This is a genomic window from Fibrella rubiginis (assembly GCF_017353185.1).
Taxonomy (GTDB): Bacteria; Bacteroidota; Bacteroidia; order Cytophagales; family Spirosomataceae; genus Fibrella; species Fibrella rubiginis.
Genome location: NZ_JAFMYV010000019.1, coordinates 1 through 80872, shown reverse-complemented (window position 1 = coordinate 80872; position 80872 = coordinate 1). Strand labels below are relative to the sequence as shown.

General features: G+C 54.0%; 62 protein-coding genes, 1 tRNA gene and 1 pseudogene. 32 read left to right on the top strand and 32 right to left on the bottom strand.

Features of this window, described 5'->3' with window-relative positions; all coding sequences use genetic code 11:
- Positions 1-1536: pseudogene (locus J2I47_RS25780) on the bottom strand (gliding motility-associated C-terminal domain-containing protein); the annotation flags it as partial.
- A gap of 39 nt (positions 1537-1575) precedes the next feature.
- Entirely contained in the window at positions 1576-3144 is a 1569-nt protein-coding gene (locus J2I47_RS25775; protein ID WP_207367507.1) for an acyl-CoA carboxylase subunit beta, read from the bottom strand.
- A 145-nt stretch (positions 3145-3289) separates the two neighbouring features.
- Here J2I47_RS25775 and J2I47_RS25770 point away from each other — a divergent pair, with 145 nt between their 5' ends.
- Both J2I47_RS25770 and J2I47_RS25765 read left to right on the top strand, forming a co-directional pair.
- The gene (locus tag J2I47_RS25770) at positions 3290-4771 is read left to right on the top strand and encodes a Gfo/Idh/MocA family protein (RefSeq protein ID WP_207367506.1); all 1482 of its coding nucleotides are present in this window, start codon (positions 3290-3292) and stop codon (positions 4769-4771) included.
- Positions 4772-4881: 110 nt separating this feature from the next.
- Positions 4882-5643 carry a phosphatidylinositol-specific phospholipase C/glycerophosphodiester phosphodiesterase family protein gene (locus J2I47_RS25765; protein ID WP_207367505.1) on the top strand — a complete coding sequence of 254 codons (762 nt, stop codon included), beginning with the start codon at positions 4882-4884 and terminating at the stop codon, positions 5641-5643.
- Position 5644: 1 nt separating this feature from the next.
- On the opposite strand, the gene J2I47_RS25760 is transcribed toward J2I47_RS25765, so the two are convergent.
- The 4 genes from J2I47_RS25760 to J2I47_RS25745 all read right to left on the bottom strand — a co-directional run bounded on the left by J2I47_RS25760 (position 5645) and on the right by J2I47_RS25745 (position 12028).
- Complete coding sequence (locus J2I47_RS25760) at positions 5645-6856, bottom strand: hypothetical protein (RefSeq protein WP_207367504.1); 1212 nt, start codon at positions 6854-6856, stop codon at positions 5645-5647.
- A gap of 275 nt (positions 6857-7131) precedes the next feature.
- Complete coding sequence (locus tag J2I47_RS25755) at positions 7132-8322, bottom strand: hypothetical protein (protein WP_207367503.1); 1191 nt, start codon at positions 8320-8322, stop codon at positions 7132-7134.
- A gap of 370 nt (positions 8323-8692) precedes the next feature.
- Positions 8693-11224: an ATP-dependent Clp protease ATP-binding subunit gene (locus J2I47_RS25750; protein ID WP_207367502.1), complete on the bottom strand. Its 2532-nt coding sequence runs from the start codon at positions 11222-11224 to the stop codon at positions 8693-8695.
- Positions 11225-11383: 159 nt separating this feature from the next.
- A complete protein-coding gene (locus J2I47_RS25745; RefSeq protein WP_229374952.1) occupies positions 11384-12028 on the bottom strand; it encodes a WbqC family protein in 645 nt (214 codons plus the stop codon).
- A 177-nt stretch (positions 12029-12205) separates the two neighbouring features.
- Here J2I47_RS25745 and J2I47_RS25740 point away from each other — a divergent pair, with 177 nt between their 5' ends.
- Positions 12206-14209, top strand: coding sequence for a CocE/NonD family hydrolase (locus tag J2I47_RS25740; RefSeq protein ID WP_207367501.1), 2004 nt, complete (start codon positions 12206-12208; stop codon positions 14207-14209).
- A 2-nt stretch (positions 14210-14211) separates the two neighbouring features.
- On the opposite strand, the gene J2I47_RS25735 is transcribed toward J2I47_RS25740, so the two are convergent.
- The 3 genes from J2I47_RS25735 to J2I47_RS25725 form a co-directional block, all read right to left on the bottom strand.
- On the bottom strand, positions 14212-14634 hold the full coding sequence (locus J2I47_RS25735; protein ID WP_207367500.1) for a response regulator: 423 nt from the start codon (positions 14632-14634) through the stop codon (positions 14212-14214).
- Positions 14635-14702: 68 nt separating this feature from the next.
- On the bottom strand, positions 14703-15494 hold the full coding sequence (locus J2I47_RS25730) for a lipoprotein signal peptidase (protein WP_207367499.1): 792 nt from the start codon (positions 15492-15494) through the stop codon (positions 14703-14705).
- A gap of 98 nt (positions 15495-15592) precedes the next feature.
- Entirely contained in the window at positions 15593-16813 is a 1221-nt protein-coding gene (locus tag J2I47_RS25725; RefSeq protein ID WP_229374951.1) for a proline dehydrogenase family protein, read from the bottom strand.
- A gap of 280 nt (positions 16814-17093) precedes the next feature.
- Between J2I47_RS25725 and J2I47_RS25720 the strand changes: the two genes are divergently transcribed.
- Positions 17094-18194, top strand: a complete 1101-nt coding sequence (locus J2I47_RS25720) for a chorismate mutase (protein ID WP_207367498.1) — start codon at positions 17094-17096, stop codon at positions 18192-18194.
- A 114-nt stretch (positions 18195-18308) separates the two neighbouring features.
- On the opposite strand, the gene J2I47_RS25715 is transcribed toward J2I47_RS25720, so the two are convergent.
- Positions 18309-19244 (bottom strand): DUF4249 domain-containing protein, encoded by a 936-nt coding sequence (locus J2I47_RS25715; protein ID WP_207367497.1) that lies wholly within the window; start codon positions 19242-19244, stop codon positions 18309-18311.
- Positions 19244-21718: a TonB-dependent receptor gene (locus J2I47_RS25710; protein ID WP_207367496.1), complete on the bottom strand. Its 2475-nt coding sequence runs from the start codon at positions 21716-21718 to the stop codon at positions 19244-19246. The genes J2I47_RS25715 and J2I47_RS25710 overlap by 1 nt, the downstream gene beginning before the upstream one ends.
- Before the next feature lie 399 nt (positions 21719-22117).
- Between J2I47_RS25710 and J2I47_RS25705 the strand changes: the two genes are divergently transcribed.
- The 3 genes from J2I47_RS25705 to J2I47_RS25695 all read left to right on the top strand — a co-directional run bounded on the left by J2I47_RS25705 (position 22118) and on the right by J2I47_RS25695 (position 24576).
- Positions 22118-22750, top strand: coding sequence for an ABC transporter ATP-binding protein (locus J2I47_RS25705; RefSeq protein ID WP_207367495.1), 633 nt, complete (start codon positions 22118-22120; stop codon positions 22748-22750).
- A gap of 7 nt (positions 22751-22757) precedes the next feature.
- Entirely contained in the window at positions 22758-23462 is a 705-nt protein-coding gene (locus tag J2I47_RS25700; RefSeq protein ID WP_207367494.1) for a peptidylprolyl isomerase, read from the top strand.
- Between the two features lie 214 nt (positions 23463-23676).
- Positions 23677-24576 (top strand): SDR family oxidoreductase, encoded by a 900-nt coding sequence (locus tag J2I47_RS25695; protein ID WP_207367493.1) that lies wholly within the window; start codon positions 23677-23679, stop codon positions 24574-24576.
- A 258-nt stretch (positions 24577-24834) separates the two neighbouring features.
- Here J2I47_RS25695 and J2I47_RS25690 read toward each other — a convergent pair whose 3' ends face one another.
- From J2I47_RS25690 to J2I47_RS25680, 3 genes are all read right to left on the bottom strand, one after another.
- Complete coding sequence (locus J2I47_RS25690; RefSeq protein ID WP_207367492.1) at positions 24835-25716, bottom strand: hypothetical protein; 882 nt, start codon at positions 25714-25716, stop codon at positions 24835-24837.
- A gap of 146 nt (positions 25717-25862) precedes the next feature.
- Positions 25863-26615: a DUF5958 family protein gene (locus J2I47_RS25685; protein ID WP_207367491.1), complete on the bottom strand. Its 753-nt coding sequence runs from the start codon at positions 26613-26615 to the stop codon at positions 25863-25865.
- Positions 26616-26786: 171 nt separating this feature from the next.
- Positions 26787-27218: a PIN domain-containing protein gene (locus J2I47_RS25680; RefSeq protein WP_207367490.1), complete on the bottom strand. Its 432-nt coding sequence runs from the start codon at positions 27216-27218 to the stop codon at positions 26787-26789.
- 508 nt (positions 27219-27726) lie between these two features.
- On the opposite strand from J2I47_RS25680, the gene J2I47_RS25675 reads away from it, so the two are divergent.
- The 8 genes from J2I47_RS25675 (at position 27727) to J2I47_RS25640 (ending at position 35801) form a co-directional block, all read left to right on the top strand.
- A complete protein-coding gene (locus tag J2I47_RS25675) occupies positions 27727-29091 on the top strand; it encodes a site-specific integrase (protein ID WP_207367489.1) in 1365 nt (454 codons plus the stop codon).
- Between the two features lie 88 nt (positions 29092-29179).
- Positions 29180-30277 carry a hypothetical protein gene (locus J2I47_RS25670; protein WP_207367488.1) on the top strand — a complete coding sequence of 366 codons (1098 nt, stop codon included), beginning with the start codon at positions 29180-29182 and terminating at the stop codon, positions 30275-30277.
- Between the two features lie 82 nt (positions 30278-30359).
- Positions 30360-30656: a helix-turn-helix domain-containing protein gene (locus tag J2I47_RS27070; RefSeq protein ID WP_207367487.1), complete on the top strand. Its 297-nt coding sequence runs from the start codon at positions 30360-30362 to the stop codon at positions 30654-30656.
- On the top strand, positions 30653-31009 hold the full coding sequence (locus tag J2I47_RS25660) for a hypothetical protein (protein ID WP_207367486.1): 357 nt from the start codon (positions 30653-30655) through the stop codon (positions 31007-31009). The genes J2I47_RS27070 and J2I47_RS25660 overlap by 4 nt, the downstream gene beginning before the upstream one ends.
- A 222-nt stretch (positions 31010-31231) precedes the next feature.
- On the top strand, positions 31232-31474 hold the full coding sequence (locus J2I47_RS25655) for a hypothetical protein (RefSeq protein WP_207367485.1): 243 nt from the start codon (positions 31232-31234) through the stop codon (positions 31472-31474).
- Complete coding sequence (locus J2I47_RS25650; protein ID WP_207367484.1) at positions 31464-33893, top strand: DUF3987 domain-containing protein; 2430 nt, start codon at positions 31464-31466, stop codon at positions 33891-33893. Before J2I47_RS25655 ends, J2I47_RS25650 begins: the two co-directional genes overlap by 11 nt.
- A 99-nt stretch (positions 33894-33992) precedes the next feature.
- Entirely contained in the window at positions 33993-34178 is a 186-nt protein-coding gene (locus J2I47_RS25645) for a hypothetical protein (protein WP_207367483.1), read from the top strand.
- Between the two features lie 30 nt (positions 34179-34208).
- Entirely contained in the window at positions 34209-35801 is a 1593-nt protein-coding gene (locus tag J2I47_RS25640) for a hypothetical protein (RefSeq protein ID WP_207367482.1), read from the top strand.
- Between the two features lie 167 nt (positions 35802-35968).
- Here the strand turns inward: J2I47_RS25640 and J2I47_RS25635 are convergent, their stop codons facing one another.
- Positions 35969-36208 (bottom strand): hypothetical protein, encoded by a 240-nt coding sequence (locus J2I47_RS25635; RefSeq protein ID WP_207367481.1) that lies wholly within the window; start codon positions 36206-36208, stop codon positions 35969-35971.
- Between the two features lie 635 nt (positions 36209-36843).
- On the opposite strand from J2I47_RS25635, the gene J2I47_RS25630 reads away from it, so the two are divergent.
- The gene (locus J2I47_RS25630) at positions 36844-37239 is read left to right on the top strand and encodes a hypothetical protein (protein WP_207367480.1); all 396 of its coding nucleotides are present in this window, start codon (positions 36844-36846) and stop codon (positions 37237-37239) included.
- Positions 37240-37666: 427 nt separating this feature from the next.
- Here the strand turns inward: J2I47_RS25630 and J2I47_RS25625 are convergent.
- From J2I47_RS25625 to ubiE, 3 genes are all read right to left on the bottom strand, one after another.
- Positions 37667-37741: transfer RNA gene (locus tag J2I47_RS25625), tRNA-Val, on the bottom strand.
- A 164-nt stretch (positions 37742-37905) separates the two neighbouring features.
- Positions 37906-38730, bottom strand: coding sequence for a type IX secretion/gliding motility protein PorT/SprT (gene porT / locus J2I47_RS25620; protein ID WP_207367479.1), 825 nt, complete (start codon positions 38728-38730; stop codon positions 37906-37908).
- Entirely contained in the window at positions 38676-39410 is a 735-nt protein-coding gene (ubiE, locus tag J2I47_RS25615; protein WP_207367478.1) for a bifunctional demethylmenaquinone methyltransferase/2-methoxy-6-polyprenyl-1,4-benzoquinol methylase UbiE, read from the bottom strand. The genes porT and ubiE overlap by 55 nt, the downstream gene beginning before the upstream one ends.
- Before the next feature lie 197 nt (positions 39411-39607).
- Between ubiE and J2I47_RS25610 the strand changes: the two genes are divergently transcribed.
- The 6 genes from J2I47_RS25610 (at position 39608) to J2I47_RS25585 (ending at position 50134) form a co-directional block, all read left to right on the top strand.
- Positions 39608-40804 (top strand): dipeptidase, encoded by a 1197-nt coding sequence (locus J2I47_RS25610; protein WP_207367477.1) that lies wholly within the window; start codon positions 39608-39610, stop codon positions 40802-40804.
- Between the two features lie 121 nt (positions 40805-40925).
- Positions 40926-42245: a Gfo/Idh/MocA family protein gene (locus tag J2I47_RS25605; RefSeq protein WP_207367476.1), complete on the top strand. Its 1320-nt coding sequence runs from the start codon at positions 40926-40928 to the stop codon at positions 42243-42245.
- Positions 42246-42322: 77 nt separating this feature from the next.
- Positions 42323-43702 (top strand): lipopolysaccharide biosynthesis protein, encoded by a 1380-nt coding sequence (locus J2I47_RS25600; protein WP_207367475.1) that lies wholly within the window; start codon positions 42323-42325, stop codon positions 43700-43702.
- Positions 43703-43841: 139 nt separating this feature from the next.
- Positions 43842-44231: a hypothetical protein gene (locus J2I47_RS25595; protein ID WP_207367474.1), complete on the top strand. Its 390-nt coding sequence runs from the start codon at positions 43842-43844 to the stop codon at positions 44229-44231.
- A gap of 133 nt (positions 44232-44364) precedes the next feature.
- On the top strand, positions 44365-48828 hold the full coding sequence (locus J2I47_RS25590) for a CusA/CzcA family heavy metal efflux RND transporter (RefSeq protein ID WP_207367473.1): 4464 nt from the start codon (positions 44365-44367) through the stop codon (positions 48826-48828).
- A gap of 145 nt (positions 48829-48973) precedes the next feature.
- Complete coding sequence (locus J2I47_RS25585) at positions 48974-50134, top strand: efflux RND transporter periplasmic adaptor subunit (protein WP_229374948.1); 1161 nt, start codon at positions 48974-48976, stop codon at positions 50132-50134.
- Between the two features lie 56 nt (positions 50135-50190).
- Here J2I47_RS25585 and J2I47_RS25580 read toward each other — a convergent pair whose 3' ends face one another.
- From J2I47_RS25580 to J2I47_RS25565, 4 genes are all read right to left on the bottom strand, one after another.
- Positions 50191-50742 (bottom strand): hypothetical protein, encoded by a 552-nt coding sequence (locus J2I47_RS25580; RefSeq protein ID WP_310587747.1) that lies wholly within the window; start codon positions 50740-50742, stop codon positions 50191-50193.
- A gap of 53 nt (positions 50743-50795) precedes the next feature.
- Positions 50796-51653 (bottom strand): chromate resistance protein ChrB domain-containing protein, encoded by an 858-nt coding sequence (locus tag J2I47_RS25575; RefSeq protein WP_207367471.1) that lies wholly within the window; start codon positions 51651-51653, stop codon positions 50796-50798.
- 206 nt (positions 51654-51859) lie between these two features.
- Entirely contained in the window at positions 51860-52837 is a 978-nt protein-coding gene (locus J2I47_RS25570; protein ID WP_229374947.1) for a S1C family serine protease, read from the bottom strand.
- An 11-nt stretch (positions 52838-52848) separates the two neighbouring features.
- On the bottom strand, positions 52849-53442 hold the full coding sequence (locus tag J2I47_RS25565; protein WP_207367469.1) for an RNA polymerase sigma factor: 594 nt from the start codon (positions 53440-53442) through the stop codon (positions 52849-52851).
- 526 nt (positions 53443-53968) lie between these two features.
- On the opposite strand from J2I47_RS25565, the gene rhaT reads away from it, so the two are divergent.
- Entirely contained in the window at positions 53969-55003 is a 1035-nt protein-coding gene (gene rhaT / locus J2I47_RS25560) for an L-rhamnose/proton symporter RhaT (RefSeq protein WP_207367468.1), read from the top strand.
- Positions 55004-55103: 100 nt separating this feature from the next.
- Here rhaT and J2I47_RS25555 read toward each other — a convergent pair whose 3' ends face one another.
- Positions 55104-56156: a sugar phosphate isomerase/epimerase family protein gene (locus J2I47_RS25555; protein ID WP_207367467.1), complete on the bottom strand. Its 1053-nt coding sequence runs from the start codon at positions 56154-56156 to the stop codon at positions 55104-55106.
- Between the two features lie 76 nt (positions 56157-56232).
- Here J2I47_RS25555 and J2I47_RS25550 point away from each other — a divergent pair, with 76 nt between their 5' ends.
- A complete protein-coding gene (locus tag J2I47_RS25550) occupies positions 56233-56448 on the top strand; it encodes a hypothetical protein (RefSeq protein ID WP_207367466.1) in 216 nt (71 codons plus the stop codon).
- Positions 56449-56612: 164 nt separating this feature from the next.
- Here the strand turns inward: J2I47_RS25550 and J2I47_RS25545 are convergent, their stop codons facing one another.
- Both J2I47_RS25545 and J2I47_RS25540 read right to left on the bottom strand, forming a co-directional pair.
- Positions 56613-57758 carry a Gfo/Idh/MocA family protein gene (locus J2I47_RS25545; protein WP_207367465.1) on the bottom strand — a complete coding sequence of 382 codons (1146 nt, stop codon included), beginning with the start codon at positions 57756-57758 and terminating at the stop codon, positions 56613-56615.
- A gap of 148 nt (positions 57759-57906) precedes the next feature.
- Positions 57907-59046, bottom strand: coding sequence for a Gfo/Idh/MocA family protein (locus tag J2I47_RS25540; protein ID WP_207367510.1), 1140 nt, complete (start codon positions 59044-59046; stop codon positions 57907-57909).
- Between the two features lie 282 nt (positions 59047-59328).
- Between J2I47_RS25540 and J2I47_RS25535 the strand changes: the two genes are divergently transcribed.
- The gene (locus J2I47_RS25535; protein WP_207367464.1) at positions 59329-60579 is read left to right on the top strand and encodes an MFS transporter; all 1251 of its coding nucleotides are present in this window, start codon (positions 59329-59331) and stop codon (positions 60577-60579) included.
- 63 nt (positions 60580-60642) lie between these two features.
- On the opposite strand, the gene J2I47_RS25530 is transcribed toward J2I47_RS25535, so the two are convergent.
- A complete protein-coding gene (locus J2I47_RS25530) occupies positions 60643-61083 on the bottom strand; it encodes a DUF3592 domain-containing protein (RefSeq protein WP_207367463.1) in 441 nt (146 codons plus the stop codon).
- Between the two features lie 335 nt (positions 61084-61418).
- On the opposite strand from J2I47_RS25530, the gene J2I47_RS25525 reads away from it, so the two are divergent.
- Together J2I47_RS25525 and J2I47_RS25520 are read left to right on the top strand one after the other, a co-directional pair.
- On the top strand, positions 61419-64556 hold the full coding sequence (locus J2I47_RS25525; protein WP_207367462.1) for a SusC/RagA family TonB-linked outer membrane protein: 3138 nt from the start codon (positions 61419-61421) through the stop codon (positions 64554-64556).
- Positions 64557-64708: 152 nt separating this feature from the next.
- Positions 64709-66145 (top strand): SusD/RagB family nutrient-binding outer membrane lipoprotein, encoded by a 1437-nt coding sequence (locus J2I47_RS25520; protein ID WP_207367461.1) that lies wholly within the window; start codon positions 64709-64711, stop codon positions 66143-66145.
- A 104-nt stretch (positions 66146-66249) separates the two neighbouring features.
- Here the strand turns inward: J2I47_RS25520 and J2I47_RS25515 are convergent, their stop codons facing one another.
- From J2I47_RS25515 to J2I47_RS25495, 5 genes are all read right to left on the bottom strand, one after another.
- Positions 66250-67434, bottom strand: a complete 1185-nt coding sequence (locus tag J2I47_RS25515) for a lytic transglycosylase domain-containing protein (protein ID WP_229374946.1) — start codon at positions 67432-67434, stop codon at positions 66250-66252.
- A 383-nt stretch (positions 67435-67817) separates the two neighbouring features.
- The gene (locus J2I47_RS25510) at positions 67818-69077 is read right to left on the bottom strand and encodes a lytic transglycosylase domain-containing protein (RefSeq protein WP_229374945.1); all 1260 of its coding nucleotides are present in this window, start codon (positions 69075-69077) and stop codon (positions 67818-67820) included.
- A gap of 239 nt (positions 69078-69316) precedes the next feature.
- Entirely contained in the window at positions 69317-70885 is a 1569-nt protein-coding gene (locus J2I47_RS25505) for a hypothetical protein (RefSeq protein ID WP_207367460.1), read from the bottom strand.
- Between the two features lie 142 nt (positions 70886-71027).
- Entirely contained in the window at positions 71028-71621 is a 594-nt protein-coding gene (locus J2I47_RS25500; protein ID WP_207367459.1) for a hypothetical protein, read from the bottom strand.
- Positions 71622-71728: 107 nt separating this feature from the next.
- Positions 71729-72160 carry a cytochrome B gene (locus J2I47_RS25495; RefSeq protein ID WP_207367458.1) on the bottom strand — a complete coding sequence of 144 codons (432 nt, stop codon included), beginning with the start codon at positions 72158-72160 and terminating at the stop codon, positions 71729-71731.
- A gap of 59 nt (positions 72161-72219) precedes the next feature.
- On the opposite strand from J2I47_RS25495, the gene J2I47_RS25490 reads away from it, so the two are divergent.
- Positions 72220-72522: a DUF4286 family protein gene (locus tag J2I47_RS25490; protein ID WP_207367457.1), complete on the top strand. Its 303-nt coding sequence runs from the start codon at positions 72220-72222 to the stop codon at positions 72520-72522.
- Between the two features lie 123 nt (positions 72523-72645).
- Here the strand turns inward: J2I47_RS25490 and J2I47_RS25485 are convergent, their stop codons facing one another.
- Positions 72646-73146 carry a phosphoribosyltransferase family protein gene (locus tag J2I47_RS25485; protein ID WP_207367456.1) on the bottom strand — a complete coding sequence of 167 codons (501 nt, stop codon included), beginning with the start codon at positions 73144-73146 and terminating at the stop codon, positions 72646-72648.
- 354 nt (positions 73147-73500) lie between these two features.
- Between J2I47_RS25485 and J2I47_RS25480 the strand changes: the two genes are divergently transcribed.
- The 4 genes from J2I47_RS25480 (at position 73501) to J2I47_RS25465 (ending at position 80830) form a co-directional block, all read left to right on the top strand.
- Positions 73501-73716 carry a DUF4783 domain-containing protein gene (locus J2I47_RS25480; protein WP_207367455.1) on the top strand — a complete coding sequence of 72 codons (216 nt, stop codon included), beginning with the start codon at positions 73501-73503 and terminating at the stop codon, positions 73714-73716.
- Positions 73717-73758: 42 nt separating this feature from the next.
- Positions 73759-74364, top strand: a complete 606-nt coding sequence (locus tag J2I47_RS25475) for a YcxB family protein (RefSeq protein ID WP_207367454.1) — start codon at positions 73759-73761, stop codon at positions 74362-74364.
- A gap of 76 nt (positions 74365-74440) precedes the next feature.
- Positions 74441-76432, top strand: a complete 1992-nt coding sequence (locus tag J2I47_RS25470) for an acetoacetate--CoA ligase (RefSeq protein WP_207367453.1) — start codon at positions 74441-74443, stop codon at positions 76430-76432.
- Between the two features lie 183 nt (positions 76433-76615).
- The gene (locus J2I47_RS25465; RefSeq protein ID WP_207367452.1) at positions 76616-80830 is read left to right on the top strand and encodes a cellulose binding domain-containing protein; all 4215 of its coding nucleotides are present in this window, start codon (positions 76616-76618) and stop codon (positions 80828-80830) included.
- Positions 80831-80872 lie beyond the last annotated feature (42 nt).

The following is an 80872-nucleotide window of genomic DNA, read 5'->3' as shown; positions in this document are numbered from 1 at the left end:
GGGCAGGGGGTACTGGGCCACGATGCGGTAGCTGTAGCTCACCCCCCGCCGCAGGCTGCTGCTGGTGTCGGTGTAGGTAGTGGTGGCAATGGATAGCGTAGCGATCTTAGTGTAGCCCCCTGTGATACCCGTCTGGCAGGGGTTGGGTTCGGGGCTGGTGCAACCCTCTTTGCGGTAGACCAACATTTGGGGCAAGTAGGTTGAACCGGGCTGGGCGGGGGGCAGGCAGGCGTAAGGTGCCCAGTTGAGGCGGATGGCCCGGCTGCCGCCGGTGGTGGGTGAGACGGCTTGGGCTGTCAGGTTCTGGGGCCGGGGGCCGATGAGCAGAATCTGAAAACTCTGGTACGAGTTGAGCGCCGCCGCGCGGTTAGCGGGCAGGTCAGTGGCCTTAATGGTGATGAGGTAAGGCTCCTGCCGCAGCTGCCCGCAGTTGGTTTGCCAGTTGAACGTACTGCTGGCCGGGCTTGCCTGCGCCACCAGTTCACCGGGGGTGATGGTAGCAAAGGCGGGTGGCAACAGGGGTGGCGAGTACGCTACCCGGTCAGGCGTTAGGTTGAATGGTCCACCAAAGCCTTCGGTTAATACACGGTTTCCGTCGGGATCAGTTACCCGGATGCCCTGCGTAATCAGTGTGCCCGCTTCGGCGCAAATATCAGCAATGGGATCAATCAATGGCCGTTTGTTGGGGCCATCCACCACAATCACCTGCACGTCGCGGGTGATCTCGCCGATGAGTACGCCATCCCGCCATTCCTGAATCACGAAGGCATAGTTATACTGTCCAGCTTCGGCGGGCGAATCCCAGCACACATCACCCGTGCGGGAATTAACCGTGAAGGTTGCCCCGGAAGCACCCGCTTCGGTTTTGCCCGGTGGCACCACCAGGTTAGGCAGTTGGTAGCGCGTAACGGGAAACGACTGACAAGCTGTGGCATCGTTATCGTTCCCGTTCGACTGTTGTGGTGTGGCAATCCGGTACGATAAAGAATCACCGTCAATGTCGAAAGCCGCCGGGTTGTGACAATATTTCTGACCGATCCGAGCCGAATCGACAGGCGGATTGAGCAGTACTGGTGTACTGTTTAGGCCCAGACTACTGATAACCGAGATTGTTGTTGTAACAAAGAAGTTAATCTCCAGTGACTGCCCACCGTTAATGTTCCGGGTCTGGTCGTTTCGGTTGATGATCCGTGCCGAAATAGAATAGGTCCCCGGCCCCTGGTAGGTATAGGTAGTGCGGTATGTGTTGATCGACGTGCCACGACCAAACGGGCGGATCGACACACGATCTACCTGCCGCTGAATGCCGTCGCCAAAGCAGAAAAGCACCTGGTTGGCATCACGAGCCGCATCACGCCCTTTTATTTCGTCATAATAGGCAGTGAGGGTGATTTCGTATTTCAGCGATGTGCCGTCCAGCAAACGTCTTGTAGTAATCTCGCCGGCCCGCACGTGAGTGGCCTGTGCTGCCTCCGGTAGCAGAATGCCAATGCCCAGCAGCAAGGCCAGTAACCAGCCGGTATAACTCGATCTCATAAAATGGGGTAGTGTTTATAATGTCAACGTTTTTGGCACCTACAACGGTATGTTGCCATGTTTCTTCTTAGGTAGCGTAGCCACTTTATTTTCCAGCATCTGAAACGCCCGCATCAGTTTCTGGCGTGTCTCTTCCGGATAGATCACCTCATCGATGTAGCCCCGGTGGGCAGCACGGTAGGGGTTGGCAAACTTGTGGGTATACTCCTGCACTTTCTCCTGCAACTTGGCCTGTGGGTCTTCCGCTTCGGCGATCTCCCGCTTGAAAATAATTTCGGCGGCACCACTCGCGCCCATCACCGCAATTTCGGCGTTGGGCCAGGCGTAGTTCATGTCGGCCCCAATGTGCTTTGAGTTCATCACGTCGTAGGCCCCGCCATAGGCTTTACGCGTAATCACGGTGACGCGTGGCACCGTGGCCTCGCAAAAGGCGTAGAGCAGCTTGGCCCCATTGGTGATGATGCCGTTCCACTCCTGGTCGGTGCCGGGCAAAAAGCCGGGCACGTCTTCCAGCACCAGCAGCGGTACGTTGAAACAGTCGCAGAACCGCACAAACCGGGCCGCTTTGGTGCTGGCCTGAATGTCGAGTACGCCCGCCAGCACCGCCGGCTGGTTGCCTACCACGCCAATGCTGCGCCCCCCGATGCGGGCAAAACCGACCACGATGTTTTCGGCAAAATTCTTGTGCACCTCCAGAAACGAATCAGCATCCACGATGGCGTCGATTACTTCGCGCATATCGTAGGGCTGGTTGGGGTTGTCGGGAATAATGCTGTTCAGGGCGGGGCGGCGTTCGGCTTCCGGACCGTTGCCCGTATCATAGGCCAACATGGGTGGCTGGTCTTCGCAGTTTTGCGGAATATAGCTCAGCAGCTTTTTAACGTGCTGAATACAAGCCAGTTCGTTGGCACATGCAAAGTGTGTCACGCCCGATTTAGTGCTGTGGGTACTGGCCCCGCCCAGCTCTTCAGCGGTTACCTCTTCGTGGGTCACGGTCTTTACCACGTTGGGGCCGGTTACGAACATGTAGCTCGTGTTTTCGACCATAAAGATAAAATCCGTGATGGCCGGGCTGTATACGGCCCCACCCGCACACGGCCCCATAATGGCCGACAGTTGCGGAATCACGCCCGACGCGCGCGTGTTCCGGTAAAAAATGTCGGCATAGCCCGCCAGTGAAAGTACCCCTTCCTGAATCCGTGCTCCGCCCGAATCGTTGAGGCCAATAACAGGCGCACCGTTTTGCATGGCAAGGTCCATGAGTTTGCAGATCTTCTCGGCATGGGTCTCGGACAGGGCGCCGCCAAAGACCGTGAAATCCTGCGCGAAAACGTACACCAGTCGCCCGTCGATGGTACCGTAGCCCGTGACCACACCATCGCCGAGGTAATATTCTTTGTCGAGTCCGAAGTCTTTGGTACGGTGCATGACAAACTTGCCAATTTCTTCGAAAGACCCTTCGTCGACCAGCAGGGCGATGCGTTCGCGGGCGGTTAATTTACCCTTGGCGTGTTGGGCATCGATGCGTTTTTGGCCACCACCCAACAGGGCTTCGGCATTTTTACGGGCAAGTACGTCGGTCGTTTTCGCAGTTGGCAGTGACTCCATGTAGGCAATTAACGGGAAAAAGGGTTTGAGCAAAAGTAATTGGTTTCTTAACCAAAAACAGACCCGTTTGGGCAGGCCATCAGGTAAGATTAGACCTACGGCGACTTTCTTGTTTTTAGCGTACCGAACATAACAACGTTGTCATATGAGTCAGACCAACCAACCGACCGATGCGCCGCACCAGCCAACACGGCGGAAGTTTTTGCAAACCGGGGCTTTAGCAGCCAGTTCATTTCTAATTGTGCCCCGCCACGTACTGGGCAAAGGCTTCATTGCCCCGTCTGACAAGCTCAACATTGCGGGCGTGGGTATTGCGGGTAAAGGCTTTTCCGATACCAACAACGCCTTTAACAACGGCGCCAACAACATGGTAGCCCTCTGTGATATAGACTGGAGCGCCCGCACCAAAACCAACTTCGACAAGCACCCCAAGGCAGCCAAGTACAAAGATTTCCGGCAGATGCTGGACAAGGAAGGCAAAAACATCGACGCTGTAACCGTTTCGACCGCCGACCACAGCCATGCCGTGGTAGCCATGGCCGCCATGCAGTTGGGTAAACACGTATACGTACAGAAGCCTCTGACGCACAACATCCACGAGGCACGGATGCTGACCGAAGGTGCCCGCAAACACAAGGTGGTGACGCAGATGGGCAACCAGGGAGCGTCGAATCCTGACCAGAACAAAATGGCGGAGTGGTATGACAAAGGCCAGATCGGCACGGTGCATACAGTACATCTCTGGACCAACCGCCCCGTATGGCCACAGGGCTTCAATGCGCCAAAAACCGAAGCCGCCGCCCCGGCTGATATTGACTGGGACACCTGGATCGGACCAGCCACGCCCGTGGGCTATTCGCCGCTCTATCACCCCTTCAAATGGCGCGGCTGGTGGAATTTCGGGGCCGGTGCTCTCGGCGATATTGGCTGCCACATCATGGACATGCCTTTCCGGGTGCTGGGGCTTAGCTCACCCACCGATGTAGAATGCAGCACGGGCACAGTTTATGAGAAAGACTGGGTAGCTAACTACGTGCCCGAAGGTTGCCCGCCTTCGTCGCAGGTGCAGATGACGTTTCCGGCCACGGCCAAAAACAAAGCCCCTATCAAAATGACCTGGGCCGACGGCGGTATTCGTCCGTTCCGCCCTGAGCAACTCCCCCTCGACGCGCCGATGGGTGGCGACGACGGCGGCGTGATCATGATTGGCGACAAGGGTATCATTGTCTGCGGACTTTATGGTATGTCGGCCAAGTTGTATACCAAAGGCAGCGGTAGCACGTTCAGCCTCACAGCCGAGCAGAGCACCCCCCAAAACAAAACCATGCCCGAATGGGGGCATCAGGTGCTGTGGACGGAGGCCTGCAAAGCGGGTTTCAACAGCAAGGAACACAAAGCCCTCACCTCGTCGTTCGATTTCTCTGGTCCCCTCACCGAGTCGGTGCTGATGGGTAACCTGGCTATTCGGAGCTACAACCTGCGTTCGGGCAAATCGGAAGGTCGGAATTTTGACTATCCTGGCCGGAAAAAGCTGCTCTGGGATGGCAAGAACATGAAAATTACCAACTTCGACGAAGCCAACCAGTTCGTCTCGCGCCAATACCGCGACGGCTGGAAGCTGGCGTAATGATTTACGAATTACGATGTACGATTTACGATCTGTGGCTAGCGCCAACGTAGTAGTGCGTCAGCAAAAATCGTAAATCGTACATCGTAATTCGTAAATCATTATCTCCTATGCGCTATCTGCTTTCGCTTGTTTATCTATTCACTCTTTCACTCAGTGGCTTCGCCCAGCCGCAGGTGTTCGCGCATAACGACTATGAAAAACCACAGCCGCTTACGGCGGCCCTAGCCCAAAAGGCGGATTATATCGAGGCCGACGTATTTGTGCGCAATGGGAAGCTAGTGCTTGGCCACACCCCCGCCGAAGCCGACACCAGCAAACGAACGCTGGAGGGGACGTACCTGAAACCTATTGTGGCTCTTTTCGCCCAACACAAGGACCGTGTCAGCCCCGACCGCCGCTACACGTTCAGCCTCTCTATCGATGCCAAAGACAAAGCCGAGGAGGTACTTCCGTTGCTGCGGGCACTGCTGGAACAGAACCTGACTGTCTTCAACCGGAACATGAACCCCCTGGCCATTCGGATTATTGTGAGCGGCAATCGGCCCCGCCCCGAACAGTTGCTCGACTACCCGGCTTTCATCTTTTTCGACGGTCGCCCCAGTGAACTGTATGACGATGAAACGGTGAAACGAGTGGCCCTGATCTCCGACAATTTTCGCTCCTACGCCCGCTGGGATGGCACGGGCGAGATTGGCGACGACGATAAAGCCAAGCTCAAGCGCATTATCAAACGTGCTCACGAAGCCGGTTGCCCCATCCGCTTCTGGAATGCCCCCGACAACCCCGTAGCCTGGAAACAGCTCCGTAAATTAGGCGTCGACGTGCTCAATACCGACAAAGTAGCCGAGTGCGTAGCGGCGGTTAAGTAGTTCAGAATGAATATGCTACCGCCAGATTTGAGCCGGTACTACCCGTCAGACCCACGGTATACATATTAGATTTAACGTTGTCAGCTTGTTTCGGGTACCACAGATACCGACCGTAGAGCGTGGCCAGGGTAGTTTGTACAATAAATCGCTGCCCCAGCATATAAGCAATGCCAACGCTACCCTGCGCGCCTATCTGCTGCTGATCTACACGCCTGTCTACCGACTGAATGGTGCTGCTAAATTCAACGCCACCTTCGGCAAAAGGCCGTAGCCGATTTTGTCCTTTATAAGCCCGCACAAACGGCGCAATGACATAGGTGGTATAGTAATTGGTTGCCGGTGCCGAAAGGTTGTTGTCGGTGGCGGTCAAGCTAGCTCTAAGGGCCAGGCCAATTGCGGTGTTGTTGCGAACAAACCGACCGGCAGACAGGCCAACGCTGCCGGTGGAGTAACGGGTATTGTTCTGTTGCGCGTTTGCCCCCCCGTACTGCGCGGTGTTACCAAACGCACTCAGCGAGGCCCCCAGTAGCCAGCGGCCCGCCTGCGTTTGGAACGCGGTGATCGCTTCAGCTTGTGCTCCCCCACCCCGGCCCGACAATATATTTACGCCAATGCTGGCCGTACTAGCCCCAATGGGCAGTCCATTACTGCGAATACCCGCTTCAACACCAAACCGATCAGAGACGGCATAAAGCAGGCCCGCCTGCACTGACGGATCGGCCGACCAGTTTTCCTGATTACTGGCAGCAGTCACCGTAAGCTCCTGGCTAGGTGCCATCACCGATTTCTGTTCGCTTTTATTACGGCCGTAGCTCACGCCCAGCCCCCCGCCCGCGTACACAAAAAGACGGTCAGCCACGGGCCAATACCGCCGAACGAAGCCCGCCACCGATCCACTACTCCCACGAACAACGGCGTCTGATTGGGTGCGTTGACTATACTGTGTGGTATTACCCTGCCAGGTTCGGCCAAAACCAATGGTGTAGCCCAACAGCCAGCTATCACGCACGAAAACACCCCGGTTGAAAGCAACAGTCAGGCTGGTGTTGTACCCGTTGGTGGCGAAGGGCTGGCTGGTTGCCGTGCCTGTGATACTTCCCCACGTGTAGGCAATACCAACGTCGCCTGATGTGATTGACTGCCCTCTCCCGGTCTGTGCTTCAGCATGAACAAAGGAGAATAAGCTTAGGGAAAAGAGAAAAGTGTGTTTCATAAAATTGGATTTAGTAGTCAATCAAAGCTACTAAACCCAATTTAGTTGGTGGTTGTCAAGTTGTTAATCTATGTTAAGGGGCTTGAAGGTTATTTGCTTCAGGGTGGCTCCGCGCTGGTGTGGTTTGGCAGTTATATAAAATGTCAACGCCCCCCTGCCAGTAGCTCGTCGTGGGTAATAATAGATTGCGTGAGGGGCTGCCATGAGAATGGCTTCGGCATCAAAAGCATTAGCAGGGCAAGCGATTGCGGCTAAGGCGGATGCGGTCTCTTACTCTACAAAAAAACATACGTCAGCGAGAGGGCCGGGCGCAGGGTAAGGGCAAAGTTGGTCTGGTTGCTGGACTCATTCGTCACTGTCGTATTCGACCATTCATGACCCAGGCCCCCTACTTCGGCTTCGGCAATAAATCGCTGCCCAAGCATATAAGCCAGTCCGCCGCTTACACGCAGGGAGTAGCGGGTGGTGGCTCCACCTGCGCTGCCGATGGTACGTTCTGTAATCCAGCCCCCCTGTGCGCCTACATATGGACCGAAGCGACTAGACAACAGGTATTTTTTCACGAAAGGCTCCAACCCAATGCCTTTGGTAATCACGTCGGCTCCTCCCCCCGTTGTAGCCCGCGCCGACCGTAGAAATTCGTTGGTAACGGTTTGATTGCGGATGGGAATTGCCACGCCAACCACCCACCGGTTACCAGCCATATAGCCAAAGCTGGGACGTAAGCTTATCAGCTGCGTGGTCTGCGACTGCACTACCTGCGCCTGCTCCGTCGCCGAGATTAGCTTACGTTGCTGGCTACCCACCGAAAATGACCCGCCAACCAGCCAGTTGCCCGTAAGCAGTTGATTAGGCGTTTTTCGGGGTTCGGGACGTGCGCGGGTTTTCACGCCTGTGAGCACCACCAAGCCTAAATTCAGATTGCCAAACACCAGTGGAATTACGCTCGACCGGGCATTAAGGTCGATGCCCCAGTGCGGCTTAATGCTATAAAAAAGGCCTGCCTGTACCTCCGGCGATACCTGCCAGTTGGTATTCTGATTCTCTGATCCACGCTGAAACGTGTTGGCCGTAATAATCCGGTTACGACCATAACTAACAGACAGCCCCCCGCCAAAATAGCCGCGCAAGGCCTGTTTTCCCCAAAAATGACGCACAAACGGCACTACGGATATGGTCCCGTTTCGGCTGTCTGTGACGGCATCGAAGTTAAGACCACGGCGGCTCAAATCGCGGGTGCGGGTATAGCGCAGGTCGGCCCCCACCAGCAGGTTGCTGCGCACAAAAGTGCCCTGCGTTAACGACAAATCGAGGGACTGCTGCTCAGAGATATCCTGGTACAATTCTGTCTGACCGGAGCGCGTACCCACCCCACCCGACCACCAGTTTACACCCCGTTCGGTTTGCGCTACGGCGACTTGACTTAGTAATAGCAACAAGCTGGTAAAACGTAGTTGTGTACTCATCGTCGTCGTTGTTTCAGCTAGAACGTAAACCCCCGGCAAGTGATTACACATAGGGAGGGTTGTTTAGGCTACGGGAAAATCAAGTTAATCTGCGTTACAGTATGGGTATAGCTTTTAGCAGCAAAGCACCAATTTACCAGAATATAAAGGTAAACGTTACACATACGCGTGTATTCATCAATCTACTGCCAGATCGGGCACAGTCTCGATAGGTAGAAGGGCTTATTATGGTTGGTATGTTGGCAACCTCGTCGCTATTAGTTTGCTAGTGGTACAGTCATCGAAACAACCAGCCTAAATAAGCGTATAAACAAACGAAGCCGCCCCAGCAGATGCTGGGGCGGCTTCGTTATATATGGATTAGACTAGCTTACTCTACTACAGCCTCAGGCTTTTTCACCGTGATCTGAAGTGCATCGCCTTCGCCGCTGTAATCGGCCAGAAGCACGTCGCCCTCTTTGAGTTCGCCTTTCAGAATCTCTTCGGCCACGGGGTCTTCGAGATACCGCTGAATGGCACGGCTCAACGGACGGGCACCATACTGCGGGTCGTAGCCTTTCTCGGCCAGGAAGTCTTTCGCCTTCTCGGTGAGTTCAACGGCATAGCCCAGGTTAGTGACGCGGCCCAGCAACTTGCCCAGCATCAGGTCGATGATGAGGTGGATGTCTTCGCGCTGCAACGAGTTGAACACGATCACGTCGTCGAGACGGTTCAGGAACTCCGGCGAGAAGGCTTTCCGCAGGGCATTCTGAATCGTTGACTTCATCAGATCATCCTGATTTTCGCTGCTCTTCTTCGACGCAAAACCGATACCGGCACCGAAATCTTTCAAATCACGTACCCCAATGTTGGAAGTCATGATGATGATTGTGTTACGGAAGTCAACGCGGCGACCCAGACCATCGGTCAGGATACCATCGTCGAGCACCTGCAACAGGATGTTGAACACATCCGGGTGGGCCTTCTCAATCTCGTCAAGCAATACTACTGAATACGGCTTGCGGCGGATTTTCTCCGTCAACTGACCGCCTTCCTCATAACCCACGTAGCCCGGAGGGGCGCCCACCAAGCGCGATACGCTGAATTTCTCCATGTATTCGCTCATGTCAATGCGCACCAGTGCGTCGTCTTTGTCGAACAGGTAGGTGGCCAGCACCTTGGCCAATTCGGTCTTACCAACGCCCGTGGGGCCAAGGAAGATAAACGAACCAATGGGCTTCTTGGGATCTTTCAACCCAACGCGGGTGCGCTGAATGGCTTTGACCAGCTTCTCGATTGCCGAGGCCTGCCCAATGACTTTACCCTTCAGTTCCTCGCCCATGTTGACGAGTTTCTTGCCCTCGTCGTTCGATACGCTCGTAACCGGAATGCCCGTCATCATAGCCACTACTTCGGCCACGCTTTCTTCGTTTACGGTGTAACGGCGCTTCTTGGTGTCTTCTTCCCAGGCCAGCTTAGCGCGGTCGAGTTGGTCGATCAGGCGCTTTTCTTTGTCGCGCAGTTGAGCCGCCTCTTCGTACTTCTGGCTTTTCACCACCTGATTTTTCTCTTTCTTAATATTCTCGATCGACTCTTCGAGGCGGAGAATATCGTCAGGGACGGTGATGTTGCTGATGTGTACGCGGGCACCTACCTCGTCCATTACGTCGATGGCCTTGTCGGGCAGGAAGCGGTCACTAATGTACCGTTCCGACAGTTTCACGGCGGCTTCGATGGCCTCCGGCGTGTAGGTTACGTGGTGGTGATCTTCGTACTTATCCTTGATGTTGTTCAGGATCTCGATGGTCTCGTCAATTGACGTAGCATCCACCATCACCATCTGGAAACGACGGGCCAGGGCACCATCTTTCTCGATGTACTGACGGTACTCATCCAGCGTGGTGGCACCAATGCATTGAATGTCGCCGCGAGCCAGGGCAGGCTTGAACATGTTCGAGGCGTCGAGCGAACCCGATGCACCGCCGGCACCCACAATCGTGTGTAGCTCGTCGATAAACAGGATCACTTCGGGTGATTTTTCCAGCTCGTTCATCACCGCTTTCATGCGCTCTTCAAACTGACCCCGGTATTTGGTGCCAGCCACTAAAGAGGCTAAATCGAGCGTAACGACGCGCTTGCCAAACAGCACCCGCGACACTTTCTTCTGCACAATGCGCAGGGCCAGTCCTTCAGCGATAGCTGTCTTACCAACGCCCGGCTCACCGATCAGGATCGGGTTGTTTTTCTTACGGCGGCTCAGGATCTGGGCCACGCGTTCGATCTCTTTTTCACGACCCACAATAGGGTCTAGTTTACCCAATTCGGCCAATTTGGTCAGATCACGGCCAAAATTGTCGAGTACCGGAGTACGCGATTTTTCCGAGCCTTTGTCTTTACCCTGACCACCACTGCCCGCGTTGCCAAACATGCCGCGTGCGGCGTCGTCGTCATCGTCGGTGTCGTGGGCCATTGTGGGTTTGCTTCCGGTTGATTGGTATTCCAGCATTTCCTTAATGACTTCGTAGTTAACGTTGAACTTATGCAGAATCTGGGTGGCGACGTTGTCTTCGTCACGCAGAATCGACAAGAGTAGGTGTTCGGTGCCGATCAGCGGGCTTTTGAAAATCTTCGCTTCCAGATACGTAATCTTCAGGGTCTTCTCCGACTGACGGGTCAGGGGGATATTCGCCAGATTCTTGACGTTGTTTGTTGCGGTTCCTTTCGTGGCTTGTTCGATGGTGATGCGCAGTTCGTCGAGTGAAATCGACAACTTTTTAAGCAATCCCACCGCTACGCCTTCGCCCTCGCGAATCATGCCAAGCAGTAAGTGTTCGGTGCCGATATAGTCGTGCCCGAGCCGCAAAGCCTCCTCTCGACTTAGCGAGATGACTTCTTTCACGCGGTTTGAAAATTTTGCTTCCATTCGCTTTAGGTCCTCAGTCGTATTAGCGTCTTACTGATTTAACGTATTTTATTTTTGGTTTGTTCGCCGGGGCAGATAAGTGATGAACGCTGAGTGGTAGGTGCGGAATGTATCATCTAAAAGTAAACTTGCGTCAGCTCACTTAGCATTAACCATTTGTCACTTATCTCTCAACTCTCCTCCCGCAAACAGCAGGTCCAGTATGCTCAGGTTTGGTACAAATTCGGGTCCAAAATTTTGCTGATAGGGCTTTGGGGGGCCAAACAAAGCCATTTCAGCCCTCTGGGCGGGCAAGACTTTCGACCGGGCGTCAAATAGGCCGGGTTGGGGTCCTTTTACGTAGCATTCTGTCAGGTTAACGGGTGTCTTAAGCCGTAACCACGTCCGACAGAATGTCAGCAGTGTCCAGTTCAGGTCAAACAGCAACGGGTAACGCCGGGTCAGAATAGCCTCAATTTCGGGCATTACATACTCGAAATAGGGGGATTTTGCGTAGGCAGCTTGCAAACAGCGCAAATGCCGGTCAATCCAGTGCTGTGCGTAATCAATCTGCACCTCGCGGATGGGCGGTTTCCGCGTCCCTTCGCGTACCGGTACCGTCAGCGTGTCGACACCATTGGCCGTTAGTACGTAGCAACGGTTTCGGTAGCTCTGTTTCTGGTAGTTTTCGTGCGCCTCGATCCACACCTCGCTGGCCTGAGCCATACCCCGAAAAACGGCAATGCAGGGCAGATAATGTAGTTCGATCAATAGCGGTTGCGAGGCGTCTGTTGGCAAGGGGTTTAGCGTGGGTTCATTTTCCAAGTAACGAAATATTTGTATCCAATCAAGTAGACTGATCTCTTTTTAATCCATACGGTTGTGTTAGTAGTACGATTTTAAGATTGTGCTGGATTTGTGCCTCCTGCGATTTTGGATAAACTGCTGTAGCCAAATGGGCTTGCATCCGTACTTTTGAGCCATTCGTCAATCACATACTATATGACTCTGCGCGCGCTACTGCTGCTTTTTAGTACTGCTCTCTCCCTGCCCTTACTCGCCCAAACTCCTGCTGATTCAGCATTTGTTCGCGCCAATTATATTAAACTGGATCGGCAGATTACCATGCGCGATGGCGTTAAACTTTATACGCTAATTTACGTACCAAAGGATGCGTCGACTAATCGTAGTGGCGGGCCGCGTTACCCGTTTTTAATGGAACGGACGCCCTACTCGGCGGGCCCTTATGGCGAGACGAAGTATCCCAAACGCGGCCCCGGCCCGTCGAGCGAGCTGTCGCAGGAGAAGTACATTTTCGTCTTTCAGGACGTGCGGGGACGCTACATGAGCGAAGGCAACTTCGAGGAAATGACGCCCCACGTCAGCGGTGTGAATGGGTCGATGGAAGAGTTAAAGCGGAAATACACAAAAAGAAGTGGCTACTTCCCCGATACCACTACCAGAACACAGCGAAACCTGAAAAACTTAAGCCCGGTTGGCCCTGTCGACGAAAGTACCGATACCTACGACACCATTGAATGGCTGCTCAAAAACATACCGAACAACAACGGACGCGTAGGCATCATGGGCATTTCCTATCCCGGTTTCTACGCCTCGGCGGCCCTGCCCAACGCCCACCCGGCTATTAAAGCAGTCTCGCCGCAAGCCCCCGTTACCGATGAATTTGCAGGCGACGATGCCCGCCATAACGGCGCGTTTTTTCTGCTCGACAATTTCTCGTTCATGAATTATTTCGACGCTCCCCGCACCGGCCCGGTGACCGACTATCCGGAACTATTTACCGTCGACGCTGCCGACATGTATCAGTTTCTCCTGAACCTCGGCCCTATCAAAAACGCCAACGGCCCGGCTTATTTCAACAACAAGGGCAAAATCTGGAACGAGTATCTGGCCCACGACACCTACGATGGCTACTGGAAGGCCCGCAACATCCGCCCACACCTGAACATGGTCCGGCCCGGCAGCACGCCCCCGGCAACGCTCGTGGTGGGTGGCTGGTATGATGCCGAAGATCTGTTTGGTGCACTGAACACCTACGCTACCCTGGAAAAAAGGGCAGGCAACCAGAATCAACTTGTGATGGGTCCGTGGACACACGGGGCCTGGGCAGGACGTGATTTCAGCAAGTTCGGCGATTTTCAATTCGGGCAAAATACCGCCAAAAGCTATCGTGACTCAGTGGAAACGCCGTTTTTCAATTTTTACCTGAAAGACAAAGGCCATCACAACACTGCCGAAGCCCGCGTGTTCGATACCGGTACCAACCAGTGGCGCACGTTTGCGCAGTGGCCACCACAAAACGTGACTGAGCAAGCCATGTACCTTAGTGCCAACGGCCAACTAACTAACACACCCCCCTCTGCCCCTACCCGCTACGAATACGTGAGCGATCCCGCCAAGCCTGTACCGTATACCGACGGCACCTGGTCACGGCGAAACAATGCATACATGATTGAGGATCAACGCTTTGCTGCCCGCCGCCCAGACGTGCTCGTGTTCCAAACCGAACCGCTGTCGGCTGATATGACCCTGGCCGGTCCTATCTCTGTTGATCTGCGCGTAGCGGTCAGTAGCACCGACGCTGATTTTATTGTAAAACTCATCGACGTCCTGCCCGATACGGCCTCGAGCCCAAAACCAGTTATAGCCGGGGCAAAACCCGTTACCATGGCGGGCTATCAACGGCTGGTGCGGGCCGATGTGATGCGGGGGAAATTTAGAAACTCGCTCGAAAAACCGGAGGCGTTTGTGCCGGGCCAACCCACAACGGTGGCATTTACGTTGAATGATGCTTTGCACACATTCCGCAAGGGGCACCGGTTGATGATCCAGGTGCAGTCGTCGTGGTTTCCGCTGGTAGATCGCAACCCGCAAACATTTATGAACATCAGCGAGGCCAACGAAGCCGATTTTAACAAAGCGATCATCACACTCTTCGCCGATCCGGGTAACCCGTCGGCCATCCGGCTACGGATGCTACGATAAACTCAGACTTTATTTGGATGAAGACAAGCTTGCCAGTACTCTATAATGCACTTGATTTGCTTTTCAAGTCCGGCAAAATCGGGTGCTTTTCTGAAAAATCCTTGCACCATAGTGTCATATGCTTCCTGTACTAGTTGCGCATTGGAAGCGGTAGTTAAAAAAATAAATGGTATTGATTTTTTACGCAAATACTCATCCTCATTGATTTGTCTGCGCAACTCGATGCCATTCATAATTGGCATGTTTACATCACACAATATAATAAAAGGTTGTTCCTGCGTTGTTTGCAAATAAGTCAGGGCATCGAGACCATTACCAAACAACCTCAACTCATTTGGCAATTGTAATGATTTAAGTGATAGTTCAATCAGGTACTGATCATCTTCATCATCATCGACTAAAACAATGGGACCTTTCAACGACATGTTTTAAGTAAGCCAACGCAACATTATCCCATACGTCGGCTGATTAATTAAGCAACTGTTTTACTGACTTATTCTTTCTTATCGGTGTCATTTTCTGCGTTGACACCAACCGGTGAGGGCTTGCTATCGAGGTCTGTTTTGTGTTCGGTCTGCTCTTCTTGCTCGTCACCAGCAAGGGTGTTAGCAACCGGCCGCTCAAGTTCGTAGGTAGGTTGCGTTGTGGCCACTGCAGCATCACTTTCATGCATGTGGTCAACAGTTGTACGTTGTGCTTCTTCCTCAGCCTGTTGCTGGTAAAAGCGGCGCTGAAAAAACAAGATCAGACAAACGCCCACAAAAATGCAGGAGTCGGCAAAGTTGAAAATGGGCATTGAAAAGTACTGCCCACCCCAGATTGGTATCCAGCGGGGCAAAATGCCTTCCCAAAGATCAAAGAAGATAAAGTCGATTACCTGCCCGTGAAACCAGCGGGTAGGCGCACCAAAAGGGGCGTTGTTGAGGTAGACGCCGTAAAACGTACTGTCGATTACGTTGCCGATAGCACCCGCCAGAATCAGGGCCATGGCATAGAGCAGTCCGTTGGGCGCATTACGTTTGGCCAGATAAACCAGATACCAGCCAATACCCACCATGGCAAACATCCTGAACAGGCTCAGAAACAGTTTACCGTACTGGTGTTGCAATTCCATCCCAAACGCCATGCCGGGGTTCAGTACATACTGAAACTTCAGCCAATTGCCAATAATATTAATAGGCATGTACAAATGGCTTTGCATATAGTGCAAAATCCACAGTTTTGATGCCTGATCAATACCAATTAATAACAGGGCGACAAGGAAAAAGCGAATGGGATTCTTCATAGGGTACGTCCAATGTCCAAGGTCTAATGTGTAAAGTTGCTTCGCATACAAATCTGCGAGCGCGAAGCAACTTTACACATTAGACCTTGGACATTAGACTAATGTTTACAGCCTTTGCGGCGCTCCAGTTCACTTTTTACCAGCGTGAATTCGCGGCTACTTTGGCCAGCTATGGATTTATTTTCCTCAGCACGGCGGAATAAATACGGCATCACCGCCTCAACCGGACCATACGGTACATACTTGGCTACGTTATAACCTGCGTTCGCCAGGTTATACGATATATTATCGCTCATGCCCAGCAACTGTGCGAAGTAAATATGCCGGTCATTAGGAGCAATACCCATCTGTTTCATATGGGCCATCGTATACTGGCAGCTATACTCGTTATGCGTACCCAGGCAGATTGACACTACGTCGCGGTTGGCCAGGCAGAAGTCAATGGCGCGGTTGAAGTCGCGGTCGGTATCTTCTTTTGTAGCCTGGATCGGATCCTGGTATTCGTCTTCATGTGAACGAAGGCGTTCTTTTTCCAGGTAAGCCCCACGCACCAGCTTTGCACCCAGAAAATACCCCTTTTCACGAGCTACGTCAGCGGCTTTGGTGAGCTGGTCATACATCTCCCAGCGGTACATCTGGTACGTATTATAAACGATGCACTGCTCATGGTTGTAGCGGTCCATCATGGTGTAGGCCAGACAGTCGATGGTGTCCTGAATCCAGCTTTCTTCGGCATCGATAAAGATGCGCACGTTGCGGTCATGCGCCCGTTGGCAGAGGGTATCTACCCGGTTGCGGACCCGGTCAAAGGCGGCCTGTTGTTCGGTGGTCAGCACATCGCCACGCTGCACGGCTTCGAGCAGGTCAGTTTCGGCAACGCCGGTAATTTTAAAAACCGAGAACGGGATATCCTGTGATTCGCTGGCCCGTTCGATGGTGCGGAGAATTTCCAGTACCGTGTTGTCGAAACAGGCTTCGTTTTCTTCACCCTCGACGGAATAGTCAAGGATCGTGCCTACCTGGGCAACGTGAAGCGAGTTGATCGTTTTCTCACAATCGCGGATGGTTTCACCTCCACAGAACTGCTCGAAAATGGTGTTTTTAATGACACCCTTGATGGGTAGCTGCAGTTTCAGGGCCAGTTTCATGAAAAAAGTCCCTATTTTTACCAGCCATCCCTTGTTCATCAACGCAAAAAGCCAGTACGTTTTCCGTAGTTTAAAATCGGACTGGGCGGAGAAGGCAATCGACGTGTCCTCGAAAGATACCGGTTTGGCTGTGTTGAGTGGAACAGCAACCGGCTGGACGGAAGATGACATAAGATTACTTCGGTTCGACATAGTCAATGCGCCGTGGTGCGGTGCGTTAGCCATAAGGTCGTTAATGGGCCAATAAGCCAGCCCAAAGGTAAACGAAATTTAAGCACAAAAAGGTTTTACCATCACTCGCCTACGATTCCAACAGACTAATTATCGTACAAAATCGGAGTGAGAATCAGCCCTGTAGGTGGCTTATTCTCTTGCAAATATACCATAAATTTGTGGCCGCACTTCGTCCCCCGGTAACTCGTCTTTTTTCAACCAGAATACGCATAACCTCATGAAACCAGATTTAGCCGTAGCCCCACTCAATTCGTGGATACAGACAAACGGCAAGCCCCTGATCATTGCCGGCCCGTGCAGCGCCGAAACCGAAGAACAACTGTGCGAAACCGCCCGCCAACTGGCTGCGCTGGGTTCTGTCCACGCTATCCGGGCGGGGATTTGGAAACCACGTACCCGGCCTGGCAGCTTTGAAGGCATGGGTGAAGCCGCCCTTCCCTGGATTCAGCGAGCCAAAGCTGAAACAGGTTTGCCCTTCGCCGTGGAAGTAGCCACGCCGCAACACATTGAGCTGGCCCTGAAATATGGCGTCGATATTTTGTGGGTAGGTGCCCGCACTACGGTGAATCCCTTTAACGTACAGGAAATTGCCGACGCCCTGAAAGGCGTTGACGTACCCGTGCTGATCAAAAACCCCGTTAACCCCGACCTTGCGTTGTGGGTGGGCGCATTTGAACGGATCGCCGGGGCGGGTATCACCAAACTGGGTGCCATCCACCGGGGGTTCTCAACGGGCGAAGCCAGCAAATACCGCAATATTCCGATGTGGCAGATGGCGATTGAACTCCGTACGATGTTCCCCCAGCTACCCATTATCGGCGACCCCAGCCACATGGCGGGTAAGCGGGCCTACCTGAATGAACTGGCCCAGATGGCGATGGACCTCAACTACGACGGCCTGATCGTGGAGTCGCACATTGACCCCGATAAAGCCTGGAGTGATGCGGCTCAGCAACTGACCCCAGCAGCTTTCGGTGAGATGCTGGATCACCTGCAAATTCGCCAGCTCGAATCGCCCGACCGGGAGTTCCAGGGGGCGATGGAGCAAATTCGGGTGAAGATCGACAGCGTAGACCGGCAACTGGTCGAGATGCTCGCCGCCCGGATGTCGCTGGTTGAGAAAATGGCCGAATACAAGCGCGACAATAACGTGTCGATGTTCCAGCCCGACCGCTGGAAAGAGATTCTGGAAACGCGCAAGCAACTGGGCCTGAAACTAAACCTCTACCCCGAACTGGTGGAAGAGATCTACAAGATCATTCACATGGAATCTATCCGTAAGCAAACTGAAGTGATGAACAGCGCGCCGGTAGTTTAGAAAAAGGAGAAACGCAGGAAGGGAGTAAAGGAGGAAGGGGTGGCTGACGCAAGAGTATTTACATACGTGTCAGCCACCCCTTCCTCCTTTACTCCCTTCCTGCGTTTCTCCCTTCTATCTCACCTTTACCGAAAGAGTTGCCTGGTTGAAAGCGGCGAAGCAACCCAGACCGTTCTGGATGTTTGACGGAATGAGTACGGCCTCTGAAAAAGGATTATTGCCCGCATCAGCCTGCCTGCTGACGGCATCACGGTACTTATAAAACAGCGCATCGGTGGTGTTCAGCGTTAGGTATATGCTGAGTGCCCCAGCCTTATCGGCGGGATTAATATAAAAATTCTGCACCTCACCCCTTGCTGACGACAGTTGAACGCCATCGTTTCCTTCGTCGGTGAGGTAATTCGACTTATTGAAATACAACTGACTGGTTCGGGTATAGACCGAGTCTTTAATCGGCTTCCCCTGACTATTATATAGCGTACTGGTAGATCGGCTGATGTTGTAGCCCGTTACCTGGTAATAGTTTGGCTGGCCCACGGGGTCTTGCCAAAACAGGCGGGCGTAGAGCCGTAGCTGATAAAAGCCAGACCTCCCCGTTACCGGCTTGCGGACTGTATCTACTCGCACCTCGGCAGGAGCAACGGCCACCGGCACTGTGCATTGGGCCGTAATAGGCGCATAATTGGGAGCTGCCACGTTCAGTGTGTAGATCTTACCCGTCAGGATTGGCAATTGACCAGGCGAGATCCGGTACAGGAGATCTTTAGCGGAGTACAACAGGCGCACCGTCTTCGACCCGTCTGACAAGCTGACTGTGGCATTGGCGATGGTTTTCCGGTAAGCTGAACTGGTATCCGTCAAGCCAATGATTGCTCGCGGAGCCTCCACAACAACCGTGATTACCGTGTCCTGTGGTGATATATAGCAGTGGATGACCAGTTTAGCCGTGGCCGTGGGTACTTTGCCGGGATCTACTTCCTGCACCAGACTACTGCACCCCGTCAGGCTGAGCAGGCCACTGATGAATAAAAAAACATGAATCGGTTTCATCAGAACTTAAAGTTATAGCTGATGGATGGCACAATCGGAAAAACGGAATAGCGCTTTAGGGCGGTGCGTTGCGTAGGGGCGGCACCGTTAATGCCTGGTTGGGAAACGGTTTCGAGCTGGTAGAAAAACGGGTTGCGGCGGTTGTAGGCGTTATAAGCGCTAAACTCCCAGGTGCGTTCGTGCCGTTTCATTTTTTTGTGAAACTGGACGCTAACGTCAAAACGGTGGTAAGGCTCGGCCCGGAAGCTGTTTTTAGGACCATAATCATTTACCTGCCGCGGATAGCTAAACAGTTGCTGAACCAGTGGAATATTGTTCGGCCCGGCGTAGTAACTGGTGTAAACACTGCCATGCGTATAAGCGTTGTAGGTGCTGTTAGGCAGCGTAAGGGCCTGCCCCGTGCCATATACCCACGTACTCGACAGCGTAATTTTAGGGCTGAGTTCGTAAATACCTACTGCCGAAACATCGTGGCGACGGTCGTAGCGGGGGAAAAAGGGCTGGCCGTTGTTGAGGTCGGCAAACTGCCATTGGGTCCAAGAGAGGGTGTAACCCAGCCAGCCACTAAACCGCCCCACTTTCTTTTGCAGTAACACTTCACCGCCGTAACTCCAGCCTCGGCCCGCCGTCACGTTGTCTTCCCACTGCACTTTTTTGGCCGACGTAGGGTCATCTATCAATAGAAAACTAGCCCCTTCGCGGTAGTTAATAATATTGTCCATTTTCTTATAATAACCCTCTGCCGTTAGGGTAAAGCCCGTGGAGGCGAAATCCTTGGCTATCCCAATAGCTACCTGTTGCGACTGCTGCGGCTTCACCCGGTCGGTGGTAGGTACCCACAGATCGGTGGGCAGGCCAATACCTGTGTTGCTTAGCAAGTGAACATACTGATTCATCAAGGCATACGACGCCTTTACTGATAGGTCAGGGCGAATCATGTAGGCAGCGGAGAGGCGCGGTTCGGGCCGGACGTAAGTGACGTTGTTGCCCGAAAACGTGCTCAAGCGCAGACCACCGTTGACCCGAGCATGGACGTTGGGTTTCCAGGTGTCTTCGGCATAAACACCCGATTCTACAACGTCGATTTTGTCTACTTCGAGCCGATTGTCGTTCAGTCCGGTGTTCTTCACCACAATAGCACTGGGCGTAAACCGGTGGGCGGTGGCCTGCACACCTACCCGCAGCGAATGCCGCGGATTAGGGTAGATGTCGAGGTCATATTTAAGCCCAACGTCCTGGATACCCGACGTGTAGTTCAGATTAAACTCATCCGTTCGGTCTTTATAAACGTCAATCTGTTTAGACGTTATGGTGAAGTCGTAGTTGCTGAAAATAAGCGACGCATTACCAAATACTTTGTCTGAGAAGAGGTGATTCCAGCGAAGGGTGCCCGTGGCATTACCCCAGCCAATGCCAATGTCGTTGCTGCCGTTAGCCGATTTGTCCTTCGCATAGAATCGGTCGCGCCCGAAATAGCCGCTCAGGTAGAGCTTGTCTTTTGTGGTTAGCTCGGTGTTTAGTTTGGCGTTGAGGTCATAGAAGTAATAACCCGCCGAGGTGTTACCACCGCTCTGCGAGGCAATGATTGGCGCGGCCAGCACGTCGAGGTAAGTACGTCGCCCGGAGATGAGAAAGGAGGTTGACCCCGGTCCGGATTTCTTTTTGCCCAACGGCCCCTCCAGCGTCAACCGGCTGGATATGAGGCCGATACCCCCCTCACCGTGTAGCTTCTCCTTATTGCCGTCTTTCATGTTTAGGTCAATAACCGAGGAAAGCCGCCCGCCAAACCGCGCTGGGAAACCGCCTTTGGTCAACTCCACACTTTTAAGCGCGTCGCCGTTGAAAACCGAGAAGAAGCCGAACAGGTGCGAGGCGTTGTAGACCACGGCATCGTCGAGCACGATCAGGTTTTGATCTGGCCCACCACCGCGCACGTAGATACCGCTTTGCCCTTCCGAGCCTTTCTGCACACCCGGCATGAGCTGGAGCACCTTGAGCACGTCCTTTTCGCCCAGCAGCGCCGGAATCTTTTTGATCTGCGAAATCGGCACATCGATCTGGCTCATCTGCGGGCTGTCGCTCACCTTCTCGTCGGCCCGCGACGACCGCACGATTACCTCGTTCAGCAATTTACCCGACCGCAGCAATACGTTGACCGTCTGACTTTTCTGGCCCGAAAAGGTCTGTTCCTGCGTGTCGTAGCCCACAATTGAATACACCAGTCGGAGACTATCCTGCACAGGTAGGGTAATCGAATAGAAGCCGTAGGTATTGGTTGTGGTACCAAGCCGCGACCGGTCAGTTGCCAGGCCAGACCGATAGACGTTGACCCCGATGAGCGCTTCCTGCGATCCTGCCTCACGGACGTAGCCACTGATGGTGATAGTGGGTAGCCCACTGGTTGCTTTCAACTGGCCAAAGGCCGCCTGTACACTAAGCCACCCCAGCAGGAACAGCCGTAAAAAATGGTTCATAAACGCGCTTTGAGCAAAGAGTACGAAAGTAACTATAAGGTTGGAAGGGGCGCGCAAAAGCGATCATTTAGTGAGTGTGGGTTGATGTAGGTTGGCTTCGCCCTCTGGTGTGGCGTTCCGGTGTGGCTTCGCGCGTCGGGCCCTTCGACAGGCTCAGGGTGACAGGAAACTAGAATCAAGTATCTGAACTGTATTAGATGGGCTGTCACCCTGAGCCTGTCGAAGGGCTTACAGCGCGAAGCCACACCGGAACGCCACACCAGAGGGCGAAGCCAACCCCACACCAACCCACCTAAAACCACGTTTGCGACATTTTACAACTGCACAGCCACCCGCTGACAATAAATCGTACATCGTAAATCGTACATCGTACATCCCCGCTTTACCTTTGCCACCGATATGCTTACGACCCACAACCTGACGTTTTCGTATTCGCCCACGAAGCATTTTCAGTTTCCCGACATCGCCTGCGCCAACCGGGAGGCCCTGCTTATTTTGGGGCAGTCGGGTACGGGCAAGACTACGTTACTGCACTTGCTGGCCCTGTTGCTGACGCCCACGGCGGGGTCGGTGACGATCAACGAAACGGACCTGACTACGCTCAACGCCGCCCAAACCGCCGCCTTTCGCGCCGCTAACATGGGCATAGTATACCAGAAACCGCACTTCGTCAGCTCATTGTCGGTGATGGATAACCTTTTGCTGGCCAATTATTTAGCCAATAAGACAGAAGCCAGAGACCGCGCCCGGCAGTTGGCATCACAGCTGGGTTTTGCCGACCAGTTGGGTAAGCGGCCCAACCAGATGAGTCAGGGCGAACAGCAGCGCGTGAGTATTGCCCGCGCCGTGATGAACCAGCCTGCGCTGATCCTCGCCGACGAACCCACGTCGAGCCTCGATGATGAAAACGCGACGCGGGTGATCGGGTTGTTACGCCAGCAGTCTGAACAGATTGGGGCGAGTTTGGTGGTGGTCACGCACGATCAGCGCCTGAAAGATGCCTTCCAGAATCGCGTTAGTTTAGAAAAATAGCCCACCAATGCGCAAAACACTACTCTTATTACTCCTGCTTCCGGTTCTGGCCGTTGGTCAAAACCGGAAGAAGAAAGATTACCTCGTCACGCTCAGCACCGGTTTTGGGCAAATGCGGTTTGTGCTCCACGACCAGACGCCAAAGCACAAAGCCAACTTCATCCGCCTCGTCGACAGCAGTTATTATGACGGACTGCTGTTTCACCGGATCATCGAGAAGTTCATGATTCAGGGCGGCGATCCCGACTCGCGGACGGCAGTGGCGGGGCAGGAACTGGGCAACGGCGACATTGGCTACCTGGTACCCGCCGAATTTGTGCCCACGCTTTTCCACAAAAAAGGGGCTATTGGCGCTGCCCGCGACGACCGCCCCGACAAGGCATCGAGCGCCGTGCAGTTCTACATCGTGCAGGGCCGGATATGGAACGACACCGATCTGCAAAAACAGATTGACCGGGGCCTGGCGCGCGGAGCCAAACACGACTTCACCAACGACCAAAGGCAGGTCTACAAAACGGTTGGCGGCACCCCCCACCTGGATGGCAACTACACCGTTTTCGGACAGGTGATTGATGGGTTAGCCGTGATCGACAGCATTGCTAAACAGCCCCGAAACGCCAAAGACCGCCCCCTTGCCGACATCAAAATGACAATGAAAGGCGAGTGGGTGAAGAAGAAGAAAATCACGAAACAGTACGGATATGTTTATTAGTCGCTAGTGGTGTGAATGGAATCGGCTTCGCGGTCTGGTGTGGCTTCGCGCGTCGTGCCCTTCGACAGGCTCAGGGTGACAGCCCATCTTGATGCAGTTCAGTAAATCCGGTTCTAGTTTCCTGTCACCCTGAGCCTGTCGAAGGGCACGACGCGCGAAGCCACACCAGACCGCGAAGCCGATTCCATTCACACCACTAGCGACTCCCCTTTTTATGAAAATTCTCATTACCGGTGCTAATGGCCTGCTAGGCCAGAAATTGGTTGGGCTGTTATCGCAACAGGCTGATGTTGAACTGATTGCTACGGCTCGTGGTGCCAACCGACTGCCCTCGCAGGAGGGTTATGAGTACCGGGCTATGGATATAACCAACCGGCAGCAGGTGCTCGACGTGATCACCGATGTACGGCCCGACGCCGTCATCCACGGTGCGGCCATGACCGATGTCGACAAGTGCGAACTGGACAAAGAGGCCTGCTGGACGCAAAACGTCACCGCTACGGAGTCTATCGTGGCGGCGTGCGAAGCTACCGGTGCGTTCCTTTGCCACGTCTCCACCGACTTTATTTTCGACGGCACCGCCGGACCATACACCGAAGAAGCCGAGGGTAACCCCATTAGTTTCTACGGCTGGAGCAAATATGCCGCCGAACGGGTGGTGATGAGTTCATCTCTGAAATGGGCCATTGCCCGAACGGTGCTGGTGTATGGCATCGCCCACGACATGAGCCGCAGTAACATCATTCTGTGGGTGAAAAAATCGCTGGAAGACGGTAAGACGATCAAGGTCGTGACAGACCAGTTCCGCAGCCCGACATTGGCCGAAGACCTGGCGATGGGGTGCGCGCTGATTGCCCAAAAACAGGCCACGGGCATCTTCAATATTTCGGGAAAAGACGTGCTGACACCCCACGAGATGGCGATCCAGACCGCCGACTATTTCGGCCTCGACAAATCGCTGATCACCGAAGCCACCGCCGCCACCTTCACCCAAACCGCCCGCCGTCCACCCCGCACCGGCTTCATCATCGACAAAGCGCAGCGCGAACTGGGTTACGAACCACACAGCTTTTCGGAAGGCATTGCCGTCCTGGCCGGGCAATTAGCCAAGTAGTACCAGATTCGGTCCGTTGGGGACGCAACAGCATAACGCTGGTTGAGATCTGGTCTTAATAGATGCTTTTGGTTGTTGCGTCCCTACGGGACACTGAATGGAAAACCGGGGGCGTTGTCTACCGACGCCGGCGGCAATTGTGTCCCTACGGGACGGGGCGATGGTGTTCTCCTCGCAATGATCTTGTAATCAACGTGTTACAAAAAAAGGAGATCGAGCGACTAGCCCGATCCCCTTCTAATTCGATTTATTCCTGTTTCAGAATCGCAATGTCAAACCCGCGCCCAGACCCTGTTGAGCCGGGACCAATTGCAGACTGGTACCCTCACCTGCCCGGTACCGGGCCGCCGCCGCCCGAAAACGGACCGTTGCCTTGTGGCTCAGCACCGCCGATGTGATGCCCAGCAGCAAACCGCCCCCCGCCAACGCCGCGCCCACTACCCGATCACCACCACGCTCGTTGCGGTTGTTCAGGTTATCATTTGGGTCGAATCCACGACCGAAGCGCCCACCCCGGTGCCCGTCGGCAGCCAGGGCAATACCCGTTCCCAGCAACGCCACCGCCGGAATGGCCGTAACCAGTGCCGCCACCCGCAGTTGCCGTCCACGCTGTAATGCCCGTAGGGCATCGGGTTGGCCCGCCATCAGCGAACGAACTTCGCCATAGGCCAGGCGTACCCCCTGCCCATCCACGAAATAATGGCTAAACAGGCCGCTATGGTACCGTAAGCCAACAAGGGCGGGTGCTGCTCCGCCAGGCATTGCCGGTGCTCGGTCGTTAAACCGGTCGAAACCGGGCCGTAGCCGCCCCTGCCGACGACCCAACGCGCGATTGGGTTGGTCCATCGGTGGTGCGTCCATCCGTGGGTTGCCCATGCGCGGTCCAATCATTGGTGGTTGAGGCTGAGCCGAGAGTACGTCTTTGGTGCCGTTGGCGTATTTGATCATGAACACCTCGCCCGCCGTTATCGTGTAGATAGGCCCATCGGGGTTGTCAGTGCGCTTGTATTTGATGTCGGCCTTGGAGACTTCCAGCACTTTGGCGGGTACCTCCTGCCCTGATTTCAGAATGATGTTGTCCTGCGCTTGGGCCACAACGGCCAGTAGCATGAGCAGGGAGGTGTAAATAAGCTTGTTCATAGGTAGCATGATAATTGTGAACGGGCCGCCCGCAGGCATTGGCTCCGTCAATCATTACGCACCTACACCCGATAACCGTTGCTACGATCTAAAATAAAGCGGCAGCATCGTGACAAAGCCAGTTGGTTTTTCCCAGAAGGGACTTTTCATGGCAACGGGTTTGTGCCATATGTCTCATTCATATAGCGCTCCAGCACGTCTGTTAATAAGCGTAGCGATTCCCTTTTATCCAGCTTATATCGTACGGCCACTCCCTTGCGCAACGCCTTATGAAGCAGCGACTCCGCGTATAAGTTTTTATTGGTGAAGTAATTAGCCGATTCTGTTATCAGGTCATCATAGCTCACATACGCTGCATTAGTCTGCCTCCGCGACCCAGAAGGCACACCAACCGGCCCTTGTGAACGACGGTTATGCCACAGCTTAGCTAACGTGGTAAACTCACTTCGGAAGCTGGGATCGGCGTATATTTCCTCCGCCAGTAACCGGTGTTTTGCCAGCAGATTCTGCACAGTTTCGTCCTGCGACAAATCAGCGTAGCGCCAGCTTGATGAATTGTCTTTGTTCAGGGCAAGTTGCCGTTGATAGGCCCGCTTGAACACGTGCAGCAACAACTTGATTGTCTGATTGTCCTCACCTGCCGAAATACGTGATAGGCCAGCCGTAAGATCCTCTTTGAACGTGTTGTAAGCAGGATCAGCAGGATCTAGTCCGCTGCTAACCATAGCCTGATCGCTGTCCTCGGCAACGGGCTTCTGCTGCGCAATCAATTCGTAGAACGTTCGCAGCCACCACCATCTCTCATGTTCACCCAACCCCGCAGCATGCTCCAGCACCACCTCAACCGGGTAGACACCCTGCCCAAACCGGTAAACCGCGATTTCCTCGTCTAAGCTCATAACTGTTTGGTTAAAAAGTTTTGCCAAAAACAGCGCTGTCCAAACCAAAGCATCAGCTAAGCCCGCACTACCATACCAACGAACAAGGTTGAATAACCCGAAAATTATGTTAAAATATTCATATCAAGCTGCTGAGGTGTAGGCTTTAGTAGTCGAAAGATATATAACATGCTAGCTTGCCAAATCAGCTGTTGAACAAATAAAAGACACACCTTTCTTTAGCAAGCCTTCGGCTAACTTTCGGTCTCCTGTCCAAAGACGTCCTTGTAAATGGATTGTCAAAGCAACGTAGTAAACATCACGCGGGTCGATGTCATCAACCAACAGGCGGGCTTTTTCCAGAATGTTGGTTGGTAATAATGATTCACTCAGAAATTCAATACGGTTCAAGATTCCTAGCAGATAGTCTAAAAAATCCGGTTCAGCCAAACCCGACAGCTTGACCAGCTTATCCTTATGCTTAAACAGTTCAACATACAAGAAGTGGCAGCTAACTAGCCTGTAGTGTTCGCTTGCTTCAAGAAGCGCAGTTGACACTTTACCTTGCTGAGTAATTAACGTACTCATTAGGACATTTGCATCAACGACAATGATTGGCTTCATTCTATCTGGCAGCCAACGTTAAGCAGTAGGTGGTGTAGACGATCCCTTGGTCTGTTGATTCCACCAGTTCTCCATTAATTCATCAGCCAGATGGTCTGCTTCCTGAGCCGTACCCTGCAGGCGACCTGCTAATTCGTTTAACCGAAGTGTACGAATGAGTCGTTCGATTTCATCAGCCGTGAACGCAGCGCGATCAAGTCGGATGACGTATTCTGTCGATGTTGTTTCTACTCGCATGGCCTTGCTTCACATTGCGTTTCACCCAATAGCAAAAAAGCACTTAACATTACTGCTAAGTGCCCTTTTCGTTGTTGTGGGAGTTGAGGGATTCGAACCCCCGACCCTCTGCTTGTAAGGCAGTGTTACCGTAGCAATAAGCCGTACCATTCATTACTTAAGATACCATCTAACTAGCTGATTTTCTGTATACAATTCATTGTCGTTCATTGTCATTATCACATCGTTTGTTATATTTGTTTAAACCATTACTTAAACCAGTTTAAACACTATGGCACGCACAAGCACAGACCACAAAGAGGGAAAGGCGACGGTGAAGACGGTCTATTACACCAGCAAAACCTTGGCCGACGGTAGTCACCCGTTTATGGTTCGCATATCGAAGAACCGTAAGCTAAAGTACATTGCTACGGGCCTGAGTCTTCACCCTAAATACTGGAACGAGGCGAAGAAAGAGATTCGCAAAAGCTACCCTGAACCTTACCGGGAACAGTTTATAATGAAGCTGGCCGAATGGGAACGCAAGTACGCCGATGCAGCAAACTCATTGGCCGGAGCCGACGAGCAGCACGACGCCAAAGCCGTTGCCGTGAAAGCCATCGAAGGGCGTAAGCAGGCCAGACGTGTTAAGCTACTTACCTACATAGATGAATTGGTAGCCGCTATGGTAACGGCTAAGCAGGTAGGCAACAGCACCGTTTACCGGGACCTCAGAAACCAGGTAGCGGACTTTCTTTGTCACGAGCAGGAATGCGAGGCCGACCCCTCAGACATCCCATTCGATGCTATCAACGTTGCTTTCTGTAATCGGCTGGAAACGTACCTACGCGGGCGGGGTAACACCGACACCACGTTATCAAATCGGTATCGCACGTTACGGGCTGTGCTCAACAAAGCCATTGCTGAGGGCGTAACTAAATCCGACCATTACCCCTTCGCCCGCAACGTGGCCGAACGGCACAAGTTCAGCGTAGGCAAGTTCGATACATCGACGGTGAAACGAGCCGTTAGCCGCGACGACATACGGCTAATCGAGAACTATCAGCCAGCGGGAACCGCTACCGGCAAATGGGCGGCCCAGCAAAACGACGCCCAGGTCGAACGGCTGAAACTGGCTAAGGAGGTGTTTCTATTCTCCTTCTATTGCGGGGGCATCAACTTTGTAGACCTCGCCGCTTTACGGTGGAAAAACGTTACGACGGACAGCGACGGAAACAGCCGCCTAAGCTACGTTCGACAGAAAACGGGGGGCAAGTTCGCTCTACGGTTGTTGGGGCCAGCCAAAGCCATTATTGATGCTTACCAACCTGAAACGGGCAACGGCGCTGAGAGTTACGTTTTTCCGATCCTGAACGCGACTACACATAAGAACGCGAACCAGATTAAGAACCGAACACACAAGATACTAGGCCAGGTCAACAGCGATCTTAAAACCATCGGTGAGCAGTGCGGTATCACTACCCCGCTAACCACCTATACCGCCCGCCACTCGTTCGCAACCAGTCTTAAGAAGTCCGGTGTAGCAACGGCGGTCATCAGTGAAATGATGGGCCACCAGACCGAAGCCGTTACCGCCGTATACCTGGATTCATTCGCCTCTGATACCGTCGATGCCGCCTATGACTTCCTACTCTGAACCCTTGCAGTAGTAGCGACTGTTCAGGCTCAAAAAAGCCCCCGACTCAACTACCACATCGAGCCGGGGGCAAATCAATAACAGCACCATGAATACAACAGATAGCCGGATTCTGTTCACCAGTACGGAATTTGACCAATTAGTAGACGTACTAAAAGAAGTAGGCAATTCTATTGTCAGTCGGGGGGACGAGTTTCTGCTACGCCAACCCAGCCTCTTAAATCCACACGACGCAAAAGTAAACCTATGGCCTCGTATGGAAAAAGTGCTCGCGCTACAGGAAAGGGCCTATACCGAGTTAGAGCGTAACGCACTGCACATGGCGCACTCTACCGACAGGCAGCGACTATTGTACACGAACCAGCTAAGCCTTTGGTTCGATAAATATATTGAGCAGGCAAAAGAAATCAATCAACGACTAGAAGGCTATCCTGTAGTACGTGAGGAAGTCTTACCAGCGGGTGCAGACTTTGAGGATATAGATTTTGATGGTATGCACATGGCGGCCTCTGAACCGTTACCACATGAAAGGGAATATGCTTTCTGGTTAGGCACTTCATACGAGTTCTTCTCTATTGACAAGTTGTATGAAAATGAAGTATTCAAGCAGAATGCAATAGCGTTTAGGCAGGTGAAAGGCTACTGGCTACAGTGGTGCTCGTTCTGCATTGGGCTTAGTGATCGAATCGAAGTCCTGAAACCATCAAGCCAAGTAAGTACGGAAACTACACAACCAACTCCCCTTACAAATGAGCAAACGCCTGTTCAAGCTGTAGCCGACACACGGCCAGCCAATGACGAGGCCGAGAGAAAGAAAGGGTGTGTGCGGTCAATACTTGCCCCATTGAGTGGTCTTAACCCGCAGAAACAGCCAATCATGAGTAGTGAAGATTTTGAGCGACTAATTAATTATGCTGACCACCTCGCGCTAGAAGACGTCATACCTGAAAACATCAAACCCATTACTCAAATAGACATCCCTACGGGGCATATTAGTAAGACTTTTCACAGGCTCCATAGTGAACTCTACGGTACACGTCGAATACATGATTCATTTATTGATTTCATTCGCGCCGTCTTTCTTAACAAGTACTCTGGGCAGGATCGCACAGTGACGAAAACCAATTTTTCAAAGAGAGGCCCTGCCTCTTACTTTAGAGATTTTGGCCTATCAGAATCTTGTTAGTAGTAGGCTATTGCCAATATTGCCACTGTATTGCCAATCCATTACCGCCTCTTTTTGCATCGGAATCAATCAACGATAACCAATGCAAAAAGAGGCTTTTTCATTCGACCAGTTGCCCGCAGCCATTTACGCTATAGGCCAGAAAATAGACCAGCTTTATGCCCTCATGGCAGCACAGCCTAGCCACGGCGTACCGGACGAGGTAGGAGGGGTAAAATTAGCCTGCACTGTAACCAGGCTTTCAGAGGCCCGCATTTATGCGCTTGTTGGGCAACGCAAAATACCACACTCGAAAAGAGGAAACCGGTTGACCTTTAATCGGTCGGAACTAGTCGCTTGGTTGAACGAAGGCAAACGGGCAACCACCAGCGAGGCATGAGCAGCAACGGCTTTCCATTGTTCGGATTAGATTTTGAGGCTGACAGCCTACCATTCGGCCCAGCCCAGCCTGACCCCGAAAACCGTAGAGACGCCCCCGTTCTGCTACTCGATATAGCCAACACAATACGCGGCAACGGCGGCCAGGTCTGGCACGTCGGTAAACTGACCGACAGCTCAGGCATGCTTTTCCGGGCCAACATTGGCCGCCGACAGTTTCGCGTGTTCGCCCCGATGCCAGGAGGGAAACAGCCACTAACCGCCCCGCAGGAGAAGGGCACCCCGGTTCATGTAGTCAGCACCTTGCCGGCCCTGCAAAACTGGTTAGCCTCGTTTGGCAATGACGGCATTTGACGTGTTCGAGTTGGCTATCGTAGCCCTCATACTGGTCCGCGAATCTCAGCGACCTACCGCCCCCACAAAGTAGAAAACAAAAGAGCCGCGCCCCCCGGCTACGGCTTATTAACTTTATGATTTCCAATGCAAGTTACCAGCTTTCCAACATCTTTTATAGGAAGAACGGAATGTTTTTACGTTCTCCGAAACGAGGGTTTGACAAACCCCGCCATACCCCGTATGTACGCTCGCTACGGCACCGTAAAGGCGTATGATAACCGTAGCGAGGTGCCGGTTTACGTTGGGGCTGACGAGGCCTTAGCCGACTTTTTAGCCGAGGTGAAAATCTACGCTGAGTCGTTGACCACAACCCCGCCAGCGTACCCCGCCGACCGCGACGATACCGACTATGGGTTAACCCCCGCTCGCAACTTGTGGGCGTCTCGATTCGCCCGCGCAAAGGCTTCACGCCATGCAGCCTAACCTATCGGTGTTTAAGAACGCGCTGACGAACCAGCCCTACGAAGTTCAGGCTACCCCCGTCGTACTGGTTCAGCGAATTGCTTCAACCAAGTACCAGCCACAGACGGAACATCTTCGGGCACTGCCTGATGCCGAGGCGAAAGCGACCTACAAAAAGACGGGTTTCGTGGCCGTTACGTGGTCGGGCGAATTTGGGCCCACTCGCGCCAAAGCCAATTTGCAGACCCATAGCGGGCTTATCTGTACTGACTTTGACAAGTTGCCGCCCGAACGGTTAACTGCACTTAGAAAGCAGCTAGTGACCGATGAGTTTACCCATGTGCTATTTATCTCCCCGTCGGGTAATGGCTTGAAGTGCGTGGTTAAGATCGACTGCCCGACCGGAGATGCGCACGAGGCATTTTTTCGGCAACTGTCCGACTACTACCGGGACTGCTACGGCGTTACCGAGACCGAACTCGACGCCAGCGGTAAGAACGTGGATCGGCTCTGTTTTCTGCCCCACGATCCCAATGTCTATTACAACGCTGACAGCTCGATAATGCCGTTAGCGGATGAATACGCTGTACCCGTCAGCAAACAGCAGGCTCCACCAGTCGAGTCAGAACGCACTCGTTCAAACAAACATGGATTAGACAGAGCCGACGTAGGGGATTGGGTTAGTCAGATCGAAGCCGCCCCCGCAGGCAAAAGAAACGAGGTGCTTTGCAAATTTGCTTATCTGGCTGGGGGATATATCGCGGGGGGGCTAGTCGATGAGTCGGCTGTTATTTCTGCGCTGGAAGGTGCCGTCTGGACATGGCAGGATGATAAAAGCTACGAGAGCGATTGCCGGAAGATCAGAAAGCAAATTGAGGCAGGCAAGACCCAGCCGATTACAGACGCCGCCGATTATCGTTCTACCTACCAGCACTCGCACCACACTACGCATCCTCAGGAGTGGCCGCAACCCGTACCGCTTAAACCAGAACTGCCAACCGTGCCGAAGCTGGAAAGCGACATGTTGCCCGAACCGCTCCGGCCGTGGCTGGCTGACATTGCCCACCGGATGAAATGCCCCCTCGATTTTACGGCTTCGGCGGCCGTAGTGATGTTATCATCACTAGTTGGTACCCGGCTCGCTATTAAGCCCAAAGCCAATGACGACTGGACAATCGTACCTAACCTATGGGGGGCTGTTATCGGTGAACCATCGGCGCTAAAAACCCCGTCGGTAGCCGAGGTGCTAAAGCCCCTGAACCGGCTGATTACGGAATCAATGGAAGACCACGAACAGCAGCAACTTCGTTACCAGGCGGGCCAGATTACTTACGAGGCACAGAAAAAGGTCTACCTATCGCAGGAGCAAGACCGGCTTAAGGGAAAGATAGTAAGCAATGCCGTCGACTATCCAGAGGCACCGGAGAAGCCCACAGAACGGCGATATATGACATCTGACGCGACCGTAGAAAAGTTGGGCGAGTTGCTCAATGAAAACCCTAACGGGCTTCTTCAATTCCGGGATGAGCTAACCGGCCTACTAGCAGGCTGGGACCGGGCGGGACACGAGCAAGACCGGGCGTTCTATCTGGAAGCCTGGAACGGCAACGGAGGCACGAGCATTGACCGTATCGGGCGTGGGACCATGCATATTAAGAACGTGTGTGTGTCCCTGCTGGGAGGTATCCAGCCGGCTAAACTGCTGGGTTATCTTCAAGCCGCTACCGGCTACGAAAACGATGGTTTCGTGCAGCGGTTACAGTTGGCCGTTTTCCCGGATCGTGCCAATTGGAGCTATACCGACGATGTACCCGACAAGCCAGCCAGAGACAGGGCCTTTACGTTGATTCGTAAGATAGCCGATATGGATTTGGGGGAAATCGGGTACGCCGCCGACGAGTATAACCGCTTCCCATATACCCGCTTTGCGCCAGAAGCGCAGGCCATTTTTAGGGAATGGCTCACCGCATGGGAAACGGTTGTACTACCTGCTGAGCAAGGGTTGTTACTCGAACATTTTACCAAGTATAGAAGCCTGATGCCCTCGTTGGCCCTGATTTTTCATGTGGTGAATTGTGCTGATTCGGATAGTGAACCCAAGGGTGTTTCTGTGGAAGCCGCAGCAATGGCCGTACGGTGGTGTGACTATCTCATGAGCCATGCCCGGCGCATCTATGGCTTACTCGATACCGTCAGTATCGAAGGGGCTACCCGAATCTTAACCGAAATACGCCGAGGTAAGCTATCTGACGGCTTCAAGGTTCGCGACATAGTACGGATGGGATGGAGTCACCTAAAGACTACTGAACAGGTCGAAACAGCCATTGGTGAATTGATTGCCCGGTACTGCCTACGGGAATCAACATCTGATGCCCCAGGCACCGGTAGGCCCGAGTCACCCACGTATGCTATCCACCCGTCCTTCTTACCAAATGCGTAAGACGACGTACCGACAGAACCGACAAAAGGGCAATTCGTGGGTTTTGTCGGTTTTGTCGGCGTGTCACCTTACGCATTTGGGCTGATTAACAACTGTAGTATGATCGCGGCAAAACGATTTGTTGACGCCATCGGTAGAACGTGGATACTGTGCGCCGCCTACTCCGCACGAAAGCCGTATCAGGTCTATGAGGCAGGCCAGCACTACCCCGGCTCCACAAGATACAAAGCCTTCACCTATGCCGAAGCGAAAGAAGCCTTCGAGCGGGTCTCTCACCTTTACTAACCCCTTACCAACCAACTATTCCCCTTGCTTATGAATCCTTTCGGTAATCCCAACCCCCGGTTCTCAGCGGGCCTCGCCGTGGCGCTCATGCCGACCCGCAACTTTGCCCAGGAGCGGGCTGACAAAGCGGCGAATCTCCAGCTCATGCAGATGGAGCAGCAGCAGGCGGCTCAAGCTGCTGAGGAGAAACGCACCGCCTTAGCCAGCGTGCAAAATACCCTATCGCTCGTCGATCAGCAGGATTTTCTTGCCCCCGACAAAGCCCGGCTGAACCTGAATCTCACCGAGCCGTTCCGGCAACAAGTGGAGAAAGAGATTACCGATGATTACGGAGGTGACGTAACCCGTTATGGTCGCGAGCGGGGCGACTACCTGGCCAAGCAGTTCGCCAAACAGCTGCTGGCTCATCCATTACGTCAGCAGGCTTTACAAACCAAAGCCAACTACGCCCTGGCCAAGGATGCTGAGGCGAAGGGGAAGCTCATCGTGGGCGACTTCGATAAAGACTACCTCGACTATATGCAGGGACGCACCGACCGGCTGGTTTTCCGAGGCGCCTACGATGCCCCCAAGAACGTGTGGGACTACTTCGACAAAAACCACAGCACAAAAGGGCAGTACGGCCAGACAACGGTGGTGAACGGCAAGCTCCAGCAACGGGCCTTTGAGGTGACGCGGGATGATCTCTACGGACACCTGCTGTCCGAGGGTCTCTCCCCCGCCGAGGCGCAGGACTATATGCGCCGGGTGAACTACCAAGGTGGGCGAACCTGGAAGATGGATTCGCAGTCGCCGTGGGATGCCGCCGAGCAGGCCCAGCAAAACGCCTTCCGGCAACAGGCGTTAAACTACCAGGGGCAGGGGTTGGCTATCCAGCGGGAGGGCATGAGCCTGGAACGTCAGCGTACCAATGCCGAGGTCAGTCTAAAGGATGCGCAGGCTCAGAAAGCCCAGGCCGAGGCCAAAGGGGGCAGTACGGGTAGTGCTGGCATTGTGCAGCATATTTGGGCACCCGACCCGAAAAATCTACAGGAGGTCAAGATCAGCAGCCAGCCCTTACTACTCAATGGCAGGACGGTGAAACGCGGCCCCGGTGTTGGCGGTCCCGTCGGGGAGGCAATGGTTAAATCATTGGGTATTGAATCGGCCATACCGCCACTGCTAGACGGTGGCTATGATAAGGAAGGCCGCCCGATTCAAAAGCCCGGTGTTATTGCCTCAAACCTGATGAGCGTAACCGACCTACGGGGCAGACGCCACCGCAACCCCGACGGTACGGTGATCCAGTTTCAGCAGGTCGATACCAACCACATTTACTATGTGCCAGCGGGCAAGGAAGGGAGCGGAGCAGCAGAAAACCGGGTGCCTCATTTGATGGGCACGGCTATTATTGACAAAAAGCCCGTCCAGGTGCTACTACCCATGCCCTATTCACCACTTGCCGCTAACCAGATGGGTAGTATATCGGCCACCAACAACAGCGATGAGAAGCGGGCGCAGACGGTAATCAGTACCCCAGCCGAAACAGGTAGCCGTTCGCCGCTATCCGGCCTGATACCAAGTAGAGCGCAGCAGCTTCGAGCGCAGGAATTACGCAGTTTTCTACTTGGACCTAATCCGTAGCTGACACATAAGAAAGGGGCCAACGTGTAGGGTCGCTGGCTTCTTTCTCATGCTTATTATAACTGAGTGAGTCAGCCCATAGTACTATGCCATAGTACTGAAAAAGGCTCCAATAGCCTACTAGATAGTCTTTTATGTCCTTTTTTTAATAGAGGAAAAAGGACACTTTATTCCTTTTTGGCGAGGTAGACCGCGCCGATAACGGCGATGACGAGCAGGATACGCAGGGTGTCTTTCGCCAAGTGGTTGAAGAGGTCGAGCTGCGAGACAAGGGTGTCGCTCTTGTCGTGGTACCACCACAGCTTCTGGCTGTAGAGGAAGCTGCCGACCCCACCCGCCAGTAGCAGCAGCAGGCAGATCAGGATGGTCAGCAGGCACAAACGCTGGAGTTGTCGGGCGGAGAGCATCGGGCGGAATTTTCGCTAATATACATTCTGTCCGTACGCAACAATAAATTTGATCAGAGCCAGATACTACCCCTTTCCCCTTCTATTCCCCCCACAACTCCCCACATCAACGCAACACCCCCAACGCGCCCGCACGAGACTACTACAGTTCGTTGATTATCAGCCGTATAAGCACATTAGCAAAACAGCCTTATTTGTAAATTTTAGTTGGTTTTTTTTCGCTGATAGCCAAATTGTAGGGTTAGCCCCCCGTTCCAGAAAGCCCGCACCCCTGACCCCAAATACCCCCCGGTAGCTTACATGAAAATATTGTCATCTCGTTTTAAGCGATTGATGACGCCGATACCAACGGGCTTTTTGTGCAGTGAACATGGGAGATAAACACAAAAGATGACCGTTAAATAAACTACTTTTTGTTGCATTTGGTGGACTACAGAACAGAAGGATAATAGCACCGACGGGCATAACCCCTATGGGAATAAATCAGCCCATAAAATGGGTATGCAGCAAAAGGCAGCAAGAAACCTGATGTTGAAAATTATTGACTTGTAGGTGTCGGTTTGGTTTCTTTTCATTGCACTGTCCCCAACGGCACAGGACTAACCGAATGCCTTTAAACGGGACAATAACTAGCCATGTCAAAATCTAACAATCTCTCAAACGTAGCCCACGACTTAAATACTCTACTTGCCGCCCGAAAGGTGTTTGTTCGCTGGCTCGCTGAGAGCAAAGACCCAAAGGACTATCAGGCGATTGAGTTTATGGAAATACAAATAGATGATCTGGTCTGGGACGTGGAAGAACAATTGCTGAAACTACGAGAAGTAACACCCCACCCCGACATTACCGCCACCTTCGACGGGGAAATACTAGAACGGTTGATCGACAAGCGTAATGACAACGACAAAAGAATTAGAAAGGCTGATTCGTCCGACAATTGCGCCGTATGGCTGGCAGAGGACGACGCAATCAACAGCGAGTTAGAAACGCTGTTATTGGCGGCCATCGCTGAGCTGGAACACGACCAGTAGTAAGTACCTATCAGGCTATAATGAACGAACCCTGGCTATGTGTCGGGGTTTTTTCTTGCTCCTACCACCTTGCGCCTAGTTTAGGGAGAAAACGACATCCTTAAGCGCTAGTGTGCGTTGGGTAAGATGTTTGTTGGGTCAGTCTGGCTATCCTGCCAACTTTGCATTAGTTCATTAGCTAGATCGTCTGCTTCCTGAGCCGTACCCTTCAAACGTCCCGCCAACTCTCTAAGTTGAAGCATACGCATAAGTCGTTCGATTTCATCAGCCGTGAACGCAGCGCGATCAAGTCGGATAACGTATTCTGTCAATGTGGTTTCTATTCTCATGTCATTATATCAGAGAAAGGAAAACGTTGTTTAAACCATAGCTTAAACCAAAAGCAAAAAAGCACTTAACATATTTGCTAAGTGCTTGATTTTCAACGTGGGAGTTGAGGGATTCGAACCCCCGACCCTCTGCTTGTAAGGCAGATGCTCTGAACCAACTGAGCTAAACTCCCTTTTACTGCCGCCCTTCTTTCGTCGTTTGGTGGTGCAAATATAGGGGGGTGAAGGGGCGTTTTGCAAGGCCTGAGGCAAAAAAAGGCTAAGTATTTTGCAAGCCGTTGGCGCTCAATTAGTTTGCAGCGATAGGCCCAGGGTCTGTTCGTCCGTCGTTTACGCGCTACTCGAAATTGAGGTAGAGCGTTACGGTGTGGGTGGTCAGGCGCTGAATGTTGGTGGTGGCGGGGGTAGCCGTGCTGCCTTTAAAGGCATTGACGAGGCTGTGTGAGAAACGCAGTTCCGGGGCAAATTTGAAATATTCCAGAAATTGCTCGAACCCAATACCATATTCCAGCGAGAAGTCGGTGCTGGCCGTGTTGGGCAAACCCAGGCTGGCGTCTTCGCGGCGCTTGCGGTTGGTTTCGATCCCCAACGATGCCCCGCCAATAAGATACATGCGTGAGTTGACCCGCCGCGCCGACTTGTATTTCAGCAGCAAGGGCAGTTCCACCCAGGCCGATTCGATCAGGTTCGCTTTCTCGGTGCCGTCGGCGTAGGTGTAGTTGATCGACCGGCTGATAATGGAAATGCCGGGGTTGGTACGCAGGTCGAAGTTATCGTCGAGGAAGGCGTTGACCAGGAAGCCCACCCGCAGCAGGCCCGTGTTGTTGGGCGATGTGATCCTGACAATGGGGTTGGGGTCGGTAACGCTACCGTTTGCCGATGCAAAGTTGGGGGTGTACGTCAGGCCGTAGCGGGTGGTGGGCAGGCCAAAATAGAAGCCGAAGTGAATAGGCTTGAGGTCGTAATCTTCCTTGTATTTCCGAATATACTTGTATGTCGATGATTGGGCCGTGGCCGCTTGCGCTGCCATCAGCAACAGCATCGCCAGGATTGTTAGTCGGCTACGATTTAACCTGGCAGAAAAAAACGAGGGGTTCAGGTAACTGGTCAGGGTTTGTGGCCAATGTAAATCGACGCGACGCCGAAGGTGAGCGGTATCCATTTGGTGTTGGTAAATCCGGCGGCTTCGTAGATGCGCAGAAAATCGGGACCGTCGGGAAAAGCCTGCACCGATTCGGGCAGGTAGGTATAAGCCGACGCGTCTTTGCTGACCATGCGCCCCACCAGCGGCAGGATAGTCCGGGAGTAAAAACCGTATACTTGTTTAAACGGAAACTGGCGCGGGTTCGAGAATTCCAGCACAACGCAGGTACCGCCGGGGCGCGTCACACGACACATATCGGTGAGGCCCTTTTGCAAATTCTCGAAGTTACGCACACCAAAAGCAACGATGACGGCATCGAAATCATTGTCTGGCAGGGGCAATCCTTCCGAATCACCCGACCGCATGTCGATGATCTGATCCACGCCGCGCTGCTTCATTTTCTCCCGCCCAACGGATAGCATACCCTCTGAAATATCCATGCCCACGATCTTATCCGGCTTCAGAGCCAGGGCTTCCAGCGCAAAGTCGCCGGTGCCGGTAGCAATGTCGAGGATGCGTTTGGGAGGTGTAGCAGACGCTTTGCGCAGTTCACGAATGGCCCGTTTCCGCCACAGGATGTCGATACCACCGCTGAGCACGTGGTTCAGCAAATCGTATTTCGGCGAAATGCTGTCGAACATTTCGGCCACCTGCTCGCGCTTAGAGGTGTCTTTGTCTTTGTAGGGGAGTACGGCCATGTTGTGAAAGAGTGAAAAAATGATAGAGCGAAAGAGTGAGCCAAAGTTGTTTATACAAGGTTTACGCTGGCGTAAGCAACTTTCGCTCACTCTTTCGCTCTATCACTCTTTCACGAACAACTGCCTGTTATAGGGGAAAGTTTCGGCCGGGAGAGCGGGGGTTTCGTAACTTACCGGCATACAACCAACTCATCATCATGAATCACGCCGCACGTCTGATCACCGGACTAACCGCCTCGCTCCTGCTGGCATTTGCGCCCGGTCCGCCCGACAAAAAGGTAGCTAAACTGCACCAGCGCATCCTGACGCTCGACACCCACGCCGACGCGCCCATTATGCTTCAGAAAGAGGGGTTCGACGTGGGCAAAACGCACGATACTAAAGCCGACGGGTCGCAGATCGATTTCCCGCGTATGAAAGCCGGAGGCATGGACGCTATGTTTTTTGCGGTCTACACCGCCCAGGGTCCCCGCACGCCCGAAGGTCATGCCGAGGCCAAGCGCAATGCCCTGAATCAGTTTGCGCTGATCAACGCCGCCCTGAAAAAGTACCCCGATATGGCTGAACTGGCCCTTTCGGCGGCCGACGCCTACCGGATCGAGAAGGCAGGCAAACGCGCTATATTCATCGGTATGGAAAACGGCTACCCCGTGGGCGAAGACCTCAGCCTGGTGAAAACCTATTATGACCTGGGATGCCGCTATATCACGCTGTCGCATTTTGCCAACAACAACATCGCCGACTCGGCTACTGACCCCGACGGGCCGCTGCACAATGGCCTTAGTCCGTTTGGCAAGCTGGTCGTGGCCGAAATGAATCGCCTCGGCATGATGATCGACATCTCGCACGTGTCGGACAAAACGTTTTATGACGCGCTGGCGCTCTCGAAGGCACCCATGATTGCCTCGCACTCGAACGCCCGCGCCCTCTGCGATTTTCCCCGCAACATGACCGACGACATGATTAAGGCCCTGGCCGCTAAAGGCGGGGTGGTGCAGGTCAATTTTGTAAGCGACTACCTCCGCAAACCCTCCGACGCGCACCGACAGGCCATGACCAGCCTGCGTATGTCGAGCCTGGGCAAAGCACAAACACAGGCTCAAAAGGACCGGCAGAAAGCACAAACCGATTCGTTAAAGCAGGTATATGCGTCAGAACGCGCCAGCCTGGGCGACATCGTGAACCACATAGACCATATTGTGAAGCTCGTCGGCATCGACCACGTGGGCATCGGCTCCGATTTCGACGGGGGCGGGGGCGTGAACGGACTCGAAGACGTGAGTCAGATCGAAAACCTCACCGCCGAACTGGTCAAGCGGGGCTATTCTGAGAAAGACATCGCTAAAATATGGGGCGGCAACCTGCTGCGCGTATTGGGGCAGGCGAAAAAGTAATGCTTTAAAAGGGACCGGATCGCGCAGATAACGCCGGTTCAGCGGGTTATGGGCGAAGCCATACGAATTGGCTGATTGACAGAAGACAGTAAACAGAAGCCGGAAGCCTATTTTACCCTTCATGAATCGCGCTGATTTTCTCAAAGCTACTACGCTGGCGAGTGCCGCACTTATTACTGACCCACTTCAGGTGCGGGCCTACATCACTCCCAAAAAGGCCCCGAAATACCGGCTGGCCCTGATTGGATCGGGCTGGTGGGGCATGAACATTCTACGAACAGCGCTGACCAACACCGAACACCCCGCCCAACTCGTAGCCCTGTGCGACGTAGATGCGGCCCAACTGCGCAAGGCCGAAACGGAGCTAACCAAGCTCACCGCCGACCGCCCCAAACGCTACCGCGATTTCCGTGAATTGATCACCACCGAAAAACCGGACGTAGTCATTGTGGCTACGCCCGACCACTGGCACCCGCTCATTGCCATCGCTGCCATGCAGGCCGGGGCGCACGTATATGTGGAAAAACCCATTGGCCACACCATCAACGAGGGTAAAGCCATGGTGCGCACAGCCCGGAAAATGGGGCGGGTGTGTCAGGTGGGTACGCACCGGCGGGTATCGCCGCACAACGTATCGGGCATGGATTTTCTGAAGTCAGGGAAAGCGGGAAAAATCGGTATGGTGCGGGCGTTTGTGTATTACGGCGGTGGTGCAGGCGAAAAAACACCCGACGCAGAGCCACCCAAAGACCTGGACTGGAACATGTGGTGCGGTCCGGCCCTACTGCGGGCCTACAACCCCACCATGCATCCGCGCGGCTTTCGCAACTACCTCGACTACGCCAACGGTACTCTGGGCGACTGGGGGATTCACTGGATGGATCAGATTTTGTGGTGGACCGACGAAAAAGCCCCCCGCAAGATATACTCCACCGGAGGTCGGGCCATTCGCCGCGACAACACCGACGCGCCCGACCACCAGGTAGCGACGTATGAGTTTGAAAGCTTCACCGCCGTGTGGGAACACCGGAACTTTGCGGGTAACAACGCCGAAAAGACAGACCCCAACCAGGCCGTGGGCTGTTACTTCTACGGCACAGAAGGTACCTTTCACATGGGCTGGCTCGACGGCTGGACGTTCTACCCCGCCGACGTGAAAAAGCCCGTTATTCACCAGCCAGCCCAGCTTGATAAGCCAGACGATCAAAATATTCGTGCGCTCTGGGCCGATTTTATGGCCGCTATCCGTACCAACCGGCCACCCATTTGCGATATTGAAATCGGTCATAGGTCGACTAACATGGCCCTGCTTGGTATGTTATCGCTCAAAGTAGGTCGCAGTATTGCCTGGGATGGCGACAAACAGCAGGTTGTAAATGACCCGGAAGCCAATACCCTACTTAGTCGTGCTTACCGGGGCGAATGGCAATATCCAGCGTAGGTTACGTACTTTTGCGGTCCAGTTGCGCAATGTATGTTTGTACAACAATCAGCCTTCAACAGACCTGCCGTTCTTTCGTGAAGTTTATTCGTCAGCCATTTCTCTGGGTAACGAACCGCATTTCGGCGGTGCAGTCGGCTCACCCCCGAAGCCGCCGGGCGCTCCAAAATTCAATTGCCAGTGTGTTGGTGAAGATTGGCAACGTTTCGTTGTCGTTTATTCTGGTAAGAATTACGCTGGAGCTACTCAAAGAAGAGAAGTATGGTATCTGGACAGCCATCAGCTCGTTGGTCACGTTTGCCTCGTTTTTTGATATCGGACTGGGCAATGGGCTGCGCAACCGGCTGAGCGAGGCCGTTGCCAAAGGAGATAACACGACTGGTCGGGCCTACGTTAGCACAGCCTATCTGCTGTTTACGGTTATTCAGTTCGGGTTTCTGGCGCTGGCCGCTGGGCTGATCTACGTCATTCACTGGAAATCTGTACTCAATTTCCGGTTGTCAGACAGCTACGTAAGCCTGCTGGTGCTGATTACGCTGGCGGGATTCTGCATGAAGCTAGTTCTCGACGCAGTATCATCGGTCCTGATGGCCTTGCAACAGACGGCCCTGTCGAACCTTATTTACCTTGTTGTCAATGTAGGTTTGGTATTGGGAATCTGGGTGTTAACGCTGGGTGGTTACAACAACCTGCTGTCGGTAGCCATCGTAACAGCCATCGTGCCGGTTGTCATCATCCTTGGTTTCAGCATCTATTACTACCGGACTCAACTGCGCGATTATGCGCCTTCTTTTAAGGCTATAGATTTTAGTACCCGCCCGAAACTGATGAACCTCGGGTTGAAATTTTTCATCATTCAAGTTGCTGGTGTCATCATTTTCTCCACCGACAACGTCATCATTTCCAAGCTGTTCGGCCCAAAAGCCGTAACTGAATACAGCGTTGTGTTTCGGTATTACAATGCTGTCAGTTCGTTGTTTACTGTCATCATCTCACCGTTTTGGTCGGCCTTCACGGAAGCTTACGCCAAAAATGACATGGCGTGGGTACAATCGGCCTACCGGCGCATGCAACGCAGTTGGTTCCTGATCTTCGGCACCGTACTGATCATGTTTTTGATGTCGGGCTACGTGTACCAGATCTGGCTGGGCGACAGTTTCAAAACAACTTGGTCGCTGAACGCGCTGATGGCCATTTTTGTGCTTATTGCCTGCTGGAACAACATTACGGTCACGGTGCTAAACGGCTTCGGCAAAGTGAAACTGCAACTCTTCACCGCCGTGGCGGGGGCCATTATTAACATTCCGCTATGTGTTTACTTTGGGCGTAACCTTGGCCACGGCAGTAAAGGCATCATCATGGCCTCGTCGATCTCACTGCTATTTGGCACGGTTCTCGGTACTATTCAGGCCGATAAGCTGGTGTCGGGAAAAGCGCGGGGTATCTGGGCGAAGTAAAAGAGGTCAGCAGTCCTGTTTAAGCCAGCGTACTGATTCATCCGTTTCCAATCTCGAATCGATACAAATTAGGCAGGCTGTGGGTAGTGGCGAAACTTTCAACTGAGCGATTCGTTAAGCAGATAAATTGAACTGGGTGATGAAATCCATCGTAGCTATCTTACTGGTACACCTCATACTGGGCAGCAACCTGCTTCCTGGCTTTGGTATTGACCAGTCGGCACGGTGGGTTGAGCTGGTTAATCACTATCAGGAACATCGCCAGACCGACGTTCACCTGGGGCTATATGACTTCCTGGTTATGCACTACGGGGCCAATTCTGAACACCAGAAACACCCCCGGCACAATCACCATAACCTGCCAACGGCGGGTCAGTCTGTTTCCGTTTTTACGCCTACCATACTGACGCTTAGTGTTGAACCTTCGGCACTATCCGTTATTCACGTGGCCAAAGCCACCTTTTTCCGCAAAGCCGATCTCTACGCCTTTGCCGCGATTCGTTCGCTCATCAATCCCCCCCGACGGTAAGCCTGCGTGCCCTCACGGGCAAATCGTGCTTTTTCAAAACTGTTTAACGTCCAACGTTGATCGCAACTGCATTCCAGTTTGCGACTGTTTCCTGCGTTTGGCTACGGGACGTTAAACGTCTATCCGTCTTTCTATGCTCAATGCCATTATTAAGTTCTCTATCCAGAACAAGCTCATCGTTGGCCTCCTTACGTTGGGGTTGATTTCGTGGGGTGTCTGGTCGGCCACACAACTACCCATCGACGCCGTGCCCGACATCACCAATAACCAGGTGCAGATCATTACGAGCAGTCCCTCGCTGGCCGCCGAAGACATTGAACGGCTGGTAACGTTTCCCATCGAGGTAAGTCTGTCGAATATTCCCGGCCTGACTGAGCTGCGGTCGTTTTCGCGCTTCGGCCTGTCTATCGTCACGGTTGTTTTCACCGACGCCACCGACGTGTACTGGGCACGGCAGCAGATCGCCGAACGCCTTCAGAACGTAGTGGGGCAGATTCCGCCGGGCGTCGGTACCCCCACCCTGGCCCCCGTAACAACGGGCCTGGGCGAAATTTTCCAATATACCGTCACCCCTAAAAAGGGCTATGAAAGCAAATACAGCCTGGCCGATCTACGTACGATTCAGGACTGGACGATCCGGCGGGGGTTGCTGGGCACCGAGGGTGTAGCCGACGTCAGCGGCTTTGGCGGGTTGCTGAAACAGTATGAAATCGCGGTGGACCCTGACCGGCTCAAGAGCGTGGGCATCACCATCGCCGATTTGTTTCACGCCCTTCAGCAGAACAACCAAAACACCGGCGGGGCCTACATCGACAAGAAGCCCAACGCCTATTTTATCCGCTCCGACGGCCTCATCAGTTCGCCCGACGACATTGCCAACATCGTAGTGCGGCTGGGTAATGAGGGGGGCAGCATGACCGGATCGCCCATTCGGGTGCGTGACGTAGCCACGGTACACATCGGATCGGCGGTGCGCTACGGAGCTGTAACCCGCAACGGACAGGGCGAAACCGTAGGGGCAGTCGTGATGATGATTAAGGGCGAAAATTCGTCGGCGGTGATCACGCGGGTGAAGAACAAGATTGCGGAGATCCAGAAAACCCTACCCGAGGGCGTTCAGATTATTCCGTTTCTAGACCGAACCAAGATGGTCGACAGTGCCATTGGCACCGTAGAGCGTAACCTGATGGAGGGCGCCCTGATCGTGATTTTTGTGCTGGTACTCATGCTGGGCAACTTCCGGGCGGGGTTTGTGGTGGCGTCGGTAATTCCGCTGGCCCTGCTGTTCGCCATTTCCATGATGAACCTCTTCGGCGTATCGGGTAACCTCATGAGCCTCGGCGCCATTGACTTCGGCCTTATCGTCGACGGGGCGGTTATCATTGTAGAGGCCACGCTGCACCATTTGCAGTTGCGCAAGGGTGAACGGGTGAAAGAGCGGCACGAATCAGACGAGTCAGATACGGAGGTGCTGAACCAGTCCGAAATGGATGAAGAAGTCTACGGTGCAGCCAGCCGGATACGGTCGTCGGCGGCATTTGGCGAGATCATCATCATGATCGTGTACCTGCCCATTCTGTCCTTGTCGGGCATTGAGGGCAAGATGTTTCGGCCCATGGCCCTGACGGTGGCCTTTGCCATTCTGGGCGCCTTTATCCTGTCGCTGACCTACGTACCCATGATTTCGGCCCTGATGCTCAGCAAAAAAGTGGCGCATAAGGAATCCCTGTCCGATAAGATTATGAAGCGGCTTTTTCGGGTCTACGAGCCGCTGCTGCTGGGAGCCCTGAAACACAGGGCGCTTATTCTGGGGGCAGCCGTACTGCTGTTGGGCGTAGCCCTGTTCACGTTTTCGCGCATGGGCGGCGAGTTTATTCCGCAACTTGACGAAGGCGATTTTGCTATCGACACCCGTACACTCACGGGCAGTTCGCTCAGCGAAACCGTCGACGCCACACTGAAAGGCGAACGTGTGCTGCTGAGTCAATTTCCTGAAGTGGAGCAGGTAGTAGCTAAAATTGGCTCCGGCGAAATACCAACCGACCCTATGTCTATCGAAGCCGCCGACTTGATGGTCAGTTTGAAGCCCAAAGACCAGTGGACATCGGCCACGACGCGCGACGAACTGGCCGAAAAAATGAGCGAGGCGCTGTTGGCTATTCCGGGCGTTACGTTTGGTATTCAGCAACCCGTACAGATGCGGTTCAACGAACTGATGACCGGTTCCCGACAGGATGTAGCCCTGAAAATCTACGGCGAAGACCTGAATGAACTAACCAAACTAGCCAATCGGGTGGGCGGTTTGGTGCGAAAGATTGACGGCGCAACAGATCTATACATAGAGCAAGTGGGCGGGCTGTCGCAGATTTTGATTAAGCTGGATCGCAACGCCATTGCCAAATACGGCCTGAATGTGGCTGACGTAAACCAGACCATCAACACGGCTTTTGCGGGGCAGTCGGCGGGGTCGGTATACGAGGGCGAAAAACGGTATGACCTGGTGCTGCGGCTGGCCGAAGACAAACGCCAGACCATAGACGACATCCGCAACCTATATGTGGCCACACCCGACGGCAATCAGCTTCCATTGGGGCAAATTGCCACGGTAAGCGTAGAGCAGGCACCCAACCAGATTCAGCGTGACCAAACTCACCGACGTATCACGCTTGGTTTCAACGTTCGGGGGCGTGACGTAGAAAGCATCGTGGCCGAACTACAGCAGAAAGTACAGTCGCAGATCAAATTTCCACCGGGCTATTCAGTCACCTATGGCGGCACGTTCCAGAACCTGGTCGACGCCAAGCAGCGCCTCACTATTGCCGTTCCCATTGCACTGGGGCTGATTTTTGTGTTGCTGTTTTTCACGTTTGGCTCGGTCCGGCAGAGCCTGCTCATTTTTATGGCCATTCCGCTGGCGGCCATTGGCGGGGTGTTTGCGCTCGAACTGCGGGGGATGCCCTTTAGCATTTCGGCGGGCGTGGGCTTCATTGCGCTCTTCGGCGTGGCGGTGCTCAACGGGATTGTGCTCATCGCTGAATTCAACCGGCTTCGGCACGAAGAACACCTCACCGACATGACCGAAATCATTCGGCAGGGGTCCGAGATCCGGTTGCGGCCTGTGATCATGACGGCACTGGTGGCCTCGTTCGGTTTCATCCCGATGGCCATTTCCAACTCGGCAGGGGCCGAAGTGCAGAAGCCGCTGGCCACGGTAGTCATTGGCGGATTGCTCACGGCTACACTGCTGACGCTGGTTCTGTTACCAATCCTGTACTCACTTTTCGAGAAAAAATCATTGGAGAAAGAAGCGCAGGAGGCGAAGAAAGCGCCGATCAGAAACGCCGCCCCCGTAGCGACGGCGATAGTCCTGCTCATTTTGCTGGGCTCTGTCGAACACGCCAGCGCACAGTCGGGCAGCATCATTTCGCTCAATCAGGCCCTGCAACAGGCAGGAAATCGAAACGCACAAATCCAGTTGGGTACCATTGGCGTGTCGCAGCAACAGGCTCTGCGCCGCACCGCCTACGACGCTGGCCGGCTTTCGGCCACGGTCCTGCTGGGGCAGTACAACAGTCGCCAGTTCGACAATAACCTGACCCTAACGCAGACCATTCCAAACCCGGCCCTCATGCGCCGCCTCGCCGACCTGAACGACCGGACCGTGGCTAACCGGCAGGCATCGGTGGCCGTGACCCAAAACGACGTGCGCTATCAGGTGAAGGCAGCCTACTATGATTTGGGTTATCTACATCAGCGACGGCAACTCTACCGGCAGCAGGATACGGTGCTGGCCGAATTTGTGCAGGCGGCAACCCTGCGGTTTAAAACGGGCGAAACGGGCAGCCTCGAAAAAGCTACCGCCGAAAGTCAACGCGCTGATCAGCAAGTGCGCTTAGCTCAGTTGGAAGCCGATTTAACAGCCGCCCGCACCCGACTGAAAACGCTGCTCTACAGCCCCAACGCCGTTGATACCGACGAACAGCCACTACCCAAGCTAACCCTGCCCTACAACCCCGACAGCCTGCTGCTGACCCCGCCCGACCAGAACCCACAGGTGCGGTTATTGCAGTCGCAGATTAGCGTGGCAGAGCAAGCGCGTCTGGTCGAACAGGCCCGCCTCCGGCCTGATTTTCTGGTAGGTCTGACCTCACAAACCCTCATTGGCAATCAGCTCATCGACGGGCAGGAGATTTATTTCGGCGGTGGGTACCGGTTCACTGCCGGGCAGTTGGGCATTACGTTTCCCCTGTTTGGTAAGGCCCAGAAAGCCCGCGTAGAAGCCGCCCGCGTAGGCGAACAGTTAGCACAGACAGAACTACAGTCGGGACGTTTTGGCCTGAATCAGCAGCTGCAACAGGCTGTAGGACAATACGTTCAGTACCGAAATGCGCTGGTATATTATGAACAGAATGGCCTGGCGCAGGCGCAGTTGATTCAGACCAACGCCCGCCGCGCGTTTCGGGGTGGCGACATCGGCTACGTCGAATTTTCGCTGGCCATCCAGCAGGCCCTCACCATCCGCTCGTCGTACCTCGACCTGCTAAACCAGTACAACCAATCGGTTCTCTACATAACCTATTTGCTGGGCAACGCCTGATACAGCTATGACTTTGTTCATCTTTTTGCCATTCCTGATTTCGTTAATCCGCCTGCAAAGGCGATTGGCAGACCACTCTATACATGTACCCCAGCCTACTGATACCCAATCCTTTCTTCAGTATACAAAAGCGGTCCTGTTTGTCTTGCTTTTAACTTTTTGCGCTTGTTCGTCGGGCAAAAAGGCGGAGCCTTCAGACGAAACCGCTGCTAAAAGAGACTCTGCCGAAGCTAAACCAAAAGACGGGATTGTGCGCGTGTCACTGACGCAGGCGCAGTATAACGTGGCTGAAATAAAACTGGGGCAACCCACCAACCGAAGCCTCAACACCGTTCTGAAAGCCAACGGCCAAATCGACGTACCGGCCTCGAATCTGGTGTCTGTATCGGTGCCGTTTGGGGGCTACATTCGCTACATTACGCTGGAGCCGGGGCAGCGGATTCGGAAAGGGCAAACGCTGGTGGTGCTTGAAAACCCCGACTACATTCAGCTTCAGCAGGATTACCTCGACACCAAAGCCAAACTGGAATATGCCGACCTGGACTATGCCCGACAGGAAGAATTAAGCCGCGAAAACGTGAGTGCGTTGAAGGTATTCCAGCAAACGCGTTCCAATCGGCAGAGTTTGCAGGCTCAACTCGCCGCCGATGCCCAGCGGCTGGCTATTCTGCGCATCAACCCGGCTACGCTCAGTCCATCCCGGCTCACGCGCACCGTCACCGTACCCGCCCCTACGTCGGGCTACGTCACCAACGTGCCCGTGAACCGGGGGCGGTATGTGAACCCGTCTGATATTCTGGTTGAGATCACCAACATGGACGATCTGCATGTACGGCTTAATATTTTCGAGAAAGACATAGGCCAGATTCGATTGGGGCAGCCGGTGCGGTTTGGTATTGGCAACGACGCCGCGCCCATCCACAGGGGCACTATTTTTCTGATTGGCAAGTCTCTCGCTACTGACCGCACCATTCCCGTACTGGCCCACCCCGACGAGCTAAAGCCTATTTTCATCCCCGGCGGCTACATTTCGGCCCAGATCGATGTAAAAACGCAGTCGCTACCCACCCTGCCCGAATCGGCTGTCATAGGCTTCGGGGGTAAAAGTTATGTGTACGTGCTGGAATCGAAGGATGGGAAGCCCACGGTCTACCAGTTTCGGCAGGTGGAAGTGCGCACGGGTATCCGCGAAAATGGCTTCGTTGCGGTCTCGCTCCCAGCCGGTGTTGACCCCATTAAAACGCCTATCGTAGTTAATGGGGGCTATAGCTTGCTCAGCAAGCTGAACAACAACGAAGAAGAGTAGGCAGCACTAATACTGCTAGTGATCCATAATAGCATGCTATCCCGGCCGAGAAACGATTAAAAAACAACGCCCGCCTGCAAGCCAATGGTTGCCGAAAGGGGGCGATTATTGCCGAAGCGGACGGGAAGCGGCATGGCGATAAAGTAGTTGACTATCTGCCCTCGCCGGACAATTTTGTTGAGTACTGGCGTTATACCGTATCGCCCCGACGTCTCAAACGCGAGCCGTCCGGCAAACGTAATGTCATGACCTAGATTGACGAGTAAACCCGGATGGAACAGCACATTTGACACCCGGCTGCTACCATTTTCTGCCCGGATGAGGGGTACGACCTCCATGGAGAAGCCAATTTGTTTTGTTTTCCACAGGTTAAGTCCAATCGGAAAGCCGACGACATAATATCCAGCGAAATTAGTTTCGGCCCTCTGCCCATCTACCGTAACCAATGGATGCAGAATGCCCAGATACCCAACCATCCGTGGGTATGTAGACGTAGGTGGCAAAGGCGGCTCCGTCTGGGCCACCATCTGGACCGGAATGGTCAGCAGGCAGGTAAAGGCAACCAGGCTAGCAATTAGTCGGCTCGTTTGTGCAACGTGTAACAGCATTGTCTTTTTTAGGACAAGAATATGCCGGTTGCCAAATCGGAAATAGAACGGATTTAACCTTTTGTATCGGCTTTACCTTTTCGTCTTTGTTTTCTGTATGCAGATGGATTTTGCCCCGTCTGTTTTTTGAAAATGCGCGTGAAATGGCTTTGATCAGAAAAGCCGGTCAGGTACGCGATTTCAGTGAGTGTGTAGGAGGTTGTCGCCAGCAAATGCAGGGCTTTGTCAATACGTAGTTTCCGGATATAGTCGCCAAAGGACAGGTCATCAAAGTAGCGGGCAAAGGTCCGGGATATATAGGCGGGATTGACGGCTACACTTTCGGCCAGTTCGGTAAGGCTCAACGTCAGGTTAGTGTCCATCTGGTCCTGAATCGCATGTTTCAACTCACTCACCCAGGTGGGTATTTTTCGTTTGCTCGTTGACCGCAGGTACGTGTGCAATACCTCCAGCAACAGCCGCTCGGTTGGGCTTTGCGTATGTTTAACCAGTTGCAAGTGCTTTGCCCAACTGTAGAGTGCGTCGTAGAGCACAAGTCCCTGCGTCAGCAAGGCCTGATCGTCTTCAATGTTGAAAGCCATCCCCGCCGAAATCGCCCACAATCCGGCTGCCTGTGCTGCCAAGCCGTGATCGTCGGTATCGGCGCCCCGCACAATGGGGGCCATTATGTGCAACGCCGGGTCGGTCAGCGTATGTTTTTGCAGAAAATAGTCAAACGTGCAGCGGTCTTCGTAGTGAGTGTATTCAACGCCGGGTACATCGAAGGGGGTTGCCCCTAACGCCTGCGCCTGTGTCAGCACCTCACTTTCAGACACAAACAGAACCGTCGCCACCGGGTCGATGAAGCGCAGAATCAGCCAGGGACAGGCCAATCGGTCGATTTTAGGTCGTTCGCGGGTGATCCAGACCATACCAATACTGTCGCTATGATTTTTTTACAGGAGAATAAGCAACTGCTCTTTCAACCCGAAACGCTCCTGGCAGTCCGGATAAATTTATTGAAACGGATGCAGCCAGATAAAGCAAAAGGGCCATTCCTGCGCAGGAATGGCCCTTTCTACAGTATAATTGGTTCACATCAGCAACTACATACGGCTGTTGCTTACTGCCACTATTATCAATGCTTGAACACTTTCACCTGATACACGTACGCCTGCATCTGCTTGATCTGCTGCTTGCGGGACAAACGGGTCATTCGGTTCTTACGGTTCAGCGCCAGCATATCTCCCTTCAGCGAGTCGGGTGAGATTGCAGCCAGCGCGTTGAGCAGCACGTTAGTTTTCACCGCAAACGTGGCTCCTTCCGACGTGATCTGTTTGGCCGTGATAATACCAATGATGTTACCCCGCTCGTTGAGCAGCGGCCCGCCTGAGTTGCCGGGGTTTACACTGATAGCTACCTGATACGCCGCTGAGTCGCCCCGGAAACCGGTACCCGAACTGAGGTAGCCTTCACCATACACAATCTCTTCGCGGGGGTAACCCAAGGTAAATACCCGTTCGCCCAGATCAGACGGGCGAGCCTCAAAACTGTAGGGAACAGGCGGCAGAGCATGGAAAGCCGTATCCTGTCCGATCGCCAGAATAGCCAGGTCGTGCTGTGGGTCGGTATGCACAATCCGGGCTTTATAAACCTCGCCCTGCTGACTCTGAACGTAGACGGAGTCAGACCCCTGCACAATGTGGTTATTAGTCACCAAAAAGCCTGACGACGTAAGCAGAAAGCCCGAACCCGCCACCTGACCTGGGTTTTGCTGGAATACCCGGCCCCGCCCGCTGATGTTATTGAGGAGCTTATTCTGCGTCTGCTGAATAACCGCAATATTTCGCATCATCATGCCATATTGCTGGTCCTGCTTGTGGCTGTTTTGGTAAGAGCGATACAAAATGATCGTGGCAAATGTGGTCATGATAGCCACAGCAGCTGCGATGGCCAATGTGGGCCGGTGCACGTTCCACCATACCCGAACAGGCTGGTGAGGCTCGGCTACGGGCAGCAGTGCATCGGCCTCCAGCGACTGATGAATACTGTCCAGCTTGTTTTTAAACGCCACCCTACGGCCATAGGCCCGCAGAGTATCTTCAAAAGAATTCATGTCATCGGCGTTCATTGGTAGTGGTCGTCTTGGTAGTCTCTAAAAAAAATCCGCTTCAACCGCGTCAGGCACTTGTACTTCTGTGTCTTGGCGTTGTCAGCATTGGTATAGCCAAACTTCTCCGTAATGGCCTGCATTGACAGGCGGCGGACGTAAAAATCGTCCAGCAGTGTCCGGCAGGGTTCGCCCAACTGATCGAGCGAGGTAGCCATCTGGGCAAACTGGTTCTCGCGCCGCTGATGCTCAGCCAGATCCTCGGCCACATCATCAGCAGGTTCATCATCCATGGGCGCGGCCCGTAACATCGGTGAGCGCCCGCGTAAGGTTAACTGCTTGAGCCATAAACGTCTGGCCACGGCATAGACAAACGTTTTAAGCTGGCAGTGCAGATCAAAATCTCCCGCCGACACTTTCTCATACAACACAATGAGTGTTTCCTGATAAATGTCTTTGGCGTCTTCATCCGACCCACTATTCGACACCACAAGGTGCGAAACCATGGGGTAATGCTGCCGGTAGAGTTGGCTTAATGCTTTATCAGACCCTTCGGCCAACCCGCTCAGCAGATCGTCGTCTGTCCAAATCAACTGTGTTGTTTCACGCATGTAACGATCACTTCTTAATACAAAAGAGGGGCCAGGGGTAACCCAAAAAAAAATTAAAAAAATTTTTACGGATGGTGGGTTACCTTCTTCATCCCCCTGTATTAACGTATGGAAAGTTAACCAATAACATTTAAACACATAAGATCATGAAAGGCTTCGCAAAATCTGCCCTGTTCGTAATGTCAATCCTTGCTCTGGCTACTAGCTGTGAGAAGAAAGCTGAGACTACGTCAACAACTGAGTCAACGTCAACTATGTCTATGGATTCATCGGCTGCGTCGATGGATACCACGATGGCTACCGGTGCTGAATCAACTTCAGCCATGTCATCATCAATGGCATCTGACTCAGCGAAGTAATTTACTTCGCCACCGCTTACAGAAAGCCCCTCGCAACCGAGGGGCTTTTTGCGTTTATAGCAAACGACCGCAGTCCAGTTGAGTAAGCCTGGGAAAGTGCAGGCAGCGGAAGTGCGGAGATTTATGCATCTTCCCCACTTGTCTAACCAACCTCCTACCCTATCTCGATGACTGCAATACTGGGTGTTTTGTTTCACGCATTGGGCGGCTTCGCCTCCGGTTCATTTTATCTTCCGTTTCGCAATGTAAAAGGCTGGTCATGGGAAAGCGCCTGGATCGTGGGCGGGCTGACTTCCTGGATACTCGTTCCCTGGGTTATGGGTAGCCTGACGGTGCATCACCTGGTCGATTCTATTATGAGCGCCGATACCGCCACCCTCGGCTGGACCTACTTCTTTGGCGTACTCTGGGGTATTGGCGGCCTGACTTTCGGCCTCTCGATGCGCTACCTGGGCATTTCGCTGGGTATGGCCGTAGCGCTGGGCTACTGTTCGGCCTTTGGCACGCTGGTGCCGCCCATCTGGGCAGGGCGTTTTCATGAATTACTTACCACCCGCACCGGGCAGTTTACGCTGGCGGGTGTGGTAGTGTGCCTTATCGGCATTGCCATTTGCGGACTGGCGGGCTTCAAAAAAGAGAAGGAACTGGATGCTGAACAGCAGAAAGCTACCGTAGCAGAATTTGACCTACGGCGCGGCATTGGCGTGGCTACTGTATCGGGTATTCTGAGCGCCTGCTTCTCCTTTGGCCTCACAGCCGGGCACCCCATTGCCGTATTAGCTGTTCAAAACGGCACCGACCCGCTTTACCAGAACAACGCCATTTACCCCGTCCTGCTTTTCGGCGGGTTCACCACCAACTTCATCTGGTGCATGATCCTGAACACACGCAACAAAACGTTTGGCGATTACCTGAATACCTCCAAGCTTCTAAAAAATAATTACTTGTGGGCCGTTCTGGCGGGTACGACCTGGTATTTTCAGTTCTTCTTTTACGGCATGGGCGACACCTTTCTTGGCGACTCGTTCCGGTTTGCGGGCTGGACATTACACATGGCCTTCATCATCACCTTCAGCACGCTTTGGGGCCTTTTCCTCCACGAATGGCGAGGCTCCAGCCCCTCCACGCTCCGCATCGTCTACACCGGACTGAGCATCATTATTCTCTCGACGGTGCTGATTGGCATGGGAAGCCAACTTTAACTGAGTTCAATGTTTGATGTATAAAGTCCAACGTTGGCTGACGCATGCACACTCTCGCGTCAGCCAACGTTGGACTTTATACATTAAACATTGAACTCAGTTATAATCCCAGCACCTTCTTATTAAACGCTTCATCGGCACCGGAACCGGCGAAATCGTCGAAGGCGCGTTCGGTAACGCGGATCATGTGGTTCTGGATGAACGGTGCCCCTTCGGCGGCACCCTGTTCGGGATGTTTAATAGCGCATTCCCACTCCAGAACGGCCCAGCCGTCATAGTTATACTGCGCCATTTTGCTGAAAATACCAGCAAAATCGACCTGCCCGTCGCCGAGGGAGCGGAACCGTCCGGCCCGCTCTACCCAGCCCTGAAAACCGCCATATACTCCCTGCCGACCAGTAGGGTTGAACTCGGCATCTTTGACGTGGAAGGCAAAAATCCGTTCGTGGTAAATGTCGATAAACTCCAGATAATCAAGGCACTGCAATACAAAGTGGCTGGGGTCGTAGTTGATGCCCGCACGGGGGTGATCGCCAACGGCTTTCAGGAACAATTCGAACGTGACGCCGTCGTGAACATCTTCGCCGGGGTGCAGTTCGTAACCTACGTTTACACCTGCATTATCGAAGGCGTCGAGAATGGGCTTCCAGCGTTTGCCCAGTTCAGCAAATCCCGTCTCGACCAGACCCGCCGGGCGTTGCGGCCACGGATACATAAACGGCCATAGCAAAGCCCCTGTGAAGCATACGTGCGAGGTCAGTCCCAGGTTCTGGCTGGCTTTGGCGGCCAGCATCATCTGGTTCACCGCCCATGCCTGTTGGTCGGCGGGTTTGCCTGCCAGTTCAGCCGGACCAAATCCGTCGAACATAGGGGCGTAGGCAGGATGGACGGCCACCAACTGGCTCTGTAAGTGGGTAGACAGCTCAGTGATTTCCACGCCAATGTCGGCGAGTTTACCCTTCAGTTCATCACAGTAGGTTTTACTGTCGGCGGCCTGTTGCAGGTCAATCACACGTGCATCCCAAGTGGGAAGTTGAATGCCCTTATAGCCGAGATTGGCCATGTAGCGGGCGATGCTGTCGAGATTGTTAAACGGCTCATTATCACCCATAAACTGGGCTAAAAATATACCGGGGCCTTTTAGTGATTTCATATTTGGGAAGATTGGGGTTGTAACGACTCAGTAGGTAAAAGCGTTATATTGCTGACAACTAACCACTACGATACCTATGCAGAATGAAGGACGCATCGTTGAGCTACTGGCAGAGATGCTCATCAAGCAGGATGTATTTATTGACGAACTACGCGGAGTCAAAAACGAGCTTGTTGGTGTGAACCAGAAGCTTGGTGAACATAGCGTCATTTTGAAAGAGCATACGGATATTTTAACCCGCCATGAACGGTTGTTGAAGCGCAATGACCACCAAATGGAGCGGGTGCTGTAACTATTGTCGGACGATGTGATCCGTTTTGAGGAAATTCTGGACGTAGAGCAATTTGACCAAGGCAAGCGTATCGTCCTTCACAAGAGTAAGTACGCGTCTAACCTGTAGCATGCGCAACCAAATAAAATAGACAAGGCCCGGTTCAACACCGGGCCTTTTTGTATCTACACGTTTACCCAGCTTTGGCTTTTGTTCGATTCCAAGATACGCTCACAGATCAATAACTCACGATAGCCGTCGGCAAACGTTGGGTATGTCGGGTTTTCGGGCTGCTTGCCTGCCTCAATGGCGGCGTAGACTTCCTTGAACATCTGCTTGGAGGTGTCAGGGAAACCTTCGTTGTGGCCGCCAGGGAAACCAATCACCGACCGTACCTCGGCGTGAACGAGCGAGGGGTCGTCGGTGACGGTTTGGTTGTAGCCGTCGCGGTTGCCCATCCAGAGCTGGTTGGGTGATTCTGAATCAAAGGCGAACGTCTTTTTTGCCCCCGAAATCTCCAGCTTCAACTGATTCTTGCGCCCCGCCGATACCTGCGACACAGTGACGACCCCCCGGTTACCATTGTCGAACCGGAGCAACACGTTGGCGTGGTCTTCGGTGTTGATCGGCACATCGGCGTAGTCATCGGGTTGAAGCATTTTGCCCGAATAGGTCTCTACGGGCTTCAGGGGCTTTTTCCGTGTCTTATGGATGGTGTTAAAATCGGCCAGTACGGCGGTCGTTTTCAGGCCCGTGACGTATTCGATGATGTCCATCAGGTGCGACCCAATGTCGGCAATGGCACGTGAATCGCCTGATTTATCGGGTTCGAGCCGCCAGTTGTAATCCGTTTCGTAGAAAAGCCAATCCTGCAAATACGAGCCAATGATGCTGTAGACATCGCCCAGTTCACCTTTCTCGCGCATGACCTTCATCTGCCGCACCAGCGGGTAGTAGCGCAGGTTGAAATGCACGGCGTTGACGAGACCGGACTTTTTGGCCAGTTGGACCAGTTCTTCGGCCTCGTGCAAATCTTTGGCCAGTGGTTTCTCACAGATCACATGCTTGCCCGCCAGTAACGCCGCTTTCGACTGACTGTAGTGCAGGAAGTTGGGCGTACAAATGTGGATGCTCTGAATGTCGTCCTGCTTCAGTAGTTCATCGAACGTGTAAGCGCGGGGAATACCCAACTGAGCGGCCTTCGTTTCGGCCAGTTCCTGCGACACTTCACAGAGAGCAACCACTTCTACATTGGGCAACCGGCGGAGGGCTTCGATATGCGCGGGACCAATAAAACCGGTGCCAACAACACCAACCTGAATTTTTTGCATGATTAGGGGATTGTATTGAAAAGGTTAAAAAAGAGCTAAAACACAGCGTTGCACGGAGACACCCGGAGATTCACAGAGGCATTGCAATAGAATTCATTTCTCTGTGAATCTCCGGGTGTCTCCGTGCAACGCTGTGTTTTAGCTTTTGTCACTCAATAAACTTCGTCCACTTCTGATCTGATTTATCCGACGCAACGACGGTGTCAATGAAGGCCATGCCGCGAACACCTTCTTCCACGCCGGGGAAATCGAGGCGGATGGGGTCGGGTTCGGTGCCGTTGAGGCGGGCGCGGAGGGTTTGGGCGAAAGCCGTGTAGATGTTGGCGAAGGCTTCCAGAAACGCTTCGGGGTGGCCAGCGGGCAGGCGCGTGTTGGCCTGTGCTTCGGGTGAGAGGTCTCCCACACCCGTGCGTATGAGCCGGGCACCAGCCTCGTTGGTCTTGTAAATCAGCGTGTTAGGCTCCATCTGATGCCACTCCAGTCCACCAAATTCGCCGTAGACACGGATGGAAAACGGATTTTCTTCGCCGTTGGCAATCTGACTGTTGGTGAGTAGTCCCTTGGCACCATTGTCGAACCGGAGCAGCATGTTGGCGTCGTCATCGAGCAGGCGGCCTTCCACGAAAATGGTGAGGTCGGCGCAGAGTTCGGTGATTTTCAGGCCGGTGATGTACTCGGCGAGGTTTTCCGCGTGCGTACCGATATCACCCACACCACCCACTGCGCCTGATTTGGCCGGGTCGGTGCGCCAGCTTGCCTGTTTCTGCCCCGTCGCTTCCACCAACTGCGCCAGCCAGCCCTGCGGATATTCGACGATGACTTTGCGAATTTTGCCCAACTTGCCCGCTTTCACCATCGCCCGCGCTTCTTTCACCATCGGGTAGCCGGTATAGTTGTGGGTGAGGCAGAAGAGCAGACCCGTTTCTTCCACAATGCGTTTTAGCTCGCGGGCTTCGGCCAGGTTCAGCGTCATGGGCTTGTCGCAGACCACGTGGAAGCCGTTTTCGAGGGCCATTTTGGCTGGGGCGAAATGCATGTGATTGGGCGTCACAATAGTCACGAAATCCATGCGCTCACCTTCGGGAAGCTCCTTTTCCCGAAGAATCATGTCTTCGAAAGTATCGTAAACCCGGTTAGGGGGCAGGTAAAGCGCATGGCCCGTCTGCCGCGATTTTTCGGGGTTAGAGCTAAATGACCCGCATACCAGTTCAATCTCATTGTCGAGAACGGCAGCGCGGCGGTGCACGGCCCCGATGAAAGCGTCGAGGCTACCGCCCACCATGCCCATGCGGAGTTTGCGGTGCGTAGTGGAGGGAATAAACGTAGGGTTCTTATCGGGTTGAATAGTCATAAACGACGTTGGTAAGGCTCTTGGCTGCAAAGTAAGGACGGGCAGGCACCCCGAAGCAACCCTTATCGCATCAAATCGTAAAAGAGGCTTGATTTACTTTTTTTTCGGAACTTTAGCCGGAAGAGCATCCTGTATTCAGGGTAATAAGCGGAACTCGGTTGCTTTCTACAAAAACCGAGAATACTTGTTTCACTAAAATCATCCTATCTCCTTCCGATCATGAATCAAACCGTCAATCCATCGCGGCTTTTTCTGGCAAGCTGCTTTGCCCTTATCACCACCGCCTTTTCCTTCAGCATACGGGCGGGTATTCTGCCGCAGCTAGGTACCGAGTTTGGCCTGAGCGCCGAACAACTGGGTTTTATCAACTCGATGTGGTTTTTGGGCTTTCCCATTTCCATGATCGTGGGCGGGTTGGTCTACCACACGGTGGGGCCAAGAATTATTATGACGGTAGCCTTTGTGGCCCACACGCTGGGTATTCTGCTGACGATTTATTCGGGTGGCTACACGGGGCTCCTGATCTCGACGCTGTTCATCGGTATCGGCAATGGCTGTACCGAAGCGGCCTGTAATCCACTGATTGCCGACATGTATTCGGGGGCGCAGATGAACAAACAGTTGAATCGCTTCCATATGTGGTTCCCCGGTGGCATTGTGGTGGGTAGCCTGCTGTCGAAATTTATGACTGATGGCGGTTTCTCATGGCAGGCTCAGATCTGGGCCATTATGGTGCCGACCCTCATCTATGCGTTCCTGTTTTTCGGACAGGCGTTTCCAAAGCCCCGCGTGGAAGGTGTAACGTCGCTGGGCAAAAACTTCCAGGCTATGCTCACGCCGCTGTACCTGTTTATCTTTTGCTGCATGGCGCTGACGGCTATTTCCGAGTTCGGACCGCAGCAGTGGGTGGGCCTCATTATGAGCAAAAGTGGCGCTAGCCCCATGCTGATTCTGGCCCTGGTAACAGGTTTGATGGCCGTTGGCCGGTACTTTGGTGGACCAATCATCCACCGCCTCGACCAAACCGGCGTGTTGCTGGGTGGAGCCATTTTCGCCACCATCGGTATTTACCTGTTCAGTACCCAAACCGGCGCAATGGCTTACGTTGCCGCTGTTTTCTTCGCCATCGGCGTGTGTTATTTCTGGCCCACCATGATCGGCTTCGTGGCCGAACGGATTCCGTTAAGCGGTGCGCTTGGTATGTCGATTGTAGGGGGTGTAGGAATGTTCTCGACGTCTATCTTTCAGCCTATTATTGGTCACTGGATCGACTCTGAACGCGTTATTCAGGCGGCAGCAGGCAAAGCGGGTGATGCACTTGAACTGGCCGCCGGACAGGCTACGCTGCTCAGAATGACCACGTTCCCCATTATTTTGATCGTGGCCTTCACGGGGCTATGGTTCTTTATGCGCAACCGCAAAGTAGACCACTCGCTCGACGAAGTAGCCGCCCGGCAGCCACAATTGTAGGTACGTCAATGGCTAACTGATTTAAGGCCGGGGGAGCGATCTTCCGGCCTTTTCGTTTGCCGTTCAGGCCCGTTTAGTTAGCAGTGCCTTCACTAAACCAGGCAAGCCGATCAGGCTAAAAACGAGGCCAAACCCAGCCAAAACAGCGGGTATCAGCCATTCGTCTTTGCCCTCCAGCAATACATCGTTGGGCGCTTCGGGCCGATACCAGAGTCGCACGGTTTCGCCCGGCTGGAAAAGGGGCGGAGTAGTGTAGAGTTGGGAATAATACACACGAGGCTGTTGCTGAGCGTCAGTATACTGAACCACTACTGCAAGGGCTGTGCTGCGGTTGGGAGCAGGTTTCCATTGTTGCCGAAGGTCAACGACAACACCCGTGGTTTCAACTCCATTGGCCTTGAGCGTACGGTTTTTAGACCAGGTCCAGTAGGCAATCCCTGAGCAAATAACCCCTACAAGAGAAAATACGGTTAAGAAAAGAAGCCAGAATTTGTCGGCATTCATTGCAGGGGGCCAACGGCGAATGTACACCGCTGAAGCCGACCGTAAACTTACTGCTTCTATAAGTACGCCGTCAACCCCCTGCCACCGTAATTCACACATATATAAGTGTAACTACTTAACACGAAAAATGCGGTGTTGGCTCAAATCTGACACCGCTTTTTTATGCCCATCATCTACGTCTGTATAAAATTGAATGCTTTCAAGATGTTTTTTAATTAAATCATAATTGTTATTGAAAATTTTGTAATACGTTTTTAATACCAAATAATCGGTTGAATATTTCTGGAAGTGCAGAATATCAGAATACAACCTGTTTATCTTAACGTCAACTGATTATGAGAAAATTTACCCTGTATGGGCTGTTGCTCTGTCTGATGCTTTGCGCCAGCAGTGCCATAGCTCAATCCATCAAAGGCCGGGTGCTATCGGCCAACGGGGCGGGCCTGCCGGGGGCTAACGTGCTCGTGAAGGGCACCAACACCGGGGCCTCTACCAATGCCGAAGGGGGCTTCACGATCTCGGCCTCGCCCACCGACAGACTGGTGATCTCGTATATCGGCTACGTATCGCAGGAGGTAGTGGTGGGCAACCGCACCGAACTGGAACTGACCCTGGCCGAAGATGCCTCGCAACTGAGCGAAGTGGTGGTGACGGCCCTGGGCATCGAGCGCGACAAGAAAGCACTGGGCTACAATATCCAAGAATTGAAAGGCTCGGAACTGACGCAGGCACGGCCCACCAACCTGGTTAACGCCCTGTCGGGGAAGATTGCCGGGGTGCAGGTGACGGGATCTAATGGTCAGCCGGGGGCGTCGTCGCGGATTCTGATTCGCGGGGCCAACTCCATAGGCTCAAACAACCAGCCGCTGTTTGTGGTCGATGGCATCCCGATTGACAACGGCAGCTATAACACCGCACCGGGCAGCACAGGCAACACCAACAACGTGACGGTTGATTATGGCAACGGCGCGTCGGCCATCAACCCCGACGATATCGACAATATCTCGGTGTTGAAGGGGGCCAATGCGGCGGCACTGTATGGCTCGCGGGCGGCCAACGGGGTCATTCTGATTACGACCAAGTCGGGCAAAGGCAGCAAAGGGCTGGGTATTTCGGGTAACCTGAACACGACCTTCGACACGCCGTTTCGGTTGCCCAACTACCAGAACGACTATGGACAGGGCTTTAAAGGGCAGTTTGCCTATGTCGATGGTAAAGGCGGCGGCACCAACGACGGGGTAGATGAAAGCTGGGGACCGAAGCTCGACGGGCGGCTGATTCCGCAGTTCAACTCGCCGGTTGACCCCACTACGGGTGTGCGGACGGCCACGCCCTGGATTGCCCGGCCCGACAACGTGAAGAACTTTCACGAGGTAGGTATGACCAACACCCAGAACATTGGTATTACGGGCGGCAACGACAAAGGCGACATGCGGCTGTCGTTTACAAACCTGTACCAGAGCGGCATGTACCCCAACACCAACTACCGCCGTCAGAACGTGGCCCTCAACGCGGGCTATAACCTGGCCAAAAACCTGACCGTGCGCACGGCGGTCAACTACATCCGCGACGGGTCAGACAATCGGCAGAACTTGAATTTATACTGGACGTGGTTTGGTCGGCAGGTGGATCTGGACGACCTGAAGCAGTATACCGAACCCGGCACCGACCCCAGCCAATGGCCCGTACAGCGTAACTGGAACCTCAATTACTGGAACAACCCCTACTTCGCGCTAAACAAGCTGCTCTACGCCAACGACAAAGACAGGATCGTGGGCAACGTGCAACTGATCTACAAACCACTGCCCTGGCTCACGGTTATGGGCCGCACCGGCACCGACGTGTCGCTGGACCGGCGCAACACCAAACGGGCGCGGAGTGTGGGCATTCCCAACGGTGATTTCGCACTCGACAACGTGTTTACCCGTGAGTCGAACTCCGATTTCCTGGTCACTGCCGACAAAACGTTCAGCGATTTTCGAGCCACAATCAACCTGGGTGGCAACCGGCGCTACAACTATTTCGAGCGGCAGTACATGTACGCACCGGAGCTGAAAATCCCGAACCTCTACAACATCGGCAACGCGTCGGTGGCCCGCACGAACTACAACCGGCTTACCGAAAAGAGCGTGAACAGCCTCTACGCGGCGGGTACGTTCTCTTTCCGCGACTACCTGTTTCTGGACATAACGGCCCGCAACGACTGGTCATCTACCCTGCCTGCTGGCAACCGGAGCTATTTCTATCCGTCGTTTTCGGGGAGTGCCGTTCTGACCGATGCGCTTGGTTTTCAGTCGAGTACGCTGCCGTATCTGAAAGTGCGGGCTTCGTGGGCGCAGGTGGGCAACGACACCGACCCCTACAGCACGGCGCAGGTGTATCAGGCCGAAGACCCCTGGGGCGCCACCACCACGTTTTCGGAAAACAACCTGATTTACAACCCCAACCTCCGCCCCGAAATCACGCGGGCTACCGAGGCAGGTGTTGAAGCCCGGCTGTTTGGCAACCGCGTAAACCTGGAGGTAACCTATTACACGAAAACGACCTTCGACCAGATTTTGCGGGCCAACGTGCCGCAGAGTTCGGGCTATTTCAACACGATCATCAACGCCGGTGAAATCCGCAATTCGGGTTGGGAAGTGGAACTGAGTGGCTCACCGGTGAAGGCGGGGCCCTTCCGCTGGGACGTAACGATCAACTACGCCCGCAACCGGTCGGAAGTGGTGGATTTGGGCGGATTACCAAATTACCAGATCAACACGGGTGCCTTGTTGCGCAACGTGATTCTGGAGGCCCGCCCCGGCTACGCCTACGGCAATTTCTACGGCACCTACTACCGCCGCGACCCATCGGGTAACCTGATTTTTGATAGCAAGGGTTACCCCGTTATGTCATCGGACCGGAAGGTGATCGGCAACATTATGCCGAAATGGACGGGCGGTATTCAAAACTCGTTCACCTACAAGTTCTTGACGTTCAGTACGTTGTTTGATATGCGCGTGGGTGGACAATTGTTTGCGCACTCGGTCAACATTGGCCGCTACACGGGCGTTCTGGCCGAAACCCTGCCCGGTCGTGAGGGGGGTATTGTGGGCGAAGGCGTGGTGGAAATCAAGAACGCCGACGGCACCTTCAGCTACCAGCCCAACACCACGCGGGTGGCCCTGCCGGAAGACTATTACCACAATTTTTACAACCGGAACAACAACGAGGCCTACATGTTCGACGCCGATTATGTGAAGTGGCGCGAGGCTCGGTTCTCGGTGGCGCTGCCCAACAAGTGGTTTGGCCGTACGCCGTTCCGGGGTGTCACGCTGTCGGTAGTAGGTCGAAACCTGGCCCTGCTCTACTCGAAAGTGCCGCACGTCGACCCCGAAACCAGCTACTACGGCGACGGCAACGTACAGGGTTTCGAAAACGGCAACCTGCCCTCGGCCCGCAGCATTGGCTTTAATCTGGGATTCAACCTGTAAAACCCCACCCCCGCCCCCTACCCCTGAAAATCAGGGGAGGGGAGCCGCTCTAGAGCAGCTTCGCCAACTTAGTAGAGAAGCGGAGCTTATGCCGGAGCGACTCCCCTCCCCTGATTTTCAGGGGCAGGGGGCGGGGGTGGGGTGTCACTCACATGAAAAAGACACTCATTCTCTCTCTCGCTCTTTCACTCTCTCTGACTGCCTGCGAGAAAAATTTCGATACCATCAACGCCAACCCGAACGACCCTACGAGCTTGCCGCCGGAGTTGCTGTTGCCCCACGGTATTAAGCTGGCCGTTAACTCGGTACAGGGCGGGTCATTGGGTCTCGATGTGGGACCGCTATGGGCGCAGCACCTGGCCCGGATTCAGTATACGGAGGTGGACCAGTACAATTTCACTACCGACGTGCAAGACACCCCCTGGCGCGATTTGTACATCGAAGCCAACGCCGATTTCCAGAAAATCATCGATTTGGGTAAGTCAACGAACAACGAGAATTACCAGGCCATTGGGCTGATTATGCGGTCGTATGTGTTCTCGCAACTAACCGACGTCTATGGCGACATTCCGTATAAAGAGGCCCTGCTAGGCACCAAAGGCAACGTGTTGCCCAAATATGACGCGCAGAAAACGGTGTACGCCGGACTGGTGGCCGACCTGAAAACGGCCAGCGACCTCATCAACACGAAGGCCGTTGACAAGACTGCCGACATTCTGCTGGCAGGTAACATGACGGGCTGGAAGAAGTTCGCCAACTCGCTGAGCCTGCGCCTCCTGAACCGGATGGTGGGCAAAACCGATTCGCCCATCGACGCGAAAGCCGAGATGGCCCGTATACTGAGCGACCCTACGAAGTACCCCGTGCTAACAGGCAACGCCGACAATATTCAGCTAACGTACCTGGCCGACGCGCCCAATAATAACCCGACGAACCAAAACCGCAAAACGCGCGACGATCATCGGGTAAGCAAAACGCTGGCCGACAAGCTGACGGCCCTTAAAGATCCCCGGCTGGCTGTTTATGTCGCCCTGCCTGCGGGTGGTGGTACCTACGCGGGCGTTCCCAACGGCCTGCCCAACGCCGACGCCTCCGCACTGGGCCTGACGAAGACCTCGAAAATCGGCGATTATTTTGCGCGGGGCATTACGCCGGGCGTGCTGGTATCCTATGCCGAACTGAACTTCATCAAGGCCGAAGCCGCCCTGAACGGCGTGACGGCGGCGGGTGATGCGGCCAAAGCCTATGAGGAAGGCATACGCGCTTCGATGACGCAATACAGCCTGACACTACCAGCCGACTACCTCACAGTGAACAAGTTGGGCACCGGCGCAGCGGCGCTAACGCAGGTAATGGAGCAAAAATGGCTGGCCTTGTTCGGGCAAAGCGTAGAGGCCTGGACGGAAGTTCGCCGGACGGGTATTCCGGCCCTGAAAATCCCGGCCACCAACTACAACGACGGTGTGTTGCCCCAACGCCTCCCCTACCCATCCAACGAGGAAAACCTCAACACCGACAATTTCAAAGCTGCCCTCACCAGCATGGGTGGCAGTAACACGATGAAAACAAAGCTGTGGTGGAGTAAGTGATTTACGATGTACGACTGACGACTTACGATTTATTGCTGACGCTGAAGCAAGACTATTCTAGCGTAAGCAATAAATCGTAATTCGTCAATCGTACATCGTAAATCCTAAAACTCCGTCTTCCACTGCACCGTCCAGCCGGTTTGAATGTGCTTGGGAATCGGAATACCCAGCATACCCGTGGCAGGGTTCATGGCCGACAGCGTCAGGGGTGTAGACTCTTTAGTTTCGGCAGAAATGACGCGGGTGGCTCGTAGAAAAATCTGGCCCCGGCTATCAATATCGTCGACCACGGCATAGAGCGCGTCACCAGTTTTTAAGTCAACGTCACCTACTTTGGCGTCTTGTGTTATCGTGAACGCCCAACTTTGACCCAGTTTGGCTTTACCAGCTTTCTGAAGTTTAGCTTCCACCTCGCCGATGAACACGGCGGGCGTCTTGGGGCGCTGCGCCAACAGATCGTTCAGCACGCTGTCCATCACGGCGGCTTCACTACCCCGCGCGGGTGAATCGATGGGAATACCGGTCAATTCGGGGTCTTCATCAATGAGCCAACCCATTTTGCGGGCCTGTTGCTGTTCACGGGCGTAGGGATCGTCGGCGTAGGCCATCAGACCGCTACTCATGTTGGCATACTTGCCGGGATTGACCAGTAACTCTTTCATCGCCAGCATTCTATACAGATAATAGCCGGTTTCGGGGTTGAGCGTCATGTCGTAGTAGCTGCGCGTACTTTGCCGCACCATCTTCTTTTCAATCATGCCCATGCCGCCATTATAGGCCGCCGCCGCCAGTGTCCAGGAGCCGAGCCGTTTATGGAGCGATTTCAGATACCGGCACGCCGCCTCCGTCGATTTCACCAGATCGGTACGGTCGTCGTTGCCAGGCTCAATGCGCATCCCCATGTCTTTAGCGGTTTCATCCATAAACTGCCAGTACCCCACCGCTCCAGCCGACGACACGGCCGTGGCCTGCCAATTGCTTTCAATCAGCGGCATGTACTTAAAATCGTTGGGTACTTTGTGCTTTGCCAGAATGGGTTCAATCACCGCAAAATAGGGTGCCGACCGCTGATGCAACAATTGCACGCGCTTGGCATAGCCCGACGTATTCATGAGCGCTATGGCCAGTTTAGTAGCTACGTCGCCCTGCTCGGTGGGCACGAGTTCGCCCGCAAAATTGGTGCGCTGAATAGGTTGCGGCGACGGTAATTTAGTCTTTGCAACAACCTGATGTGGTGCTTTTTTAGACCTGACTTTCGACTGTGCAACGGAGAATTGTACAACTGTCAAAAGCAGTAAACTGCTTAAAATGAACGAATTACGTATGAGTGATTCTGATTTCAAGGCAATTTTTAGCTGGTGCTTTCAAAGAACATAACGCCGGCTGAGTTTAGTTCGTGTATGGAACTGACGCAGCGGTTGTCGTTGCATCGGGTAGGCAAAATCATGCGTACCCGAGCCCACTTCGACGGTCAGCGCCGGACCATTAGCCGACACTACTTTACAATCCGTCACCTGTGCCAGCGGGCGTTTGCTCTCGGTGGTTTAGACAGCCCTAACGCTGGATAGTTTAACAGGCAGGTAAAGCGATTCGTGGGTAGGGGATTATGAACTGGTTAAAAAGCCGCCGTTGATAATCGAATGCCTACTGCGCTACAGCCCAGCAAAGCTGTTTATAAGGCTTTCCAGGTCAACGTCCACCCGGCTTTCATTTGGTCTACGTCAGGAATTTTAATACCCATCCGCCCCGTTGAGGCATCGACGGCAGCCAGTGGCAACACCATAGTTTGCTGACTGCCAGCCGTATAGAGCTTATCAGCCCGAAAATAGACGCGACCTGTTTTCGCATCAATGTCTTCAATGATGGCATACAGCCGGTCGCCTTCGGTCACGGCTACATCGTTAGCCATGCCATTGCGGGTAAGGTTAAATACCCATACACCGCCGCGTTGCATATCACCCGCCTCTACCAGTCTGGCTTTTATACCACCGCGGAATACGTCGGCGGCGTTGGGCAGAGGCAGGTCATCGGGGCGTTCATCGGGCGCGGTAAAGTCAGCTCTGGGGTTAGGAGCGGCCAGTACGGCCTGTTTTTCCAGGTTGATCATCAACCCCTCATCAAACAGCACATTTTCGGCCTCGGCAGGGGCCTCTTGCTGCACTGGCTTACGCAGGCTGGCCAGCAGTTGCTGAGGTAGTTCGTTGCTGTATTGCTGGTAATTGTTGAACAGTTCTTTAAAGGCCAGAATACGATAGAGGTATTTGCCCGTTTCGGCGTTGAGGCGGAGGTAGTAATAGTTGCGGTTTTGCTGCCGACGGATGCTGCCCAGCAAATTACCAATGCCATTGTTATAAGCTGCCGCCGCCAGCGTCCACGACCCCAATTGCCGGTGCAGATAGCGCAGATACCGACAGGCAGCATGGGTCGACTTTTCCAGGTTCAGCCGTTCATCAGTTCCCTTTGCAACGGCCAGCCCCAGTTCACGCGCCGTGGCGGGCATAAACTGCCAATAACCTGCCGCTCCCCTCGGCGACACCGCCCTGCCTACCAGTGCGCTTTCAACCAGTGGTAGGTACTTGAAATCAGCGGGGATTTGGTAGCGCGAGAGAATAGGTTCAATGATCGGAAAAAAAGAGGCCGCCCGCTGTCTCATTCTAAACAGTGCTACCGACTGCGACGAATTGCGGGCCAGCGCCGAAATAAGCCGACGGGCAACGGCCTCTTCGTGGAGTGGAACCGCCTCGCCACAGAAATAGACGGGAGGCAGTGGACGAAGTAAGCCGGGAATGAGGTTGAGATCGTAGGGCGTTGACAGGCAGCTACGTTCGGCCGTTGGGGCCGTGATGGCACCCATTGGCAGCGGTGCACCCGTTGCTGTGTGTGCTATCAATAGCAGTGCAGCAACGGGCAGAGTAAATGCCCATTTTTTCATTATATGTTACGGTGATGTAGGTCACTATTGGCTGCTTTTGTCTAGACGAGCCATAGAGTGAATAGTCACCCTGATCACCAGACAATAAACCATCTACACCGATAGAGCAAAAAATAGGCCAGAGGAAAAGGAAAGAATGGACAATGAATAATGGACAATGTACACTGATTGCTTACGCATTATCACTTATTTACGAGTAAGCGATCATTGTACATTGTTCATTGTTCATTGTCCATTCCTTACTGCGCTTCCTCCAATGGAGTGTAATCCTTGAATGTGCGCTTAATAGCCTTGTCGTTGGCTTCTTTTTTGTTTTGCCAGTTGGCGTCAAGTTCCAGTGCCACCAGACCGCTGAGGCTCATGGTGTTCCGGAAATCGTCGAGGCGCTTGATAAAATCGGGCGTACGGCGCGTAGATTTCAGAGCGAACTCGCGGGCAAACACGTCGCCTTTACTTTGAAGCTCGGTCTTTTTGCCCAACACATAGTTGTACCGGTCCAGCAAATCTTTCATCGATTTACCGATCACTTCGGTGGCTTCCAACGTACCCATTGTCAGCACGGCCGTACCACCAATTGCCGATATAAGTCGCTGGTTACCAGGATCTTTTATCGTTGGCGAGATACCCGTAGCCGCCCCCAGCGACGCGTTGGCCATCGACCGGTTGCGCTTGCCACCTTTAGCCCGCTTATAGTCTTTTTTCAACTCCTGCTCTTTTTCATCCAACTGCTCGATCAGGTTCCACGCCTGCACCAGCACCTGCCGATACATGGCAAACGTGTATCGGTCTTTGGCTTCCTCGTTTACCGTGTTGAGCACCGTGATCGAGATGGTTTTCTCGTCGCGGTTCTGGGCTTTGTCGAGCACAAAAAATGTCAGGTCAACCCGGATGGTATCATACGGATCGCGCACGAAATCATAGCCGGGAGTCCAGATAAACTCGTACTGGTTGTTGGTATTCCGTACCAGCGTCGACTTGGGGATGGTCTGGTTGGTGCTCAGGAAGTCGAACGTACTAACGTCTTCATCGCCGTTGGGGTCAGAGAGGTAGAACTTCAGGTTAATGGCGGCATTCTCGCGGATGCGATAGCTGGCATCTTTGGGTACTACCGAGATAATGGGCGGCAAATCCATCTGGGTGGCGTCGATCTTAAGCCGACCTTTGGTGCGCAACTTTGACGGTTGATCCTCCACCCAAAATTCCAGATAGAGGGGCTTGGTGCGCAGTTGGCTAAACTGATTGCGCGACAGGGTCCAGGTCAGCTCTCCTTGCGCCGTGAGTTTGCTGCCTTCGGGCATCTGGTCGGGAATGGCAATAAAAACGATGGGGTCGCCGTCGGCATCGAACACCTGCTTGGGGTCGAATTTGTAGACGTTCTGGGTCTGGAAACGAACATAAAACGGCGGCAGGTCTTCTACTACCGGCGGGCGGTTGACAGGGAGCACCTTAATGTCAACGAGTTGCGTGGCCGACTGTCCCCGCCGATTGTGTACTTCAAAAATAACGGGCACCACCCGGTTGGCCTTCAGGCGTTCTACTACGTCGAAACCGGGTGTCCAGCTGAAGCGACCCAGCGAGTCGAAGTTCATGCCCTCCATCATACCCTGCGCAATGGCGTAGGTAAGCGTGTCGTTGGGGGCGGCACCCGTGGTTTTCAGATCGAACCGGATAGGTTGTCCTTCAGCTACTACGTTCCAGTCGGTAGCCTGAGGAAGCACAAGTTGGAGCGATTTTGCGTCCTGCGCCTGACTGCTGAAGTGGGCAAACCACCCGATTAGTAGTAGCGCTAAGGAGGTGCATTTAGTCATGTGAATGCGTCCGTGGATTGTAAAGCCTAAAACGCAAAACTACAGCGAACCGTACAGGGTTACGTACCAAATGCTATTTTTTCGAGGCAAACGACCAGATTATCGCCTTTTTATTGTATTATAAGGAGAACAAGTGGGATGTTTACTTCGTAGCGGTGGTTGACACCGGTGGGTTGATCATGATGTGGGCGCGGTGCGTACCAGGGTCCATGATCCAGGGCATGCCGGGTGCTTCGGGCTTTAAAGGCAGGCCGGTGCTTTCAGCGGTGGCGTAGGGAATATAAACCACATAACGCAGGTAGCCGTCCTTTACGACACCAGTGGCCGGGTCATAATTCTCTACTTTAGCTGTATACGAATAGAGTGTGGTGGGGTGGCTGGGCATTTTCAGTGTACCCGCCTTAACCTCCTGCTCACGCATGTCGAGCACCTCGGCGGGCTTTTTACCGGCCTGCTTCAACTCCCGACCCCGCTTCATAAACGGCTCCAGGTCCTGATGATAGCACGACACGCTGAGTCCCTTCTGCGCCGGGTCATCGGCCAGGCAAACCAGTTCATTGGTGCCTTTGCGCAGGAGGATAAACTCATTTTTGTCGGAATAACCATAGACCGTAGCCCCCGCCTGTTTGTCGGCCGGAGCAGCGAGCACAGCGGTTTTTATCTGTATGTCGGGCGTTTGGGCCAGTGTGCTACCCGCCATGAGCGTCAGGTAAGCTAGGGAAAAGACTGATTTCATGAGCGATAAGGAATTAGGGGGTTCAAAGTTCAAGGTTTAAAGTCTAAAGTTGGCTGCCGCAAGCGAATACTGACGCGTCAGCCAACTTTAGACTTTAAACCTTGAACTTAATTCCCCGCCCCAAGTCCACGAAATGCCCAGGGGATACCAACCAGGATCAGTCCTAAACCAATGCCGTAGAAAATCCCCACGAGGCGGTGTTTCTGTGTGTCGCTGGTGGCCCGCTTACTCCGCGAGTAACCCACCGTAATCAGGGTAATAGCCAGCAGCATAATCGTGATGTGCTCGACGGTATAAAACCGGATGACCCGATTGGCCAGCCCATCGAAATTGACTTTAGGGCTGATGAAATAGAGGATCAGGCCCAGCACCAGTTGGAGGTGCACCGAAATAAGCGTGAACAGGTATAATTTACGGTTGCCGTCGGTAAAGGATTTCTGACCTTGCCAGCGGCTGATCGACACAAAAACGGCGGCCAGCAACAGCACCAAAGCCAGCCAGCGAAGCCCGGAGTGGGCATGAACTAATCCAGTATACATCGTGTAGGTTTATCAAAAAATTGCTGTTGCAAAGAAACGGACAAACCCGTACCCAGCCTATGATTCTATACAACATTACCATGAGCCTTGAGCCGCAGATTGAACGCGAGTTTTTGCGGTGGATGAAAGACGAACACATGCCCGCCGTGATGGCTACAGACCTGCCGCTGGAAAACAAAGTGCTCAAGCTCCTGACCGAAGTGGACAACGGCGGTGTCACCTACACCTTTCAGTACTGGTTTCGGACCATGGAAGATTTCGTCACCTACCAAAGCCTGCATCAGCCCGCCCTCCAGCAACAGGTAGCCGACCGCTACGCCAACAAATATGTGTCGTTCCGAACGTTGCTGGAGGAGGCGTGAAGGGATTTACGAATGACGACTTACGATGTACGATTTGCTGCTGACCGGTCCGCCGGTGCGGCCAGAGCAATCCTGTGCGTAAGCAACAAATCGTAATTCGTAAGTCGTCATTCGTAAATCAGATCACCTCAAATACACCCCCTCCCGTTCGGCATCACTCAGTACCACCTCTACGTGTTCGTTGAGGGTGGTTGCCAGTTCGTATCCGATGAAGCTGGCGGCGATGGGATAGCGGGGGTGGTTGCGGTTTACGAGCACCGCAATCTGAATTTTACCAGCGGCTACGTGCAGAAACGGCTGCAAACTAAACGCCAGCGTCCGGCCCGAATACAGCACATCATCAACGATGACTACTACTCCGGTGTAGTTGGGGGGTAGCGTAGGCAGCGAGATATCAGGTTGGGCCGGCTGCGACTTGTCGAGGTCAATCTGGACCAGCGTAACCTGAAAGGGTGCAATCTGCCTAAGTTCGTCGGCGAGGCGCTGGGCCAGCACAAATCCCTCACCGGCCACGCCAGCCAGCACCACGTGGGGTTCGTCGAAATTGGTTTCGTATACCTGAAAAGCAATGCGGCGGATTTTCTGCTGAATCTGGTCGGCAGTCAGGATCTGGATGGTTGTCATACAGGCGAACTCGGCGGGTAGCAAGCTGTAAAGTTGGCAAAAAAAACTTTGAGCCAGCGGTCAGGGACTTGGCACAGTTTTAGCCGCTAAGTAGTTGGGCTACCTGCACTATGGGTAGTTTCTAACTACATGCCACGAATACAATTTTTCCTCTCCTCAACCAGTCAACGATCAATCAGTACTGCCCTAACGGCGTTACTTCTGCTATTTACATCCACTTCCTTCACGCTCGACAATGACATTAATTTACTGATTAGCAATTCCGTGCAGACAGGCAAAGCCGCTCCGTTAGCTTCTTGCTTCGACAAAAAAATTGAGCTTAAAATAGATGCCCTTTAGGTTGATTACCATACTGTGGGTGCTCGCCAGGCCGAAGTTATACTAAGTACTTTCTTTCGCAAATATCCACCATACCGATTCGAGTACATCTACAAAGGCGGGTCGGGCAATTTACTGTATCGCACGGGCGCCTACTACACAGGCCAGGACCAATACCAGGTATATGTATTAATGCACCGGCGCACCGACAAGCGGGTGGTGATTCACTCGCTGCAATTCCGCAAAGCCTGATTGTTCGTATCTTTGCGCCTTCATTTTTCGTGCGGGTACATCATGACAATCAAAACCAAAAAGTACGCCTTAGACCAAAAAACATACATCAGCTTAGCGTTTCGGCAGTGGGTGCGCGACAACTGGCTGTGGAGCGGCATACCGCTGGCGCTTATCCTGCTCAATGCCATCCTGAACCTTACGCATGTGTACCCCAACTACTGGATCTACGTCGTCGTGATTCTGCTTACGGCTATCTACGTGTTGTTTTGGGCCGTTCAGTTTACCGGCGTGTCGCAGTCAGAGCAGTTTAAGCCAATGTTCGAAAAGTACGTTTACGAGATCGACAGCCGCCATATTCTCATGAAACTGAACGCGAAAGAAGGTGGCATGCTGAAGTGGGATATGATCAAAAGCGGTGCCAAAACCAAAGACGCCTACGTTCTGCAACTGGGTAATGGACTTGGGGAAACAGGCATGCCAAAAATGAATTTCCTGATGGGTTATCTCGCCAAACAGATGGCGCGGGCTCAGTTTTTGTACCTCCCCTTCTCCATTTTCACAAGCGAGCAGGACCAGAAATTTATGGAGATGCTGTTACGGCGAAAAGGCCTCCTGCCAGAAACCGAAACCACAACCCCAGCCAAAACAGCCAGCACGGCCAAATAGCGCGGCAGGTACGCGAAGCGAGCGGGATTCGGCGTTACTGATGTAGCAACGCCGAATCCCGCTCTTTTTTTTGCCCATGACCCCAACCCCTACCCCACTCTGGACACCCGACGCCCGACGCCTGCAACAGTCGCGGATGAAACACTTCATCGACTACCTGTTCGTTAAAAAAGGGCTCTACCTGCGGCATTACGACGATCTTTGGAATTGGTCAGTGGCTAATATCGATGACTTCTGGGAGGTCATCGCTGCCTATTTCGACGTAAAATTTCACGCCCCCTACCGTAACGTAATTGAACGACCCCGGCAGGGCATGATCGGTACACGCTGGTTTACGGGGGCCACCGTCAGCTATGCCGAACACATTTTCCGCAACGCCAGCCACCTGTATCCGGCCCTGCTCTACGCTTCGGAACGCAACCGCCTGCGGGCAATGTCGTGGTCTGAACTGACGCAGCAGGTGGGCGCCCTGGCCGAATTTCTGCGGCAGCAGGGCGTGGGCGTAGGCGACCGGGTAGTGGCCCTGCTACCCAATGTGCCCGAAGCCGTGGTGGGCTTTCTGGCCACCCAGTCACTGGGAGCGGTGTGGTCGAGTTGTTCACCCGACTTTGGTACGGCCAGTGTACTCGACCGGTTTCGGCAGATCGAACCCACCGTGCTGCTCATGGCCGACGGGTACACCTATAACGGCAAACCGATTGATAAGACTGGAGACTTGACCCTGCTGCGTCAGGGATTACCCAGCCTGAAAAGCATTGTCTGGGTGCCCTTTCTGAACAACGACCCTTCAGCAAACATAGCGCCACCCACCGGCACCACCCTTTGGGCCGACGTGCTCGACACGCCGTTTGCCGCCCTGACGTTTGAGCCCGTTCCGTTCGACAGTCCGCTGTGGATCCTGTTTTCGTCGGGGACTACGGGCAAGCCCAAAGCCATCACGCATTCGGTGGGCGGGTGTTTACTGGAACACCTCAAAACGCTGGCCCTGCACCAGGACGTACAGCCCGGCGAACGCTATTTCTGGTACTCCACCACGGGCTGGATGATGTGGAATTTTGCGCTGGCCTCTATGCTGGTGGGAGCTACGCTGGTACTGTATGAAGGTTCACCCGCCTACCCGGATCTGAGCCGCCTCTGGATGCTGGCCGAACAGGCACAGATCAACCATTTTGGGGGTGGGGCGGCTTATTTTTTGTCGTGCATGCGGCAGGAGCTGAAGCCGTCTAACACCCTATCTTTTAAGGCGTTACGAAGCATTGGCTCAACAGGCTCGCCCCTACCGCCCGAAGGTTTCCGATGGATCTACGAAAACGTCCGGACCGACGTCTGGCTTATTTCGTTCAGCGGTGGCACCGACGTGTGCAGCGGTTTTGTGGGTGGCAACCCCTTTGGCCCCGTAGTGGCGGGCGAGATTCAGTGCCGGCTGTTGGGTTGCCATGTCGAAGCGTTTGATGAGGCGGGGCAGCCTGTACGCGAGGAACTTGGCGAGATGATGATTCTGGAACCCATGCCCTCCATGCCCCTCTATTTCTGGGGCGACCAAAGCGACGATCCTGCCCGCAACAACGAACGCTACCGGGCCTCGTATTTCGAGCAAAACCCCAATGTTTGGCGGCATGGCGACTGGATCAAAATTACCGACCGGGGTACCGTCATCATCTACGGACGCTCCGACGCGACGCTGAATCGCGACGGGGTCCGCATTGGTACCGCCGAAATTTACAGCGCCGTGGAAAGCCTCCCCGAAATTGCCGACAGCCTGGTAGTGGGTATCGAACACGAAAACGGAACCTACGAAATGCCCCTGTTCGTGGCTCTGCGCGACGGCCAAACCCTCAGCGACGACCTGAAAACGCGCATCAAGCAGGCACTGCGCAATCAATACAGCCCCCGCCACGTGCCCGACAGCATCCATCAGATCGCCGAGGTACCTTACACCATTAGCGGCAAAAAGATGGAAACACCCGTCAAAAAAATCCTTATGGGCCAGCAACCCGACCGCGTCGCCTCCCCCGACACCATGCGTAACCCCGGCTCGCTCAAAGCGTTTCAGGCCTTTGAGGTGTAAACCAATACGTTAGCAGGCTTACCTCCAATTACTTGCCGCGTCCATAGAAGCTGGGCGCGGTTTTTTGTTGCCCGTTACCCTGCCGACGAACAGTTTGCCGCGAAGGCATACTTAACAATCTGCTAACACTATATAGTTACTAGATACCGTAGCTTTGTGCCCGCAAAACTTATACATCTTTTCATGATTCCATCTCTACAGCGAGCTTTCTATGCTTGGCTTGGGCTACTCATGCTTTGCATGACGCCAATGTGGGTACGGGCACAAGCACCGACCGATCTATTCTTCTCCGAATACGTTGAAGGCAGTAGTAACAACAAAGCCCTCGAAATCTACAACGGCACCGGCTCGGCTATCAATCTGGCTACCGGACAGTACATCATTCAGATGTACTTTAACGGCGGTACTACGGCCAACACTACTATTAACCTGACCGGCACCATTGCCCCAGGCGGTACTTACGTAGTGGCCCCAACCGCCGCCAACGCCACGATTCTGGCCAAGGCAAACCAGACGAGCGGCTCCACATTCTACAACGGAAACGACGCCATTGTCCTGCGCAAAGGTGGAGCCACGGGCACCATTATTGATGCCATTGGCCAGGTAGGGTTTGATCCCGGTACCGAATGGGGCACGGGGCTAGCCTCGACCGCCGACAATACCCTGCGCCGGAAACTATCATCCTGCACCGGCGATGCAAACGCTACCGACGTATTCGTACCAAGCGTTCAATGGGATGGTTACGCCACCGATACCTTCGACGGATTGGGTGCGCACAGCACCAGTTGCGGCGGTGGTACCCCCACGCTTCCCTCGGTTTCTATCGTAGCCACCGACGCCAACGGGGCCGAAGCGGGTACTGATCCCATCGTGTTTACGCTATCACGGTCGGGCGGGACCACGGCGGCGCTCACTGTCAACTACTCCGTTGGCGGCTCGGCTACCAACGGCACCGACTATACGCCCGCGCTCAGCGGCGTGGCCACCATCCCCGTTGGTCAGTCGTCGGTTACGCTGACGCTCACGCCGGTAGACGACGCAGTGGTTGATGCCAACGAAACCATTATCCTGACCATCACGGCCGACGCCGCCTACACCATCGGTTCGGCAACGGCAACGGGCACCATCGCCGATGATGAGGTTACGCCCAGCCAGCGAATCCACGACATCCAGGGCGCGGCCCACATTTCGCCCCTGCTGGGTCAGACGGTCAACGGCGTACCCGGCATCGTGACAGGGTTGCGCACCAACGGGTTCTACATGCAGGACCCCACGCCCGATACCGACGACCGCACATCGGAAGGAATTTTCGTCTTCACCAGCACAGCCCCTACCGTGGTGGTCGGTACGTCGGTGCTGGTGAGCGGTACCGTGGCCGAGTTCCGGTCGGGGGGTAGCGCAGGCACCAACAACCTGACCGTTACGCAGATTCAGGTTCCCACGGTCACGACCGTATCGACGAATAATTCGCTGCCTGCTGCTACGGTACTGGGTAATGGCGGTCGGGCCATTCCAAACAAATTCATCAAAAACCAGGCTGGCAACGTGGAAACGGGTGGCCTGGCGTTCGATCCGACAGTGAACGGTATCGACTTCTACGAGAGCCTGGAAGCCATGCTGGTGCAGATCAACAACCCGCTGGCGGTTAGCCCAACTACCCAATCGGGAGCCGCTGCCGGTGAGCTGTGGGTGGTGGCCGACAACGGCGCCAACGCTACCATCAAGTCAGCGTGGGGTGGAGTCATTGTCAGTGCCAATGATTTCAACCCTGAGCGTATTCAACTCGACGACACGGTACTGAACCCACCCAGCGGCGGTTTTCTGACGCCATCTGTCAACGTGGGTGCCCAACTGAGCACGGCCACGGGTATTGTCAACTGGACTGCCGGCAACTATGAAGTGCTGCTCACGTCGATCCCAACGGTGATCTCCAACAGCCTGACCAAGGAGGTGACCTCAGTAGGCGGCACGGCCAGCCAGTTGACGGTGTCGACGTTTAACGTAGAAAACCTGGCTCCCAGCGACCCCAGCAGCAAGTTTACGAACCTGGCCAACCGGATTGTGACGAACCTGAAAGCACCGGACATTCTGTTGCTGGAAGAAATTCAGGACAACAACGGTGCCACCAACGACGCCGTGGTAGACGCCAACATTACGTTCGGCCTGCTGCTCAACGCCATTACCAGCGCCGGAGGTCCGGCGTATCAGTACCGCCAGATCAACCCCGTCGATGATCAGGATGGAGGGCAGCCAGGGGGTAATATCCGGGTAGGCTTCCTGTTTAATCCCGCCCGTGTTACGTTTGTTGACCGCTCCGGTGGCACCTCAACGGCTGCTACAACCGTCAACAACGTCAACGGGGTGCCGCAGCTATCGTTCAGTCCGGGCCGCGTGGACCCTACCAACCCGGCTTTTGCCAACAACGACGGGTCTGGCCCGGCCAGCAACAGCCGCAAACCGCTGGCCGGCGAGTTCCTGTTCAACGGCCAGAAGGTGTTTATCATCGGCAATCACTTCAGCTCGAAAATCCCTGACGACATTCTGTTTGGCGTTAATCAGCCCGCCACGCTCTACAGCGAAGCCCAGCGCCGCGATCAGGCCACGGTTGTCCGCAACTTTATACAGAGCATTCTGGCTATCGACCCCAACGCCAACGTGATTACCCTGGGCGACCTGAACGACTTCGAGTTTTCGGCCCCGGTAAATATTCTAAAAAGTGCGCCGCTGAATGCACTGATCGAAACGCTGCCCGCCAACGAGCGCTACACGTATGTCTTCGAAGGCAACTCGCAGACGATTGACCACATCCTGGTGAGCAACGCCCTGCTGAGCAAGCTGGATGGGTATGACGTGGTGCACATCAACGCCGAATTTACCAACCCCGACAGCGACCACGACCCCAGCGTAGCCCGGTTCACACTGGCCTCTTCGCTCTCCATCACGGCCTACGCCACGCCGTCGCAACTGCTGACTACGGGTACAACCACGTTGTCGGCCACGGTATCGGGAGGCACCGCACCGTACAGCTATACGTTTGTTGGGCCGGGCACCATTACGCCCAACGGCAACACGGCCACGGTATCGGGTATTCCGGCGGGTGTGCAAACGTTCACGGTCATTGCCGGTGACGCCACAGGAGCAAGCCGCCAAACGATCTCGACCACGGTGAGCGTAACGGTGACGGCCATTCAGTTGCAGGTGCTGCACCGCGACGTGGACAACTACGCCGACAACAACTCGGTGCAACCCGTGCTGATTCTGCAAAACCAGGGCAGCGAAGCCCTGCCGCTGTCGGCCCTGACCCTGCGGTATTACCTGACGGTAGAGAACTTCGTACCGCTCACTAACCTCTTTACCTTCTACGCCCAGGTAGGCGCTGCCAACGTCAAGCTGCGCTACGTGCCGCTGGATGCTCCCCGTCAGGGTGCGTTTGGTTATGTGGAGTACGGCTTCACGCCGGAAGCAGGCCAACTAGGAGCCAACGCCGATTCAGGACCGATCCAGAGCTACTTTGCCAAGAGCGACTACAGCGGTCTGTATGAACCGGATGACTATTCGTACAACCCCGTGCGCGATCAGTTGCTGGCTAACCCCCGCATCACGGCCTACTACAACGGCGTACTGGTTTGGGGTCAGGAGCCGGCATTGGTCACGCCGTCGCGTCAGCTACGGGTGCTCACCGAAAGCAAAAACGGCCCCTCGGCCACGGCCATCACCACCAACCTAATCCTCCGCAACGAAGGCAACCTGCCCGTGAACTACGCCGATCTACGTATCCGCTACTACTTCACCGACGACAACCAGCAGGGGCTGACGTTCTATTCGAACTTCATGTATGAAGGTGCCTTGCAGGGTGAGCTGGTGCGTATCAACCCGCCTTTGGCCAACGCCAATACGTACCTGGAGATCAAGCCTACGTTTGGGGGCCAGCTGATGCCGTTGAGCAGTCTGGGTACGCTGTGGTACAGCATCTACAGCCCGCAAGGTGCCCGCCTGGATCAAACCAACGACTATTCGTATCAGGAGTGGCCTGCTGAGTTCAGTCCCAACAACCGGGTGGTGGTCTACGTTGGCAATGAGCGGGTGTGGGGTCAGGAGTCGGGGGCCGCGGCTCGCCGCGCTTCGGCTGAGCCGGGCAGTGAACTGGACGTAACGCTGCTGAGCAACCCGGTGCGGGGTGATGCAGTGTCGGTGCAGATCAAAGGCGCGGGCGGTAATCCTCTACAATTGCAGTTGATCAATGCGCAGGGTAAGGTTATTACCCAGCAGCAGATAGCCACGCCGCAAGCCGTAGAGCAGCATACGCTCTCGCTGACGGGTCAGGGGCCGGGTGTGTTACTCCTGCAAGTGAGCACCCCCACCCAAAGCCGGACGCTGCGCGTATTGAAAGCTGAGTAAGTATCAGGCGGGCTGAGCAAGTCTGTTCAGCCCGGTCTGTAA

What these genes read in the sequence shown, in the direction of transcription:
- J2I47_RS25690 (WP_207367492.1), bottom strand. Translation starts at nt 25,716, where the DNA reads ATGAACAAGCTTATTTACACCTCCCTGCTCATGCTACTGGCCGTTGTG.
- J2I47_RS25525 (WP_207367462.1), top strand. Translation starts at nt 61,419, where the DNA reads ATGAGAAAATTTACCCTGTATGGGCTGTTGCTCTGTCTGATGCTTTGC.
- J2I47_RS25530 (WP_207367463.1), bottom strand. Translation starts at nt 61,083, where the DNA reads ATGAATGCCGACAAATTCTGGCTTCTTTTCTTAACCGTATTTTCTCTT.
- J2I47_RS25670 (WP_207367488.1), top strand. Translation starts at nt 29,180, where the DNA reads ATGAATACAACAGATAGCCGGATTCTGTTCACCAGTACGGAATTTGAC.
- J2I47_RS25475 (WP_207367454.1), top strand. Translation starts at nt 73,759, where the DNA reads ATGACAATCAAAACCAAAAAGTACGCCTTAGACCAAAAAACATACATC.
- J2I47_RS25735 (WP_207367500.1), bottom strand. Translation starts at nt 14,634, where the DNA reads ATGTCGTTGAAAGGTCCCATTGTTTTAGTCGATGATGATGAAGATGAT.
- J2I47_RS25740 (WP_207367501.1), top strand. Translation starts at nt 12,206, where the DNA reads ATGACTCTGCGCGCGCTACTGCTGCTTTTTAGTACTGCTCTCTCCCTG.
- J2I47_RS25750 (WP_207367502.1), bottom strand. Translation starts at nt 11,224, where the DNA reads ATGGAAGCAAAATTTTCAAACCGCGTGAAAGAAGTCATCTCGCTAAGT.
- rhaT (WP_207367468.1), top strand. Translation starts at nt 53,969, where the DNA reads ATGACTGCAATACTGGGTGTTTTGTTTCACGCATTGGGCGGCTTCGCC.
- J2I47_RS25580 (WP_310587747.1), bottom strand. Translation starts at nt 50,742, where the DNA reads ATGCTGTTACACGTTGCACAAACGAGCCGACTAATTGCTAGCCTGGTT.
- J2I47_RS25685 (WP_207367491.1), bottom strand. Translation starts at nt 26,615, where the DNA reads ATGAGCTTAGACGAGGAAATCGCGGTTTACCGGTTTGGGCAGGGTGTC.
- J2I47_RS25760 (WP_207367504.1), bottom strand. Translation starts at nt 6,856, where the DNA reads ATGAAACACACTTTTCTCTTTTCCCTAAGCTTATTCTCCTTTGTTCAT.
- J2I47_RS25605 (WP_207367476.1), top strand. Translation starts at nt 40,926, where the DNA reads ATGAATCGCGCTGATTTTCTCAAAGCTACTACGCTGGCGAGTGCCGCA.
- J2I47_RS25495 (WP_207367458.1), bottom strand. Translation starts at nt 72,160, where the DNA reads ATGTATACTGGATTAGTTCATGCCCACTCCGGGCTTCGCTGGCTGGCT.
- J2I47_RS25720 (WP_207367498.1), top strand. Translation starts at nt 17,094, where the DNA reads ATGAAACCAGATTTAGCCGTAGCCCCACTCAATTCGTGGATACAGACA.
- J2I47_RS25700 (WP_207367494.1), top strand. Translation starts at nt 22,758, where the DNA reads ATGCGCAAAACACTACTCTTATTACTCCTGCTTCCGGTTCTGGCCGTT.
- J2I47_RS25570 (WP_229374947.1), bottom strand. Translation starts at nt 52,837, where the DNA reads ATGAATTCTTTTGAAGATACTCTGCGGGCCTATGGCCGTAGGGTGGCG.
- J2I47_RS25565 (WP_207367469.1), bottom strand. Translation starts at nt 53,442, where the DNA reads ATGCGTGAAACAACACAGTTGATTTGGACAGACGACGATCTGCTGAGC.
- J2I47_RS25510 (WP_229374945.1), bottom strand. Translation starts at nt 69,077, where the DNA reads ATGAAAAAATGGGCATTTACTCTGCCCGTTGCTGCACTGCTATTGATA.
- J2I47_RS25540 (WP_207367510.1), bottom strand. Translation starts at nt 59,046, where the DNA reads ATGGGCATGGTGGGCGGTAGCCTCGACGCTTTCATCGGGGCCGTGCAC.
- J2I47_RS25465 (WP_207367452.1), top strand. Translation starts at nt 76,616, where the DNA reads ATGATTCCATCTCTACAGCGAGCTTTCTATGCTTGGCTTGGGCTACTC.
- J2I47_RS25575 (WP_207367471.1), bottom strand. Translation starts at nt 51,653, where the DNA reads ATGGTCTGGATCACCCGCGAACGACCTAAAATCGACCGATTGGCCTGT.
- J2I47_RS25715 (WP_207367497.1), bottom strand. Translation starts at nt 19,244, where the DNA reads ATGAAACCGATTCATGTTTTTTTATTCATCAGTGGCCTGCTCAGCCTG.
- ubiE (WP_207367478.1), bottom strand. Translation starts at nt 39,410, where the DNA reads ATGGCCGTACTCCCCTACAAAGACAAAGACACCTCTAAGCGCGAGCAG.
- J2I47_RS25555 (WP_207367467.1), bottom strand. Translation starts at nt 56,156, where the DNA reads ATGAAATCACTAAAAGGCCCCGGTATATTTTTAGCCCAGTTTATGGGT.
- J2I47_RS25655 (WP_207367485.1), top strand. Translation starts at nt 31,232, where the DNA reads ATGTACGCTCGCTACGGCACCGTAAAGGCGTATGATAACCGTAGCGAG.
- J2I47_RS25725 (WP_229374951.1), bottom strand. Translation starts at nt 16,813, where the DNA reads ATGTCATCTTCCGTCCAGCCGGTTGCTGTTCCACTCAACACAGCCAAA.
- J2I47_RS25650 (WP_207367484.1), top strand. Translation starts at nt 31,464, where the DNA reads ATGCAGCCTAACCTATCGGTGTTTAAGAACGCGCTGACGAACCAGCCC.
- J2I47_RS25535 (WP_207367464.1), top strand. Translation starts at nt 59,329, where the DNA reads ATGAATCAAACCGTCAATCCATCGCGGCTTTTTCTGGCAAGCTGCTTT.
- J2I47_RS25770 (WP_207367506.1), top strand. Translation starts at nt 3,290, where the DNA reads ATGAGTCAGACCAACCAACCGACCGATGCGCCGCACCAGCCAACACGG.
- J2I47_RS25500 (WP_207367459.1), bottom strand. Translation starts at nt 71,621, where the DNA reads ATGAAATCAGTCTTTTCCCTAGCTTACCTGACGCTCATGGCGGGTAGC.
- J2I47_RS25705 (WP_207367495.1), top strand. Translation starts at nt 22,118, where the DNA reads ATGCTTACGACCCACAACCTGACGTTTTCGTATTCGCCCACGAAGCAT.
- J2I47_RS25630 (WP_207367480.1), top strand. Translation starts at nt 36,844, where the DNA reads ATGTCAAAATCTAACAATCTCTCAAACGTAGCCCACGACTTAAATACT.
- J2I47_RS25675 (WP_207367489.1), top strand. Translation starts at nt 27,727, where the DNA reads ATGGCACGCACAAGCACAGACCACAAAGAGGGAAAGGCGACGGTGAAG.
- J2I47_RS25775 (WP_207367507.1), bottom strand. Translation starts at nt 3,144, where the DNA reads ATGGAGTCACTGCCAACTGCGAAAACGACCGACGTACTTGCCCGTAAA.
- J2I47_RS25550 (WP_207367466.1), top strand. Translation starts at nt 56,233, where the DNA reads ATGCAGAATGAAGGACGCATCGTTGAGCTACTGGCAGAGATGCTCATC.
- J2I47_RS25635 (WP_207367481.1), bottom strand. Translation starts at nt 36,208, where the DNA reads ATGCTCTCCGCCCGACAACTCCAGCGTTTGTGCCTGCTGACCATCCTG.
- J2I47_RS27070 (WP_207367487.1), top strand. Translation starts at nt 30,360, where the DNA reads ATGCAAAAAGAGGCTTTTTCATTCGACCAGTTGCCCGCAGCCATTTAC.
- J2I47_RS25730 (WP_207367499.1), bottom strand. Translation starts at nt 15,494, where the DNA reads ATGAAGAATCCCATTCGCTTTTTCCTTGTCGCCCTGTTATTAATTGGT.
- J2I47_RS25470 (WP_207367453.1), top strand. Translation starts at nt 74,441, where the DNA reads ATGACCCCAACCCCTACCCCACTCTGGACACCCGACGCCCGACGCCTG.
- J2I47_RS25660 (WP_207367486.1), top strand. Translation starts at nt 30,653, where the DNA reads ATGAGCAGCAACGGCTTTCCATTGTTCGGATTAGATTTTGAGGCTGAC.
- J2I47_RS25505 (WP_207367460.1), bottom strand. Translation starts at nt 70,885, where the DNA reads ATGACTAAATGCACCTCCTTAGCGCTACTACTAATCGGGTGGTTTGCC.
- J2I47_RS25765 (WP_207367505.1), top strand. Translation starts at nt 4,882, where the DNA reads ATGCGCTATCTGCTTTCGCTTGTTTATCTATTCACTCTTTCACTCAGT.
- J2I47_RS25610 (WP_207367477.1), top strand. Translation starts at nt 39,608, where the DNA reads ATGAATCACGCCGCACGTCTGATCACCGGACTAACCGCCTCGCTCCTG.
- J2I47_RS25695 (WP_207367493.1), top strand. Translation starts at nt 23,677, where the DNA reads ATGAAAATTCTCATTACCGGTGCTAATGGCCTGCTAGGCCAGAAATTG.
- J2I47_RS25545 (WP_207367465.1), bottom strand. Translation starts at nt 57,758, where the DNA reads ATGCAAAAAATTCAGGTTGGTGTTGTTGGCACCGGTTTTATTGGTCCC.
- J2I47_RS25595 (WP_207367474.1), top strand. Translation starts at nt 43,842, where the DNA reads ATGAAATCCATCGTAGCTATCTTACTGGTACACCTCATACTGGGCAGC.
- J2I47_RS25710 (WP_207367496.1), bottom strand. Translation starts at nt 21,718, where the DNA reads ATGAACCATTTTTTACGGCTGTTCCTGCTGGGGTGGCTTAGTGTACAG.
- J2I47_RS25755 (WP_207367503.1), bottom strand. Translation starts at nt 8,322, where the DNA reads ATGAGTACACAACTACGTTTTACCAGCTTGTTGCTATTACTAAGTCAA.
- J2I47_RS25485 (WP_207367456.1), bottom strand. Translation starts at nt 73,146, where the DNA reads ATGACAACCATCCAGATCCTGACTGCCGACCAGATTCAGCAGAAAATC.
- J2I47_RS25680 (WP_207367490.1), bottom strand. Translation starts at nt 27,218, where the DNA reads ATGAAGCCAATCATTGTCGTTGATGCAAATGTCCTAATGAGTACGTTA.
- J2I47_RS25490 (WP_207367457.1), top strand. Translation starts at nt 72,220, where the DNA reads ATGATTCTATACAACATTACCATGAGCCTTGAGCCGCAGATTGAACGC.
- J2I47_RS25645 (WP_207367483.1), top strand. Translation starts at nt 33,993, where the DNA reads ATGATCGCGGCAAAACGATTTGTTGACGCCATCGGTAGAACGTGGATA.
- J2I47_RS25640 (WP_207367482.1), top strand. Translation starts at nt 34,209, where the DNA reads ATGAATCCTTTCGGTAATCCCAACCCCCGGTTCTCAGCGGGCCTCGCC.
- J2I47_RS25520 (WP_207367461.1), top strand. Translation starts at nt 64,709, where the DNA reads ATGAAAAAGACACTCATTCTCTCTCTCGCTCTTTCACTCTCTCTGACT.
- J2I47_RS25590 (WP_207367473.1), top strand. Translation starts at nt 44,365, where the DNA reads ATGCTCAATGCCATTATTAAGTTCTCTATCCAGAACAAGCTCATCGTT.
- porT (WP_207367479.1), bottom strand. Translation starts at nt 38,730, where the DNA reads ATGGATACCGCTCACCTTCGGCGTCGCGTCGATTTACATTGGCCACAA.